Below are 113,147 nucleotides of genomic sequence, written 5' to 3'. Positions count from 1 at the left end.
CCGGGGGGAGTACGTGCACCGAGGAGTACGCACCGGTGCCGTTCCTGATCGCCGGTTCCCTCCTGTTCGCCACCGGCTTCGTGATCTTCCTCGTACTCGATCGTCGGCGCAGGGGCACGCGCCAACCTCGGACGTAACCCGGCTGGCCAGAGGTTTGCGCCCCAGCCATGCAGTGGGTGGGGGAGTGGCTGACGGAATCTTGATGCTGTGACGCAGGCCGGTACGCGACCACGAATGCCGTCCCGCCGTCGAATCGCGGGTGCGCCGGGCGATTGGCGATGTGCCGGCTGCCGACTGACCGGGTCGGCACCTCGGTCATGTCCCACGGGGTGGTGTAGCCCCGAGTGCTTTGACCAGGTCGTCGGCCGAACGGGTCGAGACACCATGCACGTGTGCCTCCATCACCACGGTGAACAACGTTCGGTCGATCCGCCGTCGGCGTTCCGGCGGCGGCGGGAAGAACGACCCGCTCCGAATCTTCGGGATCTTCGGGTCCAGGTCGCCGGCCTGCGTGGCCGGCAGCCTCTCCAGGTGCCTATTGCGCCAGGTCGTGCGGGTCTTGGAGTGCTCGCGCGGCGCGGCACCGATCACATCGGTGGCCTCGGCCTCGATCAGCTCCTGCAGGATGCGCTCGCGCACCACTCTGATTGCTTCAACTGCGCGTGCGGTGTGGTCGCTGACGCATCAGATCGCTCGGCGGGCACGGATCCCCACAGGGTTCGTGTGGCCCGGCGCGGGGCCCAACAGCGCGCCGTGCCCCTGATCGTCTTGTTCCGGCGGCGACCTCCGGCCGTTGTCGGCCAAACCGCACTTCCCTTGCTTCCCCTCGCCCACGGTCTACCCCCGGCCGTTCACCCCACGTGTCAGCATCCGGGGTGAGCGGCTGTGCGGACCTGGGGCGGGTGGCATGGCAGTTGGCATCCGAGCTCGGGGCACACGCGTGTAGACCGGTCGCGCACCGATCGGCATGCACGCTTTCTGGCTGCGGTGGTGGGGTGCGAGGGCTGGAGCCGTACACCCGATGCGCGTATTGCTTGGCATATGCCGTTTGGGAAACGCTTTACCCGGAGATGAAGCGATATGGGTGCCTCGGTGGTGATCACCTGCATCGCGTAGGCATCGTCACGTGGCGGTGTCCCCCACGTATCCCCAGGTACCACTGAAGCAAAGGTGAAGCATGGCCGCCTCACGACAGAAGTACGGCAACGACAGCCAGACCTGGGAGGGGTACTGGCACAAGGCGGGGGAGGAGCAGGCCGGGGCGCCTCCACGGAACCGGGATGCGCTTCCGGGGCGGTTGCGCAGATGGTAGGCGGCGGGCTGCGAGCGCGGAGCATCAGCCCGGATGAGGCGACCTGCCTCTGCCAGAAGCCGGTTCTTACTGCACTCACCTGTGGTGAGACCACTGGTCCGTCCTCGATGCGGCTGCCGCAGGGGGTCTGCTTCGTCCACCCGGTGGTCTACGTCCCGGCGGCCGTGGAGGCAGGATGACCAGGGCTGTCGTCGTGGGCGCAGGAATCACCGGGGCCTGCGTGACCTACCACCTGGCCCGCCTCGGTGTCCGGGTGCACTGCCTGGACACCGGCCAGGGAAGTAGGGGCGAGAACACCTCCGCGGTCAGTTTCGCCCGGCTCAGCGCCTTTCAGCAGCCGACCGCGACACGCTTCCGCCTGGCGGCGGCGGGCATCGCCGAGCACCGGAGGCTGGCCGGCACGCTCGCCCCGGCGGCCTGGTGGCACCCCGGCGGGAGTATGGCCTGGGGGCTGCCCGATCTGACCGAGCACACCGAGCGCCTTCGCTCGTGGGGCTACCGGGTGCGTTGGACGGACGCGGCGCACGCGGGCAGCGCACTCGACCCCGGTGTCCGCTTCACCGATCCCCGGGCCCCGGTCGCGGTGCTGCCCGACGAAGGCTGGGTGGATGCCCCGACCCTGATCGGCGTGCTTCTCGCGGCGGCGGGCGACACGGGCCGGGCCACAGTGGAGGTCGCTAGGGCCACCACGGTGGTGCTGCGCGACGGCCGGGTCGCGGGCGTGCGGTGTGCGGACGGCCGGGAGGTGCAGGCCGATGCCGTGGTCAACGCGGCCGGGCCCGGAGCCGCCACGTTGGCGGCGAGCGCCGGCGCACCTCTCGACTCCGCCCTGGCCGATCGGAGCAGCCTGGTCGCGGACCTGCTCACCAGCGCTCGTCCGCCCCGACATGTGCTGCGCGGCCCCACCCTGCACGTGCGCGGGGCCGGTCGGGGGCGACTGCGGGTCCGTTCCGACCAGGTCGACACATCTTTGGCGGCCGGTGTCCCGGTGCCCGAACTGGTCGAGGACCTGCTGGTCCGTGTACGGCGGATGCTTCCCCGGGCGACCGATGCCACGGTCGCGCGGGCCGTCGTGGCCACCGCGGTCTTCCCGCGCCGCGGCCATCCCTGTGCCGGTGCCCTTCCGGCCGTGCCCGGCTACCACGAGCTGGTCACCAACAGCGGCGTCACGCTGGGGCCACTCATCGGCCGTCTGGTCGCCGAGGAACTGGTCACCGGGCAAACCGACCCCCTGCTGTACGACTGCCGCCCTCAGGACGCGCGCGTCCGGACGACCAGCGGCAGGAGCCCGAGCCCCGTACCGCCCTCGTAGCCACCGAGGCCGCCCCCATGGAGAAACCCCGATGAGTACCTCGGCGTACACGGCACCTGAGCCCATCGACGCGGCGATGCCGTCCGACCAGGAGGCGACACACGAGCACCCCCGGCAACCGCTGCGGGAGGTGACCGCCCGCCTGCTGACCCGCGAGCCGGAAGAGATCCGCCTGTTGCGCACCGGCGGCCTGGCCCACCAGGCCGGTTCCTACGGCCAGTACTTCACCACCTGGGACCTGGCCAACGGCATTCTGCGCGACTATTCCATGAACCTCTATCAGTGGCTCCGCGTCGCCGCAGACCCGAACATGCCGGTGCACGCGGTGCAGCAGATGCTGCGCACCGTCGACCCGATCTACAGCGGCTATCTCGGCTACAGCGGCTTCGAGACCCTCGCCCGCAGCGCCGAGCGGCTCTCGAACACCCACTTCGAAGAACGCGGCCGACTGGTGGCGGAGTTGGCGGAACTGACCGGGTACGTGAACCGGCTCACCGCCTGGTCCCATCACGCCTTCCCCTGGCACGTCGGCGAACGCTACCGCTACCCGGAGGGGCAGCGAGCCGAGCCGTGCGGCTACGTTCCCGCGCGGGGGGCCGGCTCCGGTCCGGCCCCGGAAGGATCCGAGGAACACCGAGTCCCCATCATCCTGGAATGGCAGCCGCTGGGGCTGACCGCCCACGCCTACGTGGCGACCGACCTGAACCCCCGACTGGCCTCGGAGTTCCTGGACACCCTGCCCTTCACCGTGCTCCAGGACCATGCCGTGGTCACCGGTGAGTCCATGTACGCCTGGACCCCGCTGGTCAGCCTCGCGCCCACACCCGTCACCGAACGCATCTGCGACGCACCGCCCGGCCGGCTGCGCTACTCCCAGGCGACCGGCAACAAACTCGTCGTCCAGTACGGCAGGACCAGCGAGACCCTGTCGGTTCCGGTCCTCGGCAATGTGGAGCTCGAGGACACCGACGTGCTGCAGAAGGTGGGCCCGGCCGTGTGGGAGAGCACCTTCCGCAGCAAAATGCCGGTCTGGCTGACCGTGGGCCCGTGCTGACGGCCCGAAGACCGTGAGGCGGTGCGGGGGCGCTTTGCACCGGTCACCGCGCGACCTGGTCAAACCCCTCCCACGCCGACTGCGCCCGGTGCCTCGCCGTCGCAGGCTCCATCGGTGGGCACCCCCTCTGCAGGCTCTCGGACAGGCAGGGCGGAAGGGGTCACCAAGGCGCGCAGTGCCTCCCGGTCCGTCTTGCCCCGAGGCGTGAGCAGCGCCCTCGGCACCAGCTGAACGCCTGCCGGAGCGTGGTGGACACCGAGTCGAGCCTGTACGTGCATCCGCAGCCCCTCGGCGTCGACCTGGCTGCCGGGCGCGGTGACCACGGCCGCGTGCACCGCTTCCCCCCGGACCGCATCGCTCACCCCGAGCACCGCCGCCCAGGTCACATCCGGGTGTTCCGCCAGCGTCCGCTCGACTTCGTGTGCGTGGACGTTGTGGCCGTCCACGAAGATCACGTCATCCACCCGGCCCATCAGGTGCAGCCGTCCGGCTTCGTCCAGCCTGCCCCGGTCCCCGGTGTGCAGCCATCCGTCCCGGAGAACCCGCGCGGTCGCCTCCGGGTTCTGGACGTAGCCCGTCATCGCCGCGGGTGTGTGCACCCACACCTCGCCCGCGCTGCCGGCTTCGACCCGTCGGCCGCCCGGTTCACGCACCTCCACACGAATGCCCGGCAGCGGCGTCCCGACCGAGCCGAGCAGTTCCTCCTGATGCTCGTCGCACCCCAGCGACGTGAGGTATCCGCCCTCGTACGAGCCGTACACGCCGAGAAGCCGGGGGCCGAAAACCTCCAGCGCTTCGCGCAGCAGACGGGCGGCGGCGGGCGCACTGCCGTACTCGATCTGCCGCAGCTCGCGGAACACGGCCCCTCCGCCCGAACAGGCGGCGGTCAGACGAGCCAGAGTGCCGGGATGGGCCAGCAGATGGGTGATGCGCTCCCGTTCGACCGCCGCCAGCACCTCCTCCGAGTCGGCGCCGTCCAGCAGCACGGTGGTACCGCCCGCGGCCAGGTTCCACATCGTGTTCTGTCCGGACACCGAGTCCATGAGGCCGTAGTGCAGGAACCGACGCGGCCCCGGGTGCCGCAGACAGCTCTCCATGCGCAGGAACTCGGCGATATTGGCGAAGGTGTGGCCGGCCGCCTTGGGCATCCCGGTCGTGCCGCTGGTCCGCAGGATCAGGGCCCTGTCGTGCTCGTCGGCCACCGGCTCCACGGGCGCGGCGGACTGCCTGGCGACCAACGGCAGCAGGTCCTGGCCCAGACCGGCCGGACCGAGGGTGAGGACACGAGGAACCTCGACGTGCTCCAGCACCCCGCGGGCGGTCTCCTCGTTGCAGGGGTCCACCACGAGAACTGCCGGGGCCAGAGTGCGCACGGCAGCCGCGTTCACCTCGTCCCCGATCGTGGGACGCAGAAAAAGGACACAGCAGCCGATCAACTGGGCGGAGATGGGGTACAACACCGCCTCCGGCGTATTGCCGAGGAGAAATAGGACGGTGTCTCCGCGCCCCAGCCCCTGCCCCGCAAGCGCCCGAGCTGCCCGGTGAACCTCCTGCAACGCCTCACCATGCGTGAGGCGGCGCTCCCCGTGCACGAGGGCAACAGCGGAAGGATCGCTGCTCATACCGCAGGTGATTGCGTGGACATAACGGTTCATGGCTCCCCTAAGTCGCAGATCGCATGGGCTTTTCCCCTACTCTGCAATCTGCGCGCATCTCACATTCCGTCACCCGGTGATCGCGTCACTACATTCGCTCAGTCTGCGTAACCTCCAGCTCCAACTCCGGGCCGCGCGAGGAGCGGAGCGAGCGGCCCTGCCCGGAACAGAGCCGTTCGCCTTCAGATGACGACATGACGACATGCCGAGGGACGGGCCGGAGAGGGAGGCCGCCTGAGCCGGCCCTGCTGTTTTGGCCCGGGCAGGATGCGAATGCCACCCGCGTAACCTCATGTGCGTGCATGACGACTGGTTCGAGGACGACGAACTGAACAGCCGACAGCAGGCGGTCGTGGACGTCGTGAGGGAGTCCGCCCGCTCCTGGCCGGAATGCCGCCCCAGTGACACCGTCGTGCTCGTCTTCGGGCCGGACGAAGACGACCAGGAGGACGTACACCCTGCCGCACGGGAGTCCCGGTGGGAGCCCCCGGCTGAGCACACGGCCTACCACACTGCGCTGGACGAGGCGCTGGACCGGGGAGAAGAGGTTCTCACGCTCATGGCGAATCTGGTCGATCGACGTGAAAGGGAAAGGGGCCTGATCTTCATGACGTTGGGCGCGACGGTCATCGGTGACCGGCTCTTCTGCAGCGAACGCCACAGCCAGAACTACCAGACTCCGGAACCAACCGGGGATGTGGCGCCGCTCAGTGCTGCCGGCTCCCCGGAACGTCTCGGCCGGATCGCTGCCGCCTGGTTCGAGGAGATCATGAACCGCCTCGTCATCTCTTCTCACCCGGTCGTGGGCGGCGGATACAGATTCGTCCCTCCGGGCACTGCACTTCCGCCCGGACATCGCTGGGTGCGCAACGGACCGCTGTGATCAACCTTTTGAGGAACGTTGCAGAGCGCCCAAGGAGCCGAAGAACTGACGGGCCGGGTCTCTGACCTGCGGCCGTGTCATCGGTCAACGCTGCGACCTGCGACTCAGCCGTCGATGGTCGTCAGCGTCGGTCGTCGTCGAGTGCCCTTCGACGGCCCGCAGACGGCCCGCCGATCGAGCCGGCCGCCACACGCAGCCAGTGCCGCATCAGGCAACGTTCGCCCTGTTGAGGCACCACGCGAACACACCCGCGCCGACGGGTATCGCGACAAGATAGCCGATGACGATACCGACGTCTGAATCAGCCAACGCCGGAAAGGCCCAGTTCGCTGCTGCAGCCACGAGCAGTGTCACCGTTGCCAGCGCAAGGACAGCGGCAACAACGGCAAGCCGCCGGGGCGGCGGCCCCGCACGGTACGACTCAACCGCAGGCCAGCCCGCAAGCATGCTCGTAGGCAACGCGGCGAGACCGGGGTCGGGCGGCCAGCCGAACGGCCACGCCAGCAGGGTGAAAACCCCGAAGACGGCGAGGCCGCTGAGTTCCAGCAAGACGGTCTCCACCACCAGATCCCACACCAGGTCCCATGGACGCCGCCGGATCGAGCCGTTCCCGCTGTTCTTCTCATCGGCCACGTCGGCACAGTACCCACCGACAGGGCGAATGCTGCCTGATGCGGCACTGGTTCGGAAGCTCCGGGACTCGCCGCTGCATATCGTAGGGGGCCTCTCGATGCCAGACCCGTCCCCACTCCCCGGGCAAGAAGTGTGCCGGCGACTGATCGTCCATTCCGATCCGGCGCCAACCGCCTTTGTTCGCGCTTGTCGGTGTCAGCCTCCACACGCGGCCTTGGCGGGGTGACCGATCGCGCTAATCGCCGGCGGACGCAGAGCTGGTGCGGAGCACCTTCCTTGATCGACGGTAACGGCGCCATCGTGGGCCGAGATCCCCAAACGTCATTGCGAACAAGGCGAAGGCCGCAGATTCCGTCCAGCCCCGCGGTTCGTCGGTCACCTTCCCGAGGAGCCAGAACGCCAGCGTGCTCACGATCCATGCGCCGAGCCAAGTACCGCTGCGCACCATCCAGGGAGCTTTCACGTGCGTGACCGTACATCTTGCCCCGCAGGCGCCTCGGGCGAGGGAGGTCTCCCTGGGAGTCAAGCCGCACACGGTCTTGAAACCGTCGTGGCGGCGATGTCGCGGTGGGTTCAAATCTCACACCCACCGCAGGTGAACAGTCCCTGACCAGGCAACTCGGTCAGGGACCGTTCATGTGAGCGTTGGCCGCCAACGGCCGTGGCTCCCTGCTGTTTCCCGACCGAACGGGCGCGAGAGGGGCATGTGACTGCCGTCGAGGTGACACGACGGCTCCCTGCGCTACCAGGCGGGCCGCGGATCGCGGCGTTCTACGGAGAGGTCTTCCGGCACACTGCTGCCCGCGTCCGTCCGCCATAGGTACCCCGGACTCGGCGGGTAGTCCTCAGAGGAAGGAGCCGGGTCGTAAAAGCGCTGGGTGCGGGGGAGCGGCACTTCGACCAGTTTGCCGTCATGAATCATCCACAGGCCGAAGCAGTCGTCCTCCTCATCGTGGATCAGCACCTGCACTTTCCCCGGGTCGGGCCACGGAAGCGATTCGAGGTGATTCAGCAGTCCGGAGCGCGGAGCCACCCGGTTGAACTCGATGACCCATCCACCGACGAACAAGTCGAGAGGTTCGAAGTGACCGCGCCAGCTACGCGACTCGTCAGGGTGGGTCAGCGGTTCCATGATCTCGTCCGCGTACGTCGCCAACACGATGACCTGCGCAATTCTGCTCATGCCGGAGTATCGCTGGACGTCACACGTCAAGAGCAACTCTTTTTTTGGGAGCAATCCCGCCTGGCTGCTCCTCCTGGATCTGCGCGTCGTTGATCCGGGTGCTGACGAACTCGTGCACGGTTGGTGGTGAGACGTCGCGGAGGTCGGTGTGGCTTGGTGATCACATCTGTCGTACCGAGGCGAGTCTGCGGTCTGTTGACGGGGAAGCAGGCCCGCGACGGCTTGGACGGTGTCGCTCATGTGCTCGCGGCGGCCGAGGTGTCGGGCCAGGGACCACCAGTTCTTCAGGCGGGCGATGCCGTGCTCGACCCGGATGCGGCGCGAGGAGTGGGCCTTTGAGTTGACGTTCGTGCATCTCCTCGTACCAGTCCGGAGCGTTCTTCTTGAACTTGCGGTGTGGTGGCGTCACCACGCGCCCGCCGGTCTGGGCGGCCCAGGCCCTGATAGCCGGCATCCGCGAGAATCTCGACTGCCGGCCCGGCTTCCAGGAGCCTGACCAGCCCTCATTGCCGGGCGTGGGTGATGTCCGCGCAGCTGCCCGGTCCAGCCGGACCGCAGAAGAGCACGCGACTGTTGCCATCGGTGACGACCATGGGCTTGACCGCGTTCTGCTTGCTCTTGCCGGAGACGAACTCGTTCCGGTCCTTACGTCCCACAGCGGGTCGCCGGACCCGGATCTCGGTGCCGTCGATGATCCCGGTCCCACCGGTTCGGCCGAGGTGGTCGACGACTTCGGCCGGAGTCCGCAACCGTACTCCGGCGGCGACGGTGCACCCTTGCTCGGCGAGCAGCGGTCGCACCTCGCTGATGGCCCGGGTAACGGTGGAGTGATCACGCCGAACCAGCAGGCCGGCACATCGTGCGTGGTCCCGTTGCGGAGGTGCACGAGCGCGGCCAGGAGCCGGTCGACGAAGACCAGTCGGTGCTTGGCACCGGCGCCCACGGCCCGTTTCCGTGGCCTGGACGCAAGCCTGGCCTGATGCCGCGCATGTCACAACGGCCCTACCTCGGCGACGAGTTCGGCGATCACGTCGGCCGACAGGCCTGTGATCCTCCGGTCGCCGATGGTCGCTGCACGAGACGCGTTCCCCACCGCACCAGCATGATCAACGATCGAGAGCTCGACGTCTCACCGTCAACTGTGCACGAGCTCGATAGGGATCGCAGGTAGGTACTCGAAGGAGCTTCGGGGACATCCGGGGCTCCTTCGGTGTTTCCAGCCCTCACCCTGTCGTAACACTTCGGTTCTGGGGTGAGAAAATCTCTCCATCAGGAACGAGGGGGGCGAGTGTTGCAGGATCGGCGTGCTGCCATTCTGAGCGAGCTTGAGACAGGCCACGGAGTCACCGCTGTTTCGATGGGGTGGCTTCGAGAGCGTTACGACCCCGAGTGGGGACGTCTCAGCGCCAGCCGAGCAGCGGAGATCAGCCGTTGGCTTGCGAAACAGGAGGTTGCGCACCTCCCGTCACCGTTGCCGTCGAGAGAGACGGAAGAAGTGGTGCTCTACAGGCCCTCGTCTCCGGTCGGTGTGTACATCAACGCGGCGCGTCTGGAAGGTCCGTTCAAGCATCGCCCAGCTGCCGCCGCCTACTTCTTGCAAGACATTGCGCAGAGGCTGAGCCCTACGGAACAGACTGAGACGCAGCCTGACTGAAGGCTCCGCGAGCGATCTCCTGGAACTCGTATCAAGGCATGGGCCGAGCAGCGAGCCCCTTGGCGTTGTCTGGGGCATCGGCTTCGTGCTGTGCGGCAGCTGACCTGCACGGATGGCCATCAAGATCATTAGGTGATTCCTGACGAACGGCCGCGTCCGGCTGTATCTGGCTGCACATGCGCGAAGACCCCGGCCTCAGCGTTTCCGCTGGTGACGGGGTCTTTGGGTGCCTCATAAGGGGTGCCCCGGCAGGGGAGTCATGGTCAAGAATTGTGGATTGACGCTTGACCTTCAGGCTATGACCCGGCCACGGAGGATGATGCGGCTGGGGTGGGCCAGAGTGGAAGCGTCGAGGGTGGGGTCGGTGTCGTAGGCGACGAGATCAGCAGGGGCTCCGTCGACCAGGCCGGGCAGGCCAAGGTAGGAGCGGGCCGACCACGAGGCCGCGCCCAGCGCCGCATCGGGCGACAGGCCCGCACGGGTCAGCCATTCAATCTCCGAGGTGACGGTGCCGCACGGGAAGCTGTCGGTGCCGGCCAGGATGGTGACACCGGCCTCGTGTGCGGCTCTCACGTTGGGCAGCATCGCGTCCCATCCGGCCAGCCACCAGTCCCGGCGGGCGCTCGGTTCGGCGGCCCGCCGACGGTCGGCTCCGGAGCCGAAGACGCTGAGCGTGGGGACGAACGCGGTGCCTTGGTCCGCCATCCGATCGATCAGGTTCGGGTCCAGGTGCATGCCGTGCTCCAGGCTGTCGACTCCGGCCAGGACGGCGTTGCTACTGCCCTCGCTGGTCTGGCAGTGCGCGGCCACCCGGCCGCCGATCGCGTGCACGGCCTGGACGACAGCAGTGAGGATGTCCAGCGGCAGTGCGGGTTCGTCATGTCTCCAGTCCCCGATGACCTTGCACCAACCCGAGGAGGCGGTGGCCTCCTCCACGGCTGCGTGGACCAGGTCGGCCTCGCTCACGTCTCTTCCGAAGCCGGGGAAGAAACGGCCCGGGGTGGCCAGCCAGCGTCCGGCCGAGTGGACACGGGGCATGTCCGGATCTTCGTCCACCCAGTCGGGGATGCGGGCTGCGGACCCGGGCGTGCGGACCAGCAGCACTCCGGCGTCGCGGTGATTGGTCAGGTGCCGCCGAAGCGTCGTGTCGCTGAACGGGACTTCGATGTCTTCGGTGCCGGGATGGGTATGTGCATCGACCAGGCCGGGCAGCAGCCAGCCGCCGTCAACGACGAGGTCGGCATCCGGGGCAGCCCCGGCTCTGAGTCGGTCGCCGTCGATCCAGAAGGATCGCTCCTCCCGCTCGGGCAATACGACGCCGCGCACTTGCAGCACCACCAGTGGCCTCCCCGCGAACCCGCCTGCACGTTGTCGATCTCGCTGATCCTAATGGGACCGCGGCAGGAGAACCTCGGCATCAAGCAGCCGCATCGCCAGTCCGCTCTACGAGGACTCCGCGCTCGAATCTCGCTCCGGCGCGGACGAGGGCGACGAGATGAGGTGCGTTCACCGCCCGCCACCGCTGCTGGGCGGACTCGACGAGCTTGAAGGCCATGGCCGGGGCGGCGGCACGGGAGCCGGCGCCCCGGGGGACCTTGGTGCGGAGTCGGACGGTGGAGAAGGCCGACTCGATGGGATTCGTGGCCCGCAGATGGATCCAGCGCTCGGCCAAGAAGTCGGCCCCCTCGATGTGAACGGTCGATGCTCGTTACCGCGACACCGGCAGTGGGGCCCACCGGTTGACCGGCCATGCGACGACGAAAGCCCGGCCGATGACTTGGTCCTCGTCGATCGTGCCACCGCCGGGCTGGTCCTGGTGGTACCGGGAGTCCTGAGAGTCCTGGCGGTGGTCACCCATCACCCAGATCCTCCCTTTCGGCACCTTGACCGGCCCGAACGGGTTGTCCCCGCAGGGGGTGTTGCCGGGGTGGATGAACGATTCGTCCATCGCCTTCCCGTTGACCTTCACCGGACCGCTTCCCGAGCATTCCACGGTGTCGCCACCCACCGCGATCACCCGCTTGATCAGGTCCTTCTCGTCCGTCGATGGCATCAGGCCGACGAAACTGAGCACCTTCTGCACCGCGTTCGGCTCCTCGGCCTTCTCAGGGAGCCAGCCACCCGGGTCATGGAAGACAACCACCTCTCCGCGCTGCGGCCTGGATCCGAACCACGGCGTGAACTTGTCGACCAGCACGCGGTCGCCAGGCTGCAACGTGTTCTGCATCGAGCCGGACGGGATCGAGAACGCCTGCACGAAGAACGTCTTGATGACCAGCGCGAGCACCAACGCGATGCCGACGAGGATCGGCAGCTCCTTCCAGAACGAGCGCGTTTTCCGCCGGCGCTCACCCGCCGTTCCGTCGTCGGTTTCGTCGCCCCCGGATCTCGACCGTTCGCCAGCGACAAGATCTTTCACAACCACGCCTCCCCCTGCGCCCGGTTCCGGGCGCACCGTGTCCGAAGTGGTCCCTCGTGCGCACAGCGCCGGGCCCACCACAGTCACAACGAGCGGGAGTTCCCGACTGCCGGAGCTCTCGGCCTGGCTCTGCGCTGGGCATGGCCCTCCCACACCTCAACCCGTCCGCCGAGCCATCCAGGACCTCTCGGGACGCTACGCGGTCGGGGGAGTCTTAATGGCCGAGCCAAGGGCTTCCAGGAGGGCGGTGGCTACGGCCGGCTCGATGTGGGGCGGGATGACTGCTGCGCCAGACAGGAGCGAACTCTTACCTGATGCACTCCGCAGCGCAAGCATTACTCCCCTATGGTCTTGGCATGGGCATTCTTATACCTGAGCTCGCGCCGACGCTGGTCGGCGTGGTGAGCTTCGCTTTGGTCTTCGTCTGCATGGCCAGGATTCTCTTACCGCGCATCAACAAGGTCCTCGGCGAACGGAAGGACGCCATCGAGGGTCGGACGGAACGTGCTGAACAGTTGGCGGCTGAAGCCGGCGAAGTCCTCGCCGAATATCGCGAGGAGCTGGCTGAGGCCCGACACGAGGCGGCGCGCCTGCGCCAGAGGGCTTTGGAAGAGGGCACGCGGCTGATCGCCGAGATCCGCGCTGAGGGCCTACAGGAACGCGAGGCGATGACTGTGGAAGCTCAGGCACGGCTCGCGGCCGATCGCGTCATCGCGGAGACGGAACTGCGGGGAGACATCGTGTCGTTGGCCACGGAGCTGGCTGGTCGGGTAGTCGGCGAGGCTCTCGAAAGTGCCGCCGACAGCGAGATCGTGGACCGCTTCTTCTCGGACCTTGACGCTCGAAGCGTGGCAGGTCTGCAGTAGTCCCCACCTCGACCCACCACTTCCCCAGCTCTCATTCTGTCTGCCGTCGACCCACGCCCGCTCGGCTCTGCCTGGGGCGACGGGATGAGAGCATCCCGCGCACGCCACAAGGGACCCGCGGTCGGGAACGGCGCCCCCTCCAGCCGGTGTCGGCCGATTCTCTGCCGGAGGCACTGGCCGACGCTGCGAACGTCGGTCAGGAAGGCACGCCCGTGCTCAGAGTAGTCAACGCCGACGGCAGTACCCCGAACGGCTCTCTGATCGACGAGATCGTCCGCGAAGGCGCGAGGCGGATGCCGGCTGCCGCGCTTGAGGCCGAAGTCAACACCTATATAGCCGAGTTGGCCGACCAGCGGGACGAGGACGGCCGACGGCTGGTCGTCCGCAACGGTTACCACCAGCCACGGCAGGTCACCACCACCGCCGCCGGGACGGTCGAGGTCAAGGCCCCGCGGGTGAACGACAGGCGAGTCGACGAGGCGACCGGGGGCAGGCGCCGTCGAATCGATGGTCAACCACTCGTGCGAAGATCCAGTCATCGGGGCCGCGCCTGATGGTCTGCTTGGACGTCAGAAGGGGACCACTTACCGATATCGGTAAGTGGCCCCCTTCTGAACCGGTGCCCCGGCAGGATCCGCACCTGCGACCCCCGCTTCAGGAGATCGATCCGGGCCCGCTGCGGCTGGTGTTGTCACCTGGCGTGCTGGCCGAACAGAGCTGCTGGCGTATGCCCTCGTCCGGCGTCGTCGATGTCAGCGTTGGATGTCAGCGAAACAGTTCCGGCACGGGGCAGATCTCCAAGGGCTCGTTAGGCCGATCTGCCCAGCGCCACCAGACGTGCCGCCTGGCACACCTCCACAGCGATCGGCAGGTCCGCAGACCGTCGTCCTCTCGCTCGGAGAGCACGAGTCCACCAGACCTCATCGGCTGGCTGCACTCAGGACAGGCCAGGACATCGCTGATCATGCGGTGCACCCCAACGAAAGACGACCGCCAGCCGCGCGGCATTGCAGCACCGCGGACATCACTTCACCACGACGTTGTCCCCGGACGACGTCGACGGCCCGGTGGTGGTGTTGCCGTAGTACACCCAGCGCCACGTACCCGTCTTGGTGGCCTTCACGGTCGTCCTGAGATCACCCGAGCCGTTCGCGTACACCTTCTTCACCGTGGTGTAGGAGGCGGTGCCGGCAGGCTTGAACTGCAGGCTCACCAGGCGGCCTCCGTATGAGGCGTACTTCCTGGTCTCCCAGTTGGCCCGCGTGACCTTTCCGGTCACGGTGATGGTCTTGTCCTTGGACACCGGTTCGGGCGAGGCGTTGACGGTCAGGCGAGAGTTGCGCTTGACGTAGACCGTCAGACCCTTGTCATCGAAGTCGCTACCGTCGCCCTCGAAGTACACCTCGGCCCCGACCTTCCAGGCCCCGGCCTCGCTGTTGTGCATGTCCCACACGCTCGGGTCGAAGTACATCGTCTCGTTGAAGTCGCAGACGCCCGAGCTCACCTTGTTGCAGTCGCTCGTCTCGATGGCGTGCCACAGCCGATCACCCGAACCACTGCGGTAAAGGAACACCGCCGGCCACTTCCACTTGTGCGTGGTCGCCATCCGGAAGGAGGCCGGCACCGCGACCTCGTTCGACACCCCGATCACGATCGGCTTGCCACCGTTCACCTGGACACGGGTGAAGGAGACCCCACCCTCGGCCGCCCCGGCCGGCGCCGCGGCCACGGCCGTGAACACCGCCACCGCACCACCGGCCACGACGGCTCTCCAGACCTGCTTCCCCACCTGATCCCCAATCTCCTTGCGGAAAGGCACCGAAGGCTCATCCCTCCAGCGCCTTACAGACAGCCGGCATCTGCACGGGGTTGTACACCCGCGAATCACAATGAGGCATCAGACGTTCCCCGCCTCCCGCGAGGCGGAGAGATCGGTGCGGTGCCCGGGATCCGGGCGGCCGCCAGGAGGCTCGTGGTGGAGGAATCCTTCCCTAAGCATGTGGGCTGCTCTTCGGCAGCGGTTCTTGACGGCACCCTCTGCCCCGAGTGCGTCACCCATGGCGTGAGGCCAGGGCTCGCTGCTGGCCGCGTCGACTCCAACAATCAGTTGCGCTGGTATTGAATGCGGCCTCTGGCGGGGTGCGGCGTTGCGCCAAAATCCGCCGGAGAGCTGCATGTTCGCTGTCCTTGACTGTCGTCGGCGGCCGTCGGCGGCCACCCTCGGACGGCCCACAGAGGGCCCGGAGGCAAGTCCGGGGCCGCCGTGTTTCCCGTTGCCTGGACCCCCTCGATGCGAACTCTCGGCGGGTAGGCCATCGACGGTTCTCGGGCTGCTCAATCAGCCGTGGACGGCTCTTGAGGGGCAGCCTCGGTGATTGAGGTTGCTGCGCTTCCGTGCTTTACAGCTTCGGCGGCTTGACGGAAGGCGTCGCCCAGTACCTGCTCGCGCTGGGCGAGGGCGGCCTCGTACAGGGGGACGGCGAGGTCCGGATCTCCCGCCGACCGGCAGGCGTTGGCGAGGTTGTTGTGGCTGGTCAGGGAACATCCTGAAGAGGGGCGCGCACGGGAGGCGCTGAAGCGGGTGATTCCCTGATCACCCGCGTGTTCACCGGTGGTGCGACGACTTCCGCGAAACCGTGAACTCTCTGAACCCCATCGGGGAACAGCAGATGACACGCACTCACCGACGAGTCAGGGGAAGCATTGTGAGCGGACCACCGCCACCGCCACCTACGGCACGGACGGAGGACGACGCAGAGATAGTCGTGCAGTCGTTGGAGCAGTCGGAGCTGTTCGCCCTGCTCTACGACCGCTACGCCCCCGATATCCACCGCTACGTGGCCCGTCGCCTGGGCGACACCGCTGCCGACGACATCACCGCCGACACCTTCCTGATCGCTTTCCGGATCCGGTCCCGCTACGACCGCACACGCGCCAACGCGCGCCCCTGGTTGTACGGCATCGCGGGAAACCTCATCGGCAAGCAGCGCCGCGCCGAGGTGCGGGCGCTCAGGGCGCTCGCCCGCACCGGTCACGACCCGCTCGCCGCGTCCGGGAGCGAGTTCTGGCTCGAGGACACCAACAGCCGGATCGCGGCGCAGGGCCCGCTGGCCGGTGCCCTCGCAGGACTGTCGGCGCCGGACCGGCACGTCCTGCTGCTCGTCGCCTGGGCCGAATTCACCTACCAGGAGGTCGCGGAGGCGTTGGACGTACCGGTCGGCACGGTCCGTTCGCGGCTCAACCGGGCGCGACGCAAGGTGCGTACGGCACTGGGTGCCGATCCCGCATTCGTGATCGACATGGCGGAGGTGGCGTAGCCATGGACGAGATGACCGAGGTGCGCGAGCTGCGCGCCTACATGTCGGCGCCCGACCGGGGCCGGCTCGCACCGGGACGGGCGCGGCTCACCGAGGCCGCGCGGGTCAAGGAATCGCGCCGCGCGTTGTGGCAACGGCGGGAGTTCGCGATCGTCGCGGTCGTGGCCGCGGTGACCGCCGTCGCCGTCGCCGCCACCCTGCTGGTGGGGGGTAAGGACACGGGACGCACGGTGCAGCCCGCGGCCCCGCGGAGTGTGCGTTTCAAGGGGGTGAGCGCGGCCGAGTTCCTGCGACAGGCCGCTGACGCGGTCCAGGTACAGCCGGACGGCACCGTTCCGAAGGCGAAGCAGTGGATCTACACCAAGTCGGCGCAGGAGCCTTTGGACAAGTCCCACGGCTTTCAGGGCAAGCACTTTCCGGGCACGCAGGAGAACTGGATCCGGTACGACGGCTCCGCCAGCGCCGCCCGGATAGGGGACGAGCCGCTCTACATCGCCAAGATGCATATGGAGAACGGCGGCGAGGGCGACGACCGCTCGGCGCGCGAGATGTACCGGGTCCTCATCGCCCTGCCGGCCGACGGCCAGGGGACGCTGAAGGCGCTCCGCGAGCAGAACGCCATCGCCGACTCCAGGTCACAGGCAAGCGACGACTACACCGAGATCAGCGTCCTGCTGTCGGCCGACGTGATGCCGGCCAAGGGCCTGGCCTCTCTCTACCGCGCCCTCGCCCTCATACCGGGCGGAAAGGTCACCGACCACCTGGTCAAGACCGCCGCCGGACGCCGGGTGATCGCCCTGGACTACAACCGCGCGGAGAACCCCAAGAGCGGTGATGCGATGCATGACCAGTGGCTGATCGACCCGCAGACCTACCGGATCGTCGGCATGCGACTGGTCGGGGCAGACGGCAAGGTCCTCGGCGGCAGCTCGCTCGTCACGAAGGCTGTGGTGAACCGGGCGGGCGACCGCGGCTGACCGACCACGATTCCGGGCGGCCCGCACCACGGGGGCGGGCCGCCCGGGCGGTGGGAGCGGTGAGGGCAGCTGTGCTGCTCGGCCGGCCAGAGGGTCAGCCAGGAGTGCCGGCGGTCGAGTCCGGTCGCGATGGTTGCTGTACTTTGCCGCTGTACAGCCCTCCAGTCGCCCGCACGGCAGTCCTACCGGATGCCTTCACCCGTGGCGATCTCGCTGACAGTGCTGTCAATCCTTGTTCGCCTGGATCTGCCTTGGACGGTCCAGCTGTGGTGGACTTCGTGAGGGGGCGATCAGGTGGGGGCGAGGACTGCGCGGCGTGCTCCGTCACCGAGCCGACGTCTCGTGTATGCAACCGGCTGGATTTTGAGCGGTTTGTTTGTGCTGGGGGGAGCAGTCGCATTTGGTGCTCTCGAATGGGCTGCCGCGCTCGGCACGGGCACGGCCACCGGAACGCTGCACATTGACCGATGCGAGACGAGATCCGGGAGTTCGAGAAGTTCGTCGACGAGAGTCTGCTCGGGTGACTTCCGCTCGGACAAAGGTGAGGTCGACGAGTACGCAGAGGCGCCGTCCGGAAGCCGGGTCGGAGAGTCCGTCCCCGTGACCCGGACGCTTCTCGACGAGTACGTACAGCAGGGCGGACAGGACGCTTCCGAAGCAGCAACCCGGACACTGGTCTTCACCGCCGTTGGTGTCGGGTGCCTCGTCGCCGGTGGGTCTCACGCATATCGCTGCTTCACGTCACGCGCAACACGTGATCGCGGTCGCCGCGGAGTCTCAGTGGCGGAGCCAGGCTTGTAAGCGGTCTTGAGAACCGTCGTGGCGCGAGTCATCGTGGGTTCACATGCCACACCTACCGCAGGTGAACGGCCCCTGGAAAACGTCTCGAATCGGTCGGGTCCGTTCTTGTGTGCGCTGTCCGTCATGTGCCGTAGTTCCCCGTCAGTTCCCGGCCGAACGGGCACGGCAAGGGCACGGATACCCCCTCGGCAGCAGCGGGCGACTTTAGGATGGCGGACGGGGCGGAGCTGTAGCGCAGAGGTCGTCGCGCGCGGTCTCCAAAATCGCGAGGACGCCGGTTCGAATCCGGCCGGTTCTGCCTTCTCGCCGTATCCGGCATATCGGCCGTGTTCCGGACGGTATTGGTGCTGGGTCGGTGCAGGGCCCTGCAGCGCTTCGTCTCGGGCCAGGATCAGGCCGACCGAGCCCTATCGAGGTTGATGCCGCCTTCAAGATGCTCGTGATACCCGTCCCTGAGTTCGGGATCTGCGAGCCTCATGAGCCGCTCAGCCAGGTCACGCGGCCCTGCGGCCGCGTGCGAGCTCGTTGCGGTTCAAGGCGTCGTCCAGGTCGGCTTCGTGGACGGTGGGGCCTTGGCCGGTGAGAGGGGCCGGGAGGCCGGCTCGGTTCGAGGTGTACCGACGCGAGTTCGGCCTGCAGCTCCTCCACCCGCACCCGGGCAGCCGCCTCGCGAGCCTCCGACTCCTCGAACAGCGAACCCATCAGCAGCCCTCCTCCACCACCACGGTAAAGACGAGCACCCCTGCACACAGCCCCGAGCAGCGTTCTCCCGGATCAACCCTTCACTCCAGAAGAACCGCACCCAACCCGGATCGCATGCGCCGTCGCTTCACAACGCCGGGTGCGGGGTCCGGTCGTCGCCGCGCAAGCGCGTGCTGTGAGTCGGGTGACGGCTGCGCTCATCGCCGTAACCACCTTTGAACGCGTGTGGCGTCGGCTATGCGGACTCCGGCCGGCGTCCTCTCCTGCCGCTGTCGTCGCCGGTGGTGTCCGTACCGCCGGATCCTTGGGGCTGTGAACGCTGTGGTGCCTGTGCGTCTTGGGCCGCGGCGAGCGGCGCCAGGTGTGCCGAGGCGCTGTCCAGCAGCCCGAGGTCGGCCTTGGTGTGCGCGATGGCGGCGTCGATCAGGACCGCGACCAGCGGCTCGGCGGCGTGGGCCCGGCGTTGCCGTGCCAGGCCGGCGAGTTCGGACAGGTATGTCTGCCGCTGTGCCTCGATCAGTGTGGTCAGGGCGTGCGGGCCCAGGGCGACGGCGCCGAGGAGTTTCAGGAACAGCTCGTCGCGGAAGCCGCCGGTACGTACCCAGGCGCTGGTCGCCCACGTGTTCAGCTCGGTCCTGCCGGCCTCGGTGAGTGTGTAGAGGTTCTTGTCGGGCCGGTCGGCCTGCGTGACCTGTGAGCGTGAGACATAGCCGTCACGGACCAGCCGTTCGAGGATCTGGTAGAGGTGGCCGATGTTCAGGCCACCCCACTGCGGGCCGATGGCCTCCTCGAACCGGGCTTTGAGTTCGTATCCGTGGTTCGGCCGCTGGGTCAGCAGCGCGAGTACTGCGTGGTGGAGCGGCATATACCTCTCCCTTCGGCATTGCTCCCTCCTGCATTGTGACAACATACCCTTGAATTGCGACAATGTATGAGGGTGAGGCTGCATCTATGGCTGTGAGCGTGGCGTTGCGCGGGGTGAGCCGCCGGTATCCCGGGCTGACCGCTCTGGACGGGATCGACCTGGAGGTCGCGGCCGGCGAGGTGGTGATGCTGACCGGGGCCTCCGGTGCCGGCAAGTCCACCGTGCTGCATGTGACGGGCGGTATGGACCAGCCCGACGAGGGGCACGTCGAGATCGACGGCACGGAGCTGGTGCCCCGGAACCTCGACCGCCACCGGCGGCGTATCGGCTTCGTCTTCCAGCGCTTCCATCTGCTGCCCGCGCTGACCGCGCTGGACAACGTGCTCGCCCCCGTCCTGCCCCGCAGAGTGGACTTCGACCGGCGCGAGCGCGGCATGGAACTGCTCGAAGCGGTCGGCCTGGGAGACCGGTCCGACGCCCTGCCCTCGCAGCTGTCGGGCGGCCAGCAGCAACGCGTCGCCGTCGCCCGCGCGTTGGTCAACCGGCCGGGACTGCTGCTGGCCGACGAGCCGACCGGCAACCTGGACAGCGTCATCGGGCGGGAGATCATCGATCTGCTGATGTCGCTGCGCGAGCGGTACGCGATGACGATGCTGATCGCCACCCACGACGCGGAGGTCGCCGCCAACGGCGACCGTGTGGTGCGTCTGCAGGACGGCAGGATCACCTCCGACCAGCGGGTCACGCCGTCCGGCGACGTGCTGAACCGGCTGGGGGGCCTGCGCCCGTGATAACGATGATCCTCGATCAGCTCCGGCGGCGGCGCGGGCGGGCGCTGGCCCTGGCTGCCGGCATCCTGGTGGCGGCGACCAGCTTCACCCTGCTGACCGCGACGGTGAGCACCAGCAGGGCGACCACCGTGGGCACGGTCCGCAAGAACGCACGGTCCGCCTACGACGTCCTGGTGCGCCCGCCGAACTCGCAGACGGACGTGGAACGGCAGAGCGGACTGGTCGAGCCGAACTTCCTGTCCGGCACGTTCGGCGGCATCACCATGGACCAGTACCGGCGCATCCGCGGCATGGCCGGGATCGACGTGGCCGCACCGGTCGCCAACATCGGGTACCTCATGGTGATGAGCACCGTCACCGTGGACGTCTCCCGCTTCCTGGACAGCAAGGCGTCCCGGCAGATCCTGCGCATCAGCCCGACGCTCACGGCCGGACTGGGCGCCTATCGCACCTCCGACGAGTACGTCTACCTCACCCGCTCCCCCCTGACGTCGGGGTCGTCGTCGGATCAGCTCTTCCAGTCCGACACCCTGGAGAAGGGCGCGGTCGACAAGAGCACCCGGCGCTATCAGCTGAAGGGCAAGTACGACGTCTGCTTCTACTTCAACCGGGACAAGACCGAGCAGACGGACTTCAACCTGCAACTGCCGATGAGGCCGAACCTCATCGCCGAGGATCTCAGGGACAGGTCGGCGTTCGACCGGGACCTGAATTCGTGGATGAACTGTCAGTCCGGGCAGGGCAAGGCCACCATCGACGTTCCGGTCAGTTACCCTGTGCTGCTGTCCGCCGTCGATCCCGATGCCGAGAACCGCCTGGTGGGCCTGGGCGGCGCGATCGCCTCGGGCCGCATGCTCACCGAGCAGGACAAGCCGTGGACGCTGCCGTCCTCCAAGAGCATCCACGGACAGCACGACTCGTACATCCCGGCGCTGCTCAGCAGCAGCCCGCTGACCGCCGGAACGCTCAACGCCGCCGTCGAGCGGCTCGATGTCGGTGACCCGGCCGAACTGCCCTCCAAACTGGGTAGTCCGACAGCCGCCAGTTTCGTCCGCGGCCTGCACGGGACCCGTGTGGGCAAGGTCGGCGTCGATCTGGGCAAGGGCTACCGGAAGGGGCTGGAGGAGGACTCCTTCGACACCGGCGCCTACTGGACGGTGGGCCCTGTCACCTACCGCCGGACATCCGACGGCGGCCTCGCCGTGCAGGCACAGCCGCGGCAGAAGCCCGGCCTGTGGGTGACCAACCAACGACAGCAGCCCGTCCCCTACGTCCCCGAGGAGAACCAGGGCAAGCAGTACCGGAAGGTGATCAGCCATGCCTCCACGGACTGCCTCGGCCTGGGACACTGCGACCAGGTCGACTCCGGGCGCCTGCCCAATCCCTTCGTCCGCCTGGTCGGCCGCTACGACACCGGCAAACTGCGCGGCTTCTCGGCACTGTCCGACGTTCCGTTGGAGACCTACCAGTCGCCACAGGTCACCGGCGCAGACCCCGCCACGCGCGCGGTGCTCCACGACAAGCCGCTGCGGCCCGACCGCAACCTGGGCGGTTACGCCAGCCCGCCGCCCACCATGCTGACGACGATGGACTCCATCACCGCGCTCACCAAGAGCCGCCGGGTCCCGAGCCTGCAGGACAAGGCGCCGGTCAGCGCGATCAGGATCCGGGTGGCCGGCGTGAGCGGCGTCGACACCGCCTCCCGTGCGCGGGTGAACGCCGTGGCCGGGGCGATCCGGGCCGCCTACCCCCGGCTCCAGGTCGACGTCACCGTCGGCAGTTCCCCCGCCCCGCAGACGGTGGCGCTGAGTCCCTCGGCGCATGTGACGGAGCGCTGGGTCGCCAAGGGCGTGGCACTGCGGATCCTCAGGGCGGTGGACACCAAGAGCGCGGTGCTCTTCGTACTGGTCCTCGTCGTGTGCGCGCTCTTCCTCGGGCAGGCGGCGCTGGCCTCGGTGCGCTCACGCCGCACCGAGATCGGCACGCTGCGCTGCCTGGGCTGGAGCGGCGGTGAAGTACTCCGCCTGGTCCTCGGCGAACTGGCGGTCATCGGCCTCGCTGCCGGAGCCGCGGGCACGGTCCTCGCCTACGCCCTTGGCCGCATGCTGGGACAGCCCGACGCCGGCGCCAAGTCGCTCCTCGTCCTGCCGGTGGCGCTCCTCGTGGCCCTGGCGGCGGGATTGATCCCCGCCTGGCTCGCCGCCCGGCTGGGGCCCATGGCAGCCGTCCGACCCCCTGTGACTGCGGCCCGCCGCTCCCGCCCGGTGGGTTCGGTGGCCGGACTGGCCGTGCTCAACCTGCTGCGGGTGCGGGGCCGTACGCTGCTGGGCGCGGCAGGGCTGGCACTGGGAGTGGCCGCCTTCACCGTGCTGCTCGCCCTGACACTGGCCTTCCGCGGCGAGGCGGCCGGCTCGCTGCTAGGCAACGCCGTGGTGGCGCAGGCACGCGGGGCCGACTACCTCAGCGTCGCCCTCTCCCTGCTGCTGGGTGCCGCCGGCGCCATCGACGTACTGATCATCTCGCAGCGCGAGCGCGCCGCCGATCTCGCGGTGCTGCGGGCGACCGGCTGGACCAACCGCGAGCTGGCGATGCTGACCCTGTACGAGGGGATCGGACTGGCTCTGCTGGGCGGCCTGACCGGCGCGGTGGCCGGCCTGCTCGTGGTGCTGTCACTCGGTCAGGGCGTGCTGCACGGACACCTCCTTGCGGTCGCCGGCGCCGCACTGCTGGCCACGCTTGCCGCGACCGCCCTGGTGAGCGCGGCTCTGACAGTCCCGATCCGGGGGCTGTCCCGGATCGCCCCCGCCCACCTGCTCGCCGCCGACTGACAGTGAGGATGTGACGTGGTGACGCTGCTGGTGGGTCTGCCCCTCTGACTGACTGACTGACGTTTCGACTGTCCTGTTCGGGATTTGTCGGCCCATCAGGTGTCACCACGCACGCGGCCGGACGGACGCTTGTGACTTCATAGCGTCTCTGTGCGTCAAGCGGCTTGGTCCAGAAGCCCCGTCACTGTCTTGTCCACCCGCCCGACCGGCGCGTGCCGCCCTCGGATCGGACACGCAAGGACGGACATGACCAGCATGACGCACGACGGCCGGGCAGATCACTGGCGGAGTCGACACTCACGGCCTGACCCACTACGCCGCAGTGATCGACCGGATCGGCCGGCACCTGGCCGAGGGTGTGGATCCTGTCGAGTGAAGGCCGTTGATCAGGCGCCGAGTTGGCAGTCGTGCTGGTCGGGGTAGGTGCGCTGGTGTTCGCGGTGTGGTGGTAGGTGAGGTAGTCGTCGAGGTCGCCGTTGGCTTGAACGGCGCGGATTTTGAGGACGGCTTCGGCGTCGGCGACTGCCTCACCTACCACCACACCCGCAAAACCCCAGCTCAACCGTCCCCCGAGAGGATCCACACCCAACGGCGACTTCGAGGACTACTGGAACTTCCACGTGGCCCGCGAACATCAACGCCTCTACCTCAGCCCTGACCAGCAGCACTACCGCCTCACCGCTTGATCCCGACCTTCACTCCAGAGGATCCGCACCCGTAGGGAAAGTTCTACCGCGCTGGTACTGCTGAGGCGCTCGACCGGGGGCTGTTGGCTGGGCGGCCAACCCGGATACGGTGCGATTCATGCCCTCTGCACTGGACACGCCCCAAGGAGCGGCCGCACTGGCCGAGTCTCTGTTGCCCCCGCTCGGGGGAACCGGTGGCTGCACACACAGGCCGTAGCCGCTCGGGCGCGTGAGGTCTCCGCGGCTGTCCCAGAGAGCGAACGCGATCGAGTAATTGTCGATTCCTGTGGATCGGTGGTGCTCTTCAGCCTTCCTCAGGCTTCTGATCCTGGGCTTCGAGGAGGCGACGGAGACGTCGGATCTCGGTGATCAGGCGGGGAATGTCCTGGCGGGCGTTGGCGATGAAGTTGGCGTTCTCGTCCCAGCGTTCGTCCACGACGTCGACATATCGTGGCTGCTGGACCAGGGTGGCGGCCACGATCTGGTGGTGGTCGAAGTCTGGCCAGCGTTCGCCGGCTCCGGTGTCGGGGACAGTACTGATGGCGACGAGGCTCATGGCGAAGCCGTCGTCCAGTTGGCGCACGTGCCAGGGGCCGGGAGTCGCAGCACCGGCAAGCTCCTCGATCTCGGCGAGTTCCTCGTCGGTCAGTGGATTGGGGGTGTCCATCAGGCTGCCCGCTCCTCGCGCTCAACCAGCTGACCACGTTGGAAACGGGCTCCGGCACGGACAAGGGCAACGAGGTGGTGCGCGTTCACGGCTCGCCAGCGGGCCTGAGCGGACTCGATTGGCTTGAAGACAATGGCCAGTTCGGCCGCGCGGGAGCCGGCGCCCCTGGTGACCTTGGTCCGCAGCCGCACGGTGGCGAAGGTCGACTCGATCGGGTTGGTGGTTCGCAGATGGATCCAGTGCTCGGCGGGAAAGTCGAAGAACGCCAGGAGTTCGTCCTCGTCGTCCGTGATCCGCTTGACGACCTTGGGGTACTTGGCTCCGTAGGTCCGTTCGAAGTCGCGGACGGCCCGGGCCGCATGCTCCTTGTCCTCGGCGTTGTAGATCTCCTGGATCGCACGCTTGGCCGCAGGCTGCGCCGACTTCGGCAGCGCGTCCGAAACGCTGGCGGCTTTGTGAACCCAGCACCTCTGATGGCGGGTGTCAGGAAAGACCTCGCTCAGCGCGTTCCAGAAGCCGAGAGCGCCGTCACCGACAGCCAGGACCGGGGCCCGCATGCCCCGACGGGCGCAGTCCCGCAGCAGGCCCGCCCATGCCTCGGACGACTCGCGGTAACCGTCGGCCATCGCGATCAGCTCCTTCGTGCCGTCCGCGCGTACCCCCATCAGCACCAGGACCACGGCCTTCGCCTCCTCCAGGCGGATGCGCAGGTGGACGCCGTCCGCCCAGATGTATACGTAGTCCGTGGCGGACAGCTCCCGGTCCATGAACGCCGTGTGGTCGGCCTGCCATCGGGTGGCCAGCCGCGTCACGGTGGCGGGCGAGAGACCGGCCGAGGAGTCGAGGAACTGCTCCAGCGCGGGCACGAAGTCGCCGGAGGACAGGCCGTACAGGTAGAGCAGCGGCAACACCTCACTGATCTTCGGGGACTTGCGGCACCAGGGCGGCAGGATCGCCGAGGAGAACCGCTTGCGCTCACCCGTCGTGTCATCGACGCGCTTGTCGTTCACGCGTGGGGCCTGGACCTCGACCGTCCCGGCGGCCGTGGTGACCTTCCTCGGCTGGTGGTAGCCGTTGCGCACGACCAGACGGCGATCGTCGCCGTCTCGTTCACCGGCCAACTCGGCTATGCAGCTGTTGACTTCGGCTTCCAGCGCGGCGGCCAGCATCCGCCGGGCGCCCTCGCGGACGATCTCGTCGATCAGGGAGCCGTTTGGCGTGGAACCGTCAGCATTGACTACCGTGAGCACGGGCGTGCCTTCCCGGCCGACGCGCCAACGTCGGCCTACTCGATGACCATCACAGGATCATTCGGGAAGGTACGCCCTTCGCGTTGCCTCCCCGACACCGATCCACAGACATCCGAGCTTGCTAAGAAGTCAAGCCGCGAGCGTGGCAGGCGCCGTGGATGCGGCGGGGAACGCCTTGCCGGGATCGAACCTCTGCCCGGTCTGCAGACAGTGATGGAGGCATCCCAGGAGGCGGTTGAAGACGTTGCGCATGGCGGCGGTGTGCCGGTCGCCGAGGCCCCGGCGTCGGTCGTATTCAGCCTTGACCTGTGGGGGAGGGCAGTGCGCCGAAGATCCATACGTAGCCTGCGGCAGCCAGGCGCTGGTTCTTCACCCGCCGGTGGCGCACGAGGTGGCTCTTGCCGCTGGCGATGGTGACCGGAGCCGAGCCGGCATACGCCTTCAGGGCGCGGGCGTCGGCGAAGCGGGTGCGGTCGTCACCGATCTCGGCCAGGACGCGTGCGCCGGTGAGCGCTCCGATCCCGGGGAAGCTGCCCAGGATCTCGGCGTCGGGATGCCCGGCGAACGCCTCGGCCGCAGCCTCGGCGAGGTCGTCGGCTGCCAGGCAGGCAGCATCCAACTGGGCGACCAGCGCGAGGGTTTGCCGCGCCATAGCCTGCTCGACGAGCGGCGGCTGGTGCAGGTAGTCGCCGGTGAAAATGGTGCGCAGCCGTTCCACCCAGACCTCGATGTTCCGCTGCCGTCCGGATCAGCGCAGGGCGGCCCGCAGCCGGGCGCGGGTCAGGCGGGCGGCGGTGTGCGGCCCGGGTGCCGTGGCGAGGACCGCGCGTGCTTCCCGGGAGTCCAGACCCGCGCCACGGACGGCGAACGCCGCGAGGGCGGCCGGGTAGTACTGCTTGAGGTGCGAGCGCAGCTGGTTGTTGAGCTGCGCGCGATTCCACACCGTGTCCTGCTGGGCACGGGCGAGGACGGTGATCGCCCGAACCAGTTCGGAGTCGGCAGGCAGCGGCCGGTGCACGTCGGCGTCGGTCCGCAGGATGTTGGCCAGCGTCATCGCGTCGGCGTGGTCGGACTTCGTCCTGGCGCTGCGGTGCCGCTCGCGTTAGCGGGCCACCGCCATCGGGTTGATCGAGTACACCTTGCGGCCGGTGGTGCGCAGGCAGGCAAACACCAGGCCGCGGGCGGTCTCCACCGCGACCGGTATCGGTGCTTCAGCGCAGTCGCCGGCTTCAGCGAGCAGGGCAAGCAGTTGGCGAAAGCCGTCCGCGTCGTCCTTGACGCGTTTCTTGGCAACCAGCTTTCCCGTCTCGTCGACCAGCGCCACGTCGTGGTGCTCTTCCGCCCAGTCGACCCCGCAGGTGATCGTCAACTTCCGGCTCCCTACTCTTCGCGCTCGTCCTGGTGTGTGAGCCTGCGCAGGGCACGCCGCGACCTAATAGGAGGGCTCGATGGCCCGACATCCGATGAGCAGTTCGCAGCCCCGGCTCCCCGCACGGTCCCCGGTCTCTGGAAGGAGCTCGGCGGCTCGCGTGGTGAGGGAGAGGTGGCCGTACGGACGGCTCAGGTCACGATCATGACGTCATCGTGGAGATGTGCGACGTACTCCGGCAGATGCACGGTGACGGGGCCCTCTGCCTGTGGAGAGGAGTCCGGCTCCAGGTCTTGAGTAGGGGGCACCCGTCACCGTGCACTGCTATTAGGTCTTGAGCATTGTTCCCCTGCGAGTCCCCGCCTGTTCTGGCACGAGAGTGGCACGGGTAGTGGTGAGGCAGCCGACCCTTGTCGCACCCCGGGTCGCGGCCTTTACCGTGCGGACGACCTCACCGACCGCACAGGCTACGACCTTCTGATCCGTAGCTCTAGAGAGATCGGTCAGTGGTGGTCATACAGGCCGCACTTCGGGCACAGGGAGGTGCTACAGGATGGGATCGGTTTCTGTGGTTGCTGTACTTCGCTGCTGTACCGCCGCCTCAGGAAGTCTCGTGAGTACAGGGGACAGGCCCGCTTGCCTCTACAGACCGCGCAGTGCGTCGTACAGATTGTTACAGGCTGCCCAGCAGATGACACTGCCGTCGTCGTACAGGCTGCCCATGTACCAGTCGTCGTCATGGACAGGCTTCACAAGGCACAGGTCGTGGAATCCGAGAACGATCTCCGGGTGCAGCACCTCGTCGGGGGCTCCGGGGCGCCCTACCCACTTCACCGCCCGGTTCGGATCCAGGGCGACAGCCTCTTTGTCCCCGGATACGTCGCGGATCTGCTGAAGGGACCATCCCGGGGGTAGCCGTGCGTCTGCCATACACAGATGATCTCACCTGCCAGATATGGAGCACCGCTTTAGGAGCGAGGTTGGGCGCCCCTGCGGCTGGCCTGCAAGAGAGGCACTCTGGCTGACGTGGGGTACGCGGCCTATTGGCGCCTACTGTTCCCCGTGAGTCCCCGCTCGTTCTGGCACGGTTGTGGCACGGAGAACATCTGATCCGCTGGTCGAAGTACTGGCGGGGGTCAGTGCTGCGGCGTTTCCCCGGCAGCAATCTCGAATCCGGAAGATTCATCCCACGGAACTGCTTTCCACAGGCTCACCACAGCGGCCCAGATGTGGTGCACGAGAGCCCAGTCGGGGTTGTCCCCGCTGAGGGTGATGGTGGCAAGCAGGTCGCATCCCCAGATATCCCGCTCGTCATTGGGCGATGCAGCGATCACGGACTCTGCGATCTCGGCTACGCCCACGTGCAGTTCCAGTGTCAGCAAGTCCGCGACCGGCCCGTCGCTGTCCTTGCTGCGAGTACCGAGCCTGAACGCGGCCACCGAGTCCTCGTACGGCCCCAACCACTCGCCTACCAAACCGTTGCCGCTCTCCAGCAAGTAGTCCAGTAGGTGATCAAGAGCCTCGTCGCCGCTCTCTTCCCCGGAGCGGCAGAAGAAGCTGAGTTGGTAGGCCACGATTCCCCTGTCGTCCGCGCTGGTCGGGAGCTGATGCACTGCGCCATCATGCATGCCGGCCGCCCCAGCCACGACGGGTTCTGGCCTCATGCCGCCGGCCACCCCTCTCCAGGGCGCGCGTCGGCGCAGCGCGGGCGGAGCGGGCCGGAGGCAGGAGCGGCGCCCGGCGCGGATCCGGGAGCGCGCTCGGCGGAGCGGAGCGCAGCCGGGGCTTGATGAAGTAGAGAAAGTTCTATCCCGCTGGGATGAGGCGCTTCTGGGTAACCGCGATCGGCACTCCTGGCATCTGGAGCGGCGCGCCAAGTAAGACGTGTAGGACATGGCGCGGCAACCGCCAGCAGAGCACTCGTTGCACTGACGGCCCATCGGCGCGGCGGGTGTGCGCACCGTGGCGTTCTCGGCCTCGCTCGTGCCTGAGCTGGCGCACCACCTGGCGGAGCACGCGGAGGCCGGCCGCACCGGGCTCGTCTTCGTCGGGGCCCGCGGTGGTGTTCTGCGGCGGAACAACTTCCGGCGCATCTGGCTCCGCACGTTGGCCGCGACCGGGCTCGGTGACGTCCACTTCCACGATCTCCGGCACACCGGGAACACCCTCGCCGCGACCGGCGGCGCCACCACCCGTGAGCTGATGCAGCGCATGGGCCACTCGTCGGTGCGGGCCGCGCTGGTCTATCAGCATCTCGTCAACGGACGCGACCACGAGATCGCCGACTACGTGGACGGTCAGATCAGGAAGGTGCGGCGCCCTTCGCGCGGCCCATCTGGCACGTGAGTGGCACGGCGGCCTCCACCGACCGGAACCGGCCGGAAACGACAGAGGCCCAGATCACCGGATGCACACCGGCCGACCCGGGCCTTGTTCGTGTCCTGAGACTGGTGGGCGCGGACGGTTTCGAACCGCCGACATCCGCCTTGTAAGTTCGCTCCCTGAGACTTCGCGGCAGCAGTGCGCGAAGGATGCGAGGCCGTGAGGGGCCGCTCGTGGCTGCCGTTGTCTGCCGTCGTTGATGTCACATGTGGAGTCAGAGAGCAGGTCCGCTCAGGAGTCCGCTGCTGAGTCTCAGCGCTCGGCATGACAGGACTGAATGTCCTGCGCGTGCCCCTCGAGGCGAATACGACGAATCGAGCCGAATGTCTGATAGGCGTGATTCAGTCTCATGTCTCGATCACACGTCAGTGTGGAGGCAGGCTTTCGACGGTTCCCGACTTGCTTGGCTCCGGAAGGGGAGCGAAGATCCCTGAGCTGCCCCGTCACGGTGACAGGAGCAAGGGCCTTGGGGGCACGATCGTGGTACAGCGGATGAATCTGCTGGGAGAACCAGGGGTGGGACTGCCGGGGATACCCGGCAGGACCGAAAAGAGCCGCGCGGGATGGCTCTGGAACCGCCCGTGGAAAATCTATGTGTTCTTGGCGGTGCTCCTCCTCTTCAAAGTGGCCTACGCCCTGGACAGCTGGTACATGACACGGGACGTGTTCACGGGAGCCCACGGCCCCTTTCCTGCCGTGTTCGCCGCCGAGGCCCCGGTCGCGCCTGAACACGTCATAAGCCTCCCGGGAGGTGAGCAAGTCCTGGTGCACGGGTTGTCCCTGCGGTGGACGGACGAGTACACGGACAAGTACAACGGCATGGCGGCCGTCAACGTGCGGACCGGCAAGGAGTACTGGCACTACGAGCGCCATGATGTCGACGATGCCTTGGTGTGGCAGTTCGGGGCGTCGGAACGCACGGTGGTGGCCCGCTTCACCGACGGGAAGCTCGTCGCCCTCGATCTGCGCACCGGCGAGCTGCTGTGGCACGCGGAGATACAGGCAGGCGACCGCGGTCGGAACGTGAAGATCGCCGGAGGCCAGGCTGTGACCGAGGACCCCGGTGCCGTGCGCGCTTTCGACGAGCGCGACGGCCGGAATCTGTGGACGGCGAAGACGCCCAAGTGGTGCCACGAGGTATTCCTCAGGTCCGTCCACACCCTGTCGGACCATCTGAGCGCTGTACAGGTGTTGTGCAACGGCTCGGGACGCTACGGCCCGGACGACATCGGCCTGCTGATGGGTGTCGACAACCGCACGGGCAAGGTCCTGTGGCAGCAACGCACCGTGGACCCGGATCTGACGACCTGGGGCGGCGGCCACACATTGATCGCTCCGGACCCGGATCACCGGCAGACTATTCAGTTGCTCGACGTGAACCGTCATGGGATCTCTCCACGCACCGATCTGCCGCTGGACAAGTGGGACGTGGTCGCTGTGGGCAACAGCACCGTGCTGTCCGGCACGAACCCGAAGAACCGCGCCAGCAAACACGACACCCTCTTGAGCGCCTTCGACGCCGTGGACGGACATCTGTCCTGGCAGTTGAGGGCACCGAGCGACCATGAGTACGGGCTTCCTAAGATCACAGACGGCCGGGTGTACGTCGTACGCCAGCCGTATCTCACCGCGGCGGACGCCGGCAGCCAGTTCCTCGCCGACCTGCTCGTTCTCGACGCGGACACGGGACGCCTCCTCCACACCCTCCGGTTGCCGACCATGACGGCGGACGATGAGACCGCCGACTACGAGAAGCTCGTCATCGGCGACATAACCGACGGCGCGGTGGGCATCGGCTGGCGCGACGACGGGGGAGACCTGCTGATCGCCTCGGACTGACCGCCGGCTCAGGAACTAGGCGGGCCGAAGTGAGCAAAAAGAGCTGAATCCCGCCCGTCTGCGCTCGGCGGTCGGAGGCGTACCGACGTTCATGGGTCGTGGAAGGCACACCGCGCTGGGCACAGGATTTGAATCTGTGGCCTCATCCTTATCAGGTCAATGACAGGTGACTCTCGACAGTGACCAGCCGGCCCGGCGCTTCGGTCGGGCATCCGCTGAGATCTGGGGTCGGCTGTCGCTGTTCGCATCTGTTGGTGTCAGCCGCTGATGTCAGCCCGCTCCTGCCTCTCGACCCATCGAGCTGAGATTGTGTCGCGCGGTCACCCTGGCAGCGATCTGGCCATGACTGCGGGGACGGCTCACCGGACAGTGCCTAGTAGGTTTATCGCCCACGCTCGGTTCCCGGGCGGGCAGAACTGTCCGTATGCACACGACGAAGGAACGAGCTCAGTGGTCAGAATCCGGAGGGCCCCCAGGGTGGTGTTGGCCGTCGCGGCAGAGGCAGCGTCGGTGGCAGTGCAGGTGGCGGTGCTGGAGGACCCGGCCGTGGTCGGAGGGTGGCAGACGCGTCTGGGCATCACGAGTCTCATAATGTTCTGGATGTACTTCATCTGGCGGCTGTTCCTGAACCCTTACGTGTCGTTCGGGCAGCACCGCCTTCGGGTGAACAACATGTTCTCGCGCTACCTGATCCCCTACCACCTGATCACGGAGCTGGCGGGTCGGTCCGCCCTCGACCTTGTCGTGTCGGGGTACGGACCTATGCGGGTGGACGCACTCGGCGCCGCTCCTTTGACGGGCAAGGCCAAGCGGGACAAAGTCGCGCAGGAATTGCTGCGCCGCCGCGCCGCCGCCGTGCCAAAGCCGGGACATGGCTTCGAGAAGCGCTTCACGATCGGACTCCCGGAGTGCTTGGGGTTCGGCATTCCCCTCACATGTTTCCTCGTGGCCAACTTCGCAGCGGCCTTCGGATAACACGCACCGGTCCTCGGCCAAGTGCCCCGGCAGGACTCGAACCTACGACACCCGCTTGAGGAGCGAGGTTGGGCGATCTTGGGGGTGACCTGCGGGTTCCCTGGCCTGACGGAGCCCGGTGGAACTCGCCCCTATGAACCTCGGTTCCCCGTGAGTCCCCGTCCGTTCTGGCACGAGAGTGGCACGGCCCTGGGGCCGTGCCCTGTCTCCTCGATGTGGACTATGGGCACGAAGGTTGCAGAGGTCTGCTCGCCTGGTCAGACGGCCGTGAGCGGCTACTGCCGGTCGGTTGCGGTCTTCGCTACTGTGCGGCACCTTCTGGGCGCGTGCGGACCTCAGGTGTGTTTGCCCTGGTACCCGCCAAGGCGGGTACGCCTGCCCTGCTGCATGCCACGGTCTGGCGAAGTCCCGGGTGCTTCTGGTGCGAGCCGTCCCGCCTGACCTCTGGCGACACACACCATCACGTGTCCAGTCTGCAGAAGATCAAGGAGGCAGCCGACGCTCAACCACCAGTAGAAGGCCGGGAGTACATGGGCAGTGAGTGCCGAGTATATGAAAATCGCGACAAAAAAGGCAGATGTGAAAAAATTGAACACCAGCAGTGGCCAGCCGGAATCCGTTTTGGCTCTAATAAATCTCTGCCAAGTCGTTCGTGGCACTTGAGTGGGATGCGGGCTGAAGCGGCGTTTGAACCCGCCCACAAAAGATCGCTGCGTCATGGAGGCATGGAACAGTTGAAGACAACGTCTGCGCAAGCACCTGCTACGGAGATACCGGCGCGGCCAGTTGAGTCTCAACACCCGAGTCGAGCCGGCGATGCATCGTGGGTCGATTGAAGCCCCGAGTCGTCGGCTGAGCGTGGGTTTTCCCTCGGCCTACATCCTTATCAGGTCAATGACGGGGGTGCTGCCGGTGTTGGTCCACCCGCCTGGCGCCTCGGCTGGCTGTCCGCTGACGTTCAGCGTCGGCCACGGCCGTTCGCCCTTGTTGGTGTCAGTCGCTGATGTCACTTAGCTCCCGGATGCAAGGACGGTGAGCACACCCGATGGGATCCCCAGCAGACCCAATTGGGACAGAAGTGCTGCTTCCTGTTCCTGCGTGACCTCGATCCACAGGGCGGTTCCCGAGTCGCTGGCACTGAAGATCTGCCGACCGTCCCGCCAGCCTTCGGTGTGGATTGTGTAAGGAGCCAAGTCCGACAGCACTTCGAACTGCCCGTCGTCTCGGACATCAATGTCGATCCCCATCCCGGGATCGGAGCGCCTGGAGCGATGACCGCGTGCAACCTGCTCACGAGCAAGCAGGAGGGCGCGCTCGTACGAGTACAGAACCTCGGGCGGCCAGGCGTCACCGCTGTAGGCGTCGATGTGGGCTGCGTCGATGCTCGAACGCAGCACGTGGAGCGCTTCGCGATGGACACGCACAACGTCCGCAGGGCGAACTCCGTCTACGAGTACGAGCTCGCGGACCCGGACGCCATCCTGACCCATCACATGCAAGACCTTCCCACAGGCAGCCCGTCGCCTCCGCAGAGAAGAGTTGCCGCAACCTGATCACTATCAGACACGCCTTGGTGACCAGTCATCCGCGCTCTGGCCGGCACTCGCGAAGGGCGCTCCGTCCGTCTCCGGCCGCCGCTGCTCAAAGTCCTTACGGCTCCCCACCCCTCGATGCGAACTATGGGCACGGAGGTTGCTGAAGGTCGACGGGAAGCCCGGACGGGCCGCTGAGGGCATGTGTGGTTGGTCCCGGCCGGGGTGGTTGCTGTACTCCGCTGCTGTACCGCTCGGGGCCTATGGCCGCTGCTTGGCTTCCTTGCTGATCCGGCGAAGGTGCACGGCTCCGGCAGTCCAGCTTGCGATCAGTAGTGCAGTGGCGGGCTCAAGGATGGGGGCATAGTGGTCCCCATCCCGGATCACTCCGGCGAGGTAGAGCGTCGCGATAAAGCACCCCAGCGCAAAAAGGCACACCGAAGCCCTATCTAGACGGCTGCGGCCTGCTGATTTTGCTTGCTTCTGATCATTCTGCATGCCGCCCATGATGAGCGCGATCAAGCCATGCGGCTAGATCTCTGCAGTTGTCGTGACCTGGGCCGAAGGTGGCTCACGTGGTCGGGGGCGTACTGATGCGGGACGGCGGGGCGACGTTCATAGGCCGCGAAAGGCGCACCGAACCGGGCACAGGATTTGAATCTGTGCCCCAGTTCCCGGTCGAACGGGCACGGGTGCCGCTTTGGCAGCAGGGGGAACGCTTAGGATGGCGGCCGGGGCGGAGCTGTAGCGCAGAGGTCGTCGCGCGCGTCTGCCAAACGCGAGGACGCCGGTTCGATTCCGGCCAGTTCCGCCTTCTTGTCGTTTCCAGAGCCTTTGCGGTCATGCCACCGCGGGCCTTCACCGCGCACGCCAACCCACCACTCACCCCGGCTCCCATCCCGTCTGCCGTCGACCCACACACCGTGGAGCGGGCGTGGTTCAGGGCGTCAAGGCGGAGCGCCCTGCTGGATGAACGACTGTGACGCCCTGGGCCGCGACTGCTCGGCTCTGCCGAGCGAGCCCGGTCCGAGGCCGGCCAGGATCCTGAGTCGTGCGATCGGTCGCCGTAGTAGATGTCGGGCAAGGTGTGTTTTGGCCTCACCTCACCTCACCTCACCTCACCCCTGCCAGAGCTCGGCCACCGACGGGGCCAGGGCGTCGGCCTGGGCGTGGCCCGCGCGGGCAGCGGCCGGCCGACGCGTCTCGTCCGTCATGTTGCGGCCCATCGCGCGGCGCGCGGCGCGGTCCGGGGACAGCAGGGCGACGCGGGTGCCGTCGTCGGACAGTTCCGCGGCCTGGCGCGAGGCGCTCGGATGCGGACCGACCGCCTGGGGGAGCGGCACGATTGCCAGCACTCGGCGGTATCCGCGTGCGAGTTGGAGGTTGGCGGTCGAACGGCTTCCGCCGTCCATCCAGCGGCGGCCCGCCACGGTGACGGGTGGCCATACGACGGGCACGGCGCAGCTCGCCGCGACCGCTTCGAGGAGTGTCACTTCGGAGTGCGAGTCGAACACCTCGAGTCGTCCGGTCTCCGCGTCGATCGCGGTGATCCGCAGTTCCCGCTCCGGCCAGTCACGGATGTCGCCCAGGAGCGCGCCGACCGTGTCGAAGACCTCCGCCTCCGGGCAGGTTCGGGCGCGCAGGGCTGCCCGGGCAAGGCGTTCGACGGACTGCTGGGGTCGTCGGGAGCCGAGCGCCGCCCAGAGGAAGCGCGCCGTCTGGCGTGCTGTCACCGGCAGATGGACCGCGTCCGCTCCGGACAGTTGGCGCTGGTACAGATCCGCGGCCGGGACGCCGCCCAGGAGTCGGGATCCGAAGACGGCGCCTGCGGAGGTTCCGATCACGACGTCGGCGCCGGCGAGATCGATTCCGGCCGCGGTGAGTCCGGCGAGCACTCCGGTCAACCAGGCCCCGCCCACCGGTCCGCCGCCACCGAGCACGAGTGCGGTGTCGGACACGTTTCCCCCTTCCGTGCGAACGGCATTCCCGTGAACGTCCCGTCCGCGGGAACCAAAACGGGGAGTAGTCCCCGTTTGATCTGCCGACGATAGCATCCGTACCGGGGAGCACTCCCCGGTACGAGGAGAAGGGCGAGGGCAGACATGATGGGTGACCGTCCACCGCGAGCACGCCGCGATGCGCTGCGCAACCGGAAACTGCTGACGGACAAGGCCCGCGAGGTCTTCGCCGAACAGGGCCTGGACGCCCCGCTCGACGACATCGCCCGGCGGGCGGGCGTGGGCAACGCCACCCTGTACCGCCACTTCCCGACCCGCGCGGCGCTCGTCGACGAGGTCTTCCGAAATGCGCTCACCGAGACCACGGAAGCGGGCGACCGGGCACGTACCGCCGAAGACGCATGGACGGGACTGACGGAGTACCTACGAACCGTGTTCGCGGGCCTTGCCGCAGACCGCGGCACCAACGACCTCATGACCACGAACCTGGAAGGCGTCACCTCCCTGGAGGCGATCCACGCCCACAACCGCACCACCCTCGACGGCCTGCTCCGGCTCGGTCAGGAGCAGGGCACCGTCCGCCCGGACCTCACCACCGAGGACCTGCTCTTCGCCCTGGCAGCACTGGGCCGCGCTGTTCCCGCCCTCGTCACGGTAGCCCCGGACGCCTGGGTGCGCCCGCTCACCCTGCTCCTCGACGGCCTTCGCGCCCGCCCGGCCACACCCCCTCTGCCGACGCCGGCCCTCAGCGAGGCCGATCTCGGCACGGTGCTGCTCAATCTGGGCCCGCACGGACGGCGTTGAGAGATCTCCGGCCCACGAGGTGCCCCTGGCGGACCACCCTCACCAGGACTCTCCACGCTTCGCCGTCGCGACCGGGTCGGAGGGCTCTGTGACTGCCGGCAGCCGGAACCGGCGGTGACAGAGCCGGCTGCCACGCCCACGCCGACCGCAGGGCAGGGGCGCGGGGGTCAGCCGGTGTAGGGCTCGCCACCCAGCAGCACAGTGGTGTCCCGCAGGTCGCGGTGCAGGATTGTTTCGACTTCCCGGTTGGCGGCCGCGGCGGCCCCGGCGTTCTGGGCGCGGTTCTTGCCGCGGTCGGCACGCCGGTCGTCGCGGTAGCTCAGGAGCCGGCGCGGGTTCCATTTGGCGGTGCTCGCCCGGCGGTCCTCGGCCTGTTGGCGCAGCCGCTGGGCCTCGGCACGTTCCGCGGCCGCGAGCCGGCGGAGCCGGTCGGCCTCGGTACGCAGCCGGTGGAGCAGCAGCAGCCAGGCCGGAGCCTGCGCCCCGGCCGGCCCGCCCCCTTCACCGCCGGTCGTGCTCACCGGGCACAGTGCCGCGAGCACGTCGGGGGAGAAGGCCGAGGGCAGCAGCAGCCGCAGATCGGCCACCAGTCCCTCCCTGGTGCGCAGGAGCCGGCCGTCCTGAAGCAGCCGCTCCGCCCCGGTCAACAGCATCACGACCAGCGGGGGTGGTGTGCCGCGATCGCGGTGGAAGGTCGCCGCGGCCCGGATCACCGTGTCGGCCCGGTGCGCGCCCGTCGCCTCACCCACGGCGGCGGCCCGCCCGGGATCCAGCGGGACGACCAGGTGCTCCGCGTCGATGGCGAAGACGGCGCACGCCCCGTCCCGCACCCGGCCGGCGAGGGCCGGCAGGGGTGCGGCGCCGCCCGGCTCGCTCGCACCGTTCCCCCGACCGGTGGTGTCGACCCGTTCGGCGGTGTCGGCCTCCAGCCAGTCGACGTTCAGCACCGTGTCGGTGCCGTCGGCAAGGTGGAAGGTCCAGTGCCGGCGGGCGGCGGAGGCCGCGACGGCCTCACCCTCCTGCGCCCGGCGCAGCGCGATCAGGTCACGCAGCTCCTGCGGGTCGGGCAGGTGCATCCACAGGCCCGGCGCCTCCGGAGTGAGTACCCGGTGGATCGCGGCGAGCACGGCGGTACGCCCCGAGCCGGGCGCACCCAGGACGGTGACCCGGACGTCACGGTCCGGTGCGGTCGGTACTGCCGCGAGCACCGGCCGCACGCGTTCCCACGGCCACGATGACGACCGGCGGCCAGGAGCCGCCGCCCGCTCCAAGACGGCCCGCGTCCGCCGCCGCTGACCGCGGGTCAGGTCGGTCTCCGTGCGGTTCAGATGCCACAGCAGGGGCACGGCCGCGTTCAGACTGCCGCGCCCGGGCGGCCCCACCGGCACGGTGATCCCGCGCAGGCGGCCGGTGCTCTGGCCGGTGCCGAGGTAGACCGCCCACGGGCCGAACGCCTCCCGCACGGCCTCGGGGTCGGTCAGGCGACCGCAGCCGGTCACCGCGAGCACCATGGACCGTCCCGAGGACGCCTCGACCGCCGCCTGCACCTGGTGGACCAGCAGCCGGTGCTCCCACCACGTGTGGCCGCCCAGCGCGGTCGCCACGACCAGTCCGCCGGCGCCGGCCTGCGCGGCACTGGTGATCTGCCTCCCGCCCGGCCCGGGTTCGGCCACGGCCCGGTCGGGAAGCACGGTGAGGACCAGGTCCCGGTACGGGGTCGGCCGCGGCGCCCGGGGTTCGGGCCGGGGCGGGCGCAGCCGGCGCCGGATCAGCCGCCACTGCTCGGCCGAGTCCACGGCGCGGACCCGCCCGGCCACGGCCTGGCGCGCGCGTGGCCCGTCGGGACGCAGCCACACGGCTCTGCGCGCCGCCCGCAGCCCCGTCGAGGCCAGGGCGCCGGCACCGGCGCCCGGCAGCCCCAGGAACACCAGCCGCGCCCCGGGCTCGGGCCGCTTCACAGCAGCGGTCTTCCGGCCGGCGGAAACAGGCCCGGCCCCGGCTCGTCCGGCGGCCCGCCCGCGGCCGGGGGCACCGTCGGCGGTCGCTCCGGCGGTGCGGCGGGGAGCCGGTCCAGGGCCCTGGCCAGGCTGCGCGGCAGCCGCCCCTCTCGTCCCAGGGCGGGCAGCACCTCGCGGAACTTGCGGGCGTGCGCCGCTGTCATCCGGCCGGAGGCGACGGCCCGTTCCAGGGCGCCGGCGATCCTGCCGGGCCGCACGACTGCCTCGCCGGCCAGCCAGGCCGCGGCAGCGGCGGCGGCGAACAGCGCCGCGTCGCCCTGCCCGCGCGCCGTGTACCGCAGGGCCTGGTGCAGCAGGTGATAGGGCGGGTCGGCAACCAGCTCCAGCGGCACCCCGAGGCCGGGCGGCCAGCCGCCACCGGCCAGTCCCGCCCGCTCCGCGGCCGTATCGACCCGCTCGTCGTAGGCCGAGCGGTGCAGCAGGTGGTGAGCGTCCACCGCCATCACGGCAGCGAACGCCGCGGCCCGCGCGGCACGTTCGAAGTTCAGGTCGGCGTTGCGCCCCGGGCTCGGCACCGCCTCCGAAGCGACCCCCAGGGCCCGCAACTGGGCCGGCTCCCACTCTCCCGGCTCCCGGAAGCCGACGCGCCGCACGGGCGTGGCCGGCAGCAGCGGGAGCATGCCGCCGGGCAGCAGACGGCTGCCGCCCAGCCGGATCTCCAGGTCGTAGCCGGTGATCGCCGGCCGCAGGTACAGCGCGGGCACCGCGTCCAGGTCGCGGCGCAGCAGCTCCGCGTGCGGCCAGTCGAAGGGGCGGTCGGCGGCGCGCACCTCCACCACCTCACGGTAGGCGCCCAGTTCCTGGACGATGCGATGCCGCACCCCGCTCCACGGACTGTGCGCCGGCACGTCCGGCGGGTCGGCAGGCAGCAGCAGCACCGGCCTGCGGCGCCCGCCGGGCGTCAGCAGCAGTTCCTCGGCCAGCGCACCGGGAGGAGCGTGGAAGGGATACGAGGCCAGTACCGCCTCGTACCGCGCTTCCGCCAGGCGGTACTCGTGCTCCATGCGTGCCAGAGAGGCCGCCTGAGCGGCACGCAGGGAGTCGAGCCACTGCTCGGCCCGCACGGCTTTCTCCAACCGCTGCTCGAAGGTGGCGAGTTCGTACCAGCGCAGCGCCACGTCCACACCGTGGAGCAGCAGTTGGGCACCACCGACGACCAGGCCGATGGTCGCGGCGCGGTTCACCGCCGCGGTCAGCGCGGCCATCTGCTGCCGGGTCAGGTGGTCGCTGACCAGCTTCCCGGCCTTCAGCAGCGGCCCGATCAGCGGCGCGATCCCCCCGGATGCCGAGCCCACCGCCGTGTGAACCATCAGCTCCAGCGGCCCGGCTGCCGTCACCGCGTCCAGGTCAAGGTCGATGTCCATCCCCACCCCCACCCCCAGCGCACCACCCGTCCCGCCGAGGACCCCCGAAATACGGACCGTGACGGCGGCGTTGCGGGGAGCATACGACACTGGCCTGTTCCCGGGGTCCGAAATCCCACCACATTTCCAGGCCCTGCCGAGGACTTTTGCCACGGACTGTCGGCGGTGACCTGCGGGGCCGGGTCACAGCGGTTCTGGACGGGCAGCGGGAGGCAGGAGCGTGGTGGCCGATTTCGATGCCCTACGACGCCGAGCCGTGGCTCGGCCTGCGGTCCCCGGTCCGGACGATCGGCCGTGTTCCCCAGGCGTGTTCGAGACGATCGCACGGCACGGCACTCTCACCGGAGGCTCAACACCCTTCCCGGTCACGGCAAGAGCCGGCCGCACCACGCGGCAAGGGATACATGCCCTACCTTTCAGCCACTCAAAAACCGCTCACAGGAGCTGAACCGGATGTTGCATCGACCCTGATAAGTAGGGTCAAGGCATGACCCAATCAACCCCCGGTCGGCAGACCGCAATTGCTCCCGCAGCACTCGCTGACGATCCGTACGCCGTCTACGCGGAGCTTCGCCGAGCCGGACCGGTTCACCGGATCACCGGGACGGACGGGCTGCCTGCCTGGCTGGTGACCCGCTACGACGACGTACGCCGGGCACTCGCCGACCCGCGGCTCTCCCTGGACAAGCGCAACGGGGCGCCGGGCGGCTACCGAGGCATGGCCTTACCGCCGGCGCTGGACGCCAACCTGCTCAACATGGACCCCCCGGACCACACCCGCATCAGACGCCTGGTGACCCGGGCCTTCACCCCACGCCAGATCGAGCAACTGCGCGAACCGATCCAGCGCACCGCCGACCAGCTGCTGGACGCTGTCGCCGCGGCTGAACGCGTGGACCTGATCGCCTCGTACGCCGCGCCACTGCCCATCACCGTGATCTGCGACCTGCTCGGCATAGGCCCGGCCGACCGGCTCGACTTCCGTTCATGGACCGACGCTCTCGTCGCTCCCGATCCAGCGCGCCCGTCCCTCGCCAAAGAAGCGATCGGCAGCCTGCTGTCGTTCCTCACCCAACTCATCGCCGACAAGCGAACCGCTCCGACCGACGACCTGCTCTCCGCGCTGATCGCCGTGCGAGACGAGGAAGACCGGCTGAGCGAGGACGAGTTGATGTCCCTGGCCTTCCTCATCCTGTTCGCCGGGTACGAGAACACGGTTCACCTCATCGGAAACGCGGTCCTGACCCTGCTCCGCCACCCCGACCAGTTGGCCCAACTGCGGTCCGATCCCACCCGCATGAGCGCGGTGGTGGAGGAACTGGCCCGATACGACGGTCCGGTACCCCTGGCCATCCGCCGGTTTCCGACCGAGGACGTCACCATCGGCGATGTGACCATCCCCGCGGGCGAGACGATCCTGCTGTGCCTCGCCGCTGCCCACCGGGACCCGCACCGCTTCACCGACCCGGACCACTTCGACATCGACCGCGACGCCACCGGTCACCTCGCCCTCGGCCACGGCATCCACTACTGCCTCGGCGCTCCGCTGGCCCGCATGGAAACCGAAATCGCCCTGTCCGCCCTCCTCGACCGCTTCCCCGACCTGGCCCTCGACGTGCCGCCAGGCGAACTGCAGTGGCGGCCCTCGATGCGATCCCGCGGCCTCCTCAGCCTTCCGGTCCGCACCGCCATCAACAAAGAAGCCACTGCTCCGCGATGACAGGGCGTACGGCCCCAGCCCGAAACGGCTCGCGGGTGTGCGGGACCGGGACGCGCACACCGCCGAGGCCGCGGGGGTCTGCCGTTCCTCTCACGGAATCGTTCACACCTTTGGCGACACAACTGGGGCCGATGAACGAGACGTTGACGAAATCGTCATCGGCGGCGGCTGTTCGGGCTGCCCGCCGTCTTCAGACGATCGCGATGCTGCGCCGGCCGCCGACGGTCGGTGCAGCCGTGGCGCCTCGGGGGAGGGACTGCCTCGCGTATCAGCGGATCCGTGGCAGAGAGTTGATGCGACCCTTACGATGGGTGAGCACGTACGCGGGAACGCGAAGGGGTTGCCATGGAGCCGGACACCGGGCCTGAGGCGATCAAGCCGCGCCCCGACTACCCGCCGAAGACTCCTCCGCCTCCGAAGAAGCCGCCGTCGCCCCCGCCGCCCCAGACGCGGCCGGAATCGTCGTCCGTTCCCGTGCCGCAGCGTTTCGGCCGCGCCGGGCGGGCGGTGATGAAGAACCGTCAGGGCGCCGCCTGGTCTCTGGAAGCGCAGCCATGGGCGCCGGGGAAGGCAGTCGCCGAAGTGGCGGGACGACTCCGCAAGTGGGGTCTGAAGGCGCCGGACGGCTTGGAGGCACTGGTATTTCAGTTGGTGGCTGCGGTCGTGGCGGACGGTGGCCGGCACGTCAGCCTCCATCTCGCTGAACAGGACAATCAGGCACTCGTTCTGGCTTTCAGTCACCAGCCTCGCCCGTCGCGGCCGCAGGACGACGATGTCCTGGCCCGTCTGGGGGAACTCGGCGCTGTGAGCTGCGGGACGGAGACGACCGGCGAGGGCCGGCAGGTGTGGGCCGTACTCGACCTGGCGTCCTGAGCCTTCGGCACGACAGGGGTAGCCGTCCACTGATATCGCTGTACTGGGCGATCTCGGCCGGGTGATCACCACGGCGAAGCCGTGACAGCCGGCCGCTGTCGAGGTCGTCCGGTGTCGTGTGTCCAGGCAAATCTGGCGGACGGACATCGGTCCGGCATACGGAAATGCGGCTGTACCGGCTCGGTCTGGTGAGTCGTCCGAGGCGGGCAGATCCCTGCTACCTGCGTAAGACGTGCTTCAGGGCCCGGCTGCCAGGCCTTGAGCGTGCCTGGTGGTCGGCTGACGCGAGCCGCCGGGCAGGACGGCGTCGGCCGTGTTGGATCCCGGACGGCATGTCCACGGCTTGGGTGACGGACGTCGCGGCCGCAGTGCCGCGGTGGCCGCTCAGAGATGGCCGTCGAGGAACTTCCGTACCTCGGCGACGGTCATGGGCCCCGTGCCGTGCGCCACAACTTCTCCGTCCTTCAGCAGGGCGTAGGACGGAGCTCCGGTGATCCCGTATCGCTTCGTTGCAGCCGGACAGCGCGTAATGTCAACGCGGACGGCCGTCAGGCGGCCGGTGTACTCGTCGGCGATGCCACCCACCACGGGGTCCATCGCCCGGCAGGGCTCGATCGCCTTGGGCCATGTCCCGGTGAAGTAGGCGAGGACCGGGACTGTGCTCATGCCCAGGATGAAATTGAACTCCGCGTCCTCACGGGGTTGGTGAACCCGCTTCGCCATGGAAGCTCCTGACCTTGCGTTCCGTCATTCCATCCCCATCATCTCCCGCGCCGTGCGGAAGTCCGGCCCGATCGGTCGCCAAGCTGACCTGCCGGAGGGGAGGGGAGGGATCGTCTACGCCTGTCACCGCTGCCTGACCGGCCACCTCGACCGTCTGCGTCACGGCGCGGCGTTTGCCGACGGTCGGCTGATTGCCACCGGCGCGGTCGAGGGTGTCTGCCTAGGCATCACCGGCGCTCGCCGGTGCGGGGTCGTCCTCCGGCTTCGTACGTCGATCACGAACGGCGACTTCGAGTGCTACGGGCGACACCATGCCCGTAGCGAGCATCGGTGTCTGTATCCCGTATCCCACGAGCAGGAATACCCAAAGCGGCCTGACCGGTGAGCCGATCACTCACCGCCTTCGATCACTGACCGTATTCGGGCGCCTCGTTTAGTGCAGGGCTTGCGGTTGGACCACTTGGGCCATCTCGGCGTCGGGGTGGGAGGCGGGGTCTGGGGCCGGGCGGCGTGCGGCGTCGCTGATGCGCAGCAGGATGCCGACGAGTGCCCAGTTGGCGATGACGGAGGAACCGCCGTATGCCAGGAAGGGCATCGTCATGCCGGACAGCGGGATGAGGCCCATGACACCGCCGGTCACAACGAACACCTGGATGGCGAATGCGCTGGACAGGCCGACCGCGAGCAGTTTTCCGAAGGGGTCGCGGACGGCGAGCGCGATGCGGATGCCGCGCTCGACGATCAGTCCGTACAGCAGCAGGATCGCCATCACACCGGCCAGGCCCAGCTCCTCGCCGAAGGTGGCGAAGACGAAGTCGGAGTCGGCGGCGAACCCGATGAGGTCGGAGTGGCCCTGGCCGAATCCGGTGCCGAGGACTCCGCCGGAACCAAACGCCATCAGCGACTGTGCGATCTGGTCGCTCTGCGCCATGACCTTGTCCGAGAAGGGATGCAGCCAGGCGTCGACGCGCTGCTGAACGTGCGGCTCGAAGGAGGCCACACCGACCGCGCCGGCCGACGACATCAGCAGACCAAAAACGATCCAGCTGGTCCGTTCGGTGGCGACGTACAGGACGACGACGAACATTCCGAAGAACAGCAGCGACGTACCGAGATCAGTCTCGAAGATCAGGACGAGCAGGCTTATCCCCCACACAGCGATGATCGGGCCAAGGTCGCGGCCACGCGGCAGGTACAGACCCATGAAACGGCGGCTGGCCAGCGCTAGCGCGTCACGCTTCACCATCAGGTAGCCGGAGAAGAAGACAGCAATGACGATCTTCGCGAACTCGCCGGGCTGGATGGTGAACGCGCCGAGGCTGATCCAGATCTTGGCGCCGTTGACGGCCGGGAAGAATACCGGCGCGATGAGCAGCATGAGCGCGACGACCATGGAGATGTACGTGTAGCGCTGCAGGATCCGGTGGTCCTTCAGGAACACGATGATCACGGCGAAGAACGCGATGCCGAGTGCCGAGTACAGCAGTTGCTTGGGGGTGTCCGGACTGAATCCCCCGAAGAGCGTCTTGGCACGCTGCTGAAGCCTCGGTGACTGGTCCAGCCGCCAGATGACCACCAGCCCGAGCCCGTTCAGCAGCGTGGCCAGCGGAAGTAACAGCGGGTCGGCATGTGGCGCGAACTTCCGTACGACGAGATGGCCGACGCCGGCAAGCAGACCGAGTCCGAGGCCGTAGCCCAGCATGCCGGACGGCACCGACCCGTTGATGGCCAGGCCCACATTGGCATAGGCGAACAGCGGGATCACCACAGCGAACGCCAGCAACGCGAGCTCGGTGTTGCGGCGGTCTGTGGTACCCACGGAGCCGGTGGTGGACGTGTGGTGCGTCGGCGTATTGGTTGTACTGCTCATCGTGTGAAAGTGCCTCTTAAGGTAGCTACCTCGTGTCGCACAGCGAGATGACCTTCTGCTCGTCCATTGAGAAGCCCGGCCAGAGCCAGGGACCGGAGTTGCGGTCGTGGCGGGGACATCGAGGGGGACGTCATGATCGCTTTTGGTGGCGTTGATGCTGTAGATGCCAGAGAGGTACGAATGGTTCCCTGGGTCAGCGATGGTCCAGTGGCGTGCTCCTTGGGGAGGTATGCCTACTGGCGGGCGTTCAGCTTGGGCTGCTTGCCTTTTCGGCTTCCCCAGGCCCTGCCTACGGCCGTGCACCTCCCGGTGCGCATACGCAGGAGGTCCACTTCGAACTCGGCGAAAGCGGCCGGGATGTTGAAGAACTCCAGCCGTCACGGAATGTCACAGATCAGCGGATCTGACACAGGCACTTAAGCTGGTCGAGTCAGCCCAAACCCGCTGGCGGGCTGTGAACGCACCCCACCTCGTCGCTCTGGTCCGTGCCGGGGCGCGCTTCGAACGCGGCCACCTCGTCGAACGCTCCGAGACCCTCTCAGCGTGAGCAGCCTCAGCCGATCCGCAGAAGCCGGGAGGATCTCAGGCACTCGTGCGCCGTATGTGCAGGTGGCCATCGCGGGGGAAGGAGGGCGGTGCCGCGGGCACGATGGCGTCGAAGTCGTAGCGGCTCTTCTGCGCAACCCGGCACGATGCCAGGTTGTCCACCTGGTGCAGGAGTTCGAGACGCTACAGCCCGTCAGCTTCGAAGGTGTCGAAGGCCCAACTGGTGAGTACCTCCAGAGCGCGGGAGGCCACTCCCCGCCCGCGAGCGTGCGCCGCGGTCCAGTAGCCCACTTCGGCCGCCGGTTTGCCGGAGGTAACTTCCTTGAGGACCACGTTGCCCACCAACTGTTCGCGAATTGAACCGGGTTGTGCCTCAAGGACGGCAAAGCCGAACCGGTCCCCCACTGCCCAGCCCTGCTGCTGAGCCTGCACCCAGCGTGTCCCTTCGGCATCGTTGTCCACGACAGAGCTCGCCCACTGGCGCAGTGCGGGATCCCGGCTCACCTCGACCAATGCGGCAACATCCTCCATGCGCCAGGGGCGAAGAACGAGAGCGGGAGAGACCGGCGACGCGGCCACCTGAAGTACGACCGGGGCACTCATCAACCGATCATATGCGGCGGCGTTTTCACCCGACGCCTGCCGCGTCCACCCCATGCCGCCTTGCGACCGCCCCGTCATTGCTGTGTCCGGGCGCGCAGAGCCTGGACGGACCAATCGAACACTGGGGCCAGAGTCTCCGGGGCCGGCCAGCCGTTGACCACTGCGAGTAGCTGGAGGTATCGCTCCCTGCGTGGGTCGTTCACGCTCTCCAGCCGAGTCGCCAGTCGGCGGCGAAGCTCGACGTCGTCGGGGCGGCCGAGGAGGTGCGCGTAGTACGCCGTGAACTCCGCGACGATCGGATCGGCCTGGGGGGAGGCCGGGTCGATACCTGCGGTCAGGGCCGGGCCGGCCTGGTCACGGACGGCTGCGGCGATGTCGCGGCGCGGGCCCATCATGTCGCTTCGGGTCTGCTCGGCTGCCTGGTCCTCGGCCATCCGCCGCACGACGGCGCGGAAACCCGGGTCCAGGGACATTTCGGCCAGCTCCACCCACGCCTGGACCTGCTCTGCCTCCGGGTTGTCGGGCATCTCGGGGGTCATCGAGCGCATAACCCCCGCGAATGCGGGGTCGGTGTCGAGACCGCCGAAGGCGGCGTCGAGGAAATCGCCGATCAGACGTCGGCGTTCGTCCTCGGAGAGCCTGGCCAGCTTGTGCATCAAGTCCGTCTCCTCAGGTGTGGACCCGCGCTCGGCCACCGTCGTCAGCACCGCGTGCCGCAGGCGTAGGACGCGGATCTGCACGGCCAGGGCTTCGGCGTGCGCTGCGGCGACCTCGGGAAGCGAGAGCTCGCGGTCCACGACCTTGCGGATCGTGGGAAGGTTCAGTCCCAGCTCGCGCAGGGTCCGTACGAGGTCCAGGCGTGCGACGGCGTCGATGCCGTAGAGGCGGTAGCCGGCCGGGCTGCGGTCCGTCGGCGCCACGATTCCGCGATCGGAGTAGAACCGAATGGTCTTGACCGTGAGACCGGTCCGTCGAGCAAGTTCGCCGATCGGGTAGAGCGTGTCGCCGTCCATGTCCCCACCTTTGTGTCTCCCCCTACTGGAGACTCAAGGCCATTCACCTGCCAGCAGGCAACTACTCCTCATCCACAAGTCTTGACAATTCCTCGTCGCGAGCACGCAAAGCGCCGTCTGATCTTGCGCTGCGGGCACGGATGCTCGAGCTGAGCTGGGCAGTAAGTTCCCGCTACCGCGGACGAGTTGAGGTACAGCCGAAAGACGGTCCGCCGCCGGTTACACCACTTCGACTACTTGCGCTTGTAAGGGCTGGGGGATCTGGGCGGACAGAGCCGCAAGCGGCGGATCACCGAGGCGGAACGCTCAAGGATCACCGGTTTCCCGCAACAGCGTCGTCCCCCAGCAGTTTCTTCAGAACGCCGAGGCGGACAATCCCACCCTCGTCCATCCGACAGGCAGAACACCCGGCCGGGTGTCCGTTTTTGCCTGATACCGTGCGAGATCGGAAGGGAACCGCCACCCGTGCGTGGCTTTCCGGCCTGGATCCGACATCCTCATTGCAGTGTGTGCCGTCACCCTAGAGTTACTGTGTGGATCTGGTGACAGCACTCGCCGTGGTCGGGACCGTCGCGGGCGTGATGAGTGTTGTCGTAGCGCTCGTCCAGGGCCGACAAGCGCGTGATCCTGCGCCTGTCGGCGATCCGGTCCCACCCTCGGCGAACGGAGCGAGGCGGGACCCGTCGCTGAGAACGCCTGAGGAATCCCCGCGATCAGCTCTTGCCACAGCTCACGTCGCGCAAGCTCTTCACCCTCCGACCGGACGACTGGGGCAGATCCACGGTCGACATGACGCGCTGGAGCTGCTGAGCGGCCGACTGGCCGCGCCTGACGGCCACTTCCAGGTGCTGGCTGGTATGGGAGGCGCAGGAAAGACAACGCTGGCCCTCGCGCTGGCAGAGAGGGCAGAACGCCAAGGGCACAGCGTGTGGTGGGTGTCCGCCACGGAGGAGAGGTCACTGCTGGGTTCCCTCCTCGGGCTGGCTCTCACGTTGGGCGCGTCGCCCGCGCACGTGGAGGAAGCGCGAGCCGGAGTTCGCAACGCCGCCGATGTTCTGTGGGAACGCTTGGAAACGGAGAGGGGCTGGCTACTCGTCTTCGACAACGCTGATGACACCGGCGTCTTGAGTCTCGGTGATGCTTCAGCGCGAGATGGCAGCGGCTGGCTCCGCGCCACGCAGGCCGGCCTGATCGTTGTGACGAGCCGGGTCAAAGACCAGGGAGCCTGGGGCCGCCATGGCGTCCTGGTACCAGTGCCCTGCCTGGACAGTGCGGCGGGCGCCCGTATCCTTCAGGATCTCGCTCCGCACGCCGGGAGTCCGGCTGAGGCGCAAACGCTCGCCGAACGCCTCGGCGGCCTCCCGCTGGGCCTTCACCAAGCAGGGAGGTATCTGGGGTCACCTTTTGCTTTGGAACGTACTTTCACCTCTTATCTGGCAGCGCTTGACGATCGATTTCCTCTTCTCATGGGTCAGGCGACCGATGCCCGATCGGGAGTGACGCAGACTTGGGAACTGTCCCTCGATTCCTTGGCCGCGCAGGACAGAGCCCATGCCCGACCGCTGCTGAGGACTCTGTCCTGCTTCGCCCCGTCCGTGGACATCACTTCCGCGCTGCTGGACCTACAGGTTCTAGGAGACGGTCTCGGCATAGCCGATATGTCGGTTCGGAGCGGCCTGGAAGCGTTGCTCTCCGTGGGCCTGCTCGAACTGGGGGCACCGCCTGGCCCCGATGAAGCGGCCAGCGTCGCCGTGCACCCGCTGGTGGCGGCAGCCAGCCGCCAGCACCTGGACGTTCATATCGCGGCAACCGCCGCCCGCGCGCTGCAGGTTGCCACTGGACGACTGCGTTCGGATGCCCCTGAGGACTGGCCTGTCTGGCTACGGCTGCTGCCCCATGTGCGTTCCCTGCTGTGTCTTCCCCCGGCTGCACTGGACCACGAGGGCCTTGCTGCCATTGCGTGGGCCGTGGTGAGCAGTTGCTCGGCTTTGCGGTGGAGCGGGGTGTGGTCGGCTCCGGAAGCACTGACATCCGACGCTCTGCGTCAGGCGGAGTCTCTCGGCGCGGACCACGAGGCGGTGCTCTGTCTCCGGTATCAACGAGCCCTCGCCGCCCTGTACCAAGGACGCCTTGGCGAAGCGGAATCGCAGCTGAGCGGCATTTTGACGGCTCAACTCGACACCCTGGGCCCGGATCATCCCGCCACGCTGGCCACACGGCATGAATCGGCACATCTACTCGTGGAGCAGGGGCGCCTCGCGGAGGCCGAGAGTGCTTGCCGCGATGTGCTGCGCGACCAGCTCAGGGTGCTGGGGCCAGAGCATCCGGAGACTCTGGCCACACGTCACTGGCTGCTGCGGGTCGTCGGAGAGCGAGGACGGTGCGCGGAAGCCGAGGCCGGCTACCGCGAACTGCTGCGGACTCGGATCCGGGTGCTCGGTCCTGAGCACCCCTACACCCTGATGACCTACAACAACCTGGGCCTGCAACTTTCCTATCAGGGGCGCTTCGCGGAGGCGGAGCAGATGTACAGCGAACTGGTCGAGACCCGCCTGCGTGTCTTTGGCGCCCATCACCCGTACACGCTGCAGGCCCGCGCCAACCGTGCCTCGGTCGTGACGGAACTCGGCCGGGTGCAGGAAGCAGAGGAGGAGTTGCGCGAAGTGCTGGCAGCGGAATTACGGGTCCTGGGAGAAGAACACGTAAACGTACTCGACGCCCGCTACGAACTTGCACGGGCGGTCTGCGCGCAGGGACGTCACCGGGAGGCGGAAACAGAACTGCGGGCGGTCATCGACGTCGAGAACCGAGTGCTTGGGCCCGAGCATCATCTCGTAGGAGACGCCCGACTCGCGCTGGGCAAATCCCTGGCTGGTCAAGGTCGGAGAGAAGAGGCGGTCATAGAGCTTCAGGCACTTCTGGACCTACGAACGCGAACCCTCGGTCCGGCCAATCAGAGAACGGTCGCAACACGTGACTCTCTGACCGCTGCAGAAGCAAGCGGCACGTGAGTTGAGTGGTCACGACCCCGGCTATGGACCGGGCTGTCGGCGCAACGTCGTCGAGCGTTGCTTCAACCGACTCGAAGGCTTCGCAGCATCGCCGCCAGATACGACAAGACCGTCACCGCATGCGAAGCGGCGGCCAGTCTCGTGTCCACCGGGCTTCATGGACGGGGGTGAACTTCCCTGCGGCTTCGGCCTGTTCGAGGGTGATCGCTCAAGGGAAGGTACCCGGCTTGCGCAGGAGGGCCTCCGGGCAGGTGGGATGAGCGCCGCAGTCGTGGTGGATTCCGCGGCGCGTGCTGACCGTGGTGTTGGCCGATGCCGCTACGGTGTCAGGGTGATCCGGATCGTGTGGCGTCCGAAGTCACCGCAGGTGTGTGAGCACATCGCGTTCCTGGAGTGGTTCGACGAGCAGCGGTGGTACGTGGGTGACGGCAACTGCCCCGGAGACGATCCTGCCAACGTCGATGTACTCGACGTTGGCAACGGCGGGGGCGTCCGAAGGTGGGGTCAACGGCTTCGCGATCTCCCACAGGCCGTCCGGAACAATCCCACTCCACGTACTCCGCCCCATGAACAGACCAACGTCCGCCTCACCACATAGGGCACGGTCTAACTGATCATTTCAGAATGCCGTCCTGCGGAGACTCCAGCTGCCCCATGGAACAATCCCTTCAGCCACGGGCCCAGGGGGATGACACCGTATGGAACAGGTTGGGGCTGTACGAGACCTTGTGCTCGGGTACGTCCACGCTCTGAATGAGATTGACGAGGCCGCGAGGGCGGCGATCCCCTCTCTTGAGCGGCTGGCAGATGTCCTCGGCCTGGCCCGTTCGCGCCGGATCGGCCGGAGCGGATACGTCGGCACCTATTCCTACACGGTTCATGGGGCAGGCTGTCGCTTCGTCAGCGACAACGGCGCTGAGGTCGATGTGGACTTCGAAGCTGACGGAAGCGAAGTCTTCGACCTCTGGCGGCTGCGCTGGTACGGGCTGAGCCTGCCGAAGCCTCTTGACGTCACGTATCAGGACCTGTGGGCCGCGGTGCGGTCGCTGCAACCGCTGCTGACCGAGGTACGGCCGGGGTGGTTCAGTAGCCAACTGATGGCTTCAGAATGAGGTCCGCAGGCGTATAAGGCTGCAGGCCGGTTCGAGCAGGCCCTGATGGAGATCGGCGCGTCGCTCGTAGCGGGTACGGAGTCGTTTGAACTGGTGCAGCCAGGCGAAGGCGCGCTCGACGACCCAGCGCACCTTGCCCAGTCCGGAACCGTGAGCGACACCGCGTCGCGCGATCAACGGCTTGACGCCCCGCTTCCACAACAGGCGGCGGTACTTGTCGAAGTCGTAGCCCCGGTCGGCATACAGGCGCCGGGGTTTGCGGCGGGGACGTCCCCGCCGTCCCCGGATCGGTGGGATGGCGTCCAGCAGCGGCAGGAGTTGGGTGACGTCGTGACGGTTGCCGCCGGTGAGGGTGACAGCGAGCGGGGTTCCGTGCCGGTCGACGATCAGGTGGTGCTTGGAGCCGGGGCGGGTACGGTCGACGGGCGAGGGGCCGACGTGATCCCCCTTTGAGAGCCCGGACGTGCGATCCGCCCACGGAGCAGTCGTCCAGGTCCAGCAGGTCGACGCGGCGAAGCTCGGTCAGCAGGGTGGCGTGCAGGCGTGGCCAGACGCCGGCCTCGGTCCAGTCCCGCAGCCGGCGCCAGGAGGTCGCCCCCGAGCAGCCGACGACTTGGACTGGGACGTCGCACCAGGCCACTCCCTTGCGCAGCACGTACACGATGCCCGCCAGCGCAACCCGGTCCGGCACCGGCAGCCGTCCGGGATGACGGTGACGTCGGGGCGGCCGCTCTGGCAGCAGTGGAGCTATTCGGTCCCACAGGTCGTCGGAGACAAGATCGATAGACACCAGCCGGACCCTGCCCAGAAGGACCTTCAGCCACCAGCCGACACGCTGCTCTCACCTGAAGTGCTCATCGGCCCTCTTCCGGCGCTGACCGCCGGTCGGCGAGGCGCTCCTGGTCGGGGGCGTTACCGGCACGAGCCTCGGTGCGATGACCCCGTGCCAGGTAGTCCCGGACGATCAATTCGACAGCGTCCTGTGGGCTCCTGACGCCGGCCAGCAGCATGACCTCGATAGCCAAATCGCTGTCCAGGCTGATGGTGACCTTCGCCATGACACCTCCTGAAGGGTTCCCGGGGAGCCTATCCAAGCGGCTAACGGTCGGCGATGGGTAGGTTGCCGCACCTGGGAAAGAGGGACGGAGCCGGAAACCCGGCCGGTCGCGAACGGCTCATTCTGTAATGAACTCTAAAGCCATCCTTGAGAGCAATCTCGTGCCTGCACGCGGTCGAGCACGAGGGTGTCCCGCGTCGGCGCCCGCTGACCTGCGACGAGGTGCAGGCGCTGTTCGACGCTGCGGACTCGCGGGTTGGACTGGGCGGTGACGTCCGAGGCGAGTGGATCGGGGAGGTTCGGCCGCGCTTCCTGCCGGGCCGGCACCCGGCGTTGTGGGTGATCTGGACGTCGAACCGGAGCGCAGCAGTGGCTATGTGCGCAAGACCTGCTGGACCGCAGGGCGGCACCCGACTCAAGTCGGGTGCCGCCCTGCGGCGGGGCCGGGCGCCTCAGGGCGGCACGGCTTCCACCGTTTCGCACGCGGCTGTCTCTGTTTCGGACCGGTCCGCCGTGATCCGAGACCCCAGGGCTACGGGGCTGCCCGGAACGCCCTCGGGCGCCTCGTAGTCCCGTACGACGTCACCCCGGCCGCGTGAACGGCCCGTGACCCCGAAGAAGTCACGCCGCCTGTGCAGGAACGGGTCGGTGAAGCTGTGGGGCCCAATCAACAGTGTCTGGGACGCAGGAGTGCCGGCGACTGCAAGTCGGGGGATTCCCCGGAGCGGTGCGTGTCGAGCAGCAGCCGGCCGATGGGGCCATCTGGGCGGTCTTGGCTCGTCGGCTCAGGTGAGGGCGGTGACCAGCAGGGTGAAGGCGGCGATGATGATGGCGACGCGGACGTAGTGGTAGCGGTCCCAGCGGCGCAGTTGCTGCTTCCAGTCGGCGGGCCGGTTGTCGGGGGTCCAGGTCTTGTTCCGGTTGTTGATCGGGACGAGCAGCAGTATCGACATGACCACGCTGACGATCAGCAGGCCGGCGGCGGTGACGACGAGTCCGGCGCCGTGGTGGTGCCATCCGGCGACGGCCCAGATCGCGCTGAGGACGAGCGAGCCTATGTACCAGAACGGCATCAAGGCGCCGAGCATCCGGCCGCCGTGGGCATGGCCGAGCTGGCCGCTGTCCTCGGGAAGCGCGTCCAGGATCCGGTTCATGATGAAGGCGACGGAGAACTCCACCCCCACCATCAGGCCGACGGCCACGGTGGTGAAGACCTCGAGTGCGTTGAGCATGATGGCCCCTCCCGGGATCTAGCGTTGCTAGGTGATGAGGCAACGCTAGTACTACTGCCGCTCGATTGTCTAGCGGTGCTAGAATCGAATCATGTCGGTACAGGAACGAAAACAGCGTGAACGGGCGGAGCGCGAGCGCCTCATCGTGGCGACGGCCCGTGAACTCGCCGAGCAGCAGGGCTGGGACGCGGTCACCACGCGCCGGCTCGCCGAGCGCATCGAGTACAGCCAGCCCGTCCTCTACAGCCACTTCCGCGGCAAGCGCGAGATCATCGGCGCCGTCGCCCTGGAGGGCGCCGCGGAGATGGCCGTGGCGGTGCGGGCCGCGACAGCCGCCGCGGACGGCCCGCGCGCCCGGGTCGCCGCCCTGGCCCGCGCCTACCTCGACTTCGCCGCACGCAACCCGGCGGTCTACGACGCCCTGTTCCAGCTCGACGGCGGTCTCCCGTACGCCCAGGAGGACACCCCGGAGCCGTTGAAGGACGCCTTCGCCGCGTTGCTGGAGAGCCTGGGCGAGGTCGCCGGGGGCGGCGTCCACCCGGGGCTGTTCACCGAGGTGTTCTGGGCGTCCCTGCACGGGCTGGCCACCCTGACCCGGGCTGGACGGCTGCTGCCGGAGGACGCCGAGCGGAGGGTTGAACTGCTGGTGGACCGGCTCGCCGTGATCTGACGTATCGCCCGGGCGGGCAGGGCCTTCCGGCCCGGTTGCCGGCCCGTGGCATCGCTTCGGGTCGCTCGTGCTCACGCGGCGGAGCCGTGGAGTGCCGGAGCCCGCGCCACCCTTCTGTGCCTGTGTACCCGCCCGTGTCCATCGGTGACGCGTACACCACCGGGTGGTGCGGGTCGGACGGATGCCACGTGCGCCGGTGCTGCCGCGATGGCAGGGCCGGCATCTGCGGTGGGGGAGAGCAGGACGCTGAGCGAGGCTGCCGATACGGCCGCTGTGACAAGGAGGAGTTGTGTCATCGGTGAGGTCATCGGCCTCCGTGCAGGGTGCCGCCGGGCTCGTCGGCAGGACTGCCGCGCCGACGATTTCCCCGGGATCGACCCGACGCCGTACCGGGATCTGGCTGCCCGGGAAGCCCCGAATCTGCGGGTCATGATCGGCGTCGTTGTTCGAAGAGCGCGAAAGACATCAGGGGTGAGTGCGTCGACACAGGTACTGGCACCTGCGAGTTCGGCTCCGAGGGCACGTTCGAGCTGGACCACTGGGCTTTGGCCGACCGCGTGGTCGGTGTGGCCACGGTCCACGGTCTTGCTCGTGCCGTCGTGAACCGGCACGGACGTCTGGATGTACGACTTCAGGCGCTGGCTGGCCACCTCCACAGACCCGCTGGCCGTCAAGCCGCACCCCACGCCATGGCATGGCCGAGCCCACTTGAGCCTGCTCGCCGGTGTCGCGCGGCCGGTCAGGTTCCTGCGAGGAGAGAGAAGTACTGGTTATGGGCCGACGGGGAGCAGGAGCCCGTCGGTGAGCTCGAGGAGTTCACCGACGGTCGTGGGGAACACGGTGCGAGGAGTTCCGGCCGCTGCCCAGAGTTGCGGGTAGTCGGCCAGGGCCGCATCGACCACGGCAGGGAGCGGTTGGGGGTGGCCGACCGGAGCCACTCCGCCGATGGCCTGGCCGGTGGCCTGGCGTACCTGCTCCGGGGTGGCGCGCCGGAGCGGGCCGCGTCCCCAACGGGCGGCCAGTGCCGCGGTGTCCACCTTGTGGCGGCCGCTGGCCAGAACGAGCACGGGTTCACCGTCGGAGATGAACACGAGGCTGTTGGCGATCGCTCCCACCTCGCAGCCCAGGGCCGTGGCGGCCTCGGCCGCCGTGCGCGTCGAATCCGCCAGTTCGCGCACCCGGCCCCCCATGCCGGCCTCGGCAAGGATGCGGGCCACCTCCATGCTGCGGGCGGGCAGCGACGTGTTTTCCCCGGACGCCATGCAACTCCTCCTCACGCCAAAAGTTCGTTCCGTATATGGAACGTTCCGTATGTGGAACGATAGATCTCTCGGGCCTCCGGAATCAACCGGCTCCGCGAAAGGGACAGGGACAACATGGATCTGGCAGCCAGGGTCGGCCTGCGCCTGAAGGAGCTCCGCGAGGCGCAGCGGGTGTCACTGTCCGAACTGGCGCGCCGGTCCAAGATCGGCAAAGCGACGCTTTCCGAGCTGGAGAGCGGGCGCCGCAACCCCACCCTGGAGACGCTCTACGCGCTCACGACAGCGCTCGAGGTGCCGCTGAGCAGCGTTCTGCACGATCTCGCGCCTCCCGCCGAGATCTCCGGGGACGCCGTCGACGCCGTGCTGCTCGAGAGATTCGAGGCCGATACCTCCGTCACGGAGACCTATCGGATCCGCATCCGCTCCGGAGCGACGCAGGAATCCGCAGCCCACTCCCCGGGCGCCACAGAGCACATCATCGTCCTCACCGGCACCGCCCTCGTCGGTGACGTCACGGACCCCACCCTGATCGGCCCCGGCATGCACGGCACTTGGGCCGCCGACACCCCGCACCTGTACCGGGCGCCCGCCGGGGACGTCGAGGCCGTGCTGCTCGTGCGCCATCCCAAGTGATCGTCATCGGTGCCGCCGCCCGGGCGGGCCGGCGTCATGCGGGGTGCTGCCCGTAGGCGCTGCCTGAACGTCGACCGTGTGTATCCCGGCATCGACAGGACCCGCGGCGCCATGGTCCTCGTCCTTTGCCGGGGAACTCCTCCACCCACCATGCCGAGTTGACCCCGATCTGCCCCTTCTCGTACAGAGCGCGGTCGTCGTCGAGGACGAGTTACGGTTCCTGGCGGCTGAAGCACTGGCGGCGGGGGCGGCCGTAGTGAAGTCTGGCGGTACATGCCTGACGGCGGACTCCTTCGAGGAGGGGCGCCGAGACGACGACGGGGGCAGCGTTCGATGGACCGGGTCGATGACGACGCACGGAAGATCCGCAGAGTTCCCACCGGTTCCGGCTGCCCGGTCGGACGCGGGGACGACGGCACGTGGCAGGTGCGCGGCTATGCGGCGGCGCGCGCCGTTTTGCGCAGCACCGACACCGTACAGGCGGGTCTGGGCGTCGAGACCGTGGAGAAGCTGCCCGCCGGGATCAGGCGGCCCGTGCTGTACCGCGACGGGCCCGAGCACCGGGAACACCGCCGTCAGACCGCCCGCTACTTCACACCGCGCCGCGTGGACGAGCACTACCGGGAACTCACCGAACGCGTCACGCACAAGTACCTGAACACCCTGCGGACCGAGGGCGAGGCGCGGCTGGAGGACCTCACCTTCGGCGTCGCGATCGACGTGGCGTGCGGGGTGATCGGCCTGATCCGCAGCAGACCCGGCATCCAGCGACGGCTGGAGCGCTTCTTCCCCGAGAAGTTTGGCAAGCCCGGGCTGACCAGCCCGCACGGGATCTACTGGCTGTTCCGGCAGAACACCAACTGGCTGCGGATCTACCTCGCCGACGTCCGCCCGGCCGTCCGCGCCCACCGCGAACGGCCCGCCGACAACCTGATCTCCCACCTGATCGCGGAGGGCTGTTCGAACCCCGAGATCCTCGGCGAGTGCCTCACCTACGCCGCTGCCGGAATGGTCACCACCCGCGAGTTCATGTGCGTCGCGGCGTGGCATCTGTTCACCGACGCGGCTCTGCGCGAGCGCTACCGGGCCGGGAGCGAGAGCGAACGCCTTGCGGTGATCCACGAGATACTGCGCCTGGAACCCGCGGTCGCCCGATTGAGCCGGCGGACCACCGGAGCCGTCGACGTGCCGGGCGCCGAGGGCCCCGTCACCGTCCCCGCCGGCGCGCTCGTCGACATCTTCGTGGACGAGGCCAACACCGATCCCAAGGCTGTGGGTGCCGCCGCCACGGCGGTCTGCCCCGGTCGGCCGGCAACGACCGGGCGGTACGCGGCCGCCCTGTCCTTCGGCGACGGACCGCACCGCTGCCCCGGTGCCGACATCGCGATGATGGAGACCAACGTCTTCCTCGGCCACCTCTTCGCCCTCGAGGGCGTCCGGATGCTGACACCGCCCCGCGTCACGTTCCAGGACGAGATCGGGGGCTATGTGATCCGCGGACTGCGTGTGGCCGTCGACCGGGAGTGATGCCGCGCTTTCACCTGCCTGGCCGGCCTGGTGGACAGGCATCTCTTCGGGACCATCGAGGCAATGACAGGCGAGTTCGAGCGGCGGCACCGCTTTCCCCTGATGCCGACGAGGTCCGGCCGGCCGGCCGCGACGATCGAATCACGGCTCGCGCACGTGTCCAAGCGCGGCTTGTCCCGGCTGACCTGGTCACTCTCTACGACAGCATCGGCGCCCACGAACTCATGGACTGCGTGGGCAGCCCTTTTGGCGTCCCGCCGCAGTTCGGCTTCCTCACCTCGGCCGCGCCGCCCAAACGACATACACGTTTGTTCGAACGGCGCACGCGCCGCGGCTGGTGTACTGGCAGGTATGGATCGTGTTCCTGCTGACGCCGACGAACTCACCCTTCGTACCGTGGGCCGAGGCCGAGCGGGTGCCGGACATGATCAGACGCTACGCGGAGACGGCCGTGCTTGCGCCGAGGCCCGTGTAGGCCGACCCCGGTTCGTCCCCGTGCCATCCGCGGCCTGGGGCCTCACTCCACTTCCGTCACCACGCCGTCCGTGTCCATGGTCCAGCTTCCGCTCTCGACGCCGTACACCTTCTTGTCTTCGAGCCACTTCCAGGACATCTGCTGCAGCATCTGGTTGGCCCGACGTTCCCAGACCGGATTGTGGTCCCAGCCCTCGGCACGGATCATCAGCTTGTCGGCACCCGGAATCGCCTTGTAGAGCTCGGGCACGGAGAAGTGCAGCACCGGCCCCAACTCGACCGCCGTGTTGGCCGTCGTGTCCTGGTCTCCGTAGACGATGCACACCGGCACAGCGGTGCCGAGCGTGGAGCCGTACGGCACGGTGCTCGTGTTCCAGCCCCACCAGTAGGAGTTGCGCCACCGCATGACGCCGTCGGGTGCCCCCGCGGTGGGGCCGCCCCACTTCTGGCCGACGCTGTCGCAGTCCATGATGGTCTGCCACACGTGGCCGGCCAGCTCCTTGTCGCTGATGGTGGCTTGCAGGCCCGCCTTGCTGGTCAGGTTCATCGGGAAGCCGAAGACCGCGGGCGGCTTGGACTCGGGCTGCGCCGGCAGGCCCGTTCCGGGAGGCGGAGCAAAGGGTGCCTCGGGATGCGTCGACCAGCGGCCGGCCGGAGGAAAGATGGGCGCGAGAAGGAACAATCTCGCCACGTCCCCGGGATTCTGCAGCGCGTACGGACCCATCACGAACGCGGCCGCGGACCAGCCGACGAAGGAGACCTTCTCGTTGCTGCTTCGCCCCCTGATGAACTTGACGACGGTGGCCAGCTCGTCCCATTCGCTCCGGGAGTTGCCCAGTTGGTGCGGGTAGGGCGCTGTCGGGGAGCAGGTCCCCGTACCGGGATTGGTCTCCAGGAGGCCCCGCTGGGCAGGGTTGGCGTTGCACGGGTCGTCCATCTTCGGGCGAGGGGAGAGCCCGGAACCCTGGAGGTCCATGACGAACACGTCGTAGCCCTTGCCCGCCAGGTACTGGGCCCAGCTGTAGCTGGTGTCCGGGTGCGTGGAGCCGCCCTTGGGAGGGAGTACGAGGTCGAAGCCGGGGAGGGCCGGAACGCTCCTGCCGTGGAGCATGAGAACCGGCTTGGGGGTGCCGCTGGATCCGGCGGTCTTGTATTCCCGCACGAAGAGCTCGATCTCGTCGCCGAAATTCGCCGGGATGGTGGATTTGTGCTTGACCTTATGGTCGAGGGGAGTCAGTTGCGGCATGGTCGCCTCCGATGTCTGTTCGCCCTGGGGAACGGTTGTTCCCGGGGGGTCGTCAGCATCTCCGCTGTCCCAGGGTCGTACGGGGAGCCGGGACGGCGGGGCGCGCGGATGGTGACTGATCGGGTGGGCGGCGCTCCTCCGATCGGCGGGACGCATTCGGGGAGCACGCCGGCGACCGTGCTGCAGGCCGGGAACCGTTCCTGTGGGCTGAGCGGGAGTGAGTCCTCGTCGGCGTCCGTGCTGAACCGGCTGATGCGCATCGCGCTGCCGGACCGGCCGACGCCCCGGGGGGGCTGGTGTCGACGAGTTCGCCCTGCAAGGTGCTGTTCCCGCTGTACGCCCTCGGGCCGTACCTGCCTGACTTCCTGACGCCGCCGGAGTCCGAGGACGGGATCACGGCGGCCCTCGACGGCATTCTGCGGATGCCTCGACGGGACGTCCGCGCCGAGTTACGGCTCCTGAACCGCGTCTCCCCGGTGCCTTCCTGGGCGCTGCGGCTGGACCAGGGGGCCGAACGGCGGGAGTTCACCGAGCTGATCCGCCGGTACCACGAGGTGGCCGTCGCCCCTTACCCGGAACGCGTGGCCAGCGGGATCGTCGCGCACCGCGCCATCCTCGCCCGAGCGCTGCTGACCAGGGGCGCCGAGGGGCTCCTGTCGAGCCTGGGGCCTCGATTCCGCTGGCACCCGCCGGTCCTCGAAGTGGACTACCGGACGGACCGCGATCTCCGTCTGCGCGGACGCGGGATGAGGATCGTGCCGACCTACTTCTCGTGGGGAACACCTGTCGCCCTGGCCGACGCCGACCTGCCACCCGTGCTCTCGTACCCGCTCAACCATCCGACGGTGCCCGAGGAAACGGTCTCCGCGGAACATGCCCCGCTGGACGCGCTGCTCGGGGGTACGCGCGCGCAGGTCCTGCGGTGTGTCGCGGACGGGCTGACCACGGGAGAGCTCGCCCAGGTCGTGGGGGTCTCGCTGTCCGCCGCCAGTCGGCACGCCTCGGTGCTCCGCGACTCCGGGCTGACGACCAGCCGGCAGGTCGGCCCGACGGTCCTGCACACGCTGACCCCGCTGGGAGCCGCGCTGCTTCGGCAGGCGCGCGGTGCGGGGCACGAGAATGACGACGCCCCTCAGACCTTGCCCGAGAGTCAGGGGCATCGAACACGACGACCGTGACTGTGGCGTCGCTCCTGCGGTCTCCGGGATCGCGCCGGCCGTCACCACGCTTCGGAACCCGGGTACCGGCCCGCCGGTTGCCGGTCTGGAATGCCCGCGACACGGCCGTACGCCCCATCCTCGCCGGGCTGGCCGGTTATGTGCGTGACTGCATTACACGCTCGATACGGCCAGTCGGACTCGACGAGCTCAGGGAGGAACAGGAAATCGGCGCGGGCCGGGGGGAGGCGGCCCGGTCCGGCCCCGGGGGAGAGAGCGGTCGGCAGCGACGCGTCTCCCGGGAAACTCACGAACGTGCGGTGGACGGCTTTGAACGCGCCCTGGCCTGCGGACGAGAGCTCGCCGCTTCGGCTCAGGCCCTTCAGCGACCACGTCCCGCTCAGGGGCGGCCGCGCCGCGTCTGACTCCGGAGCACGTCGAGGCGCCGGCCGGCGCTGGCCACCCAGTCCTGCTGACCTGGGAGCGCCGCCACCGCCGAGAGCAGCCGCGCCGCTTCCGCGGCGTCCCGCGCTTCCAGTGCGGTGAGGAAGCTCCGCTTGAGGCGGAGCGGGGAGGGGCCCGGAGCGGGCGATCCTGGGAGGACCAACTCCGCTGACGTGCCCGGCAAAGGGCCCACCGGCAGTTCCGGTGAAGACTCTGGCCACGGAACCAGCACCGGAATGTCCGCCCCGGGCCGCCGTGCCGCGCCCGACCTCCCGGAACCGTCGTGGGGGAGCCGGAACCAGACGGCCAGGCCGGTCGCGATGCTGACCGTCACGGCGGCGACCAGCGTCCACAGACCGAAGGGAGTGCGCCGGGCGACGAACTCCACGATTCCCAGGGCCGCCGCCAGAAGAGCGACGCCAAGCATGGCGGCAACGGCCGCGCCCGCCGAGACGACGCCCCGGCGCAGCGTTCTCAGCCGGCCGTTCTTGGCGGTCATGCGGAGTCCGGGCGGTGCAGAGCAACGGTCATCCTGTCGTCGAGCTTGGCCACGGCCCGGCGCGCGGAGACGATTCCGGCCAGTTCCCGAGCCAGGGCCTCGGTGCCGTGTCCGCCCGGCGAAGCCAACTGGCACAGGGTGTCGAACTTCTCGGTCAGGATCCGCTCCGCCGCGTCGGCGATCGCCCCGCACTGGTCGGCGTACGCCTGGTTCACCGCCCCTGCGTCCCGGACGTCGAGTCCGTTCACCTGCGTGCGCATCGCCTCGATCCCGCGCATGAACGCCTTCCTGGATCCGACCCTGGCCAGGGTCAGGCCGGCGTAGCCGAGCGCTCCTGCGCCGGCCACGACCAGGACCAGTGCGCCCACAGGTGTCATCGCGAAGGCGGCGATCCCACCACCGATGCTGCCGAAGCCGCCCACCGCGGCTCCTGTGCCGCCCGCCGCCGTCCCCGACGCCCCGCCGGCCATCCCGGCCAGCCCGGCCAGCACGGCGGTGCCTACCTCCGACAGGGAGAAGGTGACTCCGGCGGCCGTGGAGCCGTAGCCCGCCAGCGCTCCGCCCGTCGCCCCCGCGACAGTCGCTCCCGCGCCGCGTGTCAACCGTGCCCTGGTGTCGTCCACCAGATGCGGGGAGTCCGTCGGACCGCTGGTACCGGGGGAGACACTGAACTCCCCGACCTGCTCCTGCAGGAGCGGGAGCCGGTCGAAGAACAGGTCCAGCGCGTGCTGCGCGTGGCCGCGGTAGAAGGCGAAGACGACATCCATGGCGCGCGCGGTCGCCGTCATGACCTCGTCGTCGTGCAGGGCGCCGGCGTCGGCCAGGTCACGGGCGGTCTGTTCGGCGACGGCCTTGGGGATTCGGTTGTGCTCCGACAGCACCTTCTGCTCGATGCGGGTGATCCGCTGCAGCAGGTCCTGTTGGGCCTTGGTGACCGATTGCCGGTAGGCCGGCCACTGTCCGGCTCCCACCCGGGCCGCCATGGCGGGGCCGGACACCGTCCGCCACGCGTCCTCGGCGGTTCGGCGGGCCGCGGCCACCTGGGTGGCGAGGTTCCGGGCGGCGGCCGGGTCGGGACGGAGTACGGCCCGCAGCGTCGCCTCCCGGAAGGCAAGGAACTCGTCGAGTTCGGCGAGGGCGCTGAGCGCGTGGCCATGGGCGTGGAAGAGCAAGCCGTCGGCGCCGTTGTCGGCCATGTACGCGGAGACCGTACGGAGGAAGCGCTCGGCTTCCTTGCGATGCGGCCGGCCCGTGACCCGCGGACCGGAGCGGTTCCGCCAGGACCGCGTGCCGGTGAGTGTCGGCAGGTGCAGCACGAACAGGTGCTCCGGGTCCACCTCCGTGAACGCGTGGTCGCCCAGGACCTGTTGGGCTGCGGACCGGACGTCCGCGACCCACTCCTCGTGTCGGCCGGAGTTGCGCTCCCACCCGTCGTAGGACCAGTTGAGGACCACCGCGGCGAAACGGACCTGAGCGCTGGACCACTGCTCGGCGATCCTCAGCAGGGGGCCGTAGGAGCGGTCACGGCAGACACCGATCACCGTGTGCGTCTCGTTCTCCAGGAACGCCCTTACCTCGGCGGCGACTTGGGGCGACACACCCTCGATGCCCGGCAGGTCGACCAGCCGCATCCCCTTTTCCAGCATCGGGTGCCGCAGTCGCACGTAACCGCGCAGGACCCGCTTGTGGTTGTGCTCGTTGCGCCTGCTGAGGACGTACTCGCCGAAGTCCGTCATGTTCCGGCAGGCGATTTCGACGGGCGGAGCGCCCTCGAGGACCACCGAGTACCGTGCCTCGGTCGTCTCCCCCCACTCGATGACGACCGGGGCCACCGTGCCCGGGACGAGGTCTTCCTGCGGTGTGACGTCCCGCCCCAGCAGCGCGTTGACCAGTGTCGACTTCCCGGCGCCCTCCGCGCCCACGATCACGAGGTCCAGCAGGCAGCCGTCGACCGCCTGCCTCGCGGCGTCGAACCGCCGAAGCAGCCCGGTGTTGCGCGGCATGCAGTGGCGGGTGATCTTCTGCCCGGAGGCGACCGCGTCCAGGAAGGTGTCTCTGGCAGCGGAAAAGGCGTCCAGGGTGGCGTTGCCGAATATGAGTTCTTCGGGCTCGACAGGTTCGATCGACATGGCCACTTCCCCCATTCGACGGCCATGCACCTGTGGCGGACCGGCAGCGTCCGGCCGGTCGAGTCCACCGATTGCGTCACGTCCATACCCGGTTGATCCGGACACAAAACGGGGACGTGAACCGTTCGAGGGGGTGCACCGCGGCCCAGAGACCGCCCGCGAGCAGGTCAACACCTACCTGCTCGACAATTACCACGGCCGGCTCAGCGACTTCGTCGCAGCGGTCTCCACCGACGGCACCGCCACATCCTCGACCGTCAAGGCCGCCGACCTCTCGGACGGCGACCTGATCGACGCGCACTCGCCGACCTCTCCGGCTGATACGTCAACGATGGCGACTCCGGCGCACCCATCTACCCGCCCAACTGACCCCACTGCCTGACACGGCCCCCGGCGCTCGCCAGGTGCCGCGGCGGCAGGCCCGTTCGTGTCGACCGGCGCCGTGTCCACTGGTTTCCATGACCGACCAGATGGCCGTCATCGCGGAAGATCGTGCAGCCCAGCACCGTGGTCAGTTGCCTGCATTTCACCAGCACCTTCCCAGGCGATGTTGGTCGCACCCGCTCAGCCGGCCGAAGTGTTCTGTGTCGCCTCGCGTGCTTTGGCGAGGGCTCGCTGTCTGAAGTTGCCGCCGAACAACTGAATCGTGGTGGCCGCCAGGATGTCATCCCTGCCGAGGGCCCGCCCGTCCCCCTGCGAGCGGACAGGGACCGGAGGGAATCTTTGAGGAACGGGGGTGGGCCGGTTCGCCCGACATCACCGGGGTGACCGTACCGAAACGTTTGATCCCGTCCTCGCGGACGACCCTGGCCGCGTCCCGGGCGAGGTCCGTCAGGGATTCCGTTCAGGTCGCGGACCATCGCCGGGACGGCCGTCGCCCCTTGGCTCCACAGCAGCTTCTTGGCCCCGGGCTCGAACCTGTGGGCGCCGACCACAGCACTCGGTTTGCGCGACCTGCTGCGCTTGCGAGAAGGCACGATGACACCCTCGGCGTCGTACAGGACACTGGTCAGGCCTTGAAACGTCGGGCTGTGGTTGTACCACTTGTCCCCCACCCCGAGCTCGACGTTCCGGTCGATCGCCGAGAGAAGGTCCCAGGAATCAGCTTTCTCTGGTCCTCCTCCGCCGCCACTCTCCCCGCGCCGTCGATGATCTCCGTCAGCACTGTCCGCGTCACCGACGCGGCCGACCTCGGATCGATGCCGTGAAACCCTCTCTCCGCGCAGCGGTTGAGGAAGGTGGACTCATGTGCGTTCGAAGACCGCGAGGTCACGTCCAAGGAGCGCAACGATGCGGCCGTCGAACGTAAGCGCCAGATCCTCGGCTGCGGGTGCTATGAGGGACTGCAGTAGTTTCCGTGTCCGAAGATCCCAAAGCCGCACGGTGCCGTCGGCACTGCCCGTGACAGCGATGGGTGTGGCGTTGAGGATCGAGCACGCCATTGCAAGCACCGGTCCGTCGTGTCCGGTGAGAGGCCGACCGATCTGTCGGTGGGTGGCCAAGTCCCAGACCCGGACAGCGCCATCCTCGCTTCCGGTGACGGCGACGGGGGTGCCGTCGAGAACCATGCACGTCACCGTGCAGACCCGTCCGCCGTGTCCGGTGAGGGGCTTACGGATCTGTCGGCGGGTGGTCAAGTCCCAGACGCGAACGATTTTGTCATCACTGCAGGTGATGGCAATGGGGGTACCGTCGAGGACGGTGCACGCCACCGCGCGCAACACGTTGTCGTGTCCGGTGAGGCCTTGGCCGATCTGCCGGCTGCGGGCGAGGTCCCAGACCCTGACAGTGCCATCATAACCGCCCGTGACAGCGATGGGGGTGCCGTCGAGAACCATGCATGTCACCGCGAACACTGGTCCGCCGTGTCCGGTGAGGGGTTTGGCGATCTGTCGGTGGGTGGTCAGGTCCCAGACCCGGACTGCGCCGTCCTCACTTCCGGTGACGGCGAGGGGCGTGCCGTCGAGGACCGTACATGCCACCGCACACACCCATCCGCCGTGTCCGATGAGAGGCCGACCGATCTGTCGGTGGGTGGTCAAGTCCCAGACCCGGACAGTGCCGTCCTTGCTTCCGGTGACGGCGACGGGGGTGCCGTCGAGAACCGTGCACACCACACCGGTCCCTCCCTTTAGGAGACCGGGATTTGTATCGCTGGGCGATGTGTTGTCTGACAGGTCCCAGACCCGGGCGGTGCCATCTCTACCACCGGTGATGGCGATGGGCGTGCCGTCGAGAACCATGCATGCCACTCCACGCACATCCCCAGCCTGTCCGGTGGGGAGTTCCCCGATCTGCCGACTGCTGGTCAAGTCCCAGACCCGGACAATGCCTTCACGACTGTCGGTGATGGCGATGGGCGTGCCGTCGAGAACCGTGCATGCCACCGCGAACACCGATCCGCCGTATCTGGTGGGGAGCTTGCCGATCTGCCGGCGGGCGGTCAAGTCCCAGACCCGGACCCCGGAGCCGAAGTCGCTACCTATGACGGCAATAAGCGTGCCGTCGAGGACCGTGCATGCCACCGCGAACACTGGTCCGCCGTGTCCGGTGAGGGGCTCGGTGATCTGTCGGTGGGTGGTCAGGTCCCAGACCCGGACTGTGCCGTCCTCGCTTCCGGTGACGGCGAGGGGGGTACCGTCGAGGACGGTGCACGCCACCGCGCGCACCGCGCTGCCGTGTCCGGTGAGGCCTTGGCCGATCTGCCGGCTGCGGGCGAGGTCCCAGACCCTGACAGTGCCGTTATGACTGCTCATCACGGCGATGGGTGTGTCGTCGAGCACCGTGCATGCCACCGCGAAGAGTGGTCCGCCGTGCCCGGTGAGGGGCTCGGCGATCTGCTGGCGGGTGGCCAAGTCCCAGACCCGGACTGTGCCGTCCTCGCTTCCGGTGACGGCGAGGGGAGTGCCGTCGAGGACGGTGCACGCCACCGATGACACCGGTCCGCCGCCTGACGTGACGGTGTCCCGCAGAGCAGTGATGAAGTCGCTCCCGGTGGCCGATGTGGGAATCCACTCGCCAGGCTGAGCGTGAAGGGTGAGTTGCTCGTGAAGCGTTGTGGCGTCGGCGCGCGCGGCGTTGAGAGCAAGGGCGATGCGACGGACGTGAGAGGGGGCGGTGGCATGGAGGTTGAGGGCGGCGCGGTAGACCGAGGCCGTGAGGCGAGCTGTGTCGCTCGTGGCATGGCTGAGGCGGGGGGTGAGGGTGCTCGGCACGGCGTGGACGAGGTATTCGCTGTCTTCGAGGAGGTCGTCGACGCGCCCCACCGCAGCAGCGTGGGTGGCGAGGTGGAGCAGGGCGTAGGGGTGGGCGCGGGACCAATCGCGGGTGGCGTCGCCGCGGTAGGGAATGCAAGCGGTGAGGGTGTCAACGAACGCGCTGTGCACGGCGGTGGCATTGACGCCTTCGCGAAGGTGTTCTGCGAGGGCTTGATGGTAGAGGCGGTAGGCGGAGCGGCCGTTCTCGGTGGCTTCGATGACGTAGGAGCCGGCGTAGCTGCGTAGCCACAGGAGGTCGTCGCCGGTGTAGGTGCGGCCGGAGATGGCGGAGGCGAGAGGCGCCCAGATGTCTTCCCAGGGCAGACCCTGGCCTTCGGCGTAGGCGAGGGGGCGCAGCAGGTCGGTGGCGCGCTGGGCCTTGCGGCCGAGGCGGTTGGTGAGGTCGTCGCGCATGGCCTGCCCGGCGTGGCGTGGCAGGCTTGCTCGCCAGGCAGGATCGTGGGGGTCGGCGACGGTTTCGGCGGAGGCGAGGGTGTAGGCGGCGAATCGGGCGACGAGGAATGACGTGCCGGCGGCATCGGCTACTGCCTCGGCCACGCTCTGCAGCAGCCGATGCCCCTGCTGTCCGTCCAACGTTCGGTAGGGGGAGGACTGACGGCTTTGGATGAGGTTGCGCAGGGTGTAGGCGAGCAGTGCGTGGCGGTCGGCGTAACCGGGGCTGTCCAAATCGATGACCTGCTGTTGCTGCGCGGGGGTGTGGGTCTTGATGCCGAGGCGGTCGAGCAGATGGGGACGGGTACCCAGCAGCAGACGGACGCGTCCTCGGGAGTGCTCGATGAGGGGCCGTACGATTTGTGAGCACAGGGTGTCGGGGGTGGCGGCCTCGTCGAGGGCGTCGATCAGGACGGTGAACGGCCGCCCGCGGTCGCCGTTGTGCTGGTCCAGTTCTTCGAGGAGATCACCGACCCTGGTGGATTTGAGCCCGGCTGCGGCGGCGAGTCCGCCCAGGACTTCGCTGTTGGTGAGGTTCTGGGCATACATGACGACGTCGATGCTGCCTTCGTCGGGGATCATTTCCTCGTCGAGTCCCAGAGCGTTGACAGGCACGGTGCGGCGGCGTCCAGGCAGGGCGAGGGCGGCGACCAGGCCGAGGACGGCTGTCTTGCCCGAGCCAGGACCGGCCGTGACGACCCGTACGACATCACGCACTGCGGCATCAGGCGCGCGATGTCGGTGCCTGCGGGTGAGGTCTGTCTGGTTGAGCCAGTCGGCGAGTTCGGCGAGGGCTTGGTGGCGACCGCAGAACCACCAGCCGTGTGCGCCGTCCCCGTGGTAGCCCATGGCACGCACCAGAAGGCGGGTGGTGAGTTCGGTTTCCCGGCGCAGGGCGTAGGCGTCGAATTCGGCGGCGTCCTGGATGGCGAGGTCGACGTCGGTGAGGCGGACGTTGTGTCGTGGGTTGGTGAGGAAGTCGGGCGGCTCGCCGGTCAGCCCGAGCAGGGACAGGCTGATGCGCTGGTAGGCGGGCTTGTCCGGGTGGCTGTTCATCTGCTGCACCACGGCGGACACCGACAGATGGGCCGGCGCGTGCCCAGCGGTAGCCCTGCTGCTTACGGCCTGGCTGAACAGGTCCGGGAACATGCCTGCCTTGGCCTGCTGGTGCGGTTGAGCCGACGACACGATCACCAGCCCGGCACCGGTCGCACTCTGAGCCCAGTGGGTGCCGAGGCGTTCGAGGGCCGCGGCGGCGAGTTCGTTGCCGCCCTGGCCGGAGTAGCAGGTGTCCAGGATGAGCAGCAGCCGGCGGACGCGGGTGCCGCGGATGACCCGCACCAGGTCTGCGGTCGGCAGGGAGGTGAAGGCGACGTCGGCTGGGTCTGTGTCGGACATCAGCAACACGTGCTCGCTGCCGTCCTCGAGGACCTCCCCGTGACCCGAGAGGTAGACCACGACCAGGTCGTCCTCGCGGCGCTCGGCCGATGTGCAGAAGGCACGCAGGTGCTCGCGCAGCTGCTGGACGGTCGGGTCGAGCCCCAGGGCGCTCTCGTGGCGGTAGCCGAGTTGCCCCGTGAACAGCTCGATGACCTGCTCCCGGGCCTGGACGAGTCCAGGCCGGTCCCAGTCCAGACATTTGGGGTAGCGGGAGACGGCGGTGGCGATCAGGTAGCGGCGCGGCTCCTCGCCGTCGAGTGGCTCAATACCGGTGATGATGGTCACGCCAGAAGGCCGTCTGCGATCGCTCGCCCGCACAGCTTGTCCGTCAGGTATGCCGTCGCTTCATGCGCCCGTGCACCGTTGTGGATCACCGCGCAGCGCACCCGGTCCCCGAACGCGGGTCGCAGATCCTTCACCAGGGCGACGACGTCCCCCGCGTCCGCCAGATTCGTCCACACCAGGCCATCACCCCCGGGCCAGACTCCTTGCGGCCGGCCGCCGAGCACGAGTGGTGCCGGCTGCAGGCGGGGAAGGATCAGGTTCTCGATGCCCAGCGGCGAGCCGATCGTCACCAGGGCCCGAACACGGTGTCCGGGCCGCGCGCACAGGGTTTCGTAGGCGACGACCGAGCCGAGCGAGTGGGCTATGACGACCCGGGTGTCGTCACCGATCCGGTCGGCGACTCGGCCTAGGGCCCTGGCGCGTAGGCCGGGGTCGGTGAGGTAGCGGCTCACCTGCTTCAGGTCGAAGACCATCGCCCGCAATGCCACCCCGGCGAAGAACCGTGATCCGGACAGCGCCCTCAGCGCCGCCTGTGCCGACTGCGGGGTGGATACGAGCGTGTCCGCGCCGGGCGAGACCACGCCCGGGTCGCTTTCGGCGGCTGCCTGCCACCAGGCGAGCAGCAGGTCCCGCTCCAGGCCTTCCGCGACATCGGCGGAGGTGTAGGGCGGGTCGCCGACCGCTAAGAACTCTCCCTCGGGCCGGAAGAGATCACCGTAGAAACCGACCTCCATGTCCGCTGTGGCAAGGCGGTCGGCCGAGCCGGCGTGGGTGAGACCGTCGTTGAGAGCCGGTAACCACTGCCGGCGCAGTGTCTCTTCGCCAAGTGTCTGCTTGCCGACGCCATGAACTCCCACGACACGCGCCATGGCCTTGTCATGCCCCCCGAACTCGTCCCCGTGAACAGTGTGCTCAGCACTGTAGAGCGAGACAGAACGGCACATACTGCAAATCCTGAAAAACGTGCAGCCATAGGGGTGCGGGCGCAACGCAATCGATGACGTCGTTCACCAGAAAGTCAGGCTGGGTGTCCTGGCGATCGCTCATGAGGCTCGACGCGTGGAGTTCGGCTTTCTGCGCAGCACTCTCGACCTGGCCGCCGGCAACCTCGGTCAGCATTTGGCCGTGCTCGAAAAGGCCGGACTCGTAGAGATGGAGAAGGGCTACGAGGGGAAACGTGGCCACACTTGGGTCCACCTCACCCACGCTGGAGAGAGCGTTTCCAGGAGGTCCTTCCGAGGGCCCGGCGCGGCGGCGGTACCCGTGGGGCACACGGCCGTCCTCGCCGGGAATCACGTGTGCCCGGTGCCCATCACCGTGAGATGACCGCGCGCAACGCCCACTCGTGTGCCGCTGCGGTGCGCAGGGCGGTCTCCAGGTGGCGGACCTCGGCCGACAGAGGATCGTCACTGCCGAAGATGTGGTCGGTGAGATCGTCGAGTTCGGTGAGCGTGTCACTGTTGTCGGCGGGCGTCGCAGCGAACAGCACGCTGTACAGCGTGTCGTAGCTCTCGGGGTGGGCTTCGGCTGCCTCCACACCGGTCCAGACGTTTGCGCACCGAAGCCGCAGCAGGGTGATGAACGACCGCAGGGCGCCCCGCAGGACGTCCGGATCGGCGCAGGTGCGCAACCGTGCCCGCAGGTCGGCGTACAGCTCTGGCAGGCCGAGGCCCAGTACGCGTGTACCCGCGTATGTCCACAGTGCCGATCCCGTGCCGCTGCCGCAGGCTTCCCAACGGTCGTCCCACAACAGGCGGGTGAACGCGGTGCGCGCACGGTCGCCGTGCAGGGAGACGCCCAGGATCAGACCGCCGTTGCAGTCGACCGAGGCATGGTTCTCACCCCAGGCGACGAGCCGGTCCAGCCATGCCGGGTCCTTGGTCTTCGGGGCGAGGACGGGCAGGAACTCGGGGAACAGGGCGGCCCCTTCGTGCTTCTCCAGCGCCTCGGCGATTGCGTCCCGCAGGTCGTCGCACGGCAGGTGCAGCAGACCGAGGCATGCGTCCTTCGCCACGTCGTACAAGCCGTCGACGTGTTCCCACAGCAGGGGCGTGGCCGGGGCGTACCCCAGGCGGCCCACGGCGTGCAGCACACCGGACGGTACGCCCTCGCGCAGTCGGCCCCCGTCGACCGTCGCCTCCAGCAGGCGCGCGGCCAGCCGTCGGTCGCCGTGACGGGCAAGGACCGGCACCAGCGCCTCGTGTGCGGCGGGCGCCGAGAGAAACAGCGGGAGGAGCGCCTCCGCATCGGCTGAGCCACCGTGTCGGAGCACGGCTTCGGCGGCCATGGACTTCCATTGCCACGCCGGCTCCGGGGCGTCATCGGCGGCACATCGGTCGAGTATGGCCTGCGTGGCCGGGGACAGCGTCAACTTGGCAACCGCCTCTGCGTGGACAACACCGCACATCATGCCGAGACCGTTCATGTGATGCCACGCAGTTTCCGTACCTTGTCGACTTGATGGGGCTCGACCGTCTCGCTGCTTCCTGCCCAGCCCGACCGCGAGCACCGCCAAATCCCCCGCGTCCGCGAGCAGTTCGCCACGGTCATCCTTGCCCGGATCGGCACCATCATGTGGCAGCGGCTCGCCCCGATGGCCGACCCTGCCTCCAAGAGGTCCTGTCAAAGCCGTCGGACGTGCCTGTGGGTGATGAGGCAGGTGGCGAGGCCGAGGAAGGCTTCGCGGATGTCATCGCGTCGTTCCCAGCGGATGCGGGCGGCGGAAAGCCGTGGAGCCAGGCGATGGTGTGCTCGACCACTCGACGGAGGATGCTCAGGCCGGAGCTGTGGGGTGCGGTCGTGGGCAGGGCGGGCAGGCAATACCGGCTCGCCGTCGGCGTGACCGCCTGGTCGTGGAGGCTAGGCTGCGGAGCATGCTGGTGGCCGCCGCTGTCTGTCCCTGTCTGCCGTCGCTCGGGCTCGAGGCGGACGTGAGTGCTCCGACGGTACCGGAGCGGCTGCGCGCGGCGTGCGCGGAGGCGGTGGCGGCCGTACTGGCCGAGGACCCCGAGATCGTGGCCGTGGTCGGTCCGGGTGAGCGGTCCCATCTCTACGATGAGAGCGTCGTGCGAACGCTCGGGGATCTCGGGCCCCCCGGGGACGCGCGGCACGAACAGTGCGAGGCCGGGGAGGCACCGACGGGCAGGCTGCCGATGTCGCTCGACGTCGGTGCACGACTGCTGCGGCAGGCGGGCTGGACCGGCCCGGTGCGTGTCTACGAGCTGGAAAACGACCGCAGTTGGCCCATGAACGGTGAAGACGGCGTCCATCTGGCGGGGTGGGCGGACCGCGTCGGGCTGCTGGTGATGGGAAACGGTCCGACCCGCGCAGGCGCGGACGGATCCCAGCGCCCCGATCCGCGGGCCGAGGAAGTCGACGCGGGCATCGCCGCTGCGCTGGCCAACGGCGACGTGGACGGCTTCTTCCCGAACCTGGACGAAGACCTGGCCCGTGAACTGGGGGTGTCGGGTCGGTCGCCCTGGCAGCTTCTGGACGGAGCCGACTGGGAGCTGACCCGCCACCGCCTGCTGTACGCAGAGATCGTGGACGGCGTCAGCCGCTTCGTGGCGACGTGGTTCTAGCGCCGACGCCCTCGAGTGCGGCAGAAGGGCTCGGGGTGTGCGAACTCGTCCCGGCAGCGCGGCCGCTGAGTCCGACAGGGATCTCGGGGTGACAGCGGTGGTGGGGTTTTCGTCGCTGCAGTCCGGCGGCCTGGCCGGCACGGCCTCGAAGAGGTGGTCTTCCCCAGCCGGAAGCAAGATCTCAAGCTGTCGCCCGGCTACGGCGCACTGATCAAGTTTGTGCTCAGCCTGCCGTTGACCCCAGAACCTGGTGCCTCGGAAGGGTCTGGTGCAGGTCAAGATCACCCGATCGTGCAGCAGACCCAATCCCTCATTTAAGAGGGGGGAGGATGTCAACGTCGCTATGGGCGCAAGTCCGGGTACTTCCTCGGCTTCGTAGGCATAGCCGCCGCCTTCATCTGCTTCCGCCGCCCTGCAGTTGGCTGGCGGTCTGCCTGATCAAATGTGCTCAAGGCCCAGTGCACTTGGAACGTCCCGGATCCAGGCAGCACGGTCCGGCTCCGTAGCGGCGACACGGTCCAGCGCCTCGATGAACCGCCGGCCTTCGCCTGAATCCATCTTGCCGAGCTCGAAGGCGATTTCTTCCAGGGTGCTCAACGCCATTTGTGAGTCGGCCCCGGCCTTGACGAGATCTTCCAGGGTCACCACCGCCGTCAGAAGTGCCCGCACCACTTCGTCTCCTTGAAGCACGACTTCACCCTCCTCCAGTGCCGACGATCACGAGGTGATGCTGCCACCCCGCATGCGTCCAGGGCACCTTGCGCGCGACTGGATCGACTCGCGGCACGTTACGCGGACAGAGCGCCTTCATGGCCTCGTTGGGCAGATGCCCACGGTGATCAACAGGCCAACAACGGCTAACGCAACGAATCGGCGCCGATGGCCGCGCCAGTGCCGTGAGCCGAGCGCGTGGAGACGTCGCCGTGGACTCAGGCAGGCGCGCCTTCCGGCCGCCGGGGGAGCCCACTTCTGCAGCCGGGGACGGGCTACGATCCCGCCATGCCGGTCAAGGGTGGGGATCCGGCGCGTGCCTACTGGGCTTTCGACCGCGCCCTCGGAGGCCAACGACCTCCGACCAGATCGCAGATGTTCGCAGCAAGACGGCCACTTGTTGTGTGGCTTGTGACAGGGGTCCTCTCCTGTGGCCCTCTCTTCCTTGTCTTCGAGGGCGACGTTCTGCCGGCGCTGGGCATGAGCGTGCTGTTCGGCGGATGGTTTGCGATGTTCGCCCGGTTGGAAAAAGGCCGCCAGCGTCGCCTCGTACGCCTGGGAGTCTGGGACGGTGCGCACGCGTACCCCGTGGGCTGGACCCGTGCCATGCCCAAGCGGCGAATCCACGGCCAGAACCTACGGCCGCTGTGCGAGGTGCTGGCGCACTTCGCCGAGCACGACTTCGAGGACTCCGAATGGGAGGTCGTCGAGGCGGCGCTTCCGGGAACGGACATCGAGCGTGATACGTGGTACAGCCACCGGCTGGCAGGCCGACGCACGTTCACCGTGCGCATCGCGGCGGTACCGGATTCGAGAGACGTCTGCGTCGAGATCTACGGGGTGTTGGGCGGCCGCGGAAAGTTCCTGATCGCAGGGGTGTTGCACGTGCTCGGCAAGTATCGTGTGAGCTGATCCTTCTTCAACATGACCTGACGCCACGGTCGTAGCCGTGGTCTGCAGGGCAGGAGCCTCGCTCTCGTCCACCGGGGCCAACACCTCGCCGGCCTGCGAGCAGGCGATGACCCACTCCTGCCATTCCCTCTCGGCCACGGCCAGTTCGGCCTGGACCCGGTCGGCTTCCTTCCGCAGCTCGTCCGCGCGACGGCGAGCACCCAACTCACGCTGTTCCAACAGCCCAACTACCGATGGCATCCACGACCTCCCGGGGAGCGACAGCACAACAAACCACCACTCCCACGGGACCGCTGACCCTACGCCCGACCAGCGGAAACACCGTACTCAAGTCCGAAAGACAACAGCTTCCAACGCCCGCTCCCATCAGTCGGCCTGGCCAGGGTGCGTACCGGGTCGTGATCAATCCCGTGTCTGCCGCATCCGCCGACGCGCATCGAGTCCGCCTGGGTGACGAAGTGCCAAATCAACGTGATGTCATGAGCAGCGCATGGCACTTTCGCCGCCTATGGCGCCCGCGTGCCCCAGTTCGGCGGTGAGACGGTCACTCCTCATATCGGAGGTATGCCATGCCCATGGAAGGCGCGTGAGGACGGCTCAGTGTCGGCGGCCCTGTTCGTTGCGGGCGTCCACCGCATCCGAGGGCGTGACGCGTGCCACAGGAACTTCGGGCGGGCCATGGAGAGTACCGAGTGTGAGTCATAAACAACCAGCGGAGTCCATGCGCGCACGCATACGGGCAGGGGACCGGGCAGCGTTCGCCGAACTCTACGACCAGTATGCGCGGGCCGTCTACAACCACGCCCTGCGGCTGACCGGTAACTGGTCACAAGCCGAGGAGGTCATGTCCGAGACGTTCCTCGCCGCCTGGCGCGGCCGTGAGCGGGTCGATCCGGAGGGCGGATCGTTGGGGCCCTGGCTGCTCGGTATCGCCACGCACAAGGCGCGCAACGCCAACCGGAGCCTGCGCCGGCGGCTCGCCTTCCTCGCGCGCAGCCCGCAGCCGCGTCCCGTGGAGGACTTCGCGGAGGAGACGGCAGGGAGGATCGACGACGCCCGCCGGCTCGCGCTGGTCCACCAGGCGCTGGGCCGGTTGCGCCGCCAGGAGCGTGAGGTGTTCGCGCTGTGCGTGTCGGCCGGGCTCGACTACCGGCAGGCCGCACAGACGCTCGGTGTCCCCGTCGGCACCGTACGGTCGAGGCTGTCGCGCGCCCGGGCCCGACTCGCCCGGCTCAGCTCCGGCCAGGGCAGCGCGAGGACGGAACCTCCCGGCCCCCGTGGAGAGATGGAGAGTGAGGCCGCGTTCGCGGCCCTGTTCCTGCAGGAGGAGACCCGATGAACGCCGACGGTCGACGGACCGAGGACGCGCTGGAGTTGCTGTCCGCGCCGGCCGAATGGGACCTCCCGCCGGGACGACACCTCCACTACAAGGACGTCCTGATGCAGCAGATCGACCAAGACCTCGGCCACGCTCCCACCGGGGCCGCAGCCCCGGCCCCGCGCCGCAGGCTGACGCGTCCAGCCATACTGGTGCCCCTCGCCTCGACGGTGCTGGCCGGAGCGCTGGCCGTCACCCTCACCGGCACCGGTGCCGACCACGGCCCCGCGCCGACGGACCGGGCTGCCATCGGCAGCTCCCGCGCCCAGAGCGCCTCCGTCACCCTGAACCGGATCGCCGTCGCCGCCATGGCCAGTGACGTCACACCGGTCAGGGACGACCAATTCGTGTACGTCAGGAGCCTGACCGTGTCGAACAAGGGAACGTTCGAAGGGCCCGTGGAACTCGGAGCCCCGCACACGGTGGAGACGTGGACCTCGCAGGACCCCAGGCCCCTCAAGACCACCGGCTGGATGCGCGAGTCGGGCAAGGACGCCGTGATGCCCGGTGAGACGATCCCCATCGAGTCCACCGACGCGGTCCCGGCAGGGATCGACCACCCCACGTACACGTGGCTGTCCTCGCTGCCGACCAACCCCGACGCCCTGCTCACCCTGCTGCGCCGCGACGTGCGCGTGTCGGACGGAGAGTCCAGGGAGCAGGCCGTCTTCTCCCTGATCGGCGACCTGCTGAGTGGGACGCTCATGCCGCCGGAGAACACCGCCGCGCTGTACAAGGCGGCCGCGAAGATACCGGGCGTCAAGGAGATCCCGGACGCCGTCGACGTGGCCGGCCGACACGGGATCGCCATCACACGCGAGGACGCCTCCTCCGCCACGCGTGACGAATGGATCTTCGACAAGCGCAGTCTCGCGTTCCTCGGCGCGCGCGGCTTCATCACCCACGACAAGCAGAAAGGCATCACGTCCGACACACTGATGGGCAGTACAGCCGTGCTGCAGCGCGCCGTCGTCGACCGGCACGGCGAGAAAGCCGTAGAGGCCGACAGCTGAGCAACAGGGGGCGACGCGCGGAGGGCTCTGCCGGCCCACCCGAGTTCGCCCCCTGTCTGCCGGGGCTTTCGTCCGCTCGGCGTGCGGTTGTCGCGCAGGTGCGGGTCGGTGAGGGTGTCGATCGTGTCGGGGCCGGAGGTGGGGATGGGATGATCCTGTCTGCTCCGGTACGTCTGGTGACGGCAGGTGTACCGGGTCGCCGGTGACCGAAGAGGAAGACGAAGGATCGATGACGCTGAACGTGGGCCAACGGGTGCGGCTGGCGGCGGATCTCCAGTTGGCCGGGTCGGTGACCCCGGCCGGGGAGCCTCCGGAGGGGACGGGTTCCTTCGCCGCCTCTGTGGCCCTGGCGGCGGGTATCGAGGGCACCGTCGAGCGGGTGGACGAGCATCACCGGGAGCAGGGCCACGGGGTCCGTGAGTACCTGCGGCTCAAGTCGCTCCTCGACGACTTCGGCCACCAGATGCCGCCGGCGAGCAGAAAGCAACTGGATGAGCAGGTGGAGGCCTTGGAAGAGCAGTGGGTCGCCTATCAGCGACAGATGCTCAGCGTCACGGTCCGCGTCCGGCTCGACAACGGATTCGTCCTCGACGACGTCCCCCAGGAGGCTTTCGCCTCCGCCTGACCAGGCACCGGGGACGCTCGCCTTCCGCGTGTCGGCCCGAAGTGTTGCCCGGCAAGCTGCATGAGCGCGTCGGTGCCACTGTCGTTGAGGACGTAAGGGAATGAGAACACCCCTGCAGCCTTAGGGCGCAGGGGTGTTCGGGTTCCACGGTGTCGGCTTCGTGTTCACGGTGTCGGCATGGACAGCGGATCCTCGGGGCTTGGCTCTGCGCAGGGAGCCGGTGTCCTGGCTTCCCGGGACGGCTGGAAGACTGGATGCCTGTGACACATTCTGATCTTGCTCGCCGTATCCATACCGCCTCTCATCTGACCGGGCAATTCACGCTCCGATCCGGACGTACTGCCACGGAGTACTTCGACAAGTACCGGTTCGAAGGCGATCCCGTTCTGCTGGACGAGATTGCCCAGCGGATGGCTCCGCTGGTGCCGTCCGACATAGAGGTGCTCGCCGGTCTGGAGATGGGCGGTATCCCAGTGGTGACCGCGCTCGGCCGACACACGGGTCTGCCCTGTGCGTTCGTGCGCAAGCAGGCCAAGCCGTACGGCACCTGCCGTCTCGCCGAAGGTGCCGAGGTCGAGGGGCGTCGGGTGCTGGTGGTTGAGGATGTGGTCACCAGCGGTGGGCAGATCGTGCTGTCGACCGCGGATTTGCGTGGCCTGGGGGCTCAGGTGCGTGAGGCTCTGTGCGTGATCGACCGTGAGCAAGGCGGTGCGGATGCCCTCGCCGCCGAGGGCATCCGGCTGTTGTCGTTGCTGACGGCAGCGGATCTACGGGCCGCTGCCACCTGACCGGCGGGAACAGGCGGTCACTTTGGCGCGTGTGTCTCGGTGATGGCGAGGCGGGTGGAGGACTCGTCGGCGATGCTCTTCTCGTCGGCGAACGCGGCGATGAGGGACTTCGACTCGTCCGGGTCCAATGGCGGTGTCCACACCCGTACGGGCCGCGACCGACACTGCTCGGCAGCAGCCGCTGAATCTCGCCGGGCAAGGCAACCGGCCGTCTCGTGGCGCGGCAGAACGTGCGGGGACGGACTCAGGGCCATCACGGAAGTCACCCCAGCCCACACTGCGATGGCCTGGACGGAGCCGTCACCGCCCGAGCGCGTCGAGGAGCCCAGGGACCTGAGCCGCGGCCACGACAGCCTGGCCGGCTACATGCATCTCACGACCGAAACAACGAACCAAGAAGTCAATTACCCCACGACCACGCCGCACAGGTTAAAGATCAAGCTAAGGCTTGTCCCGTAACACCTGACCGCAGTTGAGATTTCGTTGACGTGCCGCCTCCACGACCTGCTCCCCGAAGTTGAGGTTCTGCAGGTAGTGGCGGCTGCGGTCGGACAGAGGGCGGATGCGGATCAGCTCAGGGCTCGAACGAGTCCTTCGCGCTGGGCCGCCGAGAGCGTTTGACACCGCTGCACGCCAAGAGCTCGGTCCCAGTGGCGTCGAAGTACAGATTGAAGAACCAGAGCCGGTCTACTGCGAGGACGGTCCCGGTACGCAGTTGCTCGCCGCGGTGCCGCGCGAGGATCTCAACGGTTTCGTCGAGGCCGACGGTCTTCGGCAGACCACGCTTCAACGACCGTCTCAGCCTCGTTGCGGCGATCCCATGGACCATCCAGTGGGGCGCCGACCTGTCCGAGACCTGCACCTCGGCGCCGGCGGCGATGGCCTCGCGTGCTGGCTTGCATGCGCTCGTCTGGTCGGTAAGCATCGCGGCGATGGGCTGACTTGGGGGCTTGTCTTCGGTGGCCATGCGGTGACTGTAGAGACTGGGCGTGGGCGTTGCCACAGGATGCAGTGTGGCCAGCGCGCGGGGAGACAGAGGATCGCAATGTTGCGCCGGGCATCGTGAAACGATCTTGTGGTGGCTGGTGTGATCACGGCGGCAGAGTCGTCTTGGACAGCCCCGTTCAGCGGGCTGAGCCCGCGTCGCTTCAGGAAGCTGGTGACCGCGCTGCGCCGCGAAGGGGCGGAGCCGGTCCGCAGGGGCCGGCCGTGGTCCCTCCCGCTTGACGCGGTCTCCCGCACGTCAGTCGGTCACTTGTAGATCTTGCCGGGCTCGGCCTTCGACGGAGCGAGTATCTGGGAGACCGTCACGAAGGTGTAGCCCTGCTTGCTGAGCGACTTCAGAATGGAAGGCATCGCCGGCACGGTGCCCTTGTGCAACGGGTGGAGCAGGATGATCCCGTCGCGGCCGGCGCCCGCGAGCACGCGCCTGGTGATCAGCGCAGCATCGTTGGTCTCGTAGTCCTTCGCGGTCACCGTCCACAGCACCTGTGCCATCCCCAGTTCTTTCGAGACCTTGGAGACGCGGTCGTCGGTGCGGCCCTGGGGCGGGCGCATCAGCGTCGGCTTGCTGCCGGTGAGTCGGGAGATGGCCCGTGCCGTGCGGCGCAGCTCGTCGCGGATCTGCGCGTCAGAGACATCGGTCAGCACCGCATGTGTCCAGGTGTGGTCCCCGATCTCGTGGCCCTCCCTGGCGATCCGCCGCACCACGTCCGGGAATTCATGGATGCGCCGGCCCTCGAGGAAGAACGTCGACGATGCCTTGTACTCCTTCAGGAGGTCCATCAGCCGGTCGGTGGGTTCGCCCGGATTGCCGTCGAAGGTGAGCGCGATGCACTTGACCTTCCGACAGTCCACTTGCCCCGACGGTACGGCTGTTCCCGACGCGGCGCGGTCACGCTCCTCGCGCGGGGAGATCGTCTCCATCCTGTTCGCCTGGACGACCATGGCGGCGATCACCGTCACGGCCGCCACCAGGGTCAGGAGTATCAGTAAGTGAGGGCGCCTTTTAAGGATCTTCATCTCAAGGAGAAGATTCCGACGCCGGAAGCGTTGCCCAGCGGCCTCAACAGTGAGGTAGAACACGTGTGTGCAGCTCGCTTGGAAGGCCGGAACAGCGTGACCGCGCTACCGAACGAGGAGGCGTGTTGATCTACGAGTGTCTTCCCTGCGAATTCGTCCGGCTGGGGTGGTCTCGAAAGCGGCCGGGCTCGATCTCGGTGCGGTGGCCGTACAGGTGCGTCTGGCTCAGGAGCGGGTCGGGAGCGCGCGGCTGGCCCCTCGCGAGCCTCACCATCTGAGCGAGCTGCTCATCGCAGAGTTGCGGCGTCTTCAGCGGGAGCGGATCGCGGCTCTCATGGACAGGGAGGGGCTGGCCATCTACGTACCCGCTCGCGATGCACGTGCCCGCCGATACGAACCGCAGCGGTTGCAGCGGCTGGTGAACGATGTGGCGGAGGCCGAGCGGTCGGGGGGCCGGCACGGTGCAGATCGAGCGGCACCGGGTCTACCGGATCGGTGCCCGGCCTGCTGCCGGCTCGTCAACGCACGTACCGGCCCTCACACTCCATCTGATGGCGGCATCACCTGACGGCGCGGCCGGGAAGGCCTGGACAGTCCGCGGATGAGACGGCGGCTTCTACCAGCGTGGCGGATACCGGATCACCTCAGTCGAACGAGCTCTTCCCGAAGCCGGCGAACTCTTCTGATCCGGCAGAACTGACCGACGCCGACCGCATGTTCACCCTCCACGAAGCCGTCCGCTTCGCCCGGCACGGAGAGACACCATGAAGTCCGCGACACGCAGACACCCTGCCACGGCTCCGCTATCCGCTAGGGCCTCTGCGTGCCGGTAGATGGCCAGGCGGTACGGAAGCAACTCTGCGCCCGCGGCCGCGTCACCCGACAGACCCCCTTCCTCGCCTGCTGGCAAATCGCCCGTGAGGAACGTGCAACTGCTGCGGAACGATGTGGTCAGGCTGGCTTGGGAGCCCCCTCACCGCCGGGGATCAAAAGACGCGCACTCAGAGAACCGGCTGGCGTGCTCGGGCTGCCTCGATGTCCGGGACATGTTCTTCGGCCCAGAGTCGTACGGCGCGGAGCGGGACGAGCAGGGAGCGGCCCAGGGGCGTCAGGGCGTATTCGACTCGGGGCGGGTTCTCGTCGTACTCGTGGCGGCTGATCAGACCGTCGGCTTCCAGCGTGCGCAGGGTCTCGGTGAGGACCTTCGGGGTGATGCCCTGGATGTGCCGCTTCAGTTCGGTGAAGCGGCGAGGTCCGTCGTCGAGGGCGTTGACGACGAACACGGTCCAGCGGGCGCCGATCCGGTGCAGCACCGTGCGGCTCGGGCAGGTCGCCGCCATCACGTTGTACGCCTTGCCCATCGCTGCTCCCAGTTCCGTTGAAGATACCGGTATCAAATCCATACCGTGGTCCTCGATCCTACGAGAGGGAGTGAGACGCATGGAGCGGATCTTGGTCATCGGTGGTGCACGGGCGCTCGGCGCGGCCGTCGCGAGGCGTGCGGTGAAGGACGGGTACGACGTTGTCGTCGGTGCCCGCGATCTGGCCGCGGCCGACGTGCTGGCGCGTGAGATCGGCGCCGGCGCGGTGCGGGTCGACCTGCAGGACGAGTCGACGCTCGCGGCTGCGGCGGAGCGGCTGAAGGACGGAATCGACCACATCGTGACGACCGGTTCGGCGCCGCACGATGTTCGCGCGATCGATCTGGATCGCGACAAGCTGCTGGCGGCGTTCACGGCGAAGGTGGTCGGGCCGATGCTGGTGGCCAAGCACTTCGCGCCGGTACTGCGGCCGACCGGGTCGATGGTGCTGTTCTCCGGTGTCGTCGGCTGGCGCCCCGGGCCGGGATCACTGGTCAAGGGGGTCACGAATGGTGCGGTCGAGTACGCCGCGCGCCATCTGGCGGCGGATCTGGCGCCGGTACGGGTCAATGCCGTCTCGCCCGGCGTCGTGGACTCGGGCGCGTGGGATCGCCTCGGGGGCGGCAAGACCGGTTTGTTGAGCAGGAGCGCGGCCGGGACCTTCGTAGGACGTCATGGCGAGGCCGACGACGTCGTCGACACGGTGATGTGGCTCCTGCGTGCGGGTTTCGTCTCCGGTGAGACGATCCACATCGAGGGCGGCGCCCGCCACAAGTCCGCCTGATCGGCAACGGCGTCCAATTGCTTTTCGCAGGCAAGTTGAGGGCCACCAGCCCGCTGGAGGCGTGGTTGCCGGGTGCGGGCGTCCGGCAACCACGACTGTGGCCCTCGTAACGGGGGGCAGGACACCACGGGAGCGGTGTCCGTCCCTCGGCGTACGAAACCACCACCACGTCCTCGCCCGCACCCCGACCCTGCGCCGCCCCTCAAGATCCGCCGATCACCGGCCACGATACGTACGACCCGTGCCGTCGGCGGCGTGGGACCCTGGGCGAAGGTTCAGGGGCGCGGCGGCAGCCAGCCCTGTTGGACGGCTCGTACGCCGGCTTCGAAGCGGCTGCGGGCGTCGAGGCGTTCCATCAGTTCGGAGGCGATCCGGCGGGCCGTGCGGTGCGACACCCCGAGCCGTTTGGCGATGGCCTCGTCGGTGTGGCCCTCGGCCAGGAGCCGCAGGGTGGTCGTCTGCTGGCCGGTGAGTCCGTTCGGGTCGGTGGGGACGGTCTCGCCGAGCGGCTGGGCGGATTCCCAGGTGGTCTCGAAGAGCGCGTACAGGGCGGTGAGGGTGCCCTGGCCGGTCAGCAGGACGGCGCCGGCCGCGGTGTCGTCGCTGCTGACCGGGATCATGGCGGTCAGCCGGTCCATGAGGATCATCCGGGTCGGCAGGGAGGGAACCGTGCGGACCTGGCCGCCCAGGCGGGCCAGCCAGGTGGCGTGTTCGACGGTGGGCCGGTTGGTACGGACACTGTCGAGATAGATCGTGCGCATGCGTACCCCGCGGCCGAGCAGGTCCTCGTTGAGCGGCCGGGAGGCGGCCATGTTCTCCGCGGTCTGCGGTCCGCCCGGGGCGAAGGCCAGGAACTCCTCGCGCACCTCGCGGGTGAGTTGGGCCAGCCGGTCGCGTATCTGGTCGAGGCCGACGAGTTGCTCCACCCCGGGATGGCTGGTGGCGGGGCGGAGCTCGGCGTACTCGGAGATGAGCTGTGCCGCGGCTGCCCGGGAGGATTCGAGGCGCTGCTGCTGGGCCGCCAACTGGGCCTGCTGGCGGCCCATCAGGATCTCCATGCCGATATCGGGGGAGACGGCCCGGAGCCGGCCCGCGTCCCCCGCGGCAGGGCGCACCAGGGCCAGCTCGCTCAACGTGTCGAGGGCGTCGCGCACCTCTTCCTCCGGCAGCCCTACGACGTCGGCGAGGGCCGCCACACCGGCGGCCGGACTTCTGAGCATGGCGCGATACACCGTCTCGGTGGCGGTATCGAGTCCGAGCGCGGTCAGCATCAGGTTCCCCCCAGTTTTTCTGGACCCTCCCCAGGTTCCACGATGATCTTCGCAGAAGACCGGGGATTGTCGCAGGGCGAGGCCCAAAGCGGCCAAGGACTCAACTGGCCACTGTAGAAGCCGACTTGTTGACGCATCCCGGTGAGATTCTGGACTGCATGTACCTGGTCCACACATATCTGGAACTGCCGTCCGGCGACAAACTGCCACGCGACATCAGGACTCTGGTGCGATCGGCGATCATGCCTCGCGACGGTGTCGAGCACGTCGCCGTGCATACCGTTTCCTCCTTCGAAGTCACGCTCGGCTTCTACCTGTTGGCCGACGCACTCGAAGAGGCGGAGGAGCGAGCGGTACGGACCACCCGCCGACTGCTGCGCGCCGTACCGGAGTTGTCCACGGCGCGGCCGACCGGCGCCGGAGTGCCGCTGATACCGTTCCTATGGACTGAGCGGGAGTGAGTCCTGTTGCCAGGCCTCATGCTCAGCCGAACGCCCCGGACGGTGTTGGGCGTTCTGGTTGCCCGCGTTCGCTGCGCGTCCGGGCGGCACGGATCGTGTCCGTGGTCCGGGGACGCGGGGGCGGCCCGCGGCCGGAGGCCGCTGATGAACAGCGCCTCGCGCCTTGGGGTGTCCGGTCGGGCCTGGACGGTCCGATGCCCGTACCCATCGCTCTGGTGGGTACGGGGCGGTGCCGTCCGACGCCTGATCGGGTGCCCCAGGGCGCGCCTTCCGATGGCCACGGCGGCAGCGTCGTGGCGGGTGGTCTTCCTGGTGGTGCTGGTGAGGGGTTTTTGCCAGTGCTGGGCGCCCCACCTGCTGGTGTAGGCGGGATCGACCGCCACCAGCGGAACACCGAGCTCGGTCGCCATGGACACCAGGCGGGCGCGCAGTCGGGCCACGGGCATGCCGGAGATCAGCTTGCGGAAGCGTTTGCGGCGGCCGTGTTTCTCCCGGCCGGTCTCGGCGGTGAAATCGAGGTCCTCGACCGCAACAGCCAAGCGGTTGCGCCGGGCCCAGTGCAGCAGGCGGGTCAGCGCGTGGCGTACCTGGGCGTCGCGGTGCTCGGCGGTGCCGGAGAGGTCGTAGTCGAAGCGGCGCGGGGCACCGACCGGGTTGCCGTGCACATCCAGCCGTCAGGCCGCCAAATGGTCGGCATTCGTGTCGACACCCATCAACTCACTGGTCCGAACCGTAGCCAGGGGCACGATGGGGGTGGTTGGGATGGTCCAAGAGGCGGTCAGGTACCAGCGACCCCGGCCGATGTCCTCGTGGATGCGGTACGCCACCGCCCGGTTCGCCCCGACGCGGTCCCGCCACATCTCGCCCCGGTGCGCGAACGCGATGCGGGCGGCCAGGACGTAACGAGCGTGCGCCGTGTTGGCCAGATGGGCCAGCGGGGCCGGGAGCCTGATGCTGACCTGCCCGTCGGGGCTGACCCGGATCGTCTCGTTGCCGTACCGCTTCCCGGACTCGCCGTCCGCCTGCAGGAACCGGCGCGCCGCCTCCCACCGGGCCCGCCATTGCTCCTCGGTGAGCTGTGCCTGCTGAAGGTGGTGGCGGGTGTTGAGCTGCCGTTTTCCGCCCCGCACCACCCGCACCCGACCGGCCGCCCAGTCCGCCCGCGCCCGCTCCAGCCGGTCCTCCAGCACCCGCAGCCGACGCGTCTTGGCATGCCACTCACGCCGACTCCGGTAACCGCCCGGAGCCCGCTTCGAACCCTTCCCCCCCGAGCGGAAGCGTCAGCCGGTGCCGGATCGTGTTCACCCCGGCCTCGAGCTGCCGGATGTGCGCGGCCAGGCCACGCCGGGCCAGCGCCCACACGTCATGCGTGGCCTTCGTCAGCGACCCCGCCCACCGCGACGACGACAACCCGGTCAGCTCCCGCTTCCGCGCCGCCCACGACTCACTGCCGTGCCCCAGCCCGGCCGCACACCGCGCCTTCAGATCCCCCGATGCCAGCGTGCCGAGGTGGCCGCCGACCAGCCGCAGCACCCTCTCGTCCCCGGCGGTCAGGCCCTTGAGCCGGTCCCGGACCGCCATCCCCGACGGGCCGGGCACCACGAACGACGCCCCCACCGACCGCAACCCGCGCACCCCCTCCCGGCCCGAAGAACCCGTCACCGGACCCAACGACCACAGGCCGCAGCAGTCACGCATTCGAGGCAGGAACCTTCGTTCCCTCCCACGTCTTGCACGAACGGAGACCACCGACACTCACTCATGCACGCCAGGACACGCTTACACACAGTCAACAGGCAACAGTGCGAACCCCTGGCCTTCGAACCGCAGACGGTGGACCGAGGCGGCCCCCGTGGACGCATCGGTCCAAGGCCGCTTCCGTCCATCCGTGAACCCTTTCCTCGGGCCTGAGCTGCGACGAACCTATGAACCACCGGCCGAGCCGAGCGCCACCGCGGGGCGCGACAGCAGACCGGACACCGCATCTCGTCCCGGAAGGAACGGAAAACAGCCATGCTTCGTACCCGCATCGCCAAGGCCGCCGCGGTCTCCTCCCTCGTCGTCGCCGCGGCTCTCGCCGCCCCGGTGGTCACGCACCGGTCCACGGCGGACGCGGTTCCGGCCTCCTCCGTTCTCGCCTCCGACGCGGGCTGGCAGGTCGCTCCGGCGGACGCCGGCTGGCAGTAGACCGCCCGCCGCGTCCGGCAGCCACGCGCCGCGGCCGCGTCCCGTCGACCTGAAAGGGCGGCGCCCCCTCGAACCGAGGGGGCGCCGCCCTTTTCGGCGTGGGCCGGAGCATGGCCAGGACGGAGATCTCCAAGAGTGCGGGGCGTACGGACGCCTCGAAGGCCCCGCCGGGGATCGGCGGGGCCTTCGAGGCGTCGGGTGGGGACGGGGCGTCAGGCGATCTTCTTGTAGCGCAGGGCGACGTAGTCCGCGCCCGGGTGGCCGCCGATGTTGCCGCTGTTGATGTTCGCGGTCGAGTAGGTCATGTCGTTCTCCGGGCTGCTCTCGGCGTAGTAGTAGAAGGTGCCGGCGTCCTGGTCCTTCCAGCCCGCGAAGAGGACGGCGTGCTCGGAGTAGTCGTTCAGCGCGTCACCGGGCCTGAGGTCGGCCTTGTTGATCTGCGTGCTCACGCTGGAGAGGGTCTCGGTGTTCAGCGAGGTGGTGAGGTGCCAGGCCATGGAGACGAAGCCGGAGCAGTCGGTGCGGTAGGAGTGGGCGCCGTCGATGTCGCTGGCGGTGTCGGACCCCCCGACGTACTGGACGTCGCGGTCGTACCAGTTCTTGGCCCGGGCCATGACCTCGTTGCGGTAGATCGTGCCGCCCTGCACGGACTGCGGCGGGGCCGACGGCACGTAGGCGCAGTTGTTCGCATAGGTCGACAGCAGGCTCTGGGTCCAGCCGGACGCGTCCACCGGGTCGTCGGAGTGGTACGTGATGTCGCTGCCGTCACCGTCGGTCGGGTCCGCGTCGGAGTACCAGTACATGCCGCCGTTGGTGCGGCCGTAGTAGAGGCCGCCACCTGGCGAGGAGAGCGAGTCCACCGCCGACCAGCCGCTCGACTTCAGCACCGTGCGGTCCCAGTCGCCCACTCCGTTGATCTTGTAGCTGAGCAGCCGGCCGTCCGCGGTCGAGGCGACGATGCGGTCGTCGCCCGCGGCAGCGAGCGTCTTGAGGACGAAGCCGGTGTCGATCACGACGTGCTGGCCTATGTGGGCCGACCCCGCGGGCTTGGCCTGCGACACCACGTACTGGTGGAGTTCGCCGTCCACCGTTCCGTAGAGGTGACCGGCGCCGTCGTAGACCATCTTGTCGAAGGTCCAGCCGCCGTCCCAGATCTTCACGACTCCCGAGAGCGTGAGGGAGGTGTTGTTCGTGGACACGTCGACCCGGTAGAGGTCGCCGGTGGTCGAGGTGACCAGGATGGTGTTGAAGTTGAGGGCCGCCATCGCCTTGGGCGTGAAGCCCAGGTTCGGGCCGGTGAGCGTCTTGACGCGGTCGCCCGTGGCCGGCGCGATCTGCGTGTACGTCAGCCGTCCGTCCGCCAGCGTGCCGTACATCGACACGTCACCGGAGCACGACGCGACGGCGTGCGCGGCGCCGGCGGTGGTCGCCACCATGCCCAGCGACATGGCGCCGACGGCGGCGACGGCTGCGGTGGTACGGCGGAGGGCGTGGCTGAACTTCATGATCTCTCCTGCGGTGTGGAAGTCGAACGGGCGAAGGCACGTCACCGACCGCCCGGCTGCCCTGCAGGTGCAGCCGTGGAGGTCGTCCCGGGTGTGTCGCCCGGTGGCAAGAACTACTTTCGCCGCAGGTCACGAGGGGTGGAAGAGAGATCGGCTGGACGCAAACGTCCTTGGCCCGTTGCGTCCTGACAGGGCATCGGAAGGCCCCGGGACGCACACGCGGCGCCCCGGGGCCTTCCGGTCCGCGTGACGTCGCAGGCCTCAGGAATCCGCCGGGCGCCCCGACGGGATGAGGCGTACGGGGCGAGCACATCCGGCGGCGGAGCCACTCCCGGACCACCGGCGCGCACCCGGGCCACGATGCCCTCGATCGCGTCGGGGCCGCGGCCGCGTGCAGGAGTACCGGCGGGCGTCTCCGGGTGCCTCGACGTGTGCGACCAGGCCGAAGTCGTCGTACAGCCGTCCGCCGCGGGCCGGGCCGTCGGCGCACAGCCCCGTCGGCTCGGACACGTCGCCGGGACTGCTGCTGCGGCGGTCCTGAGGTGACCGGAGTGGATCACGCCGCACAGACACACGGTGACCCGGCACGGGTTCGCCCACCACCGCGGGCTCCCCAGTGCCTCTTTCGACGGCGTCCCGGGCACAGCACACCACAAAGTCGGCACGCGGCGTGGCTTCGGCGGACAAGGGCCCAACTGCCTCTGTGATCGCCTGCCTCTTCGGTCTTCATCGTCCGGCACGGCGATTCACAGGTCGCTACAGGTTGTCCGGCGGTGATGGCCCCACCCTCCGTTCGGGGCCGCGAAAGCGCGGCCATAAGCGGAGGGTGGGGGCGATGCGGTGTTGCCTCAGAGCGACTTCGCGGCCTCGCGGATGACGTCGAGGACGAACTCGGGCTGCGACAGCATGGGCACGTGGCTGCTGTCGACGGGGCGACCGTGGGCGCCCATGCGTTCGACGGCGGCCCGCTGCAGTTCCGGGTTCACGGTCTCGTCCTGGTTACCGATGACGTACCAGCTGGGCTTCGTGCGCCAGGCGGTGCCGGGCACCTGCTGGTCGAAGATGTCGGCGATCGGAACGGCCCCCGTCGCCAGCACGAGCTTCTGCTCGGCTTCAGGCAGGTCGCCGCAGAAGTGGCCGATGCCCGACTCCTTGAGGTACACGCGGTTGTCGGCAACCTCGATGTGCCCGAACACCGGCGTCTTGTCGAACTTGTCCTGCTGCTGCTGCGAGGTCTCGGTCTCGTCCGGGGCGAGGGCGCAGAGGTACACCAGAGCTCCGACGCGGTCGTGCGTGCCCGCCTTGGTGATGAGGGTGCCGCCGTACGAGTGGCCCACCAGCACGACAGGGCCGGGCACATGGTTGATGCCTCGGGTGACGCACGCGACGTCGCCCTCGAGCGAGTCCAGGCCGTGCTGCGATGCCCAGACGGTGTGACCTTCGGCCTGGAGCGTGGGGATGAGCTTGCTGAAGCACGAGCCGTCAGCCCACAGGCCGTGCGCGAAAACGATGCTGGGTTTGTCCGCCATGATTCTCTCCTTCCGGAGTAACCGGTAACCGGAAAAATGCGGTGCACTGACTGACCACTGTGGTGACCTCGCGTTTTGCCCGAGCCTGAATCGCTGGGCCTTTGGCGCGGAACCCGTTGTTCCGGCCCGACGCCGGCCTCGGGTGATCAACTGAGGTGGTCTTCGAAGTCGATCGAGATGTGCAAGGTCCAAGAACCATCATTACCTCGCTTCCGGGACCAATCTCTCACCTGTTTGCGTGATGGGCCGGAAACGTCGAAGGCCGCACGCGGGTCATGGAGCCCTAAACACATAACCGCGAGGGCATGTCACGCTGCGTCGTGGATCGAACGGTTTGGCTGAGTGGCTGTACCCCATTTCGATCACGCGTTGTGATCTGTAATTCCGGTTGGTGCTGGGGCACGGAGATTCTGTGCCGTGCAAGTTTTGCTCTGTCCGCGGCGGCTTCTTCGCCCGGCGGTGAGAACATCGGTGCCGGCACTGTCTGACGCCGTTCCGCACGCGGCGCGAAAGAGCCGAGGTGGTGCGCGTGTATCCAGGACCCTTGCGCGGCCGAAGTGAACCGGTGGCGAGCGCCATGAGCGCCATGAGGAACGCGGTACGCCACGGGTCGAGCAGCCTGATCGTGGTCAGCCGGCCGTTAGGAATCGGCAAGACGGCTCTGATGGGAGAAGTGTCCTCGCAGGCGGCCCGGATGGACGTACGCGTGGCCTTCGGCGAGTGCGAGCCCATGGGCCAGGTCGTCCCGGGCGCGGCCAGTGATTGCCGCACTGCGCAAAGGCCACTCTCCCCTGGCCGGCACCGAGGAGTACGAGCAGCTCCTCGCGCTGTCCGACCAGCCGCTGATGCTCGCCGAACGCATCGCCGCGGTCCCTGAGTGCGCCGCGGCGTCCGGACCTGTGCTCGTGTGCCTCGACGACTGGCAGTGGGCAGACCATGTCAGCCGGTTCATCATGAGGATGCTTCTCGACCGGTTGATCGGCCTGCCTGTTTTCTGGGTGGTCGCCGGCCGCGACGAGGACATGCTTGCCGACCTGGCGGAATCGGACCCCGGTTCGGTGGAACACATCCGACTGGCACCGCTGACGACCGCCGACCTGGTCGACATCGCCCGGGATCGGCTTGGGCACCTTCCCGACGCGCGAACCCGCGGCTTTCTCGACGCGGCAGCCGACAGCCCACTGCCCTCGACGACGTGGCACGTGCTGCAGTGCAGGGGCCACGGGTTCTGCGCGACGGCGGCCCCCGCAGCGAGGCACGGTCTGGCTCTACCTCAACCGGGTCCGCCCGGCCCTGCTGGAGTGGCCGGAGCGCTACCAAGACCAGTCGCGCCAGCAGCCATTGGATCAGCGCTTCGATGCGCGGGCAGGACGCGACGCTGGAGCGGCTCCGCGTCGACCGGCAACTCGAAGAGGCCCTCACTCGCGGGCCTGACCCACTCCACCTCGCCGAGGCCCTCGGACTCGACGAGAAGACCGCGATGCGCTACGCAGATTCCGTCCGCCAGCCTCTGGAAGCGGCCGCCGGACAGAAATCCCGTGAGGGCTGACAGCGACCTTCTGTCATTCTGCCTGCCATGTCCGCACGAAATCGAAGGCTGCCCCGGCACCGTGCCTGGCCACTGACCACCACCGACATCAACGAGTGTCTCGGCCCCTACATGACCCGAGTCGCGGACCTGCGGTTCCTCACCGGCCATGACAGCGAGACCGTCGTTCTGGGAGCAGAATGGATCGCTCCGATCTCCCGCAACTATGGCCGCAGCATGCACCCGGACATGGTCGGCTTCCGCATAGACGTCCACCCGGTCGATGCCGCTGAACGTGCTGCCACCCGCGCTGTTCTACGGGCGCATGTCCTCCCGCAACTCCACGAGTGGATCACGCAGGCGATCGCCGCCAACGAGACCTGGCAACTGACTTCCCATCAACACTACTGGCGGCTCACCAACGGCCACCTCACCCACCGCGACGAAGCATGAACCCGGTCCGGACGACACGCGCACCCCCACGTCAGCGAGGTCACACGCGCAGGTTCACAACGAACCCAAGGAGCAGCATCCGGGAAACAGGCCACCAGACCCTCGGGTTCCCAACGAGAAACCTTCGGTTTCCCTGAACTCACGGGGCTCTCCGGCCTCGGGGATCAATCGAACCGTGGTTATCGGTGAGATTGATCTTGATGTCCGAGGCGGCCCCTCCGGCGGTTGATCTTCAAAAACCTTCGTTTTCTGAAGATCGCTCTGCGGGAGCGCCTGAAGCCCGTAGAGCTTTGAAGAGCCCCTTCAAAAAAACCTGGGTGGCGGACAAGGAGTCCGGCAAGACCGCGCTCCGGCCGGAGCTGAAGGGCGTGCCACGCCTTCCTCGACGCCGGCGACACGCTCGACCGCTACGGCCGCAGCCGCCAGGACCTCATCAACATGGTCTCCGAACTACGCGAGCGCGGGATCGGCTTCACCTCACTGCACGAGAGCCTCGATACCCCGACCCCTGGCGGTCGGCTCGTCTTCCGCGTCTTCGCCGTCCTCGCGGAGTTCATCCGCGAACTCATCGTCATCGGCACCAACGAGGGCTTGGCCGCCGCCCGCGCCCGAGGCCGGGTCGGCGGCCGCCCCACCGTCGCCACCGAGGAAGTCATCAAGGCCGCCCGCGACCTCCTGCCCGACCCCGGCCGCTCAATCACCTCGATCGCCAAACTGCTGGGTGTCTGCCCAGGCACCCTCTACAGCCGCATCCCCGACCTCCGGGAGCCGGGCGCCGAGGCCATCGGCCACCAGCTCGAAGCGCCCGCGAAGGAGGCGAACCCCAGCAAGATCAATCTCGCCGGGATTTCCGGTACGCCGACTACCCACACCCGCCGGTGGCGGCGGCTGGAGGCGCCGGGGTTCTGCTCGGTGGGGCCGGGGCCCTCGATCCCGGCCTGGTCCCTGGCGAGGTTGTGCCGGGCGGTCGACTGCCGGCCGGCCGGGACCCGCCTGCATCGGGGGGCAGCTCGGCTCACGCCGCGCCGAGGGGAGTTCAGGTCCTGAGGCGTTTTGCCGGCCGTGCGGAGGCGTGAATCTGCGATCGGCACAGCCCGGGCTGGTGCACAAGTTGCGACCTACAGGGCGCGCTCGGCGGCTTCCGCGAGGCCCGTGACCATGCGCTGCATGATCCGCGTGAGTTCGGGAGCAAGGAGAGGGTGAACATCGGGTGTTGCGTCGTAGTCCCCACGCCAGCGGATTCGGACGCCTCCCGCACCTTTCTCTTCCAGAGTGACGCGCGCTCGGTAGTTCTCCATGAACGGGTTGTCGCTGTCTTCGTATGCGAAAAGTTCACAGGGACGCAGTTGGGTGATTCGCTCACTCGTAACAACCTCTCCAGTGCGAAACGCGCGTACTGCTCCGACCTCGTCGCGCCCGTTCGGCGAGAGATTCTCCGACCTGTCCTGGACGAGTGCGTCCACAGTTCCCCACCGAGGCCAACTGTGAGCGTCCAACAGCAGAGACCACACCGCCGACGCGGGTGCCTCCGATTCCGCCGTAACGTCGTAGGAACCCTTCATTCCACACTTCCTTTACTCATTGTGATCTTTCCGGCTTCGAGCGCGCTCCGTCACTACGGCAGACCGGACATCAGCTGACCCGGTACGCACCGAGGTCCGGCCGCCCGTCGGGTGGCCGGACCTCACGCACGTTTCACGCAGGTGGCAGGAACCTGCCCGCCGTACACCACGCCCCACACCGAGCCGGCGCGGCCACACTTCCGGTACGCCGGACCGCTCTGGGCAATGTCTGGTCCTTTGGTGTTCGGAGACGTGACGACCCCAAACGGAGCTTCGCCGCTCGACGGTAAAAGTATTCAACGTCTGCCGTGCATCCAGCCCAACTGCTTCAACGTAGATCCACCCAAGACTCCGTGCTGGCGGAAATGGACGTCACGCTCGGGCAGGGCGGCCTTCGGTGATCTTGCCAAGTCACCGTTCTGCCGGCCGTCCGGGGGCGTTGCGGGTTGCCGGCCGTGGACGTGCGGGAGGGCGGTGGCGCGTGACCGGCCGGCGGTGCGTCAGAAGTTGTAGGGCTTGGTGGTGTTCCAGTTCAGCACGTCGGCCTCGGTCCAAGTGAACTTCTGGTTCTGACCCTTGCTGACGACGGAGTAGAAGGGGCCGGGGCGGCCGTCCTGGCCGCGCAGCGCGAAGGCGAGTGACTGCGCCGTGTGGTTCTTGGAGCCGTAGGCGAAGAGGTTCACCGCGCTGTATACCGTGCCTCCGGGCTTCAGCGTGATGTGCTTGGCGCCGCCCGGGGCGTCCTTCTTGGAGTGCGGCAGTGCGACGTTGTCGTTGTTCCAGTTGAGTACCACGGCCGGGTAGGAGGTGACCCAGCAGGGCTTGGTGCCCTCGTTCACCGCGGTGAGCAGCAGGTGGTCGCCCTGCTGGCCGGCGAACCGGTGCACCGCGGTGACCAGCATCTCGTCTCCGCGGCACTGCTGAGCGCTGGCCGTTGTGCTCGTGCTCGCCATCTCCCGCGCCCCGCCCGCGGCGGTCGCCGAGGACGCCCTTTCCTTGGTGTCACCACTGCTGTCGGCCTGCGCCGCGCTGCCCTTGGCGTCCCGGTCGGACGCGGACCGGCTCTGGGCGGTCCCCGCGCTGTGGTCGCCCCCCACCGCCTTCGAACCGCTGTCGGCACCGCCACAGGCGGTCAGACCCAGCGCCAGCGCGGCAGTGACGGTGGCCAGAGCGGCGGTACGGGCGGTACGGCGGGCACGGTAAGTGGTCATGATGAAAGCTCCCCCATGAACGGTCAGGACACGGCACCTTCCCTTGCTTTCGCAGGGCGGCCGGCCGCATCGGCTGTTTCGCTACACCCCATGAGATGACGCCGGGACGAGCATCGTTCACCCGGCTCTGTCCGCATTCGGTAACAGGACAACTGGGCCCAGACACACCGGTGTTCACGCCGTGCCCGTCAGCGGTGCAGCGCCTTCGGCTGGTTGCCGATGTTCTGGTACTCGCCGACGGCGTAGCTGACGAACTGGTTGTACGGCTGACCGCCGTCGTCGAAGGTGCTGAACCACCAGGCGGTCGAGGGGCTGCCGTCCGGGGTACCCAGTTCCAGGGACGGCTTGTCGGTCACGGACAGGAGGTACTTGGCGCCCTCCTTCCAATCGCTCACGTCCTTGGCCCGGCCCAGCCGCACCCGGACGCACCGGCCGGTCTCGTCGTTGACGATGGTGAAGTTGCCGGCAGGAAGCTTTGACATGCGCGCAGTATCGAATCCGCCACGGCCACGAAGCGCGCACCCTTCCGTGATCATCACTCCAAAGAGCGCGACGACACAGCTCCGATCGACCAGGCGGGGACCCGCTCAGGGGACAGTCCCACGGTGTCTGACGGCCTGCCATCGGGGTTCGTAGTCGTGTGCGTGGTTGAGGATGTGGTCAGTGGTGGCGGCTCGGCTGTACTGGGCGGTTATTCCGCGCTGGGCGCAGATCTGAGCCACGGTGTGCGGTGAGGGAACGGTGCTCTCGAGCCGGTGGTCCGCCCAGATCTCGTAGATCCGGAAGTGCAGGAAGTACCTGCGCAGCGTGGAGGGGCTGACGGGGCTGCCGCTGCGGCCTGTTATGCCTCGTCGGCGAGGTGTGCGGAGAGTTCCTCGCCGGAGGGCTGTTCGTCGTGCAGGCGCGGCCCGGTTTCAAGATCTCGTGCCGCATGTGATGCCGCTGCCGGACGAGCAGCAGTTGCTGTCGGCGTGCCTCCACGGTCGCCGCAGGTCCGAGTTCGCGCGCCGCGGCGAGATCGGGAAGCTGCGGCCTAGGCGGGATGCTCGGCGTCTGGCCGCGGCCGTCGGGGCTCATCGTCACGGTGTCCCACCCCCTTCTTCTCAGGCGTGGATTGGGAAGGATGCCTGGAACGTCAGGCGATCTTCGGCGCCATCGCCGATGCGGGAGAGGACGTCGTCGAGTGCGATGAACTCCTCCCAAGCCGCTCGGCCGGTTGCTTCGGCCAGCCGGGCAACGACGAGGTCCTCCAGGTCGGGGACGCGCTTGTTCTTCCAGATCTTGTCGGCGAGGCTCACCAAAAAATCTTCCAAGCCGACACGGGACTCCGTCCACGACGCGTGAGTCGCAGCGAAGCGGGCGAGCTCCGGGCCGACGCCGCGGCCGAGCAGAAGAGCCTGTCCAGCCTCCTCGTGCGCCGCGCCGGGCCCAGAGAGCTCGGAGACGTGCACCGTCTTCCCGATGTCATGTGTCGCGGCGCCGAAGAGCACCGCCTCGCGGTCGAAGAGCAAGGCCGGGTAGCGCTTCTCCATCCAGTCGACCAGCTGGTGCGCGACATCGTGGACAGCCCGCAGGTGGGCTGCCAGCCGCGGCGGACTCCCCAGCTCGATCAGGAGCTCCACGACGCGATCGGGCAGCGGGCACAGCGGTGGCTCGACGGGGCAGCGCATGGCCCTCGACAAGGCGGTGTCGGTCGTCACCGCGTCAGGGTACTGACCGCGCCTATCCTTCGCGTCCGTCAGAGGATCCCTCATCGGGACGACCGGCACTGCTCTCCCGAACCGCCCCACCTGCGCACATGCCGTCTCACATAGGTGGTCCGCGAAATCGTCCGATGAAGGGGGCGTAAACGGTACGCTCGCCCGGTGGGAGAACTGATCGGCTACGCCAGATGCTCGACCGCCGAACAAGACCTCACCGCCCAACGCGAGACCCTCACCGCGCTCGGCGTCCCCGACGACCGGATCTACCTCGACAAGGGACTCACCGGCACCAGCCGCGCCCGCCCTGGCCTCGATCAGGCCCTGGCCGCCGTCCGCGTCGGCGACACCCTCGTCGTCCCCGAACTCGACCGCCTCGACCGCTCCGTCCCCGATGCCCGCGACATCGGCGACACCCTCGTCGCCCGCGGCGTCTGCCTCTCCCCGGGCGGCAGTGTCTACGACCCGGCCGACCCGATGTCCAAGATGTTCTTCAACATGCTGGCCTTCTTCGCCGAGTTCGAAGCCGACCTGCTGAGAATGCGCACCCGCGAGGGCATGGCCGTCGCCCGCGCCCGCGGCGAACTCAAGGGCCGCCGGCCCAAGCTGTCTCCACGCCAGCAGGCCGAACTCGTCCGCATGCACGCCACCGGCGACTACACCATCGCCGAACTTATGGAGGTGTTCTCCGTGGGCCGCGCCACCGTCTACCGCGTCCTCGAACGCGCCGGTCACGGCAGCAGGGGAGGAACGGCATGAGACGCCGCGAGTCCGAGCTCGACCGGGACATAGCCGCGCTCCTGGCGGCCAGGGCCTTCATCGAGATCCGTCATCTGGCCGGCAGCACACGGCACGAGTCGGCGGCCAACCCCGAAGAGACACTGGAACGCATCAGGTTCTTGGCCAACCTGGGCCACAACCTGCCTGGTGTCACGCGTCCGGGTCCCACCACGCCGTCCCGCCCGGGCACGAGCCCCGGAAGCTGGGAGCAAGCGACCGCCGCACGGCCGATGACCGGGGTCTGGAACACCGCCGGCCCGAAGGCGCAGGAGTGGATACTGCGTCACATCGGCCAAGCAGGACGAACCTGGACGCCGCCCCCGCCCCTGCCGGAGCGCCGTAAGGGCCCGTCCCCGATGACACTGCGGCAGCGGGCCGGATTCCTGCTCGGACGCTGGCCCGTCAAGACTCCCGCCGGACGCCGGCCGCTGCCCGTCCAGGCGAACGTCCTCAAGGCCCTCGACGCCGAAACGGTCTGCTCTCTGTACGACGAAGCCCGACGGCTCCGACTTGGTCTGGGTGGAGGAGGACCATGGCTCCGAGCCCACCTGGATCCCGACGGCGTCCACTACCTGCTGCCGAACCCGGCGTTGTACTACTGGCCCGGCACCCCGATCAGCGACGGCGAGATTGGCTGGTGGCAGTGCACCGCGCTGCTGCGGATGCGCGACGGAGAGCAGGTCAGCGGCATGGTCGCCGTACTCCCGGAGACCTTCACGGCGCTGCCCTCGACTGTGCCCCGGCGGCAACAGCTTCGCCTCGCTCATTGCGCCCGCTCCACCGAGCGCGATACCTACCTCTGGGGCCGGGACCACAAGGCCGAGTGCGCCCCGGAACTCTGCGGCTACGTTCCCGAGGCGGCTGACAAGGGTTCGCCGACCACGCGCTGATCACCAGCAAGCAACATCAACTGGAGGCCGCATCGTCAAGTTCCTCGCCGTAGTGCCAGTGCCAGCGTCCCCAGGGGATGTCCCAAGTGCGGTTCTCGGCGCTGGGGCGGGGGATGGCGGGCAACGGACCGGGGGCTGTTTCGATGAGGTGGATCAGAGTCCAGCCGACGCCGTAGCAGTCGTCAGGACCGAAGCAGGTGGCCAGCGCGTGGGCTTCCTCGGTGGTGACGGGCTTGGTGATCGCCATCAGCTGCTGGCAACGCCTGTCGATCTCTTCTTCAGTGGAGTCCCAGTCCGGTAGTGGGCCGTCGGCGACAAAGATTCGGACTTCGGTTCTCATGCACGTTCCAGTCGCTCAGCCTTTGGTGGCACGAACCTAGTGGCCATCGTCCTTCGGTGACAATGCTCAACTTCCGTCGTCGCTGGAACGGCCGGACCTGCCATCCCGACGTCGAACCGCAGATCAGGCACCATGATCGATCTCAGCGCCACATCCTGTACTGGAACTACTCAGCCCCGGTGAAGGTGGCGTCGGTGTCGCCGATGATGGTGAACCGGACCCTGGCCACGGGCTTGCCGGCCTTGTCATCGGTGCGCACCGCGATCTTCTGCGCGAAGGTGTCCCGGCCGTCGCCGTGAGGTTCCCGGCGCCCATGTTCGTCAGACGGTCCACGGTCTGGGTGGGCGTCGGCGTGAGGGTGGGGATGCCAGGCGGGGATGGCTGCACCGGTGTGGGGCTCGGGGAGGTGGGCTGGTCGCTGTTGTGCGAGGGCAGCGCGCCGGTGCCGTCCGGCATCTCGTGCGTGCCCTTGCGTTTGGCCGTTGTCAGTTGTAGCTCTTCGACGCGGCGTTCACCCGGCCCTGGCCGCCTGGTGCCGGCTGGACTGGAGCGGGAGAGGAAGTTGTAGAGGGCTGTCAGGTCCGGGAAGTATGCGGCCGCGTGCAGGTTCGAGGGTCCCGATGTCGCGAACGCGCCGTGCACCGAGGGGTGGCCGGCCAGCGCCTGCCTGGCGGCGGCCAGATGGTCGGGGGCCACGTGCAGCAGGAGCTTGGCCTCGATGGGCAGCCCGAGGCGGCGCGGATCGACCAGGACCTGGGTGATCAGGCGGCCCTGGGCGGCCAGTTGGGAGAGGCGGCGGCGCACCGTGCTCTCCGGGTGGCCGGTGTGGGCGGCCAGGGCCGCCGCGGGCAGGCGTGCGTCAGGGGTGAGGGCGTCGATGAGGGACTGTTCCAGGGCGTCGGTGTCGACGCCGTAGGGGCCATCGCCCAGAGCCTGCTCGACGAGCAGATTGAGCAGGCCGCAGAGGGTGAATGAGTATCCTGCCGATTCAGCGGCGTTCCCGGTGAAAGTCCCTCAGCCACGCTGAACCCACGGCCGTCGCGCCGGCCAAGAACCGTGTCACCGATCCTGCTGGCTTATTCGGCCAGAACCCGTCTTTGAACCCCCGAGCGTCCGCGTCCGCCACGGCCACACCGCCAGCGGGACCGCTTCCTGACGCGCCTTGAAAAAAAGTTGCGGGCCGCTGTCGATCCGGCCACGTCCCGTTCGACGCCATGATGTGCGGCGCCTCGCCACACGATGACGCGACAGGACCTGACGAGGAAACACGTGGATCAACTACTGAGAGTCATGAATTTCAACGTCTCGAGTGACGGAATCGGTGCCGGTGAGCACCAGAGTCTCGAGAGACCGTTCGGCCACGACCATCCCGAGAGACTGTTCGCCTGGGCTGGAGCCACAGCGAGCTGGCCCATGCGCACGGATCCCGGCGGGAGCCGGGGTCTCGACGACTACTTCACGCGAGACTTCGCACGCAACATCGGTGCCGAGATCATGGGCCGCAACAAGTTCGGGCCCCAGCGCGGGCCCTGGCAGGACCATGAGTGGCGCGGCTGGTGGGGGCAGGAGCCCCCGTTCCGCACGCCGGTGTTCGTCATGACCCACCACAAGCGTCCGTCGTTCACGCTCTCCGACACCACGTTCCACTTCGTCGACGGCGACCCGGCCGCGGTCCTCGAACGGGCGCGGGAAGCGGCACAGAGCAAGGACGTCCGGCTCGGCGGCGGGGTCACCACCATCCGGCAGTTCCTCGATGCCGACCTCGTCGACACCATGCATGTGGCGGTCTCGCCGGTAAAGCTCGGGTCCGGACTACGCCTTTGGGAGTCCCCCGAGGAGCTGCTCGACCGGTTCCACCTGGAGATCGTGTCCAGCCCGAGCGGTGTGACGCACCACCTGTTCTGGCGACGGTGACACCAGGGCCCACTTGGGGCGGCTGAAAAGGCTGGCCAGGCACTCAACGACAACACGCCAACAAGTTCAGTAACTCAGCCGTTTCCGCCGCAGCCCTGGCTGAGACCGGGCCCTGGCTCTGAGTCTACGATCCTGGCCTTGATGCGCGGATCGTCGGCAATCTCAGGTGGTAGGGCCGTCCGGGAATCCGGCCTCACGGCGGACAGCTGAGCAGCGGCTGTTCTCCCCCAGGTCTTGGAGGCAACGGTTCAGCCCGTGCAGCCCGCGACGGGTGTGGCTCTTGACCGTTCCCAACGGCAAGCCGGTGACCTGGGCGATCTGTGTTTGTGTGAGGTCGTTGTAGTAGGCGAGGCTGAGCACGCGCCTCTGCGTCGCAGGGAGCTTTGACAACTCGTGGCTGATGAGGACGCGGTCCAGCACCGCATCGGGCTCGCCGGAACGATCCTGCGTGCATACGACGGCACCCGCTGCCGCCACCAGGTCGGCCCGGCGTGTCCGGGCGTGCAACGCGTCGGCGATCTTGCGCCGGGTGATTCCGACGATCCACGCTGCCAGGGCGCCACGTTCGGGTGTGAAACCGGCCCGCCCCCGCCAGGCGGCGAGGAACACCACCTGTGTGACGTCCTCCGCCTCAGCCGCGTCACCGAGAGAGCGCCGGGCCAGGGTGTACACCAGACGCCCCCATCGGTGGTAGACCCCGGAAAGGGCCTGCTCGTCGCCTCGGGCGAACGCGGTGGTGAGTTCCTCCTCATCAAGAGACTTCTGAACGGGAGCCGTGAGCGGAGCACCCTTGAGGGGCTGCTCGGTCAGCTGCTGTGAGGTCATGACGACTGCTCCTCGAACAGGGCGGACTGCGCCATGTCTCCGAAGAGGCGACTGCTGCAGGGTCGTACCGTCTGCGGTGTCTGGCGCATCGATTCGCGCGGGGCGATTTCGGCTCTGCCACCATCCGAAATATCGATGCAGCGGGCAACTTGCATCGACTGTGCGTCGTATTGGCTGACCGTTCGCGGGCGGCCCGCATGCCGGTTATCGGCGACGGGCGCAGACACGCGCGGGTTGACCGCTCATCCGCGGACGGCGGAACGGACAGGCTGCGCCACCCGTGAGTGGCTTGGGTGTAAGCCCCGGTCAGGGCTGGTCAGCCTTCCTTGCCGCGCCGTACTGCCAGGCCAGCGCGTTCGCGATCACATCGATCGAATAGCGCGCGGTGACCAGGTCGCGTCCCGCACGCGCGAAACGCTCGCGGTCCCTTTCGGGTAGGGCCGCTATTCTGCGCAGTCCGCTTTCGAACCCTGCCGCACTCGACGTGTCGAGCAGGATGCCGGTCACGCCGTCCCGTAGGTCGCGGCGGGCGGGCGGTCCCACCGACTCGCAGACCTGGCCGGAGAGCGGGCCGTGGTGATGCCATCGGTGCCCCAGCAGGCGTTGCTCGAACATGTCGACCTGGTGGTCCACCACGGCGGCGACAACTCTTTCACGGAGTGCGTCAGGGCGGGTGTTCCCGCTCTCCGCCGTGCGCGACGCGGAGCGTTCGGGCGCGGGTGTTGTCGCCGACCCGAACGCCGCAGGGCCGGCCGGGATCGGTGACGTCCTGGAGGCCTTGTCGGTCACGGCCGGCCTGCAGGTCGCCGAGCCGGCCGACCGGGTCCGTGAGCGCGGGCCCCGATGGGGAGCCGCGCGTCTGCTCGCGGTCATGCGGGAGCGGGTACCGGCAGGCCTAACGGCCTCAGGCACGGACGCGTCAGGTACCGGACAGCGATACCGGTGTTCCGAACCGCACCGGCACACCAGGTGCGTACAACACGCTGACCGGCGCTTCCTTGGGCCGGGACAGGCCTGCGGCTGCGATGAGGGAGTCGTCCCAGTCGAGCAGGGAGCAGTGGTGGAAGGACCACTCGGGGTGGGTGTTGGGGAGATAGTAGGAGCGTCCGAACGCACGCCCGTGCAGTCCCCAGCGGTTCGTCAGGAACTCCTCGACGGGGTCCGGCGTCATGGGGGTGCTGGTTACCTCGAGCCACACGCGAGCTCCGGCGTTCGGTGTTCCGCGGCGGCTGGTCCGGTACAGCAGGCGGTTGTCGAACCAGTGGCTGTGGATGCGGGACCACCGGTACGGGAGCCGGAAGGACGCGTCGGCGGCCAGGACGGGCACCAGGCGGTCGCATTCGAGCGAGCGGAACACCACTCCGCGGCGCCCCAGCGCGTCCCGGCTGTAGAGGCGTACGTTGACCTCGTCGAAGGACCCGAGATACGGGATCGTCGGGGTACCGCCGAAGGCGAGATCGCGCATGCGGAAGAAGACCAGGCCGACGTACGTGCTGCCGTTGTGAAGGTCGGGGACGGTTCCGGGCGGCAGAAGCCCGGCCACCTGGAACGGGTCCGCAGGCCAGTGCAGGAACACCAGGTCGCGCCAGTTCTGCCGGAACAGCATCCGCCGCAATTCCCGCGGCGCGCGAGGGGTTACCGGTTCCACGGGACGCATGGTCCGGTGGTACCGGCGGGGCGATCCACTGTCGGGCACGGTTGCTCCTCGGCCGCCCGCCCTACCGCTCGACGTCGAGCGGGGCGTCACGGCCCGGCTTCACCAGCCGGCCGTCGGCCGAGAGCGCGGCGACGATCGCGTCCACCGCCTCGGCGACGGCCAGTCCCGCCGGCAGCACGGGAGGCGTTCCGAGAACGGCTCGGCCGGCGAATCCCGTCTCCACATGGGGCAGACGGATCTCCAGCACCCTGACCCCGGACGCCCGCTGCTCGCGCCGGACCCCCCGCAGCCACGCGGCCAGGCCCGCCTTCGACGCGGCGTAGTCGGCCATGCCCGCCGAGGGCGAGTCGGCGACGACGCCCGTGATCGCCGCGACCACGCCGCCCGGCTTGACGACGGGAAGGGCGGCTCGCAGGAACGCCATGGGAGCCAGCGTATTGACGGTGAACAGATGCTCGGCCACGGCGTCGCTCACCGACTCGGCCGGTCCGAAGGCGGCAACGCCGACGCAGACGACGACCGCGTCCAGCCCGCCGAGTTCCCCGGCGGCCCAGGTCACCGTGCGTGCGCACTGCTCGAGGTCGTACGCGTCGAAAGCGCGGGCGGGGGCGTCGCCGCAGGCCCGGGACACGCGGGCGAGGCCTTCGCGGTCGCGGCCCGTGACGGCCACGGCGGCTCCCTGCTCGTGCAGCCGCAGAGCCAGGGCAGTGCCGAGGACTCCCGTTGCGCCGGGAACCAGGATCCCCGCACGGCTGATGACCATGACACACCTCCCGTGCCCCGGATGGCCCGGGGACATCGGACGACTCGCCTCCCTTCTTCGGCAGGTGATCGATCCCTGGATGCGGCAGTGGACCGGCCGCAGGCAACTCACGCCCGCCCTCCGTTCCGGTCCGCGAGCGTGTGACCCGTGAGCTGCGCCCGCCGGCTGCGGCGCCCGGCCGACACTTGCCGCCTCGGACCGCGCAGTCCGGCCCCGTCATATCCCGCCTCGTGGAGCCCAGTTCACACAAGCGCGCAGGATCGGGTGGCGGCGGCAGACAGCGGCGCGCCTGCTTCTTCGCGATGGGGCCGAGCTTCGTCGCGAAGAAGAGTGCGTGCGGTCAGCCCTTGCATCCGCGGACGCCACGAAACCAGAAAAGGGGTGAAAGCATCCAAAATGTTTCACCGGTCCGTGACGAGAGGGAAAGCAATGATCGTGAAGAAGCTGCACGATGCGGGCGTCCAGAGTGAACACGCCTACGCCGCGGCCTTCGGCTCCATCGGCCTTTCGCTCGTCTCCTGGCTGGCGTCCAACAAGCAGGAGAACCTGGAGCGGGCCGACCGTTGGGGCATCTTCGTGGGGGAGTGGGCGCCCACCTTCTTCGCCCTCGGGCTGGCACTGGCCAACTACGAGCAGAGCGATTCCGCGGTGGCCGACCGCTGATCGACGGGCCGCATCGGTCACGACCCTGTTTGGCCTGCATCTGCGATCTGCGGAAGCGCGCCTCCTTGACCGAGAAGACGCTGATGCGAGACATGGTGACAATGGAGACGAGCTCGGTGACGGAGCTGCTCGGCAGTGGGATCGAGGACGTTTCGGCCAGGCGACGCGTGGGGCTGGTCGGGCCGCCGACGTGGCGCGAGCTGGGGCTGCAGTCGATGTCGGCGACGCTGGTCGAATCGCTGAGTCAACGGGGAAGCCGCTTCTTCGAAGCACTGTGCCAGTGGCCTCGATGGCATGCACTGAACGAGCGTGCGCTCGCGGTGACGCATCATCCCCTGCTCATGGCCGAGTCTGCCCGCCAGCTCGCCGCCGCCCTGGAGTTGCGGTATCTCAAGGGAGCGGATGACAACCGACTCCAGCCTGTCTCGGTGAGCCTGGGAGTGGACCCGAGAGCACAACCGGTTGAGCGCGGTGCCGCGTCGGACGTGCTGGTGCACGTCACGGTCAGCGATCTCGTCGTACGAGTGGGTACTGTCGCCGCGTACCGCCTGACGGCCGAGTTCTTTCACGCCGGTACGCGCTTCGGCGCCTGCGGCATGACGCTGGCCCACCCTTCACGCCCTCGGCTGGAGGTGACCTCCACGTCGTATCCGGGCCTGCTGCGTCCCGCCCCGGCCGCCGTGGGAGCGTCGGCCGAACCGGACGTGCTTCTCGCGCGCGGAACACAAGGGCGACTCGTGATCGCCCCCTGCGACCCTGGGCACCCGGTGCTCCTCCCGGGCCGACCCGCCCTGCTGCCGGCGCTCGCCGTCATGGAAGCCGGAAGGCAGGCGACGCTGCTTTACCGAGGCGCCCTGCCGTCCGCTGTGGCCGGCATCGCTGTGCGACTTGACGCGCCGGTGCCAAGCCGAGGGGCGGTCGTAGAGGTGGCGGCCGAGGGCGGCGCCTCACGCTTCCTCGTAAAGGCCGGGGAACAGATTGCCGCCATGGGCACGGTCACCTTGTTGCGACCCTGAACGCAGCAACGTCGATCTGCACTGTCGCGGGCATGCCGAACCCCCGCCGATCGGAGCCCGCCGCTTCGCCCTTCCTCCTGCCCGGTCTTCCGCCTCGTCCGAGAGGGCAAGAACCAGGCATTCCCCTTCTCTGGCTGCCGGGCCGCACGGCCCACCGGGGGTGCTCGATCGGCCCATCTCGCGAGCTGGCCCATGGGCGATCCTCGAAAGAGAGGAAACCCGATATACGGGACGCTGGTGAAGGCGCCGACCTCCGGGAAGAGGAGGAGTGACGAGGATGCGGGCACAGGTGGTCGACGTGCGCTTCACCGGGAGGAGAGCCGGAACACCGTGATGCCTCCGGTCGAGGTACTGGACCGAAACGGGCAGACCGCCAGGGTCCGGTGATATCAGCGCGGGCGACGCGGCGCCCGCGCCTGCGGCGGGAACGGAGGCGCGGCCGGCGTTGGCTCTCCCTACCACCCGTGTGTTTTGGGCGCGCCCTTGAAGGGGCCTTGCACGTCCGAGGTAATCCAGCCGCCATAGAAGTCTCCGTCCTGAGCCCGCGCCTCTTCGCCACCGACAAGGCAGCGGTCGACGCGGCTGACGTAGAAGGCGAAGCAGTCCCTGAGGGCCGCGTAGGCGGGTTCAGGGTTGGAGTAGCTCCAGGCGGCACGACCGCGCACTTCGTGGCCGATGATCAGGTCCCAGTAGCGGGCAGTGCCCTTCCATTCACACCAGGAGTGGCCGTTGTTCGGGAACAGCAGATCGGACCTGACATCTTCCGGTGGGATGTAGAACGTCGGGGGATGGCTGGTCTCGAGTACCCGCAATGCCCGTCGAGTCTCGGCGATCACATGGCTACCGCATTCGACCCGGACGAGGCGGTCGTCCTGCAGTACAGCGGGGGGCCGTGGATAGTCCCATACGGACTCGATTTTGCGATCGATGGATTCGGTCATGCCGTCTCCTCGCCCTGAGTGCACACGCCTCGGTCAGCGCGTTCGTCACTACTTCTCCCCATCCCGGGGTCCCGGATGAGATGTCCTGGGATTGATCGGGCCATCGTGCCGTGGCGGGATGGACACCGGGCGGGCGGGTGACGGTCTCGGGGGGCTTCGAAGACAGTGCCGGCGCGGGTACCGGTCCCGAGGACAGCGATGTGCGCAGGTGCCGAGGGCGCCGACGACCGGTAGAACGTAAGGGTGAAGGACGAGGGCAGCCCTGTCGAGGATGCGCGGCCGCATCGTGTGGCGAGGCCGGCGATCGACTACCAGGCGCTGTTCGCGGTCACTCCCAGCCCCTGTATGGTGCTGGGCCCGGATCTGGTGCTCGCCGACATCAACGAGGCGGCCTGCCGGGTGACCGGCCGCACCCGGGAGGATCTCCTCGGGAGGTATCTCTTCGATGCCTTCCCTGACAATCCGGCGGACCCGGACGCTGACGGGGTGCGGAATCTGCACGCCTCCCTGCACCGGGTCCTGCGTTCGAAGGAGCCGGACACGATGGCGCCGATGAAGTACGACATTCCCGTGGCCGAGCGGCCCGGTGTGTTCGAGGAGCGTTGGTGGTCCGCGATCAACACTCCGGTGCTCGGGTCGGACGGGCAGGTGGAGTGGATCCTCCACCGGGGGGAGGACGTGACCTCGTTCATCCGCTCCCATGCTCGCCTGCGAGAAGGCGGCGCGCTCAGCGACGTGGAAGCCAGGGAGGTCGAACTGTACGCGCGGGCGCGTGAGCTCAAACGGTTGAACGAGGAACTGCGCCAGGCCCACGCCCGGGAACGCCAGGTCGCCCTCACCTTGCAGGAGGCCATGCTCCACTCGCCTCATCTGGCCCGACACCGGGAGACCGCGGTTCGCTACCTGCCCGCCGGGTCACTGAACGTGTGCGGCGACTGGTACGACGTGGTCGACCTGCCCGAGGACAGATTCGCCGTCGCGGTCGGCGATGTCGTCGGCCACGGACTTGAGGCCGCCGCCGTCATGGGTATGCTCCGCAGCGCATTGTCCGCCGCCGTCCGGGCCGTGGAACGGCCCGCGGGGGCCCTGGACGTCCTGGGCCTGTATGCACGCGACGTGGAGGGTGCGCTGGCCACCACGGTCGTCCAAGCCGTCGTCGACACCCGGGCTCGCCGCATCGTGTACAGCAGCGCCGGCCACCCGCCCGCCGTCCTGGTCCACCCCGACGGCACCTTCGACCTTCTCGACCAGGCCACCGACCCACCGCTGGGAGCCCGCCCCGAACCCGTCCCCCACCCCCAGGCCGCCCTGCCCTACACCCACGGCGACACCTTCGTGCTCTACACCGACGGCCTCATCGAACACCCCGGCGAGGACATCGACGACAGCCTGCAACGCCTCACCGACGCGCTCGGCCGCCATGCCCGCCGCGAACCCGAACGCCTCGCCGACGCCCTGCTCGCGAACCTCGGCGTCAGCAGCAGCGCCCGCGACGACGTCGCCCTGATCGTCATCCGCCTGTGATCCACGCGCCACCAGCGTGGTGCGCCACATCTGCACACCTGCCAGGTCGAGGGCGCCAAGGCAGGCATGCCACGTCTGGGTTTTTCGCGAGGTGCATGGCCTGACTCTCACGCAAGCAAAGGCCCTGGCAGATGAGTTGAAATCGACCGGGCTGGCGCGTCCACGGCACCGAGGTGCGCCTCGCACCCGTGGCGGTCCCGGCCCACTGGAACGGTCCCGTTCTGAAGAGAGGACCGGACGTGGCTGCCCTACTGGAGGCACAGGCCGATCGAGGCCGACGGCTCGGGCACCTGCCCCCTGGCCTGAGGCTAACGCCACGTTCACGCGCGGATCGCACCGGGGCCGAGGACATCTGGCCCGACAGACAGCGAGCCCGCGCCTGCCGTCGGGCTGGAAGAGGCATGTGTGACGGAACCCGGTAGAACGGCCGCTGCCCGGGAAGACGCGAGTTGATCTTCGTTGACGTCCCAGGGGAGGAAACATCACCATGGCCGTTCCCGCACGCGCCCGGCGTACCGCGCGCCGCTTCCGCCGGTTCGAACTCCGGGCGACGGCCCTCTACTTCGCCCTCCTCGCGGTCATCCTCGCGCTGGTGGGCGCGGCCGCCCGCACCGCGGCTGCGGCCGCGGTGCACCGTCCCGCCTGGGTTGTGGTGCTCGTCCTTGTGGGCGTCGGCGCCGTCATGGCCGGCTGCCGCGGGAAGCGCCACATATCGGCGGCGAGGATCGCGCGCCGCGCGGCGGTAGCCCTGGACGAAGCCACGCAGACGGCGGTCGAAGCGCTCGACGCGGCGTCACCGGCTCCCGCCGTCGGCCTGGTCCCCGCCGGCGCCTGCGGCGGCCGCCTCGGCACGGATCCCACCGTCCTGCTTCCCGAGACCATGCCCGAGGCGCCCGTGGACACGGTGGAGATCGCCTATGAGGCCCTGGACCCGGACGAGTTCGAACAGGCGGTGGCCGAACTGTGCCGGCGCGACGGCTGTCTCGACGTGGACGTCGTGGGCGGGGCCGGGGACCTGGGCGCCGACGTCGTGGCGAGGACGTCCGACGGGCGCTCGGTCGTCATCCAGTGCAAGCGGTACCGCGACGGCAACCGGGTCGGCTCGCAGGACCTGCAGCGCTTCGGCGGCACCTGCTTCACCCTTCACGGCGCCGATGTCGCCGTCGTGGTCACCACCAGCGACTTCACCGCCCCCGCGCTCGACTACGCGGAGCAGTGCGGCATCGTGTGCGTCGACGGTCCGCAACTGCGCCGCTGGCAGGAGGGTGCGGGACCGCGGCCGTGGGAGGCACAGCCGTCGGCGGCCTGAGGCGGGTCGCGTTGGCGGTCCGATCTCAGGGCAGGGCCTGCTGAGTCCGAAGCAACTGCTGCCTGCGACGATGCGCTGGTGAGCTATGACCTTGCGGTGTGGGACGGCGATCGTCCACTCGACGACGACCAAGCGGGCTCGACCTACGACGAGCTCTACGAGCGCTACCTGGAGTCGGACGATGTTGCCGTGCCTCCGGTGCCGCGCATCAGGGCCTACGTGGAAGCCCTCGTCGAGCGATATCCGGACGACGTCGCTCGCAGCGTATGGGCGTCTCCGCCGGTCATCGAGGAGGCATCGGGGCCGATGGTGTACCTGCTCATGTCCTACAGCAAGGCTGAGGAAGTCTCCGAGTACGCCGCCGTGCTGGCTCACGAGCACGGACTCATCTGTTTCGACCCGCAGGGAGAATGCCTCCGGCCGTGATCTGCCTGTTCGTTCAGCGGGCGGACCAGAGGCAGATGCCCTAGACGAGGAGGCCGGGGCACAGTCATGGCCCAGCCGGCCCGGCGGCTTTCCCTGCGACACCACAGCCGCGAGCAACCAGCACCGAGCCCGAGGACGCGACCGGCTGAGCCGATGGTGGTCGTCGTCCCACTCCAGGAGGACCAGACAAGGTACGTGGCCTCTACAGTCCGGCCCGGGTGTGTACGGCGGCAGAGCAGCTCCATCTCTACGACGAGTAGCAGCTGCTCTCCGGCCTGGTCGAACTGCTCCTGGAGGTGGGCTCGCGAAAGAGGCCGGCCAGCTCTTCGGCGCCGGCCGCGAGGTCACTGCGCTGGGCGAGGCAGTCGGTCATGGAGCAACGGTGGACGGCGCGGGCACGTTCCAGCAGCGCTACCGTCCAGGGTGCGGGGGCGGCGATGAGGGCCTCGATGTGGCCCATGAACCGTGGCCGGAGGGGACTTCCTGTCCGGAAAGGGGCCATGGTCTTGTGGTGACGTCTCCAGGGTGTGGCGGCGTGCGGCAAGCTGTCGCGATGAGTGCGTGTGCTACCTCCTTGTGATCTTGGTCATGAGCACACAGAATCCCCATTCTGCGTGCAACGACCTGCCTACGTCGCTGATCGAATCGTCCGGGTCGGCAGACTCCACGATCAATTGGGCCTCTGGTGTCGGCGAACCGTGAGGAACGACAAACCCGCCAGGCCCACTTTCTCCACTTGGAAAATCTCATGCGCATCCGTGTCACCGTGGCCGCCGTCTCCGGCCCCCTGGCGTTCTTTGCCCTGGTCGTTCCGGGTGCTCACGCCGCCGGTTTTGCCGACCACCGTGCGAACATCGCCAAGGTGCGCGAAGTCGTCCACGCCGCATCGGGCAAGACTTCGTTCACCAGCTCCAGGCTCCGACGAGCCCTACGACCTCGACCTGTCCTTCTCGAACGCGAAGGTCAACAACGGCAAGCCGATCGTCGTCGGCACCACCCACCGGGTCTCCGTCCCGGTCACCTACAGCGTCAAGCACGCCGTGTCCGTGGACATCACCGCCGACGACTTCCTGCTGGAGGTCGAGATCTACCGCGGTGCCTACGACGAGTCGGGGAACGTCCTGTTCAGCGACCATGCCCCCTCCTGCACCGCGAACTCGTCGACCACCGCCACCTGCAAGGGCACCATCGACGTCTACCCGCAGGACGAACTGCGCAACGAAGACGCGGGCACCTGGAAAGCCATCGGCGTCGCCATCGCCTGGAACGGCGTGAACCCGGAAGACCTGGATCCTGACTGGAGCAAGGTCGGCTCCGTCTACCAGGACGGACTGGGCACCGCCAAACTCCAGCGCTACTCCAGGCTGACCGTCAACGCCTCCCCGGAGCCAGTCAAGAAAGGCAAGACCGTCACGGTCACCGGCCTGCTGTCCCACGCCAACTGGGACACCGGCACGTACACGGGCTACACCTCCCAGCCGGTGCAGCTCCAGTTCCGCAAGAAGACCAGCGACACCTACACCACCCTCAAGACGGTCAAGTCAGACTCAAAAGGCAACCCGAAGACGACCACGACGGCCACCGTCGACGGCTACTTCCGCTACAGCTTCGCGGGCACCTCGACCACCCCGGCCGTCAAGGCCACGGGCGACTACGTCGACGTGCAGTAGCTCGCAAGGCCCGTAGCTACGCTCGTATGGGAACGCGGGGGTCAGGACTCGAGGGCGGCCGCCGTACTCCAAGCCGTCAACCAGGCCTGGTCTGCGGCCACGCCCGTACCGTCGTTGGCGCTAACCAATCCGCTTGGCAACTCTCCAGGGGCACACGACGGTGAGCGCAGGGACAGCTGGGGCGGCATTTGCCGAGTGGTGTTCACCAACATTGCCTTGGCGGAGAAGGCTCTGCCAGGAGGGGCAAGTAGTGATGATGAGAAAAGCGCGAACGCATGGTGTGGCTGCGGGTTTTGTGCTCCTGGCGGCCGCATCAGGGTGCTCCTATCCCGGACGAGACGTGTAAGAACTCGCGCGGATAGGCGTTATGGGACCCCGGCAGCACGGCAGGCACAGGTCTTGGCAATCATGGAGTTGCGACGCTCTGTGACCACGGGAGAGACCTGTGCCTGTCCTGCCATCATGGCTGACCGAACCGCTGTGGGACCAATTCTCGGTGCTGCTGCCCGAGCGGCCGGTCTACCACCCGGACCATCCGTTGCGGTGTCACCGTCCGCACATCGGCGACCGGATCGTCTTCGACAAGCTTCTGCAGCTGCTGCGCTTCGGTTGTCCCTATGAGGCGATAGCCGACGCCACGTGCTCGGCCAGCACGATCCGAAGTCGTCGCGACGAGTGGATCCGGCTCGGGGTGTTCAGCCGGTTCAAGCAGATCGCGCTTGAGTCATACGACCGGATCGTCGGCCTCGAACTCGATCAGATCGCCATCGACGGCTCCATCACCAAAGCCCCTGGTGGCGGTCAGGCTGCCGGACGCTCCCCGATCGACCGCGGTAAACAGGGACTGAAACGTTCAGGGATGGTCGACAGCTACGGAATCCCGTTGGGCCGGATCCTGGCTGGCGCGAACTGCCACGATTCCCCGCTGCTGGCACCCACTTTGGGCCGTCTGGGCGATTTCGGCCCTCTGCCCGATGAGATCACCGTGCACCTGGACGCCGGCTACGACTCGAACAAGACCCGTGCCCTCCTCGCCGAACGAGGCCTGCGCGGCCGGATCGCGCACAAGGGCGAGAAGGCTCCAATCCAGGCAAGCCAGCGCTGGCACGTCGAGCGCACCCACGCCTGGCAGAACGCCTTTCACCGCCTTGCCCGCTGCTTCGAGCGCCACACCATCGTGATCGACGCCCTCTTCGATCGACCTCGCAGACACGATCATCACTGTCCGCAGCCTCATCCGTCGGGCCTGGACGACTCACCGCTGGGATGAGCGCCCCGCCGACGTCCGTGACCCCACCGCCCACGGCGTCAGCGACAATGACATTCACCACCGGACGACAGGACAACGCATGCGGCGATTCACACTGCCCTGGGGCGAACTCGAGGTGTTCGCCGCCAACGAGCCCGTCCCCGTGGCCCTGCAACCCATCACCGCAGCCCTCATCCATCTCGAGGACCGCTTCCGTCCGGCGCTCCTCCGGCCGCACCTACGACCAGAAGCTCCCTACGCGGCGGTCTGGCCCGCGAACCGACCCTTGCCCGACCTCACTGAAGACGCCACACCGGACCCGCATGGCCTGGAAGAGGTCGTCCTCGCAGAAATCCATTCCCTGACCTGCCACGTCTGCACGGCACGCTTCCGAGCCGTCTACCCCGACACAGGACTCCCGATCTTCGGCCGGCACATCGGAGCACACCAGCTGATCAACGGCTGCCCCCGATGCGGCAGCGATTTCACTGCGTCGCGAATCCAGGCCCTCACCTTGCTGCCCTGTCCTGACGGCCCCTCATCACAGCCCGTCACAGCACCATGATCCACAACACTCGCCAACCCACCCGCTTATCCGCGCGAGTTCTAAGAGTCAAGACTTCTGGCGCATCGCACTAGTGTTCTGAGTCGGGAGTTCCGTTCAGATGTATAGGCTTGCTCTATGGCGCGGATGGGGCGGCCGAAGGCCGAGTTGACGCTGTCGGATGCGGAACGGGCCGCGCTCGAGGAATGGGTGCGGCGTCGTTCCACACCGCAGGCGTGGGCCTTGCGGTGTCGGATCATCCTGGCCTGCGCGACCGGTGCGTCGAACAAGGATGTTGCGGAGCAGTTGGGTTCGACGCCTCATGCGGTGGGCTGCTGGCGGGCCCGGTTCGTGCAGGACCGGATCGCCGGTCTGGGTGACATGCCACGTCCGGGCGGTCCCAGGACCGTGACGGAGGAGCAGGTTGCCGCGGTGGTCACCAGGATGCTGGAATCGACTCCGAAGAACGCGACGCACTGGTCGACGCGGTCGATGGCGAGGGAGATGGGCCTGTCGCAGTCGTCGGTGTCACGGATCTGGCGGGCGTTCGGCCTGCAGCCGCACCGGTCGCAGGCCTTCAAGTTGTCGACCGATCCGTACTTCGTCGACAAGGTCCACGATGTGGTCGGCCTGTATCTGGACCCGCCCGAGCGGGCCCTGGTGTTCTGCGTCGACGAGAAGTCGCAGATCCAGGCGCTGGACCGGTCCCAGCCGGTGCTGCC

96 protein-coding genes, 2 tRNA genes and 12 pseudogenes (1 of these 110 running past the window's edge) are annotated in these 113,147 nt (G+C 68.3%); 54 read left to right on the top strand and 56 right to left on the bottom strand.

Going from position 1 to position 113,147, the window contains the following annotated elements; translation table 11 throughout:
- A protein-coding gene (locus tag ACH4S8_RS04615; RefSeq protein ID WP_398390884.1) for a hypothetical protein crosses the window boundary here: on the top strand, window positions 1-137 show its final stretch. 277 nt of this gene lie to the left of the window's left edge; only the last 137 of its 414 coding nucleotides appear in the window; the start codon falls outside the window, past its left edge; it ends in the stop codon at window positions 135-137.
- Window positions 138-339: 202 nt separating this feature from the next.
- Here the strand turns inward: ACH4S8_RS04615 and ACH4S8_RS04610 are convergent.
- Window positions 340-648, bottom strand: a pseudogene (locus tag ACH4S8_RS04610) (transposase); the annotation flags it as partial.
- A 529-nt stretch (window positions 649-1,177) separates the two neighbouring features.
- On the opposite strand from ACH4S8_RS04610, the gene ACH4S8_RS04605 reads away from it, so the two are divergent.
- The 3 genes from ACH4S8_RS04605 (at window position 1,178) to ACH4S8_RS04595 (ending at window position 3,678) form a co-directional block, all read left to right on the top strand.
- Complete coding sequence (locus tag ACH4S8_RS04605) at window positions 1,178-1,312, top strand: hypothetical protein (RefSeq protein WP_398390882.1); 135 nt, start codon at window positions 1,178-1,180, stop codon at window positions 1,310-1,312.
- Window positions 1,313-1,487: 175 nt separating this feature from the next.
- Window positions 1,488-2,624, top strand: coding sequence for an NAD(P)/FAD-dependent oxidoreductase (locus ACH4S8_RS04600; protein WP_398390880.1), 1,137 nt, complete (start codon window positions 1,488-1,490; stop codon window positions 2,622-2,624).
- A gap of 31 nt (window positions 2,625-2,655) precedes the next feature.
- A complete protein-coding gene (locus ACH4S8_RS04595; protein WP_398390878.1) occupies window positions 2,656-3,678 on the top strand; it encodes a hypothetical protein in 1,023 nt (340 codons plus the stop codon).
- Window positions 3,679-3,737: 59 nt separating this feature from the next.
- Here the strand turns inward: ACH4S8_RS04595 and ACH4S8_RS04590 are convergent, their stop codons facing one another.
- Window positions 3,738-5,300, bottom strand: a complete 1,563-nt coding sequence (locus ACH4S8_RS04590; RefSeq protein WP_398391731.1) for a class I adenylate-forming enzyme family protein — start codon at window positions 5,298-5,300, stop codon at window positions 3,738-3,740.
- A 331-nt stretch (window positions 5,301-5,631) separates the two neighbouring features.
- Here ACH4S8_RS04590 and ACH4S8_RS04585 point away from each other — a divergent pair, with 331 nt between their 5' ends.
- Entirely contained in the window at window positions 5,632-6,216 is a 585-nt protein-coding gene (locus ACH4S8_RS04585; protein ID WP_398390876.1) for a hypothetical protein, read from the top strand.
- A 207-nt stretch (window positions 6,217-6,423) separates the two neighbouring features.
- Here the strand turns inward: ACH4S8_RS04585 and ACH4S8_RS04580 are convergent, their stop codons facing one another.
- From ACH4S8_RS04580 to lepB, 6 genes and pseudogenes are all read right to left on the bottom strand, one after another.
- The gene (locus tag ACH4S8_RS04580; protein WP_398390874.1) at window positions 6,424-6,849 is read right to left on the bottom strand and encodes a hypothetical protein; all 426 of its coding nucleotides are present in this window, start codon (window positions 6,847-6,849) and stop codon (window positions 6,424-6,426) included.
- 742 nt (window positions 6,850-7,591) lie between these two features.
- Window positions 7,592-8,032 (bottom strand): hypothetical protein, encoded by a 441-nt coding sequence (locus ACH4S8_RS04575; RefSeq protein ID WP_398390873.1) that lies wholly within the window; start codon window positions 8,030-8,032, stop codon window positions 7,592-7,594.
- 503 nt (window positions 8,033-8,535) lie between these two features.
- Window positions 8,536-8,832, bottom strand: a complete 297-nt coding sequence (locus tag ACH4S8_RS04570) for a transposase family protein (protein ID WP_398390872.1) — start codon at window positions 8,830-8,832, stop codon at window positions 8,536-8,538.
- Window positions 8,833-9,977: 1,145 nt separating this feature from the next.
- Entirely contained in the window at window positions 9,978-11,024 is a 1,047-nt protein-coding gene (locus tag ACH4S8_RS04565) for an amidohydrolase family protein (protein WP_398390870.1), read from the bottom strand.
- A 79-nt stretch (window positions 11,025-11,103) separates the two neighbouring features.
- Window positions 11,104-11,355 (bottom strand): annotated as a pseudogene (locus ACH4S8_RS04560) (IS256 family transposase); the annotation flags it as partial.
- A 48-nt stretch (window positions 11,356-11,403) separates the two neighbouring features.
- Window positions 11,404-12,183: pseudogene (gene lepB / locus ACH4S8_RS04555) on the bottom strand (signal peptidase I); the annotation flags it as partial.
- Window positions 12,184-12,461: 278 nt separating this feature from the next.
- On the opposite strand from lepB, the gene atpF reads away from it, so the two are divergent.
- A complete protein-coding gene (gene atpF, locus ACH4S8_RS04550; RefSeq protein WP_398390868.1) occupies window positions 12,462-12,971 on the top strand; it encodes a F0F1 ATP synthase subunit B in 510 nt (169 codons plus the stop codon).
- A gap of 212 nt (window positions 12,972-13,183) precedes the next feature.
- Window positions 13,184-13,471, top strand: a pseudogene (locus ACH4S8_RS04545) (transposase); the annotation flags it as partial.
- 524 nt (window positions 13,472-13,995) lie between these two features.
- Here ACH4S8_RS04545 and ACH4S8_RS04540 read toward each other — a convergent pair.
- Complete coding sequence (locus ACH4S8_RS04540; RefSeq protein ID WP_398390866.1) at window positions 13,996-14,760, bottom strand: hypothetical protein; 765 nt, start codon at window positions 14,758-14,760, stop codon at window positions 13,996-13,998.
- 916 nt (window positions 14,761-15,676) lie between these two features.
- On the opposite strand from ACH4S8_RS04540, the gene ACH4S8_RS04535 reads away from it, so the two are divergent.
- The 3 genes from ACH4S8_RS04535 to ACH4S8_RS04525 all read left to right on the top strand — a co-directional run bounded on the left by ACH4S8_RS04535 (window position 15,677) and on the right by ACH4S8_RS04525 (window position 18,364).
- On the top strand, window positions 15,677-16,288 hold the full coding sequence (locus ACH4S8_RS04535; protein WP_398390864.1) for an RNA polymerase sigma factor: 612 nt from the start codon (window positions 15,677-15,679) through the stop codon (window positions 16,286-16,288).
- 2 nt (window positions 16,289-16,290) lie between these two features.
- Window positions 16,291-17,265, top strand: a complete 975-nt coding sequence (locus ACH4S8_RS04530; protein WP_398390862.1) for a CU044_5270 family protein — start codon at window positions 16,291-16,293, stop codon at window positions 17,263-17,265.
- Window positions 17,266-18,289: 1,024 nt separating this feature from the next.
- Window positions 18,290-18,364: transfer RNA gene (locus tag ACH4S8_RS04525), tRNA-Trp, on the top strand.
- A gap of 639 nt (window positions 18,365-19,003) precedes the next feature.
- Here the strand turns inward: ACH4S8_RS04525 and ACH4S8_RS04520 are convergent.
- Complete coding sequence (locus tag ACH4S8_RS04520; RefSeq protein WP_398390860.1) at window positions 19,004-19,633, bottom strand: PadR family transcriptional regulator; 630 nt, start codon at window positions 19,631-19,633, stop codon at window positions 19,004-19,006.
- Between the two features lie 86 nt (window positions 19,634-19,719).
- Here ACH4S8_RS04520 and ACH4S8_RS04515 point away from each other — a divergent pair, with 86 nt between their 5' ends.
- Together ACH4S8_RS04515 and ACH4S8_RS04510 are read left to right on the top strand one after the other, a co-directional pair.
- Window positions 19,720-20,424, top strand: coding sequence for an ABC transporter ATP-binding protein (locus ACH4S8_RS04515; protein WP_225900152.1), 705 nt, complete (start codon window positions 19,720-19,722; stop codon window positions 20,422-20,424).
- A 5-nt stretch (window positions 20,425-20,429) separates the two neighbouring features.
- The gene (locus ACH4S8_RS04510; protein ID WP_398390858.1) at window positions 20,430-23,252 is read left to right on the top strand and encodes an FtsX-like permease family protein; all 2,823 of its coding nucleotides are present in this window, start codon (window positions 20,430-20,432) and stop codon (window positions 23,250-23,252) included.
- Between the two features lie 990 nt (window positions 23,253-24,242).
- Here ACH4S8_RS04510 and ACH4S8_RS04505 read toward each other — a convergent pair.
- From ACH4S8_RS04505 to ACH4S8_RS04485, 5 genes and pseudogenes are all read right to left on the bottom strand, one after another.
- Window positions 24,243-24,605: a hypothetical protein gene (locus ACH4S8_RS04505; protein WP_398390856.1), complete on the bottom strand. Its 363-nt coding sequence runs from the start codon at window positions 24,603-24,605 to the stop codon at window positions 24,243-24,245.
- A complete protein-coding gene (locus tag ACH4S8_RS04500; protein ID WP_398390854.1) occupies window positions 24,605-25,855 on the bottom strand; it encodes an IS256 family transposase in 1,251 nt (416 codons plus the stop codon). The genes ACH4S8_RS04505 and ACH4S8_RS04500 overlap by 1 nt, the downstream gene beginning before the upstream one ends.
- Before the next feature lie 129 nt (window positions 25,856-25,984).
- A pseudogene (locus ACH4S8_RS04495) lies at window positions 25,985-27,224 on the bottom strand (IS110 family transposase).
- Between the two features lie 642 nt (window positions 27,225-27,866).
- A complete protein-coding gene (locus ACH4S8_RS04490) occupies window positions 27,867-28,154 on the bottom strand; it encodes a hypothetical protein (RefSeq protein WP_398390852.1) in 288 nt (95 codons plus the stop codon).
- 206 nt (window positions 28,155-28,360) lie between these two features.
- Window positions 28,361-28,837 carry a hypothetical protein gene (locus ACH4S8_RS04485; protein ID WP_398390850.1) on the bottom strand — a complete coding sequence of 159 codons (477 nt, stop codon included), beginning with the start codon at window positions 28,835-28,837 and terminating at the stop codon, window positions 28,361-28,363.
- 349 nt (window positions 28,838-29,186) lie between these two features.
- Between ACH4S8_RS04485 and ACH4S8_RS04480 the strand changes: the two genes are divergently transcribed.
- The 3 genes from ACH4S8_RS04480 (at window position 29,187) to ACH4S8_RS04470 (ending at window position 32,420) form a co-directional block, all read left to right on the top strand.
- Window positions 29,187-29,570: a tyrosine-type recombinase/integrase gene (locus ACH4S8_RS04480; protein WP_398390848.1), complete on the top strand. Its 384-nt coding sequence runs from the start codon at window positions 29,187-29,189 to the stop codon at window positions 29,568-29,570.
- Between the two features lie 324 nt (window positions 29,571-29,894).
- Window positions 29,895-31,445, top strand: coding sequence for a PQQ-binding-like beta-propeller repeat protein (locus ACH4S8_RS04475; RefSeq protein WP_398390847.1), 1,551 nt, complete (start codon window positions 29,895-29,897; stop codon window positions 31,443-31,445).
- Window positions 31,446-31,922: 477 nt separating this feature from the next.
- The gene (locus ACH4S8_RS04470; RefSeq protein ID WP_398390845.1) at window positions 31,923-32,420 is read left to right on the top strand and encodes a hypothetical protein; all 498 of its coding nucleotides are present in this window, start codon (window positions 31,923-31,925) and stop codon (window positions 32,418-32,420) included.
- A 1,010-nt stretch (window positions 32,421-33,430) separates the two neighbouring features.
- Here the strand turns inward: ACH4S8_RS04470 and ACH4S8_RS04465 are convergent.
- On the bottom strand, window positions 33,431-33,817 hold the full coding sequence (locus ACH4S8_RS04465; RefSeq protein WP_398390843.1) for a hypothetical protein: 387 nt from the start codon (window positions 33,815-33,817) through the stop codon (window positions 33,431-33,433).
- A gap of 396 nt (window positions 33,818-34,213) precedes the next feature.
- On the bottom strand, window positions 34,214-34,474 hold the full coding sequence (locus ACH4S8_RS04460; protein ID WP_398390841.1) for a hypothetical protein: 261 nt from the start codon (window positions 34,472-34,474) through the stop codon (window positions 34,214-34,216).
- A gap of 216 nt (window positions 34,475-34,690) precedes the next feature.
- Here ACH4S8_RS04460 and ACH4S8_RS04455 point away from each other — a divergent pair.
- Window positions 34,691-34,763 (top strand) — tRNA-Gly (locus ACH4S8_RS04455).
- 307 nt (window positions 34,764-35,070) lie between these two features.
- Here the strand turns inward: ACH4S8_RS04455 and ACH4S8_RS04450 are convergent.
- Window positions 35,071-35,910, bottom strand: a complete 840-nt coding sequence (locus ACH4S8_RS04450) for a patatin-like phospholipase family protein (RefSeq protein ID WP_398390840.1) — start codon at window positions 35,908-35,910, stop codon at window positions 35,071-35,073.
- Between the two features lie 147 nt (window positions 35,911-36,057).
- Here ACH4S8_RS04450 and ACH4S8_RS04445 point away from each other — a divergent pair, with 147 nt between their 5' ends.
- Entirely contained in the window at window positions 36,058-36,714 is a 657-nt protein-coding gene (locus tag ACH4S8_RS04445) for a TetR/AcrR family transcriptional regulator (RefSeq protein WP_398391730.1), read from the top strand.
- A 167-nt stretch (window positions 36,715-36,881) separates the two neighbouring features.
- On the opposite strand, the gene ACH4S8_RS04440 is transcribed toward ACH4S8_RS04445, so the two are convergent.
- Both ACH4S8_RS04440 and ACH4S8_RS04435 read right to left on the bottom strand, forming a co-directional pair.
- Window positions 36,882-38,672, bottom strand: coding sequence for a hypothetical protein (locus ACH4S8_RS04440; protein WP_398390838.1), 1,791 nt, complete (start codon window positions 38,670-38,672; stop codon window positions 36,882-36,884).
- Window positions 38,669-40,096 carry a hypothetical protein gene (locus tag ACH4S8_RS04435; protein WP_398390836.1) on the bottom strand — a complete coding sequence of 476 codons (1,428 nt, stop codon included), beginning with the start codon at window positions 40,094-40,096 and terminating at the stop codon, window positions 38,669-38,671. The genes ACH4S8_RS04440 and ACH4S8_RS04435 overlap by 4 nt, the downstream gene beginning before the upstream one ends.
- A gap of 487 nt (window positions 40,097-40,583) precedes the next feature.
- On the opposite strand from ACH4S8_RS04435, the gene ACH4S8_RS04430 reads away from it, so the two are divergent.
- Together ACH4S8_RS04430 and ACH4S8_RS04425 are read left to right on the top strand one after the other, a co-directional pair.
- On the top strand, window positions 40,584-41,816 hold the full coding sequence (locus tag ACH4S8_RS04430; RefSeq protein ID WP_398390834.1) for a cytochrome P450: 1,233 nt from the start codon (window positions 40,584-40,586) through the stop codon (window positions 41,814-41,816).
- A 345-nt stretch (window positions 41,817-42,161) separates the two neighbouring features.
- Entirely contained in the window at window positions 42,162-42,689 is a 528-nt protein-coding gene (locus tag ACH4S8_RS04425) for a hypothetical protein (protein ID WP_398390832.1), read from the top strand.
- A 384-nt stretch (window positions 42,690-43,073) separates the two neighbouring features.
- Here the strand turns inward: ACH4S8_RS04425 and ACH4S8_RS04420 are convergent, their stop codons facing one another.
- Both ACH4S8_RS04420 and ACH4S8_RS04415 read right to left on the bottom strand, forming a co-directional pair.
- The gene (locus ACH4S8_RS04420) at window positions 43,074-43,412 is read right to left on the bottom strand and encodes a thioredoxin family protein (protein ID WP_398390831.1); all 339 of its coding nucleotides are present in this window, start codon (window positions 43,410-43,412) and stop codon (window positions 43,074-43,076) included.
- Window positions 43,413-43,845: 433 nt separating this feature from the next.
- Window positions 43,846-45,282, bottom strand: coding sequence for an FtsW/RodA/SpoVE family cell cycle protein (locus tag ACH4S8_RS04415; protein ID WP_398390829.1), 1,437 nt, complete (start codon window positions 45,280-45,282; stop codon window positions 43,846-43,848).
- 391 nt (window positions 45,283-45,673) lie between these two features.
- On the opposite strand from ACH4S8_RS04415, the pseudogene ACH4S8_RS04410 reads away from it, so the two are divergent.
- Window positions 45,674-45,829 (top strand): annotated as a pseudogene (locus ACH4S8_RS04410) (IS256 family transposase); the annotation flags it as partial.
- Window positions 45,830-45,864: 35 nt separating this feature from the next.
- Here ACH4S8_RS04410 and ACH4S8_RS04405 read toward each other — a convergent pair.
- Together ACH4S8_RS04405 and ACH4S8_RS04400 are read right to left on the bottom strand one after the other, a co-directional pair.
- Window positions 45,865-46,359 (bottom strand): annotated as a pseudogene (locus ACH4S8_RS04405) (GNAT family N-acetyltransferase).
- Window positions 46,360-46,505: 146 nt separating this feature from the next.
- Complete coding sequence (locus ACH4S8_RS04400; protein WP_398390828.1) at window positions 46,506-47,444, bottom strand: MerR family transcriptional regulator; 939 nt, start codon at window positions 47,442-47,444, stop codon at window positions 46,506-46,508.
- A gap of 533 nt (window positions 47,445-47,977) precedes the next feature.
- On the opposite strand from ACH4S8_RS04400, the gene ACH4S8_RS04395 reads away from it, so the two are divergent.
- Both ACH4S8_RS04395 and ACH4S8_RS04390 read left to right on the top strand, forming a co-directional pair.
- Window positions 47,978-50,455 carry a tetratricopeptide repeat protein gene (locus ACH4S8_RS04395; protein ID WP_398390826.1) on the top strand — a complete coding sequence of 826 codons (2,478 nt, stop codon included), beginning with the start codon at window positions 47,978-47,980 and terminating at the stop codon, window positions 50,453-50,455.
- A gap of 698 nt (window positions 50,456-51,153) precedes the next feature.
- Window positions 51,154-51,567: a DUF6896 domain-containing protein gene (locus tag ACH4S8_RS04390; RefSeq protein WP_398390825.1), complete on the top strand. Its 414-nt coding sequence runs from the start codon at window positions 51,154-51,156 to the stop codon at window positions 51,565-51,567.
- Here the strand turns inward: ACH4S8_RS04390 and ACH4S8_RS04385 are convergent.
- The 3 genes from ACH4S8_RS04385 to ACH4S8_RS04375 all read right to left on the bottom strand — a co-directional run bounded on the left by ACH4S8_RS04385 (window position 51,559) and on the right by ACH4S8_RS04375 (window position 53,856).
- A protein-coding gene (locus ACH4S8_RS04385) for an IS5 family transposase (RefSeq protein WP_398390824.1) occupies window positions 51,559-52,357 on the bottom strand; the annotation gives its coding sequence in 2 pieces (ribosomal slippage) (window positions 51,559-52,006 and window positions 52,005-52,357; 801 coding nt in all). The genes ACH4S8_RS04390 and ACH4S8_RS04385 overlap by 9 nt on opposite strands.
- A gap of 64 nt (window positions 52,358-52,421) precedes the next feature.
- Window positions 52,422-52,625, bottom strand: a complete 204-nt coding sequence (locus ACH4S8_RS04380) for a hypothetical protein (RefSeq protein ID WP_398390822.1) — start codon at window positions 52,623-52,625, stop codon at window positions 52,422-52,424.
- A gap of 784 nt (window positions 52,626-53,409) precedes the next feature.
- Window positions 53,410-53,856 carry an anthrone oxygenase family protein gene (locus tag ACH4S8_RS04375; RefSeq protein WP_398390820.1) on the bottom strand — a complete coding sequence of 149 codons (447 nt, stop codon included), beginning with the start codon at window positions 53,854-53,856 and terminating at the stop codon, window positions 53,410-53,412.
- A gap of 91 nt (window positions 53,857-53,947) precedes the next feature.
- Here ACH4S8_RS04375 and ACH4S8_RS04370 point away from each other — a divergent pair, with 91 nt between their 5' ends.
- Window positions 53,948-54,526: a TetR/AcrR family transcriptional regulator gene (locus ACH4S8_RS04370; protein WP_398390819.1), complete on the top strand. Its 579-nt coding sequence runs from the start codon at window positions 53,948-53,950 to the stop codon at window positions 54,524-54,526.
- Window positions 54,527-55,296: 770 nt separating this feature from the next.
- Here the strand turns inward: ACH4S8_RS04370 and ACH4S8_RS04365 are convergent.
- Window positions 55,297-55,788 (bottom strand): YbaK/EbsC family protein, encoded by a 492-nt coding sequence (locus ACH4S8_RS04365; RefSeq protein WP_398390817.1) that lies wholly within the window; start codon window positions 55,786-55,788, stop codon window positions 55,297-55,299.
- A 114-nt stretch (window positions 55,789-55,902) separates the two neighbouring features.
- Here ACH4S8_RS04365 and ACH4S8_RS04360 point away from each other — a divergent pair, with 114 nt between their 5' ends.
- The gene (locus ACH4S8_RS04360) at window positions 55,903-56,421 is read left to right on the top strand and encodes a helix-turn-helix domain-containing protein (protein WP_398390815.1); all 519 of its coding nucleotides are present in this window, start codon (window positions 55,903-55,905) and stop codon (window positions 56,419-56,421) included.
- Window positions 56,422-56,754: 333 nt separating this feature from the next.
- Window positions 56,755-57,948 carry a cytochrome P450 gene (locus tag ACH4S8_RS04355; RefSeq protein ID WP_398390813.1) on the top strand — a complete coding sequence of 398 codons (1,194 nt, stop codon included), beginning with the start codon at window positions 56,755-56,757 and terminating at the stop codon, window positions 57,946-57,948.
- Window positions 57,949-58,465: 517 nt separating this feature from the next.
- Here ACH4S8_RS04355 and ACH4S8_RS04350 read toward each other — a convergent pair.
- Entirely contained in the window at window positions 58,466-59,668 is a 1,203-nt protein-coding gene (locus ACH4S8_RS04350; protein ID WP_398390811.1) for an alpha/beta hydrolase, read from the bottom strand.
- A gap of 296 nt (window positions 59,669-59,964) precedes the next feature.
- On the opposite strand from ACH4S8_RS04350, the gene ACH4S8_RS04345 reads away from it, so the two are divergent.
- A complete protein-coding gene (locus tag ACH4S8_RS04345) occupies window positions 59,965-60,846 on the top strand; it encodes an ArsR/SmtB family transcription factor (RefSeq protein WP_398390809.1) in 882 nt (293 codons plus the stop codon).
- Window positions 60,847-61,225: 379 nt separating this feature from the next.
- Here the strand turns inward: ACH4S8_RS04345 and ACH4S8_RS04340 are convergent, their stop codons facing one another.
- Together ACH4S8_RS04340 and ACH4S8_RS04335 are read right to left on the bottom strand one after the other, a co-directional pair.
- Window positions 61,226-61,768 (bottom strand): hypothetical protein, encoded by a 543-nt coding sequence (locus ACH4S8_RS04340; protein ID WP_398390808.1) that lies wholly within the window; start codon window positions 61,766-61,768, stop codon window positions 61,226-61,228.
- Entirely contained in the window at window positions 61,765-63,897 is a 2,133-nt protein-coding gene (locus tag ACH4S8_RS04335) for a dynamin family protein (RefSeq protein WP_398390806.1), read from the bottom strand. The genes ACH4S8_RS04340 and ACH4S8_RS04335 overlap by 4 nt, the downstream gene beginning before the upstream one ends.
- A gap of 133 nt (window positions 63,898-64,030) precedes the next feature.
- On the opposite strand from ACH4S8_RS04335, the gene ACH4S8_RS04330 reads away from it, so the two are divergent.
- Window positions 64,031-64,279 (top strand): hypothetical protein, encoded by a 249-nt coding sequence (locus tag ACH4S8_RS04330; protein WP_398390804.1) that lies wholly within the window; start codon window positions 64,031-64,033, stop codon window positions 64,277-64,279.
- Window positions 64,280-64,461: 182 nt separating this feature from the next.
- Here ACH4S8_RS04330 and ACH4S8_RS04325 read toward each other — a convergent pair.
- The 4 genes and pseudogenes from ACH4S8_RS04325 to ACH4S8_RS04310 all read right to left on the bottom strand — a co-directional run bounded on the left by ACH4S8_RS04325 (window position 64,462) and on the right by ACH4S8_RS04310 (window position 70,517).
- Window positions 64,462-65,098, bottom strand: a pseudogene (locus ACH4S8_RS04325) (hypothetical protein).
- Window positions 65,099-65,141: 43 nt separating this feature from the next.
- Window positions 65,142-69,332 (bottom strand): caspase family protein, encoded by a 4,191-nt coding sequence (locus ACH4S8_RS04320; RefSeq protein ID WP_398390802.1) that lies wholly within the window; start codon window positions 69,330-69,332, stop codon window positions 65,142-65,144.
- On the bottom strand, window positions 69,329-70,201 hold the full coding sequence (locus tag ACH4S8_RS04315; protein WP_398390800.1) for a hypothetical protein: 873 nt from the start codon (window positions 70,199-70,201) through the stop codon (window positions 69,329-69,331). Before ACH4S8_RS04315 ends, ACH4S8_RS04320 begins: the two co-directional genes overlap by 4 nt.
- Window positions 70,202-70,244: 43 nt before the next feature.
- A complete protein-coding gene (locus ACH4S8_RS04310) occupies window positions 70,245-70,517 on the bottom strand; it encodes a hypothetical protein (protein WP_398391755.1) in 273 nt (90 codons plus the stop codon).
- Here ACH4S8_RS04310 and ACH4S8_RS04305 point away from each other — a divergent pair.
- Window positions 70,407-70,658 carry a transcriptional regulator gene (locus tag ACH4S8_RS04305; RefSeq protein WP_398391729.1) on the top strand — a complete coding sequence of 84 codons (252 nt, stop codon included), beginning with the start codon at window positions 70,407-70,409 and terminating at the stop codon, window positions 70,656-70,658. The genes ACH4S8_RS04310 and ACH4S8_RS04305 overlap by 111 nt on opposite strands.
- Here ACH4S8_RS04305 and ACH4S8_RS04300 read toward each other — a convergent pair.
- A complete protein-coding gene (locus ACH4S8_RS04300; RefSeq protein ID WP_398390798.1) occupies window positions 70,645-71,619 on the bottom strand; it encodes a hypothetical protein in 975 nt (324 codons plus the stop codon). The two genes, ACH4S8_RS04305 and ACH4S8_RS04300, sit on opposite strands and share 14 nt — an antisense overlap.
- A gap of 586 nt (window positions 71,620-72,205) precedes the next feature.
- Here ACH4S8_RS04300 and ACH4S8_RS04295 point away from each other — a divergent pair.
- On the top strand, window positions 72,206-72,913 hold the full coding sequence (locus tag ACH4S8_RS04295) for a hypothetical protein (RefSeq protein ID WP_398390796.1): 708 nt from the start codon (window positions 72,206-72,208) through the stop codon (window positions 72,911-72,913).
- 438 nt (window positions 72,914-73,351) lie between these two features.
- Here the strand turns inward: ACH4S8_RS04295 and ACH4S8_RS04290 are convergent, their stop codons facing one another.
- Window positions 73,352-73,603 carry a hypothetical protein gene (locus tag ACH4S8_RS04290; RefSeq protein WP_398390795.1) on the bottom strand — a complete coding sequence of 84 codons (252 nt, stop codon included), beginning with the start codon at window positions 73,601-73,603 and terminating at the stop codon, window positions 73,352-73,354.
- Window positions 73,604-74,104: 501 nt separating this feature from the next.
- Here ACH4S8_RS04290 and ACH4S8_RS04285 point away from each other — a divergent pair.
- The 5 genes from ACH4S8_RS04285 to pyrE all read left to right on the top strand — a co-directional run bounded on the left by ACH4S8_RS04285 (window position 74,105) and on the right by pyrE (window position 78,340).
- A complete protein-coding gene (locus ACH4S8_RS04285; protein ID WP_398390794.1) occupies window positions 74,105-74,536 on the top strand; it encodes a hypothetical protein in 432 nt (143 codons plus the stop codon).
- 721 nt (window positions 74,537-75,257) lie between these two features.
- A complete protein-coding gene (locus tag ACH4S8_RS04280; protein ID WP_398390792.1) occupies window positions 75,258-75,875 on the top strand; it encodes an RNA polymerase sigma factor in 618 nt (205 codons plus the stop codon).
- On the top strand, window positions 75,872-76,927 hold the full coding sequence (locus ACH4S8_RS04275; protein ID WP_398390790.1) for a CU044_5270 family protein: 1,056 nt from the start codon (window positions 75,872-75,874) through the stop codon (window positions 76,925-76,927). Before ACH4S8_RS04280 ends, ACH4S8_RS04275 begins: the two co-directional genes overlap by 4 nt.
- A 229-nt stretch (window positions 76,928-77,156) precedes the next feature.
- A complete protein-coding gene (locus ACH4S8_RS04270) occupies window positions 77,157-77,552 on the top strand; it encodes a hypothetical protein (RefSeq protein WP_398390788.1) in 396 nt (131 codons plus the stop codon).
- Between the two features lie 254 nt (window positions 77,553-77,806).
- The gene (gene pyrE / locus ACH4S8_RS04265; RefSeq protein ID WP_398390787.1) at window positions 77,807-78,340 is read left to right on the top strand and encodes an orotate phosphoribosyltransferase; all 534 of its coding nucleotides are present in this window, start codon (window positions 77,807-77,809) and stop codon (window positions 78,338-78,340) included.
- A gap of 574 nt (window positions 78,341-78,914) precedes the next feature.
- Here the strand turns inward: pyrE and ACH4S8_RS04260 are convergent.
- Complete coding sequence (locus ACH4S8_RS04260) at window positions 78,915-79,307, bottom strand: hypothetical protein (protein ID WP_398390785.1); 393 nt, start codon at window positions 79,305-79,307, stop codon at window positions 78,915-78,917.
- 111 nt (window positions 79,308-79,418) lie between these two features.
- Between ACH4S8_RS04260 and ACH4S8_RS04255 the strand changes: the two are divergent.
- Window positions 79,419-79,568: pseudogene (locus tag ACH4S8_RS04255) on the top strand (IS5/IS1182 family transposase); the annotation flags it as partial.
- Window positions 79,569-79,591: 23 nt separating this feature from the next.
- Here the strand turns inward: ACH4S8_RS04255 and ACH4S8_RS04250 are convergent.
- Together ACH4S8_RS04250 and ACH4S8_RS04245 are read right to left on the bottom strand one after the other, a co-directional pair.
- Window positions 79,592-80,362 carry a polysaccharide deacetylase family protein gene (locus tag ACH4S8_RS04250; RefSeq protein WP_398391728.1) on the bottom strand — a complete coding sequence of 257 codons (771 nt, stop codon included), beginning with the start codon at window positions 80,360-80,362 and terminating at the stop codon, window positions 79,592-79,594.
- A 1,001-nt stretch (window positions 80,363-81,363) separates the two neighbouring features.
- Window positions 81,364-81,723: a winged helix-turn-helix transcriptional regulator gene (locus ACH4S8_RS04245; RefSeq protein WP_398390783.1), complete on the bottom strand. Its 360-nt coding sequence runs from the start codon at window positions 81,721-81,723 to the stop codon at window positions 81,364-81,366.
- A 79-nt stretch (window positions 81,724-81,802) separates the two neighbouring features.
- Between ACH4S8_RS04245 and ACH4S8_RS04240 the strand changes: the two genes are divergently transcribed.
- Window positions 81,803-82,507 (top strand): SDR family NAD(P)-dependent oxidoreductase, encoded by a 705-nt coding sequence (locus tag ACH4S8_RS04240; RefSeq protein WP_398390782.1) that lies wholly within the window; start codon window positions 81,803-81,805, stop codon window positions 82,505-82,507.
- A gap of 275 nt (window positions 82,508-82,782) precedes the next feature.
- Here the strand turns inward: ACH4S8_RS04240 and ACH4S8_RS04235 are convergent, their stop codons facing one another.
- Window positions 82,783-83,778 (bottom strand): LuxR C-terminal-related transcriptional regulator, encoded by a 996-nt coding sequence (locus ACH4S8_RS04235; RefSeq protein WP_398390780.1) that lies wholly within the window; start codon window positions 83,776-83,778, stop codon window positions 82,783-82,785.
- Window positions 83,779-83,936: 158 nt separating this feature from the next.
- On the opposite strand from ACH4S8_RS04235, the gene ACH4S8_RS04230 reads away from it, so the two are divergent.
- Window positions 83,937-84,239 carry a hypothetical protein gene (locus tag ACH4S8_RS04230; protein WP_398390779.1) on the top strand — a complete coding sequence of 101 codons (303 nt, stop codon included), beginning with the start codon at window positions 83,937-83,939 and terminating at the stop codon, window positions 84,237-84,239.
- Here ACH4S8_RS04230 and ACH4S8_RS04225 read toward each other — a convergent pair.
- Window positions 84,219-85,820, bottom strand: a pseudogene (locus ACH4S8_RS04225) (IS200/IS605 family accessory protein TnpB-related protein). The gene ACH4S8_RS04230 and the pseudogene ACH4S8_RS04225 overlap by 21 nt on opposite strands.
- 432 nt (window positions 85,821-86,252) lie before the next feature.
- Here ACH4S8_RS04225 and ACH4S8_RS04220 point away from each other — a divergent pair.
- Complete coding sequence (locus ACH4S8_RS04220) at window positions 86,253-86,426, top strand: hypothetical protein (RefSeq protein WP_398390777.1); 174 nt, start codon at window positions 86,253-86,255, stop codon at window positions 86,424-86,426.
- Window positions 86,427-86,638: 212 nt separating this feature from the next.
- Here the strand turns inward: ACH4S8_RS04220 and ACH4S8_RS04215 are convergent, their stop codons facing one another.
- A complete protein-coding gene (locus ACH4S8_RS04215; protein WP_398390776.1) occupies window positions 86,639-87,931 on the bottom strand; it encodes a hypothetical protein in 1,293 nt (430 codons plus the stop codon).
- 848 nt (window positions 87,932-88,779) lie between these two features.
- Window positions 88,780-89,460, bottom strand: a complete 681-nt coding sequence (locus ACH4S8_RS04210) for an alpha/beta fold hydrolase (protein ID WP_398390774.1) — start codon at window positions 89,458-89,460, stop codon at window positions 88,780-88,782.
- Between the two features lie 1,357 nt (window positions 89,461-90,817).
- Here ACH4S8_RS04210 and ACH4S8_RS04205 point away from each other — a divergent pair.
- The 3 genes from ACH4S8_RS04205 to ACH4S8_RS04195 all read left to right on the top strand — a co-directional run bounded on the left by ACH4S8_RS04205 (window position 90,818) and on the right by ACH4S8_RS04195 (window position 92,488).
- Window positions 90,818-91,009: a hypothetical protein gene (locus ACH4S8_RS04205; RefSeq protein ID WP_398390772.1), complete on the top strand. Its 192-nt coding sequence runs from the start codon at window positions 90,818-90,820 to the stop codon at window positions 91,007-91,009.
- Window positions 91,010-91,036: 27 nt separating this feature from the next.
- Entirely contained in the window at window positions 91,037-91,441 is a 405-nt protein-coding gene (locus ACH4S8_RS04200) for a hypothetical protein (RefSeq protein ID WP_398390770.1), read from the top strand.
- A gap of 438 nt (window positions 91,442-91,879) precedes the next feature.
- Complete coding sequence (locus tag ACH4S8_RS04195; protein ID WP_398390768.1) at window positions 91,880-92,488, top strand: recombinase family protein; 609 nt, start codon at window positions 91,880-91,882, stop codon at window positions 92,486-92,488.
- Window positions 92,489-92,559: 71 nt separating this feature from the next.
- Here ACH4S8_RS04195 and ACH4S8_RS04190 read toward each other — a convergent pair whose 3' ends face one another.
- From ACH4S8_RS04190 to ACH4S8_RS04175, 4 genes are all read right to left on the bottom strand, one after another.
- Complete coding sequence (locus ACH4S8_RS04190) at window positions 92,560-93,003, bottom strand: SRPBCC family protein (RefSeq protein WP_398390766.1); 444 nt, start codon at window positions 93,001-93,003, stop codon at window positions 92,560-92,562.
- Between the two features lie 500 nt (window positions 93,004-93,503).
- Window positions 93,504-94,214: a DUF4232 domain-containing protein gene (locus ACH4S8_RS04185; RefSeq protein WP_398390764.1), complete on the bottom strand. Its 711-nt coding sequence runs from the start codon at window positions 94,212-94,214 to the stop codon at window positions 93,504-93,506.
- Window positions 94,215-94,402: 188 nt separating this feature from the next.
- Window positions 94,403-94,696 (bottom strand): hypothetical protein, encoded by a 294-nt coding sequence (locus tag ACH4S8_RS04180; protein ID WP_398390763.1) that lies wholly within the window; start codon window positions 94,694-94,696, stop codon window positions 94,403-94,405.
- 621 nt (window positions 94,697-95,317) lie between these two features.
- A complete protein-coding gene (locus ACH4S8_RS04175) occupies window positions 95,318-95,884 on the bottom strand; it encodes an HD domain-containing protein (RefSeq protein ID WP_398391727.1) in 567 nt (188 codons plus the stop codon).
- Between the two features lie 195 nt (window positions 95,885-96,079).
- Between ACH4S8_RS04175 and ACH4S8_RS04170 the strand changes: the two genes are divergently transcribed.
- Both ACH4S8_RS04170 and ACH4S8_RS04165 read left to right on the top strand, forming a co-directional pair.
- Window positions 96,080-96,673, top strand: a complete 594-nt coding sequence (locus ACH4S8_RS04170) for a recombinase family protein (RefSeq protein ID WP_398390761.1) — start codon at window positions 96,080-96,082, stop codon at window positions 96,671-96,673.
- Complete coding sequence (locus ACH4S8_RS04165; protein ID WP_398390759.1) at window positions 96,670-97,584, top strand: hypothetical protein; 915 nt, start codon at window positions 96,670-96,672, stop codon at window positions 97,582-97,584. Before ACH4S8_RS04170 ends, ACH4S8_RS04165 begins: the two co-directional genes overlap by 4 nt.
- A gap of 16 nt (window positions 97,585-97,600) precedes the next feature.
- Here ACH4S8_RS04165 and ACH4S8_RS04160 read toward each other — a convergent pair whose 3' ends face one another.
- Entirely contained in the window at window positions 97,601-97,924 is a 324-nt protein-coding gene (locus tag ACH4S8_RS04160) for a hypothetical protein (protein WP_398390758.1), read from the bottom strand.
- A 56-nt stretch (window positions 97,925-97,980) separates the two neighbouring features.
- Here ACH4S8_RS04160 and ACH4S8_RS04155 point away from each other — a divergent pair, with 56 nt between their 5' ends.
- On the top strand, window positions 97,981-98,223 hold the full coding sequence (locus tag ACH4S8_RS04155; RefSeq protein ID WP_398390756.1) for a hypothetical protein: 243 nt from the start codon (window positions 97,981-97,983) through the stop codon (window positions 98,221-98,223).
- Window positions 98,224-98,533: 310 nt separating this feature from the next.
- On the opposite strand, the pseudogene ACH4S8_RS04150 reads toward ACH4S8_RS04155, so the two are convergent.
- A pseudogene (locus tag ACH4S8_RS04150) lies at window positions 98,534-98,761 on the bottom strand (Lrp/AsnC family transcriptional regulator); the annotation flags it as partial.
- A gap of 432 nt (window positions 98,762-99,193) precedes the next feature.
- On the opposite strand from ACH4S8_RS04150, the gene ACH4S8_RS04145 reads away from it, so the two are divergent.
- On the top strand, window positions 99,194-99,838 hold the full coding sequence (locus ACH4S8_RS04145; RefSeq protein WP_398390754.1) for a dihydrofolate reductase family protein: 645 nt from the start codon (window positions 99,194-99,196) through the stop codon (window positions 99,836-99,838).
- Window positions 99,839-100,000: 162 nt separating this feature from the next.
- Here ACH4S8_RS04145 and ACH4S8_RS04140 read toward each other — a convergent pair whose 3' ends face one another.
- From ACH4S8_RS04140 to ACH4S8_RS04125, 4 genes are all read right to left on the bottom strand, one after another.
- Window positions 100,001-100,663 (bottom strand): sigma-70 family RNA polymerase sigma factor, encoded by a 663-nt coding sequence (locus ACH4S8_RS04140; RefSeq protein WP_398390753.1) that lies wholly within the window; start codon window positions 100,661-100,663, stop codon window positions 100,001-100,003.
- A gap of 306 nt (window positions 100,664-100,969) precedes the next feature.
- Entirely contained in the window at window positions 100,970-101,299 is a 330-nt protein-coding gene (locus ACH4S8_RS04135; RefSeq protein ID WP_398390751.1) for a glycosyltransferase, read from the bottom strand.
- Window positions 101,300-101,582: 283 nt separating this feature from the next.
- The gene (locus ACH4S8_RS04130; protein ID WP_398391726.1) at window positions 101,583-102,320 is read right to left on the bottom strand and encodes a YqjF family protein; all 738 of its coding nucleotides are present in this window, start codon (window positions 102,318-102,320) and stop codon (window positions 101,583-101,585) included.
- 61 nt (window positions 102,321-102,381) lie between these two features.
- Window positions 102,382-103,083 (bottom strand): SDR family NAD(P)-dependent oxidoreductase, encoded by a 702-nt coding sequence (locus tag ACH4S8_RS04125; protein ID WP_398390749.1) that lies wholly within the window; start codon window positions 103,081-103,083, stop codon window positions 102,382-102,384.
- 429 nt (window positions 103,084-103,512) lie between these two features.
- Here ACH4S8_RS04125 and ACH4S8_RS04120 point away from each other — a divergent pair, with 429 nt between their 5' ends.
- Window positions 103,513-103,746, top strand: coding sequence for a hypothetical protein (locus ACH4S8_RS04120; protein ID WP_398390747.1), 234 nt, complete (start codon window positions 103,513-103,515; stop codon window positions 103,744-103,746).
- A gap of 65 nt (window positions 103,747-103,811) precedes the next feature.
- A complete protein-coding gene (locus ACH4S8_RS04115) occupies window positions 103,812-104,762 on the top strand; it encodes a hypothetical protein (protein ID WP_398390746.1) in 951 nt (316 codons plus the stop codon).
- A gap of 455 nt (window positions 104,763-105,217) precedes the next feature.
- Here ACH4S8_RS04115 and ACH4S8_RS04110 read toward each other — a convergent pair whose 3' ends face one another.
- A complete protein-coding gene (locus tag ACH4S8_RS04110; RefSeq protein WP_398390745.1) occupies window positions 105,218-105,703 on the bottom strand; it encodes a DUF427 domain-containing protein in 486 nt (161 codons plus the stop codon).
- 288 nt (window positions 105,704-105,991) lie between these two features.
- Here ACH4S8_RS04110 and ACH4S8_RS04105 point away from each other — a divergent pair, with 288 nt between their 5' ends.
- The 3 genes from ACH4S8_RS04105 (at window position 105,992) to ACH4S8_RS04095 (ending at window position 108,962) form a co-directional block, all read left to right on the top strand.
- Window positions 105,992-107,227: a PP2C family protein-serine/threonine phosphatase gene (locus ACH4S8_RS04105; protein WP_398390744.1), complete on the top strand. Its 1,236-nt coding sequence runs from the start codon at window positions 105,992-105,994 to the stop codon at window positions 107,225-107,227.
- Window positions 107,228-107,714: 487 nt separating this feature from the next.
- A complete protein-coding gene (locus tag ACH4S8_RS04100) occupies window positions 107,715-108,536 on the top strand; it encodes a restriction endonuclease (RefSeq protein WP_398390743.1) in 822 nt (273 codons plus the stop codon).
- A 78-nt stretch (window positions 108,537-108,614) separates the two neighbouring features.
- Window positions 108,615-108,962, top strand: a complete 348-nt coding sequence (locus ACH4S8_RS04095; protein ID WP_398390741.1) for a hypothetical protein — start codon at window positions 108,615-108,617, stop codon at window positions 108,960-108,962.
- Window positions 108,963-109,209: 247 nt separating this feature from the next.
- Here ACH4S8_RS04095 and ACH4S8_RS04090 read toward each other — a convergent pair whose 3' ends face one another.
- Window positions 109,210-109,422, bottom strand: a complete 213-nt coding sequence (locus ACH4S8_RS04090; protein ID WP_398390739.1) for a hypothetical protein — start codon at window positions 109,420-109,422, stop codon at window positions 109,210-109,212.
- 385 nt (window positions 109,423-109,807) lie between these two features.
- Between ACH4S8_RS04090 and ACH4S8_RS04085 the strand changes: the two genes are divergently transcribed.
- The 4 genes and pseudogenes from ACH4S8_RS04085 to ACH4S8_RS04070 all read left to right on the top strand — a co-directional run.
- Entirely contained in the window at window positions 109,808-110,632 is an 825-nt protein-coding gene (locus ACH4S8_RS04085) for a hypothetical protein (RefSeq protein ID WP_398390737.1), read from the top strand.
- 445 nt (window positions 110,633-111,077) lie between these two features.
- Window positions 111,078-111,909: pseudogene (locus ACH4S8_RS04080) on the top strand (IS5 family transposase); the annotation flags it as partial.
- 72 nt (window positions 111,910-111,981) lie between these two features.
- A complete protein-coding gene (locus ACH4S8_RS04075) occupies window positions 111,982-112,446 on the top strand; it encodes a hypothetical protein (RefSeq protein ID WP_398391754.1) in 465 nt (154 codons plus the stop codon).
- A gap of 117 nt (window positions 112,447-112,563) precedes the next feature.
- The coding region (locus ACH4S8_RS04070; RefSeq protein ID WP_398390736.1) for an IS630 family transposase at window positions 112,564-113,147 on the top strand (584 nt) is incomplete at its 3' end.

It is taken from the genome of Streptomyces sp. NPDC021080 (assembly GCF_044333225.1).
In the GTDB taxonomy this organism is placed as follows: Bacteria; Actinomycetota; Actinomycetes; order Streptomycetales; family Streptomycetaceae; genus Streptomyces.
Note: the sequence above shows the minus strand (reverse complement) of the source record. Positions and strands in the feature narration are given on the sequence as shown.

Bases quoted from the DNA above. Each gene is read 5' to 3' on its own strand.
- ACH4S8_RS04365 (WP_398390817.1), bottom strand. From the start codon at position 55,788: ATGGCGTCCGGGGAAAACACGTCGCTGCCCGCCCGCAGCATGGAGGTG.
- ACH4S8_RS04185 (WP_398390764.1), bottom strand. From the start codon at position 94,214: ATGACCACTTACCGTGCCCGCCGTACCGCCCGTACCGCCGCTCTGGCC.
- ACH4S8_RS04075 (WP_398391754.1), top strand. From the start codon at position 111,982: ATGCGGCGATTCACACTGCCCTGGGGCGAACTCGAGGTGTTCGCCGCC.
- ACH4S8_RS04415 (WP_398390829.1), bottom strand. From the start codon at position 45,282: ATGAGCAGTACAACCAATACGCCGACGCACCACACGTCCACCACCGGC.
- ACH4S8_RS04100 (WP_398390743.1), top strand. From the start codon at position 107,715: ATGGCCGTTCCCGCACGCGCCCGGCGTACCGCGCGCCGCTTCCGCCGG.
- atpF (WP_398390868.1), top strand. From the start codon at position 12,462: ATGGGCATTCTTATACCTGAGCTCGCGCCGACGCTGGTCGGCGTGGTG.
- ACH4S8_RS04595 (WP_398390878.1), top strand. From the start codon at position 2,656: ATGAGTACCTCGGCGTACACGGCACCTGAGCCCATCGACGCGGCGATG.
- ACH4S8_RS04490 (WP_398390852.1), bottom strand. From the start codon at position 28,154: ATGGCAGACGCACGGCTACCCCCGGGATGGTCCCTTCAGCAGATCCGC.
- ACH4S8_RS04165 (WP_398390759.1), top strand. From the start codon at position 96,670: ATGAGACGCCGCGAGTCCGAGCTCGACCGGGACATAGCCGCGCTCCTG.
- ACH4S8_RS04605 (WP_398390882.1), top strand. From the start codon at position 1,178: ATGGCCGCCTCACGACAGAAGTACGGCAACGACAGCCAGACCTGGGAG.
- ACH4S8_RS04435 (WP_398390836.1), bottom strand. From the start codon at position 40,096: ATGGACATCGACCTTGACCTGGACGCGGTGACGGCAGCCGGGCCGCTG.
- ACH4S8_RS04350 (WP_398390811.1), bottom strand. From the start codon at position 59,668: ATGCCGCAACTGACTCCCCTCGACCATAAGGTCAAGCACAAATCCACC.
- ACH4S8_RS04530 (WP_398390862.1), top strand. From the start codon at position 16,291: ATGGACGAGATGACCGAGGTGCGCGAGCTGCGCGCCTACATGTCGGCG.
- ACH4S8_RS04275 (WP_398390790.1), top strand. From the start codon at position 75,872: ATGAACGCCGACGGTCGACGGACCGAGGACGCGCTGGAGTTGCTGTCC.
- ACH4S8_RS04120 (WP_398390747.1), top strand. From the start codon at position 103,513: ATGATCGTGAAGAAGCTGCACGATGCGGGCGTCCAGAGTGAACACGCC.
- ACH4S8_RS04245 (WP_398390783.1), bottom strand. From the start codon at position 81,723: ATGGGCAAGGCGTACAACGTGATGGCGGCGACCTGCCCGAGCCGCACG.
- ACH4S8_RS04505 (WP_398390856.1), bottom strand. From the start codon at position 24,605: ATGGACACCCCCAATCCACTGACCGACGAGGAACTCGCCGAGATCGAG.
- ACH4S8_RS04195 (WP_398390768.1), top strand. From the start codon at position 91,880: ATGGTCTCCGAACTACGCGAGCGCGGGATCGGCTTCACCTCACTGCAC.
- ACH4S8_RS04340 (WP_398390808.1), bottom strand. From the start codon at position 61,768: ATGACCGCCAAGAACGGCCGGCTGAGAACGCTGCGCCGGGGCGTCGTC.
- ACH4S8_RS04250 (WP_398391728.1), bottom strand. From the start codon at position 80,362: ATGAAGATCCTTAAAAGGCGCCCTCACTTACTGATACTCCTGACCCTG.
- ACH4S8_RS04140 (WP_398390753.1), bottom strand. From the start codon at position 100,663: ATGACCTCACAGCAGCTGACCGAGCAGCCCCTCAAGGGTGCTCCGCTC.
- ACH4S8_RS04370 (WP_398390819.1), top strand. From the start codon at position 53,948: ATGTCGGTACAGGAACGAAAACAGCGTGAACGGGCGGAGCGCGAGCGC.
- ACH4S8_RS04285 (WP_398390794.1), top strand. From the start codon at position 74,105: ATGAGCGTGCTGTTCGGCGGATGGTTTGCGATGTTCGCCCGGTTGGAA.
- ACH4S8_RS04335 (WP_398390806.1), bottom strand. From the start codon at position 63,897: ATGTCGATCGAACCTGTCGAGCCCGAAGAACTCATATTCGGCAACGCC.
- ACH4S8_RS04315 (WP_398390800.1), bottom strand. From the start codon at position 70,201: ATGGCGCGTGTCGTGGGAGTTCATGGCGTCGGCAAGCAGACACTTGGC.
- ACH4S8_RS04380 (WP_398390822.1), bottom strand. From the start codon at position 52,625: ATGGCGAAGGTCACCATCAGCCTGGACAGCGATTTGGCTATCGAGGTC.
- ACH4S8_RS04520 (WP_398390860.1), bottom strand. From the start codon at position 19,633: ATGCCGCTCCACCACGCAGTACTCGCGCTGCTGACCCAGCGGCCGAAC.
- ACH4S8_RS04125 (WP_398390749.1), bottom strand. From the start codon at position 103,083: ATGGTCATCAGCCGTGCGGGGATCCTGGTTCCCGGCGCAACGGGAGTC.
- ACH4S8_RS04090 (WP_398390739.1), bottom strand. From the start codon at position 109,422: ATGGGCCACATCGAGGCCCTCATCGCCGCCCCCGCACCCTGGACGGTA.
- ACH4S8_RS04280 (WP_398390792.1), top strand. From the start codon at position 75,258: ATGCGCGCACGCATACGGGCAGGGGACCGGGCAGCGTTCGCCGAACTC.
- pyrE (WP_398390787.1), top strand. From the start codon at position 77,807: ATGCCTGTGACACATTCTGATCTTGCTCGCCGTATCCATACCGCCTCT.
- ACH4S8_RS04515 (WP_225900152.1), top strand. From the start codon at position 19,720: ATGGCTGTGAGCGTGGCGTTGCGCGGGGTGAGCCGCCGGTATCCCGGG.
- ACH4S8_RS04220 (WP_398390777.1), top strand. From the start codon at position 86,253: ATGCTTCGTACCCGCATCGCCAAGGCCGCCGCGGTCTCCTCCCTCGTC.
- ACH4S8_RS04190 (WP_398390766.1), bottom strand. From the start codon at position 93,003: ATGAAGGGTTCCTACGACGTTACGGCGGAATCGGAGGCACCCGCGTCG.
- ACH4S8_RS04210 (WP_398390774.1), bottom strand. From the start codon at position 89,460: ATGGCGGACAAACCCAGCATCGTTTTCGCGCACGGCCTGTGGGCTGAC.
- ACH4S8_RS04575 (WP_398390873.1), bottom strand. From the start codon at position 8,032: ATGAGCAGAATTGCGCAGGTCATCGTGTTGGCGACGTACGCGGACGAG.
- ACH4S8_RS04425 (WP_398390832.1), top strand. From the start codon at position 42,162: ATGGAGCCGGACACCGGGCCTGAGGCGATCAAGCCGCGCCCCGACTAC.
- ACH4S8_RS04260 (WP_398390785.1), bottom strand. From the start codon at position 79,307: ATGGCCACCGAAGACAAGCCCCCAAGTCAGCCCATCGCCGCGATGCTT.
- ACH4S8_RS04205 (WP_398390772.1), top strand. From the start codon at position 90,818: ATGCGCGGGCAGGACGCGACGCTGGAGCGGCTCCGCGTCGACCGGCAA.
- ACH4S8_RS04110 (WP_398390745.1), bottom strand. From the start codon at position 105,703: ATGACCGAATCCATCGATCGCAAAATCGAGTCCGTATGGGACTATCCA.
- ACH4S8_RS04175 (WP_398391727.1), bottom strand. From the start codon at position 95,884: ATGCGCTGCCCCGTCGAGCCACCGCTGTGCCCGCTGCCCGATCGCGTC.
- ACH4S8_RS04240 (WP_398390782.1), top strand. From the start codon at position 81,803: ATGGAGCGGATCTTGGTCATCGGTGGTGCACGGGCGCTCGGCGCGGCC.
- ACH4S8_RS04375 (WP_398390820.1), bottom strand. From the start codon at position 53,856: ATGCTCAACGCACTCGAGGTCTTCACCACCGTGGCCGTCGGCCTGATG.
- ACH4S8_RS04130 (WP_398391726.1), bottom strand. From the start codon at position 102,320: ATGCGTCCCGTGGAACCGGTAACCCCTCGCGCGCCGCGGGAATTGCGG.
- ACH4S8_RS04270 (WP_398390788.1), top strand. From the start codon at position 77,157: ATGACGCTGAACGTGGGCCAACGGGTGCGGCTGGCGGCGGATCTCCAG.
- ACH4S8_RS04430 (WP_398390834.1), top strand. From the start codon at position 40,584: ATGACCCAATCAACCCCCGGTCGGCAGACCGCAATTGCTCCCGCAGCA.
- ACH4S8_RS04200 (WP_398390770.1), top strand. From the start codon at position 91,037: ATGTCCGCACGAAATCGAAGGCTGCCCCGGCACCGTGCCTGGCCACTG.
- ACH4S8_RS04510 (WP_398390858.1), top strand. From the start codon at position 20,430: ATGATCCTCGATCAGCTCCGGCGGCGGCGCGGGCGGGCGCTGGCCCTG.
- ACH4S8_RS04300 (WP_398390798.1), bottom strand. From the start codon at position 71,619: ATGGCCGCCGAAGCCGTGCTCCGACACGGTGGCTCAGCCGATGCGGAG.
- ACH4S8_RS04360 (WP_398390815.1), top strand. From the start codon at position 55,903: ATGGATCTGGCAGCCAGGGTCGGCCTGCGCCTGAAGGAGCTCCGCGAG.
- ACH4S8_RS04400 (WP_398390828.1), bottom strand. From the start codon at position 47,444: ATGGACGGCGACACGCTCTACCCGATCGGCGAACTTGCTCGACGGACC.
- ACH4S8_RS04590 (WP_398391731.1), bottom strand. From the start codon at position 5,300: ATGAGCAGCGATCCTTCCGCTGTTGCCCTCGTGCACGGGGAGCGCCGC.
- ACH4S8_RS04420 (WP_398390831.1), bottom strand. From the start codon at position 43,412: ATGGCGAAGCGGGTTCACCAACCCCGTGAGGACGCGGAGTTCAATTTC.
- ACH4S8_RS04215 (WP_398390776.1), bottom strand. From the start codon at position 87,931: ATGAAGTTCAGCCACGCCCTCCGCCGTACCACCGCAGCCGTCGCCGCC.
- ACH4S8_RS04445 (WP_398391730.1), top strand. From the start codon at position 36,058: ATGGGTGACCGTCCACCGCGAGCACGCCGCGATGCGCTGCGCAACCGG.
- ACH4S8_RS04235 (WP_398390780.1), bottom strand. From the start codon at position 83,778: ATGCTGACCGCGCTCGGACTCGATACCGCCACCGAGACGGTGTATCGC.
- ACH4S8_RS04355 (WP_398390813.1), top strand. From the start codon at position 56,755: ATGGACCGGGTCGATGACGACGCACGGAAGATCCGCAGAGTTCCCACC.
- ACH4S8_RS04180 (WP_398390763.1), bottom strand. From the start codon at position 94,696: ATGTCAAAGCTTCCTGCCGGCAACTTCACCATCGTCAACGACGAGACC.
- ACH4S8_RS04160 (WP_398390758.1), bottom strand. From the start codon at position 97,924: ATGAGAACCGAAGTCCGAATCTTTGTCGCCGACGGCCCACTACCGGAC.
- ACH4S8_RS04390 (WP_398390825.1), top strand. From the start codon at position 51,154: ATGGAACAGGTTGGGGCTGTACGAGACCTTGTGCTCGGGTACGTCCAC.
- ACH4S8_RS04600 (WP_398390880.1), top strand. From the start codon at position 1,488: ATGACCAGGGCTGTCGTCGTGGGCGCAGGAATCACCGGGGCCTGCGTG.
- ACH4S8_RS04230 (WP_398390779.1), top strand. From the start codon at position 83,937: ATGTACCTGGTCCACACATATCTGGAACTGCCGTCCGGCGACAAACTG.
- ACH4S8_RS04295 (WP_398390796.1), top strand. From the start codon at position 72,206: ATGCTGGTGGCCGCCGCTGTCTGTCCCTGTCTGCCGTCGCTCGGGCTC.